Origin of the sequence: Streptomyces sp. NPDC047049, assembly GCF_040643995.1 — a bacterium.
GTDB lineage: Bacteria > Actinomycetota > Actinomycetes > Streptomycetales > Streptomycetaceae > Streptomyces > Streptomyces mooreae.
The window spans coordinates 64,773-180,115 of record NZ_JBEYVM010000014.1; the positions used below are offsets into that span (position 1 = coordinate 64,773).

At 70.8% G+C, this 115,343-nt stretch carries 84 protein-coding genes and 6 pseudogenes (1 of these 90 only partly in view); 48 read left to right on the forward strand and 42 right to left on the reverse strand.

The window, feature by feature from the left end:
- Positions 1–98: 98 nt before the first annotated feature.
- Positions 99–374: pseudogene (locus tag ABZ851_RS26355) on the forward strand (serine hydrolase); the annotation flags it as partial.
- Between the two features lie 586 nt (positions 375–960).
- Here the strand turns inward: ABZ851_RS26355 and ABZ851_RS26360 are convergent.
- Positions 961–2,088 carry a hypothetical protein gene (locus ABZ851_RS26360; RefSeq protein ID WP_361132167.1) on the reverse strand — a complete coding sequence of 376 codons (1,128 nt, stop codon included), beginning with the start codon at positions 2,086–2,088 and terminating at the stop codon, positions 961–963.
- 305 nt (positions 2,089–2,393) lie between these two features.
- Positions 2,394–3,818, reverse strand: coding sequence for a hypothetical protein (locus ABZ851_RS26365; RefSeq protein ID WP_361132170.1), 1,425 nt, complete (start codon positions 3,816–3,818; stop codon positions 2,394–2,396).
- A 268-nt stretch (positions 3,819–4,086) separates the two neighbouring features.
- Here ABZ851_RS26365 and ABZ851_RS26370 point away from each other — a divergent pair.
- The 9 genes and pseudogenes from ABZ851_RS26370 to ABZ851_RS26410 all read left to right on the forward strand — a co-directional run.
- A pseudogene (locus ABZ851_RS26370) lies at positions 4,087–4,360 on the forward strand (hypothetical protein); the annotation flags it as partial.
- Between the two features lie 1,329 nt (positions 4,361–5,689).
- Positions 5,690–6,802 carry an EcsC family protein gene (locus tag ABZ851_RS26375; protein WP_361132173.1) on the forward strand — a complete coding sequence of 371 codons (1,113 nt, stop codon included), beginning with the start codon at positions 5,690–5,692 and terminating at the stop codon, positions 6,800–6,802.
- A gap of 1,174 nt (positions 6,803–7,976) precedes the next feature.
- Positions 7,977–10,472, forward strand: coding sequence for a tetratricopeptide repeat protein (locus ABZ851_RS26380; protein WP_361132176.1), 2,496 nt, complete (start codon positions 7,977–7,979; stop codon positions 10,470–10,472).
- A gap of 414 nt (positions 10,473–10,886) precedes the next feature.
- Positions 10,887–12,953: a GNAT family N-acetyltransferase gene (locus ABZ851_RS26385; protein ID WP_361132179.1), complete on the forward strand. Its 2,067-nt coding sequence runs from the start codon at positions 10,887–10,889 to the stop codon at positions 12,951–12,953.
- Positions 12,950–13,429: an ASCH domain-containing protein gene (locus ABZ851_RS26390; protein ID WP_361132182.1), complete on the forward strand. Its 480-nt coding sequence runs from the start codon at positions 12,950–12,952 to the stop codon at positions 13,427–13,429. The genes ABZ851_RS26385 and ABZ851_RS26390 overlap by 4 nt, the downstream gene beginning before the upstream one ends.
- Positions 13,430–13,499: 70 nt before the next feature.
- A pseudogene (locus ABZ851_RS26395) lies at positions 13,500–13,984 on the forward strand (transposase); the annotation flags it as partial.
- A gap of 213 nt (positions 13,985–14,197) precedes the next feature.
- Positions 14,198–15,193: a hypothetical protein gene (locus ABZ851_RS26400; protein ID WP_361132185.1), complete on the forward strand. Its 996-nt coding sequence runs from the start codon at positions 14,198–14,200 to the stop codon at positions 15,191–15,193.
- A 56-nt stretch (positions 15,194–15,249) separates the two neighbouring features.
- Positions 15,250–15,588, forward strand: coding sequence for a hypothetical protein (locus ABZ851_RS26405; RefSeq protein WP_361132188.1), 339 nt, complete (start codon positions 15,250–15,252; stop codon positions 15,586–15,588).
- Positions 15,589–15,591: 3 nt separating this feature from the next.
- Positions 15,592–15,822 carry a hypothetical protein gene (locus tag ABZ851_RS26410; RefSeq protein WP_361132191.1) on the forward strand — a complete coding sequence of 77 codons (231 nt, stop codon included), beginning with the start codon at positions 15,592–15,594 and terminating at the stop codon, positions 15,820–15,822.
- Positions 15,823–16,119: 297 nt separating this feature from the next.
- Here ABZ851_RS26410 and ABZ851_RS26415 read toward each other — a convergent pair whose 3' ends face one another.
- The gene (locus ABZ851_RS26415) at positions 16,120–17,439 is read right to left on the reverse strand and encodes a tetratricopeptide repeat protein (RefSeq protein ID WP_361132194.1); all 1,320 of its coding nucleotides are present in this window, start codon (positions 17,437–17,439) and stop codon (positions 16,120–16,122) included.
- Between the two features lie 175 nt (positions 17,440–17,614).
- Here ABZ851_RS26415 and ABZ851_RS26420 point away from each other — a divergent pair, with 175 nt between their 5' ends.
- Genes ABZ851_RS26420 through ABZ851_RS26445 form a run of 6 tightly spaced genes read left to right on the forward strand, consistent with a single transcriptional unit; the run spans position 17,615 to position 22,493 of the window.
- Positions 17,615–17,944, forward strand: a complete 330-nt coding sequence (locus ABZ851_RS26420) for a hypothetical protein (protein ID WP_361132197.1) — start codon at positions 17,615–17,617, stop codon at positions 17,942–17,944.
- Positions 17,941–18,228 carry a hypothetical protein gene (locus tag ABZ851_RS26425; protein WP_361132200.1) on the forward strand — a complete coding sequence of 96 codons (288 nt, stop codon included), beginning with the start codon at positions 17,941–17,943 and terminating at the stop codon, positions 18,226–18,228. Before ABZ851_RS26420 ends, ABZ851_RS26425 begins: the two co-directional genes overlap by 4 nt.
- Positions 18,229–18,266: 38 nt before the next feature.
- Positions 18,267–20,135: a nucleotidyltransferase domain-containing protein gene (locus tag ABZ851_RS26430; protein WP_361132203.1), complete on the forward strand. Its 1,869-nt coding sequence runs from the start codon at positions 18,267–18,269 to the stop codon at positions 20,133–20,135.
- Positions 20,136–20,137: 2 nt separating this feature from the next.
- Positions 20,138–21,250 (forward strand): hypothetical protein, encoded by a 1,113-nt coding sequence (locus tag ABZ851_RS26435; protein WP_361132206.1) that lies wholly within the window; start codon positions 20,138–20,140, stop codon positions 21,248–21,250.
- Positions 21,231–22,022, forward strand: a complete 792-nt coding sequence (gene fabG, locus ABZ851_RS26440) for a 3-oxoacyl-ACP reductase FabG (protein ID WP_361132209.1) — start codon at positions 21,231–21,233, stop codon at positions 22,020–22,022. The genes ABZ851_RS26435 and fabG overlap by 20 nt, the downstream gene beginning before the upstream one ends.
- Positions 22,023–22,052: 30 nt before the next feature.
- Entirely contained in the window at positions 22,053–22,493 is a 441-nt protein-coding gene (locus tag ABZ851_RS26445; RefSeq protein ID WP_361132212.1) for an NUDIX domain-containing protein, read from the forward strand.
- 222 nt (positions 22,494–22,715) lie between these two features.
- On the opposite strand, the gene ABZ851_RS26450 is transcribed toward ABZ851_RS26445, so the two are convergent.
- The 4 genes from ABZ851_RS26450 to ABZ851_RS26465 form a co-directional block, all read right to left on the reverse strand.
- The gene (locus ABZ851_RS26450) at positions 22,716–24,416 is read right to left on the reverse strand and encodes a mobilization protein (protein ID WP_361132215.1); all 1,701 of its coding nucleotides are present in this window, start codon (positions 24,414–24,416) and stop codon (positions 22,716–22,718) included.
- A gap of 4 nt (positions 24,417–24,420) precedes the next feature.
- Positions 24,421–24,762, reverse strand: coding sequence for a plasmid mobilization relaxosome protein MobC (mobC, locus tag ABZ851_RS26455; RefSeq protein ID WP_361132218.1), 342 nt, complete (start codon positions 24,760–24,762; stop codon positions 24,421–24,423).
- 834 nt (positions 24,763–25,596) lie between these two features.
- The gene (locus ABZ851_RS26460) at positions 25,597–26,295 is read right to left on the reverse strand and encodes an ATP-binding protein (RefSeq protein WP_361132221.1); all 699 of its coding nucleotides are present in this window, start codon (positions 26,293–26,295) and stop codon (positions 25,597–25,599) included.
- Positions 26,292–27,185, reverse strand: a complete 894-nt coding sequence (locus ABZ851_RS26465) for a hypothetical protein (RefSeq protein WP_361132408.1) — start codon at positions 27,183–27,185, stop codon at positions 26,292–26,294. The genes ABZ851_RS26460 and ABZ851_RS26465 overlap by 4 nt, the downstream gene beginning before the upstream one ends.
- 264 nt (positions 27,186–27,449) lie before the next feature.
- On the opposite strand from ABZ851_RS26465, the gene ABZ851_RS26470 reads away from it, so the two are divergent.
- From ABZ851_RS26470 to ABZ851_RS26480, 3 genes are all read left to right on the forward strand, one after another.
- Entirely contained in the window at positions 27,450–27,734 is a 285-nt protein-coding gene (locus tag ABZ851_RS26470; RefSeq protein ID WP_361132224.1) for a helix-turn-helix transcriptional regulator, read from the forward strand.
- A 420-nt stretch (positions 27,735–28,154) separates the two neighbouring features.
- Positions 28,155–28,457, forward strand: coding sequence for a helix-turn-helix domain-containing protein (locus tag ABZ851_RS26475; RefSeq protein ID WP_361132227.1), 303 nt, complete (start codon positions 28,155–28,157; stop codon positions 28,455–28,457).
- 127 nt (positions 28,458–28,584) lie between these two features.
- Positions 28,585–29,757: a tyrosine-type recombinase/integrase gene (locus ABZ851_RS26480; protein ID WP_361132230.1), complete on the forward strand. Its 1,173-nt coding sequence runs from the start codon at positions 28,585–28,587 to the stop codon at positions 29,755–29,757.
- Positions 29,758–29,881: 124 nt separating this feature from the next.
- On the opposite strand, the gene ABZ851_RS26485 is transcribed toward ABZ851_RS26480, so the two are convergent.
- On the reverse strand, positions 29,882–31,411 hold the full coding sequence (locus ABZ851_RS26485; protein ID WP_361132233.1) for a UDP-N-acetylglucosamine 1-carboxyvinyltransferase: 1,530 nt from the start codon (positions 31,409–31,411) through the stop codon (positions 29,882–29,884).
- A 97-nt stretch (positions 31,412–31,508) separates the two neighbouring features.
- On the opposite strand from ABZ851_RS26485, the gene ABZ851_RS26490 reads away from it, so the two are divergent.
- Together ABZ851_RS26490 and ABZ851_RS26495 are read left to right on the forward strand one after the other, a co-directional pair.
- Positions 31,509–32,507 (forward strand): DUF1648 domain-containing protein, encoded by a 999-nt coding sequence (locus ABZ851_RS26490; RefSeq protein ID WP_361132236.1) that lies wholly within the window; start codon positions 31,509–31,511, stop codon positions 32,505–32,507.
- Position 32,508: 1 nt separating this feature from the next.
- On the forward strand, positions 32,509–32,868 hold the full coding sequence (locus ABZ851_RS26495; protein ID WP_361132239.1) for a GntR family transcriptional regulator: 360 nt from the start codon (positions 32,509–32,511) through the stop codon (positions 32,866–32,868).
- 145 nt (positions 32,869–33,013) lie between these two features.
- On the opposite strand, the gene sigJ is transcribed toward ABZ851_RS26495, so the two are convergent.
- Positions 33,014–33,898, reverse strand: a complete 885-nt coding sequence (gene sigJ / locus ABZ851_RS26500) for an RNA polymerase sigma factor SigJ (RefSeq protein ID WP_361132242.1) — start codon at positions 33,896–33,898, stop codon at positions 33,014–33,016.
- 211 nt (positions 33,899–34,109) lie between these two features.
- Here sigJ and ABZ851_RS26505 point away from each other — a divergent pair, with 211 nt between their 5' ends.
- Together ABZ851_RS26505 and acnA are read left to right on the forward strand one after the other, a co-directional pair.
- Positions 34,110–34,718, forward strand: a complete 609-nt coding sequence (locus ABZ851_RS26505; protein WP_361132245.1) for a cadmium resistance transporter — start codon at positions 34,110–34,112, stop codon at positions 34,716–34,718.
- A 298-nt stretch (positions 34,719–35,016) separates the two neighbouring features.
- Entirely contained in the window at positions 35,017–37,731 is a 2,715-nt protein-coding gene (gene acnA / locus ABZ851_RS26510; RefSeq protein WP_361132248.1) for an aconitate hydratase AcnA, read from the forward strand.
- Between the two features lie 97 nt (positions 37,732–37,828).
- On the opposite strand, the gene ABZ851_RS26515 is transcribed toward acnA, so the two are convergent.
- Positions 37,829–41,230, reverse strand: coding sequence for a GH92 family glycosyl hydrolase (locus ABZ851_RS26515; protein WP_361132251.1), 3,402 nt, complete (start codon positions 41,228–41,230; stop codon positions 37,829–37,831).
- A 436-nt stretch (positions 41,231–41,666) separates the two neighbouring features.
- Here ABZ851_RS26515 and ngcE point away from each other — a divergent pair, with 436 nt between their 5' ends.
- The 9 genes from ngcE to ABZ851_RS26560 all read left to right on the forward strand — a co-directional run bounded on the left by ngcE (position 41,667) and on the right by ABZ851_RS26560 (position 54,331).
- Positions 41,667–43,106, forward strand: coding sequence for an N-acetylglucosamine/diacetylchitobiose ABC transporter substrate-binding protein (ngcE, locus tag ABZ851_RS26520; protein WP_361132254.1), 1,440 nt, complete (start codon positions 41,667–41,669; stop codon positions 43,104–43,106).
- Between the two features lie 152 nt (positions 43,107–43,258).
- A complete protein-coding gene (locus ABZ851_RS26525; RefSeq protein WP_361132257.1) occupies positions 43,259–44,182 on the forward strand; it encodes a sugar ABC transporter permease in 924 nt (307 codons plus the stop codon).
- Positions 44,182–45,147: a carbohydrate ABC transporter permease gene (locus ABZ851_RS26530; RefSeq protein ID WP_361132260.1), complete on the forward strand. Its 966-nt coding sequence runs from the start codon at positions 44,182–44,184 to the stop codon at positions 45,145–45,147. Before ABZ851_RS26525 ends, ABZ851_RS26530 begins: the two co-directional genes overlap by 1 nt.
- Positions 45,148–45,463: 316 nt before the next feature.
- Positions 45,464–46,663, forward strand: a complete 1,200-nt coding sequence (locus ABZ851_RS26535; RefSeq protein ID WP_361132263.1) for an ROK family transcriptional regulator — start codon at positions 45,464–45,466, stop codon at positions 46,661–46,663.
- A 139-nt stretch (positions 46,664–46,802) separates the two neighbouring features.
- On the forward strand, positions 46,803–47,894 hold the full coding sequence (locus ABZ851_RS26540) for a substrate-binding domain-containing protein (protein ID WP_361132266.1): 1,092 nt from the start codon (positions 46,803–46,805) through the stop codon (positions 47,892–47,894).
- A 349-nt stretch (positions 47,895–48,243) separates the two neighbouring features.
- Positions 48,244–49,044: an ATP-binding cassette domain-containing protein gene (locus ABZ851_RS26545; protein WP_361132269.1), complete on the forward strand. Its 801-nt coding sequence runs from the start codon at positions 48,244–48,246 to the stop codon at positions 49,042–49,044.
- Positions 49,041–50,366 carry a sugar ABC transporter permease gene (locus tag ABZ851_RS26550; RefSeq protein ID WP_361132272.1) on the forward strand — a complete coding sequence of 442 codons (1,326 nt, stop codon included), beginning with the start codon at positions 49,041–49,043 and terminating at the stop codon, positions 50,364–50,366. The genes ABZ851_RS26545 and ABZ851_RS26550 overlap by 4 nt, the downstream gene beginning before the upstream one ends.
- A 226-nt stretch (positions 50,367–50,592) precedes the next feature.
- Positions 50,593–52,608 carry a 1-deoxy-D-xylulose-5-phosphate synthase gene (gene dxs, locus ABZ851_RS26555; protein ID WP_361132275.1) on the forward strand — a complete coding sequence of 672 codons (2,016 nt, stop codon included), beginning with the start codon at positions 50,593–50,595 and terminating at the stop codon, positions 52,606–52,608.
- Positions 52,609–52,804: 196 nt separating this feature from the next.
- Positions 52,805–54,331: an amino acid permease gene (locus tag ABZ851_RS26560; protein WP_361132278.1), complete on the forward strand. Its 1,527-nt coding sequence runs from the start codon at positions 52,805–52,807 to the stop codon at positions 54,329–54,331.
- A gap of 73 nt (positions 54,332–54,404) precedes the next feature.
- Here ABZ851_RS26560 and ABZ851_RS26565 read toward each other — a convergent pair whose 3' ends face one another.
- The 3 genes from ABZ851_RS26565 to ABZ851_RS26575 form a co-directional block, all read right to left on the reverse strand.
- A complete protein-coding gene (locus ABZ851_RS26565) occupies positions 54,405–54,800 on the reverse strand; it encodes an NTP pyrophosphohydrolase (RefSeq protein ID WP_088800533.1) in 396 nt (131 codons plus the stop codon).
- 102 nt (positions 54,801–54,902) lie between these two features.
- On the reverse strand, positions 54,903–57,035 hold the full coding sequence (locus ABZ851_RS26570; protein WP_361132282.1) for a 3-hydroxyacyl-CoA dehydrogenase NAD-binding domain-containing protein: 2,133 nt from the start codon (positions 57,033–57,035) through the stop codon (positions 54,903–54,905).
- Positions 57,032–58,258: an acetyl-CoA C-acyltransferase gene (locus ABZ851_RS26575; protein WP_361132285.1), complete on the reverse strand. Its 1,227-nt coding sequence runs from the start codon at positions 58,256–58,258 to the stop codon at positions 57,032–57,034. The genes ABZ851_RS26570 and ABZ851_RS26575 overlap by 4 nt, the downstream gene beginning before the upstream one ends.
- 259 nt (positions 58,259–58,517) lie before the next feature.
- On the opposite strand from ABZ851_RS26575, the gene ABZ851_RS26580 reads away from it, so the two are divergent.
- Positions 58,518–59,192 carry a PepSY domain-containing protein gene (locus ABZ851_RS26580; protein ID WP_361132288.1) on the forward strand — a complete coding sequence of 225 codons (675 nt, stop codon included), beginning with the start codon at positions 58,518–58,520 and terminating at the stop codon, positions 59,190–59,192.
- Between the two features lie 70 nt (positions 59,193–59,262).
- Here the strand turns inward: ABZ851_RS26580 and ABZ851_RS26585 are convergent, their stop codons facing one another.
- From ABZ851_RS26585 to ABZ851_RS26595, 3 genes are all read right to left on the reverse strand, one after another.
- Positions 59,263–60,537, reverse strand: coding sequence for a ribonuclease D (locus ABZ851_RS26585; protein ID WP_361132291.1), 1,275 nt, complete (start codon positions 60,535–60,537; stop codon positions 59,263–59,265).
- 77 nt (positions 60,538–60,614) lie between these two features.
- Positions 60,615–61,277 (reverse strand): response regulator transcription factor, encoded by a 663-nt coding sequence (locus tag ABZ851_RS26590; RefSeq protein ID WP_088800537.1) that lies wholly within the window; start codon positions 61,275–61,277, stop codon positions 60,615–60,617.
- A 351-nt stretch (positions 61,278–61,628) separates the two neighbouring features.
- Complete coding sequence (locus ABZ851_RS26595) at positions 61,629–62,285, reverse strand: DUF3000 domain-containing protein (RefSeq protein ID WP_361132295.1); 657 nt, start codon at positions 62,283–62,285, stop codon at positions 61,629–61,631.
- Between the two features lie 147 nt (positions 62,286–62,432).
- On the opposite strand from ABZ851_RS26595, the gene hemE reads away from it, so the two are divergent.
- On the forward strand, positions 62,433–63,500 hold the full coding sequence (gene hemE, locus ABZ851_RS26600) for a uroporphyrinogen decarboxylase (protein ID WP_336048532.1): 1,068 nt from the start codon (positions 62,433–62,435) through the stop codon (positions 63,498–63,500).
- A 59-nt stretch (positions 63,501–63,559) separates the two neighbouring features.
- Here hemE and ABZ851_RS26605 read toward each other — a convergent pair whose 3' ends face one another.
- Together ABZ851_RS26605 and ABZ851_RS26610 are read right to left on the reverse strand one after the other, a co-directional pair.
- Positions 63,560–64,957, reverse strand: coding sequence for an FAD-dependent oxidoreductase (locus tag ABZ851_RS26605; protein ID WP_361132299.1), 1,398 nt, complete (start codon positions 64,955–64,957; stop codon positions 63,560–63,562).
- Positions 64,958–65,017: 60 nt separating this feature from the next.
- Complete coding sequence (locus ABZ851_RS26610; RefSeq protein ID WP_361132302.1) at positions 65,018–66,214, reverse strand: thiolase family protein; 1,197 nt, start codon at positions 66,212–66,214, stop codon at positions 65,018–65,020.
- A 205-nt stretch (positions 66,215–66,419) separates the two neighbouring features.
- Here ABZ851_RS26610 and hemG point away from each other — a divergent pair, with 205 nt between their 5' ends.
- A complete protein-coding gene (gene hemG, locus ABZ851_RS26615; protein WP_361132305.1) occupies positions 66,420–67,883 on the forward strand; it encodes a protoporphyrinogen oxidase in 1,464 nt (487 codons plus the stop codon).
- An 11-nt stretch (positions 67,884–67,894) separates the two neighbouring features.
- The gene (gene hemQ / locus ABZ851_RS26620; RefSeq protein ID WP_088802399.1) at positions 67,895–68,647 is read left to right on the forward strand and encodes a hydrogen peroxide-dependent heme synthase; all 753 of its coding nucleotides are present in this window, start codon (positions 67,895–67,897) and stop codon (positions 68,645–68,647) included.
- A 96-nt stretch (positions 68,648–68,743) separates the two neighbouring features.
- On the opposite strand, the gene ABZ851_RS26625 is transcribed toward hemQ, so the two are convergent.
- The 6 genes and pseudogenes from ABZ851_RS26625 to ABZ851_RS26650 form a co-directional block, all read right to left on the reverse strand.
- Complete coding sequence (locus tag ABZ851_RS26625) at positions 68,744–70,435, reverse strand: alpha/beta hydrolase (RefSeq protein WP_361132309.1); 1,692 nt, start codon at positions 70,433–70,435, stop codon at positions 68,744–68,746.
- Positions 70,436–70,519: 84 nt separating this feature from the next.
- On the reverse strand, positions 70,520–71,296 hold the full coding sequence (locus ABZ851_RS26630; RefSeq protein ID WP_361132311.1) for a TIGR04222 domain-containing membrane protein: 777 nt from the start codon (positions 71,294–71,296) through the stop codon (positions 70,520–70,522).
- Positions 71,297–71,400: 104 nt separating this feature from the next.
- The gene (locus ABZ851_RS26635; protein WP_361132314.1) at positions 71,401–72,402 is read right to left on the reverse strand and encodes a TIGR04222 domain-containing membrane protein; all 1,002 of its coding nucleotides are present in this window, start codon (positions 72,400–72,402) and stop codon (positions 71,401–71,403) included.
- A pseudogene (locus ABZ851_RS26640) lies at positions 72,399–73,776 on the reverse strand (DUF692 domain-containing protein). Before ABZ851_RS26640 ends, ABZ851_RS26635 begins: the two are co-directional and overlap by 4 nt.
- A gap of 235 nt (positions 73,777–74,011) precedes the next feature.
- Entirely contained in the window at positions 74,012–74,578 is a 567-nt protein-coding gene (locus ABZ851_RS26645) for a YrhB domain-containing protein (RefSeq protein ID WP_361132411.1), read from the reverse strand.
- Positions 74,579–74,677: 99 nt separating this feature from the next.
- A complete protein-coding gene (locus ABZ851_RS26650) occupies positions 74,678–75,382 on the reverse strand; it encodes a peptidyl-tRNA hydrolase (protein WP_361132414.1) in 705 nt (234 codons plus the stop codon).
- Positions 75,383–75,878: 496 nt separating this feature from the next.
- Between ABZ851_RS26650 and ABZ851_RS26655 the strand changes: the two genes are divergently transcribed.
- Complete coding sequence (locus ABZ851_RS26655; protein ID WP_361132317.1) at positions 75,879–76,817, forward strand: ABC transporter ATP-binding protein; 939 nt, start codon at positions 75,879–75,881, stop codon at positions 76,815–76,817.
- 119 nt (positions 76,818–76,936) lie between these two features.
- A complete protein-coding gene (locus ABZ851_RS26660) occupies positions 76,937–77,605 on the forward strand; it encodes an ABC transporter (protein WP_361132320.1) in 669 nt (222 codons plus the stop codon).
- Positions 77,606–77,973: 368 nt separating this feature from the next.
- Here ABZ851_RS26660 and ABZ851_RS26665 read toward each other — a convergent pair whose 3' ends face one another.
- The gene (locus ABZ851_RS26665) at positions 77,974–79,377 is read right to left on the reverse strand and encodes an alkaline phosphatase PhoX (protein WP_361132323.1); all 1,404 of its coding nucleotides are present in this window, start codon (positions 79,375–79,377) and stop codon (positions 77,974–77,976) included.
- Positions 79,378–79,480: 103 nt separating this feature from the next.
- A complete protein-coding gene (gene zapE / locus ABZ851_RS26670; RefSeq protein ID WP_361132326.1) occupies positions 79,481–80,602 on the reverse strand; it encodes a cell division protein ZapE in 1,122 nt (373 codons plus the stop codon).
- 67 nt (positions 80,603–80,669) lie between these two features.
- Here zapE and ABZ851_RS26675 point away from each other — a divergent pair, with 67 nt between their 5' ends.
- Positions 80,670–81,494, forward strand: coding sequence for a dihydrofolate reductase family protein (locus ABZ851_RS26675; RefSeq protein ID WP_361132329.1), 825 nt, complete (start codon positions 80,670–80,672; stop codon positions 81,492–81,494).
- Positions 81,495–81,632: 138 nt separating this feature from the next.
- On the forward strand, positions 81,633–82,130 hold the full coding sequence (locus ABZ851_RS26680; RefSeq protein ID WP_361132332.1) for an indole-3-glycerol phosphate synthase: 498 nt from the start codon (positions 81,633–81,635) through the stop codon (positions 82,128–82,130).
- An 82-nt stretch (positions 82,131–82,212) separates the two neighbouring features.
- Here the strand turns inward: ABZ851_RS26680 and ABZ851_RS26685 are convergent, their stop codons facing one another.
- Both ABZ851_RS26685 and ABZ851_RS26690 read right to left on the reverse strand, forming a co-directional pair.
- Positions 82,213–82,911, reverse strand: coding sequence for an ABC transporter ATP-binding protein (locus ABZ851_RS26685; RefSeq protein WP_361132335.1), 699 nt, complete (start codon positions 82,909–82,911; stop codon positions 82,213–82,215).
- Positions 82,908–84,023: an FtsX-like permease family protein gene (locus ABZ851_RS26690; RefSeq protein WP_361132338.1), complete on the reverse strand. Its 1,116-nt coding sequence runs from the start codon at positions 84,021–84,023 to the stop codon at positions 82,908–82,910. Before ABZ851_RS26690 ends, ABZ851_RS26685 begins: the two co-directional genes overlap by 4 nt.
- Positions 84,024–84,339: 316 nt before the next feature.
- Between ABZ851_RS26690 and ABZ851_RS26695 the strand changes: the two genes are divergently transcribed.
- From ABZ851_RS26695 to msrB, 4 genes are all read left to right on the forward strand, one after another.
- Positions 84,340–85,509 carry a sensor histidine kinase gene (locus ABZ851_RS26695; RefSeq protein ID WP_361132417.1) on the forward strand — a complete coding sequence of 390 codons (1,170 nt, stop codon included), beginning with the start codon at positions 84,340–84,342 and terminating at the stop codon, positions 85,507–85,509.
- A complete protein-coding gene (locus ABZ851_RS26700) occupies positions 85,506–86,147 on the forward strand; it encodes a response regulator transcription factor (protein WP_361132341.1) in 642 nt (213 codons plus the stop codon). Before ABZ851_RS26695 ends, ABZ851_RS26700 begins: the two co-directional genes overlap by 4 nt.
- A 147-nt stretch (positions 86,148–86,294) precedes the next feature.
- Positions 86,295–87,692 (forward strand): UDP-N-acetylmuramate--L-alanine ligase, encoded by a 1,398-nt coding sequence (murC, locus tag ABZ851_RS26705; RefSeq protein ID WP_361132344.1) that lies wholly within the window; start codon positions 86,295–86,297, stop codon positions 87,690–87,692.
- 17 nt (positions 87,693–87,709) lie between these two features.
- A complete protein-coding gene (gene msrB, locus ABZ851_RS26710; protein ID WP_361132347.1) occupies positions 87,710–88,117 on the forward strand; it encodes a peptide-methionine (R)-S-oxide reductase MsrB in 408 nt (135 codons plus the stop codon).
- Positions 88,118–88,247: 130 nt separating this feature from the next.
- Here the strand turns inward: msrB and ABZ851_RS26715 are convergent, their stop codons facing one another.
- The 9 genes and pseudogenes from ABZ851_RS26715 to ABZ851_RS26755 form a co-directional block, all read right to left on the reverse strand.
- Positions 88,248–88,808 carry an ATP-binding protein gene (locus ABZ851_RS26715; protein ID WP_361132350.1) on the reverse strand — a complete coding sequence of 187 codons (561 nt, stop codon included), beginning with the start codon at positions 88,806–88,808 and terminating at the stop codon, positions 88,248–88,250.
- Between the two features lie 514 nt (positions 88,809–89,322).
- Positions 89,323–89,898 carry a response regulator gene (locus tag ABZ851_RS26720; RefSeq protein WP_361132353.1) on the reverse strand — a complete coding sequence of 192 codons (576 nt, stop codon included), beginning with the start codon at positions 89,896–89,898 and terminating at the stop codon, positions 89,323–89,325.
- Positions 89,888–93,907 (reverse strand): response regulator, encoded by a 4,020-nt coding sequence (locus ABZ851_RS26725; protein WP_361132356.1) that lies wholly within the window; start codon positions 93,905–93,907, stop codon positions 89,888–89,890. Before ABZ851_RS26725 ends, ABZ851_RS26720 begins: the two co-directional genes overlap by 11 nt.
- Positions 93,908–93,910: 3 nt before the next feature.
- A complete protein-coding gene (locus ABZ851_RS26730; protein WP_361132420.1) occupies positions 93,911–96,196 on the reverse strand; it encodes a LuxR C-terminal-related transcriptional regulator in 2,286 nt (761 codons plus the stop codon).
- A gap of 132 nt (positions 96,197–96,328) precedes the next feature.
- Positions 96,329–96,787, reverse strand: a pseudogene (locus ABZ851_RS26735) (AAA family ATPase); the annotation flags it as partial.
- A 90-nt stretch (positions 96,788–96,877) separates the two neighbouring features.
- Complete coding sequence (locus ABZ851_RS26740) at positions 96,878–98,161, reverse strand: NPCBM/NEW2 domain-containing protein (protein ID WP_361132359.1); 1,284 nt, start codon at positions 98,159–98,161, stop codon at positions 96,878–96,880.
- A gap of 129 nt (positions 98,162–98,290) precedes the next feature.
- The gene (locus ABZ851_RS26745) at positions 98,291–98,950 is read right to left on the reverse strand and encodes a 4'-phosphopantetheinyl transferase superfamily protein (protein ID WP_361132362.1); all 660 of its coding nucleotides are present in this window, start codon (positions 98,948–98,950) and stop codon (positions 98,291–98,293) included.
- The gene (locus ABZ851_RS26750; RefSeq protein ID WP_361132423.1) at positions 98,947–99,801 is read right to left on the reverse strand and encodes a metallophosphoesterase; all 855 of its coding nucleotides are present in this window, start codon (positions 99,799–99,801) and stop codon (positions 98,947–98,949) included. The genes ABZ851_RS26745 and ABZ851_RS26750 overlap by 4 nt, the downstream gene beginning before the upstream one ends.
- Before the next feature lie 158 nt (positions 99,802–99,959).
- The gene (locus ABZ851_RS26755) at positions 99,960–101,723 is read right to left on the reverse strand and encodes a PucR family transcriptional regulator (RefSeq protein WP_361132365.1); all 1,764 of its coding nucleotides are present in this window, start codon (positions 101,721–101,723) and stop codon (positions 99,960–99,962) included.
- Between the two features lie 229 nt (positions 101,724–101,952).
- Between ABZ851_RS26755 and ABZ851_RS26760 the strand changes: the two genes are divergently transcribed.
- Entirely contained in the window at positions 101,953–102,486 is a 534-nt protein-coding gene (locus tag ABZ851_RS26760; protein WP_093491557.1) for a type 1 glutamine amidotransferase domain-containing protein, read from the forward strand.
- A 72-nt stretch (positions 102,487–102,558) separates the two neighbouring features.
- On the opposite strand, the gene treZ is transcribed toward ABZ851_RS26760, so the two are convergent.
- The gene (treZ, locus tag ABZ851_RS26765; RefSeq protein WP_361132369.1) at positions 102,559–104,367 is read right to left on the reverse strand and encodes a malto-oligosyltrehalose trehalohydrolase; all 1,809 of its coding nucleotides are present in this window, start codon (positions 104,365–104,367) and stop codon (positions 102,559–102,561) included.
- A gap of 200 nt (positions 104,368–104,567) precedes the next feature.
- Between treZ and ABZ851_RS26770 the strand changes: the two genes are divergently transcribed.
- A complete protein-coding gene (locus tag ABZ851_RS26770; RefSeq protein ID WP_088800562.1) occupies positions 104,568–105,113 on the forward strand; it encodes a DUF1707 and FHA domain-containing protein in 546 nt (181 codons plus the stop codon).
- An 81-nt stretch (positions 105,114–105,194) separates the two neighbouring features.
- Here the strand turns inward: ABZ851_RS26770 and otr(A) are convergent, their stop codons facing one another.
- Both otr(A) and ABZ851_RS26780 read right to left on the reverse strand, forming a co-directional pair.
- A complete protein-coding gene (gene otr(A) / locus ABZ851_RS26775) occupies positions 105,195–107,171 on the reverse strand; it encodes a tetracycline resistance ribosomal protection protein Otr(A) (RefSeq protein ID WP_361132373.1) in 1,977 nt (658 codons plus the stop codon).
- Between the two features lie 169 nt (positions 107,172–107,340).
- Positions 107,341–108,756: pseudogene (locus tag ABZ851_RS26780) on the reverse strand (dihydrolipoyl dehydrogenase); the annotation flags it as partial.
- Between the two features lie 145 nt (positions 108,757–108,901).
- Between ABZ851_RS26780 and ABZ851_RS26785 the strand changes: the two are divergent.
- Complete coding sequence (locus tag ABZ851_RS26785) at positions 108,902–109,789, forward strand: LysR family transcriptional regulator (protein WP_361132376.1); 888 nt, start codon at positions 108,902–108,904, stop codon at positions 109,787–109,789.
- A 15-nt stretch (positions 109,790–109,804) separates the two neighbouring features.
- Here ABZ851_RS26785 and treY read toward each other — a convergent pair whose 3' ends face one another.
- Both treY and glgX read right to left on the reverse strand, forming a co-directional pair.
- Positions 109,805–112,264, reverse strand: a complete 2,460-nt coding sequence (gene treY, locus ABZ851_RS26790) for a malto-oligosyltrehalose synthase (RefSeq protein WP_361132379.1) — start codon at positions 112,262–112,264, stop codon at positions 109,805–109,807.
- 359 nt (positions 112,265–112,623) lie between these two features.
- Positions 112,624–114,885, reverse strand: a complete 2,262-nt coding sequence (glgX, locus tag ABZ851_RS26795) for a glycogen debranching protein GlgX (protein ID WP_361132382.1) — start codon at positions 114,883–114,885, stop codon at positions 112,624–112,626.
- A 242-nt stretch (positions 114,886–115,127) separates the two neighbouring features.
- On the opposite strand from glgX, the gene ABZ851_RS26800 reads away from it, so the two are divergent.
- Positions 115,128–115,343, forward strand: the start of a protein-coding gene (locus tag ABZ851_RS26800) for a Tat pathway signal sequence domain protein (protein WP_361132385.1). It continues 600 nt past the right edge of the window; only the first 216 of its 816 coding nucleotides appear in the window; it begins with the start codon at positions 115,128–115,130; its stop codon lies off the right edge, out of view.

A 115,343-nucleotide genomic window follows, 5' to 3' on the forward strand; every position in this document is an offset into this window, starting at 1 on the left:
CCGCCAACATCGCGGTAACCCTGCAGCCGGCCGACAAGGCAGCCATGAAGCACGTTGAGCACGTCGTGGACACCGCCTTGTGCCGGTGAACTGCGCCCCGCCTCCTCCCGGCGGCCCAGCTCGCCCAGATGCGCACCACCGTCCCCGCTGCCTACCTCGGCCCCGGCGCCCGCTACGGCCTGGGGCTCGTCAGCAGACCCCTGTCATGCGGCGGTGTCTACTGGGGCCACGGCGGCAGCCTCCCGGGATACGAGACCCGCGGCGGCGCCACCGACGACGGCCGCGCCGCCAACATCGCGGTAACCCTGCAGCCGGCCGACAAGGCAGCCATGAAGCACGTTGAGCACGTCGTGGACACCGCCTTGTGCCGGTGAACTGCGCCACTTCCGGCGAGAAGAAGCGCTGAACCTGCTCGCCTCGACGGCGAAGAGACGTACGCGCTCACGTACCGCCGCGGCCGGCGGGTCCCGCCGCACCCCACTGCTGACCCGCGTCACGGACGTCGACGGGGTGTGGCGGCCTTTCTCCGAAGGGGCCGTCAGATGTCCCGGAAGAGACCAGGCGGCCCTGTGACCTGCCGCGATGGGTGGCTGCGGGGCGCTGACCTGCGCTGATGGCCTTTCGGCTATTTCACGATCATGCCCGTTGATGGGGCCGGAAGTCCCAGAGAAGTCCCAGGGGTCTCCCACTGCCGACGGCCACTCATTCGGCTCTATGCAGGGTGAGGTACTGCGGTGTGGGCTGGGGTTCGTGCATTGGTGGCCCGCCCTGAATGAACGGCAGCGCGCGCTTCTGGAGCGGCTCGCCGGACACCGACGACAACTGCTGCGCAAAGGTCTGCACGGCGGTGGGTAGCTGGGGTGTTGCTGCGTTCGTGGAAATATGGTGACGGGTGCGAGGCGCCGGATGCCGGCAGCTCACCACGTATGCGGAGTCGCCGTACGGAAGCGCATCACAGCGTCAGACTCGGTGGCGGCAACGGTCTCCAAGCTCGGAGATGACGGCCTTCTCGCGTGCGTTGGCGGCACCGTCCACTGTGGCCACCCGGTCGGCCACGTCGAGAATGTCGCTCAGATCCCCTTGCTCGGCGTCGATGCGCCGCCACACCTCTGCGGGGTCGATATCGACAAGGCGAGCGAGTTCTTCGTCGACGACCTGATGTTGTTCCCGGACCAGCCGCACCAGGTGACGCATCAACAGCGTCTCATCGTCGGTAATCTTATGATTCGCCCTAATGACGAGCCACGCGACCCACAGCATCAACTGAGGGTGCTGACTCTGCTTGCTCAGATTCTCGGCGAGTTCGATCACCCGTGCCTCGTTCCGAAAGACGGCTTGCGCGTGCCGCCCCGCGAGCAGCGTCGTGTAGCGGTTCAACACCACCGCAAGGGGAACGCCGACGACGGGGATGCCGATCTTGATGACGTTGCGCTGCAGGAGAAACTTGCCGACGAAAGGGAGCCCCTTCGCGGCGGTCAGTACTGCTTTGGAGTAGAAGCGCTTGATCACCGGCCGCACTATGGCCGGGACCGCCTTGACCACGCCTCCCCGGATCACTTCCCCGCTCTTGATGGTGAAGGCCACTCGAATGAGCTTCCACATGTCATCGGGGTCGGACAGGTCGAGCGGGACCCGATAGAGGACTGCGATGTCGTACGCCAGGCGGAGCTGGAGCCGGGTGATGAATGCGACATCGACCATCAGGGTCGCGACGGCGGCCGGTACAGTCGCCGGCGAGGCACCTCCAAGGCTTCCGAGGGTGGCGGCGACGGCCGCCGTGTAGGCCCCGGCAGAGAGACCGCCTTCGAGCGCCGCGTACCGAGCCGCCATCTTGATCCGCTGATCGACGATGGCGTCCGCGGGTACGCCCGCATACCGTTCCTGGAAGTACTGCCAGTCGACCTTGTTGGTGTAGGAGTTCAGGGCATGAGCGCTGAGCTTGGTGAACCAGTTGCCCGACTTGATGTCGTCTGCGCTCAGCCCCTTGATGAACTCTCGTATCTCAGCCTGCTCCTGCTCGACAACCTTGCGGTCGGCGTGGTCGTCGCCGGTGCCGGTGCCGGCAGCGTCAATCGGAGCTTCGGTCATGGCGAGTTCCCCCAAATACTTCAGCGTCCAGCCGGATTCCCGCGTTCGGACAAGCCTGCTGACGTTCCTCACGGTGACTTCAGAACCAGCACATCTGTGGATGGATTTCCCGTGAGTTGCGCAACCCTAGCGCGTCATCATGCAGCTGGGGCCGTTCCGTTGACCTCCGTCATGATTTCCGCTATTGCGGTCAACTGTGAAGGACGGACGACCAAGACCGAGGAATTCCGCCGCAACCTGCATGAGCACGCTCATGGAGCGTCGCCCCAGCCGCTCAGACCGGCACGTTCGAAGATCACGCACGCTCACTGCTGCTGCGAGGTGGGCGGGGAGTAGGAGCTCACCTTCGGCCTCTTCTTCGCGCTGCGACTGCGGGTGCGCAGGGCCCGTTCGCGGGGCGTCTCATCGCTCGTTTCGAATCCCAGCATGACGCTGTACCCCTCGCGGGCACGCTGCAGCCCGAAGTCCCTCAACTGCTCGACGCTGGTCCCCACGGTTCCGACTCGGCCGAGCTTCACCAGCTCCGCGAACTCCGAGCCGACGAGGTAGCTGGCCGCCCTCTCATAGCTGAAAATGCGTCCACCCCTGGGTCCGAGCGTGCAGTTGTCCTCCAGGAGTACGCGGGCGTAGGAGAGGGGGATGTACATGCCGTGGGCCAGCTCGGTGCTGGAAACCGCCCCTTTCCGCCAGTGTGCGAACTTCAGGAAGCACGCGTCCGGGGAGAGGCGCCACTCGTGGGAGCGGGCGGGTTTTGAACTGAGCCGTGAAACCTGTTCCAAGCGGTCCATCTGGTCCAGGAGCTGCTTGTTCACCCGGTATTCCTTGTGCCGGGATTCCAAGCGCTTGTACTGGACGAGGACGAAGCTGTGCGTGGGGTGGTGGTAGTAGATCATGTCCGTGCCCAGTCGGCTCTCGACCGGGGTGGCATTGACGTTGACGACCTCGAGACGGCGTCCTGTGGAGTCTTCCAGCACGTGGATGTCGCATCGCACGTCGCCGCGTTGTCGCCAGTCGTCGAAATGGGGCGCTTCGCCGCCCAGCCCGGCCCGCACGTCATGGTCGATCAGGCTGTTCTCCACCGGGTCCGGAATGAGTCCCGCGAGGTACGGCTCGTCCCGGGACGCGGGGCGTCCCCAGACCGACAGCGCGGAGTGCGGGAAGTCGGTCACCCGCGTGAGGCACTGAGCCGCGTCCTTCTGCTCCTGCCACGCACAGTCCGCCGCGTCCTCGACGTTGAAGACGAGCGGGTTGAGATGGGCGAGCAGCCAGTCGACGTACCGGGCCAACTCGGGGTGACGTCTCAGGAGGGCTTCCCGCAGAGCGTGCCAGGTCGTCATGCCGCAGTGGCCCGCGCTTCCGGAGAGGGCTCGCTCCACGTGAGCCCGGTATGTCGAGGGCAGGGAAGCGAGGATTCCGTCGGGTCCGTCCAGGTGCACCGGCTTCGGACATCTGCGCATGGGCTCGATGGTGATGCTCCTGTCGACCGGTCCCACGGTGTTGAAGCGCTGGACCGCCCCCATCCAGGTGATGAAGCGGCCGTGTTCGGCGAACCCATCGCGGCCGTTGTTCGCGGAACGAGCCCGGTTGTCGCAGACCAGGAGCGCTAACCGGGTACCGGTGTCGGACGTGTCGAGCCCGGTGGGCAGTCCTTTGGTGAAGCGTTCCGCGACGAGCCAGTCGTCTTCGTTGTCGGCCATCTGGTCTGGGGTGAGGGTCACTATGTACGTCACGAGCGGACCCTACCGATGCGGCCGGCACCGTGCGCGTACAGAACACCCACTCCGTACGCTGCGTCATCGTGCGGTCACATGTGGTGGACAATGCGATTCGAGGAACTGCCAAGAAGCGGGGTTGAAGAAGAGCTGTGCTTTCGCTGTGCTCTGTCCTTCCTCCGCGACTCCCGGCACGTCACCCTCAACAAGCCATCCGAAGTCGACTTCATCATCGCTCTCGGGATCGGCCGACGGTGCCGAACGTCCGCAGCCTGTCCGGCGGGTCGCCTGCGTCACCGCCGTCACCGGCCTGCTCGCCGACCGGGCCCCGGGCCTACTCAAGAACCTGCGCGAGAACGACCCCGCTCTCGTTCCTGCTCGACGGGACCCTCGCCGTGTGCGACCGCCTCGGCGACTACTCGGCCAAGCACCGCCGACACGGCGTGAACGTCCAGTCCGTCACCTACCCGCCACCGGGCGGGGAACTCACCCCGACCCAGCGCACCGTCAACCGGGCGCCCGCCCAGGCAAGCGACCCGGTCGAGCACGCCATGGCACGGCAGAACTTCCGCAGTGATCCGCGCCTGAGGCGGCGGGCGACATGGGTACCGTCACGATGCCGCCGTCTCCACCGTCATCTTCCCGGGCGGAGCCCTTTCGCCGCCTGATGACGGCATAACGGGACCACGGTCGAACCGACGAGCCGAACGGAAACCCATCGGGGGGATTTTGATGGCTCAAAGATTCACTCTGCTCAGGACGTTGGTAACCAGGCGCCATTGGCAGGTGTTCGAAACCTTAAAGCTCCACTTCGAGCGGCACTGCCAACGAACTTTCCGATCAGGAGAAGGATCCGGCACTGGCCGGCCTGACGGTTTCGAAGCGGCAGTTCGAGCGGTGGTATGGCGGCGAGGTGAAAACCCGCCCCTAGCCGGCCCGGTGCCGGGTGCTGGAGGCGATGTTCCGCTACCCCGTCGATGTGCTGCTCGGCCCCGCTGACGGGAGCAGTGCGGGTCGTGATCACATGCGCCGCAGCCGCGGCACCTGACGGCGGTAGTCGGCTGCCGTGGGGGCAGGGCCGGGACTGATGGGGTCTGCAGGAGCCCCGGCCCAGTCGCAAAGCCCCGGAGAAGCCCCAGACATGCCGCCGCACCCCCTCCTGGCCCGTATTCACGCAGGTCAGAAAGGGTGCGGCGGCATCCGTAGTTCAGATATCCCGGAAGAGACCAGCCGGCCCTGTGACCTGCCGCGATGGGTGGCTGCGGGGCGCTGGCCTGCGCTGATGGCCTTTCGGCTGTTTCACGGTCATGCCCGTTGATGCGGCCGGAAGTCCCAGAGAAGTCCCAGGGGACTCCCACTGCGGACGGCCACTCCTTCGGCTCTATGCAGGGTGAGGGGCTGCGCTGTGGGCTGGGGTTCGTGCATCGGTGGTCCTTCTTGAACGAACGGCAGCGTGCTTGAACGGTCGCATCGCGCACGGCGTTTGGGCGTTCCCCCCTGCACCAGGACGAGAGCGCCGTATGTGGCCGTCGGGGTCCAGGAACCGTCACTGGCGCCTGGACACTGCAGGGTGAGGGCGACATGACCGGAGGTGATGTCGTGTTGGGGGCTCCAGCTGAAGAGGTGGAATGGGCGGGTGGGGTCTGGGCATGACGCGGCGTAACCCCGACGCCAAGCTCGGACAGGTGCTCGCCGGCGGCGCGTGCGGATGCGGCCTGCGCACCCCCGAAAGCGTTCCCCGCAACCTGGTGGGAGCAATTGCTAAGTAGTTGTAGATCAGTTCGCCCCTGTGCCCTGCCGGAGCAGGCGCAGGTGGTGCCGCGTGGTGCGCGTGATCCGGGTGCAGCATTACGGCACTGCGCGAAGGTCTTGGCAACTACCATCGCGGCATGGCAGACCCCTCGGACTACGAGCTCGCGGCATGGCGTGACATCCAACGGTTCAAGGGCCGCCCGCTGTCACGAGTAATGAGAAACACTGGCGAGCAAGTGGCCACCGGCGCTGCGGAACTCGGCAAGCGTGCTGCGAAGTACCTGGAGAACCACCCATGGGCCCAATCGGCGGTTTCGCGTGGACAGGAAATCGCTGTCAAAGGCGCTCACAAGGTTAGCGCCGGGGCTCGCGGAGCCGCCGACGCCCTCCCGGACTGGAGCGGCGCCGCTTTTCAGTCCATGCGGCAGACGGCGGGACGGGTCTCGCGAGCGGGACTCTCCTCCAAACGCGTGGTGGCGCTCCACAAGAAGCGCGGGCACGATGTTGCATCACTGTCCGACCTGCGCCGCCTCGGCCTCGAGCAGGTCGATGCTGTCCGTGGACGGGCAGCGAGCTGGTACTACCCCGCCGGTGCAGCGCTTGCTGGAGCGGGTGCTGGGCTTGTGATCTCCGGAGGACAGCTCGTCACCGCTGCCTCCGCCGGCGCTGCGGCAGCGCCTTCGGGAGGTGCAATCGTCGGCGCTTTTGCTGCCGATGCCGCAGTCGTCCTCGGACTCGCATCTCGCTCCGTCGGCCAGATCTCGCTGCTCTACGGCTACGACCCCGAAGAGCCTGCCGAGAAGCTCTTCGTGATGTCTGTTGTCAATGCCGGGACGGCAACGTCAGCCACCGCCAAGACCGCCGCGATGGCCGACATCTCTCGGCTCACTCAAGCACTCGTCCGCGGCAAGACGTGGGCAGTCCTCAACGAGGCAGTTGTCACCAAGGTCTCCGCGCAGTTCGCGAAGGCGTTCGGCTTTCGCCTTACCAAGAAGGGACTCGGCAAAGCCGTACCCGCATTTGGGATCCTCGTTGGAGGCAGCCTCAACTGGACCACATTGGAGGGGATCGTTGACGCCGCCGACGTGGCGTACCGACGGCGGTTCCTCCTTGAAAAGTACCCACATCTCGGTGACGAGGAGGCATCCGGATCGTTCCCTGATTCCGACACGGACGTCCCGGACGACGCCGACGAGGCGATCAGTGTGCTTGGCGAGCTCGCCGAGGCGGGCGGACCCGACCTCCGCTGAACCGACGCGGTTCACATGCCCGGAGCGGGGCCAAGAAGGCGGGCTGGCATTGCTCTGATGCCCCGGTGGAGCGCCGGTCCTGGCAACAGGCCACCCTCGCCGAGGCTTTGACATACCCACTGCCCAGCGAGGAACAGCGACCATCACCCGACCGGTGCTGCCGATGTTGCGGCAGCACGAGATGCAGCAGGCGCTTAGAAGACACCTGGTGGTTACCGGCATGAGGTGGCTCTGACCTGCAGCGATGGCTGGGATTGAAGGGCCGTGAGGCGGATTTCTGGCGTTCTCGGGAAGTGGCGGACGTTGACTGCCAGTTCATCGCGCACAAGGGGACATTCGCCTGGTGACTCAGGTCGGAGCGCGCGGCGACCTATATCGGCGAGGAGTAGGGCTTTGTGTGCGAATTGAGGTCACGACCGTGTGAGCGGCGCTACGGTCTAAGCACCGACTGCCGACGGACGAGGCGTGGGTTTCGGCGAGTACATAGAGTGCCGCACGGGTGGGAGGTCTTAATGGTGGGGAGCTCGGAATCGGGTCGCGGCGCGCTGTGGCTGGCTGTGGTGCTGGCGGGCACGGCGTCGGTCGGGTTAGTTGCAGTGGCAGTGATGGCCGATTTGGACACAGCAGCGCTCGTATCAAGTCTCATAGGCGCAGTGGTCGGCCTGGTGGGTGCGGTGGGCTCCTTCGTCGCCCTGATCCGCACCCCCAGAGGTAGCGGTCGTGTGGGACGCCAGGTCAGGGCAAGGCGAGGTGGGTTCGCTGCCGGCGGCAATTTCGCCGGCAACGCCGTCGGTGACCGGTCACAGGTGTCGGGACCGCGAACTCCTGATCGTCGGCCTACAACCCAGCGAGGCCACGATCACGTTCAGGCCGGCCCAGGTGCCGTGGTAGCTGGCGGGGACATGACCGACAATGCCTTTGGCAACGAGAGCCGCCGATGACTGAGCTGCCGTGGCGTCGCGGAAGATCATCTGCCCGCCCCAGCCCGGAAGGCGGCACCCCTGCGGCGAGTGACCGGGACGTGGACTCTCATGCGCCAGAGACGGGCACCACCGTTCCCCCGGACAGCGCGCGACACGTGAGGGTGAGCCGCGGCGGCGTAGGAGCCGGCGGTGACGTCGTGGGCAACGCGCTTGGGCCCAACAGTCGGGTTACCAACATCGGGGAACAGCACGTGCATCTGCCACCCGACCGACGGCTGGAGGTGACATGGCCGCTGGAGATTGGGGCGGTTCCGGCGTTGGCCACGGCGTTCCAGTCTCGGAGCGACCTGCGCAAGAAGGTTGAAGCGGCCCGTTCGGGCGGCGAATCCGTCGTGCTGACTCAGGTGCTTTCCGGTGGTGGCGGCGTCGGCAAGTCCCAGCTGGCTGCCGCCTACGCCACCGAAGCTGTGGCGGATGGCACGGAGCTGGTGGTCTGGGCATCGGCTGCCCACACGCATCAGGTGATCACGCAGTATGCGCAGGCAGCCGTTCGCATCGGAGTTCCGGGCGCCGACGCGGGGGACCCCGAAGTGGTTGCCCGTGCCTTTCTCTCGTGGCTGGCCACCACTCCCCGCCGATGGTTGGTGGTTCTGGACAACATCACCGACCCCACTGGCCTGGCCCCATGGTGGCCGGCCAGCCGCACCGGCACCGGTTGGGTGCTGGCCACTAGCCGCCTGCATGACGCTCGGCTGTCCGGCGGTGGCCGTACCCGCATCGCAATCGATGTCTACACACCTGAGGAGGCACACGCCTATCTGCGCGCCCGGCTGGAGGGCGACGGCATGGGTCATCTCCTGGACAACCACAGCGGAGCCCTAGCCGAAGCCTTGGGCTACCTCCCGCTCGCTTTGGGGCACGCTGCCGCCTACATGATCAACGAGGACCTCTCCAGCGCTGAGTACCTCGACCGCTTCCACCGCACCCGGTTGGAGCAGGCACTGCCAGAATCGGCTGACGCCGATGGCTATGGACGACAGATCACCGCCACCCTGCTGTTGTCCCTGGAGGCCGCGCAGCGTGCCGACCCCACCGGACTGGTCACCCCGGCCCTGACATTGGCCGCCCTCTTGGACCCGGCTGGCCACCCCCGTGGTGTGTGGGGCACCCCCACAGCCCTCCGCTACCTCACCATCTGCCGCATGCCGCCGCATGCTCCTCAGCACGAGAAGGAGCCAGCGGCCACCGCCGAGCAGGCCCATGCCGCCTTGCGCATCTTGCACCGCTACGCACTACTCACGTGTGACACGCGTGCGGAACCCCGTGCAGTGAGAATCCATGCCCTCACGGCCCGTGCTGTGCGGGAATCCACCCCGCCTGAAGTCCTTCCGGGACTTGCAGCCGCAGCTGCCGGTTCCCTGCTTGAAGCCTGGCCCGATCCCGATCAGCCTCATCCCGACCTCGCGGCTGCTATGCGCGCCAACACTGAGGCGCTCGCTGGCCATAGCGGCGACCACCTCTGGTACCCCGAAGGCCACGCAGTCCTTTACACCGCTGGCTACAGCCTCGCAAATGCAGGTCTGACGGCCTCTGCCACCGCCTACTGGCAGCAACTCGCCACTGACAGCGATCGCGTACACGGACCCCATGACCGAGGCACCCTCGTTGCCCGCATCCAGCTCGGCGCCTCACACCGTGAAGCGGGGCAGACCGATGTCGCCGTTGCCCTCCTGGAGCAGGTACTCGCCGACTGCGAACAGACGTTGGGGCCTGACAACCCCGACGCTCTCGTTGCCCGCGGCAATCTCGCTGGCGCCTACCAAAAAAGCGGGCGCGCGGACGACGCCGTTACTCTCATGGAACAGGTACTTGCTGACTGCAGGAGGAGGTTGGATCCTGACCACCCCAACAGCCTCGCGGCCCGGCACAACCTCGCTGCCGCCTACGGGTATGCCGGACGTACCGATGAGGCCCGTTCGATCGCAGAGCAACTGCTCGGTGACTGCGAACGAACGATGGGCTCCGATCACCCCAAAACCCTTGCCGCACGCGGCAACCTAGCTGTCCTCTACCGCCAGGCGGGGCACATCGACCAGGCCATAGGCGTTGAGGTGGAAGTACTTGCCGCCCGGGTGCGGACTGCGGGACCCGACCATCCCGACACCATCGTTGCCCGTAGCAATCTCGCCGCCTCCTATGAGAAAGCTGGGCGCACCACCGACGCCATTGCCTGCCTGGAACAGGCGCTCCGTGACAGCGAAAGGATCCTAAGCGCAGACCACCCCGATACCCTCAAAATTCGCCGCCGCCTTGCAGATTGCTACTACCACCATGCGGGGCGCATCGAAGCGGCCCTCACCATTGAGGAGGAGACGTTGGCTGCCCTGGAACGGAGACTGGGGCCTGACGATCACAGCGTCCTCCTTGGCCGCGCCAGCCTCGGCAGTGCCTACTGGCAGGCGGGACACGTCGATAGGGCCATCACCATCCTCAATCGGGTGCTCGCCGACAGCGAACGAGTTCGCCCTGATCACCCCGACACGCTCGCGGTGCGGGGCAACCTTGCTGCAGCCCACTGGCAGGCGGGCCACATCGACCAGGTCATTGCTCATATGGAGCGGCTACTTGCCGACAGTAGGCGAATCCATGGCGCCGACCACTCCACCACCGTCGCTGCTCTTGCTGGCCTTGCCGCTGCATACGTACAGGCAGGGCGAGCCGATGAGCTCAGCACCCTCTTGCAGTAAGAGCGCGGTTCTTCTGAAGGGATGAGTGAGTGGGGGCCATGCTAATCGGGGTGTGCCCCTTCCGTGTCTACCACGGTGGTGAATGAAGGGAGCCGTTCGGGCACCCTGAATCCGAGTCGGCTTTCAAGCAGTCTCCGGGAGCGCGTCAGAGCTTGGACCGATCCCTCGGATCAGGCCCTGGCCAGATCCGTCACGCACCTTAGCGCGCATTCCAAGTGGCGGAGACGGGCTGAGCGGCGACTGATGGTTCGTTGGCCGGATTCCGACACGTCGGCAGCGCCTGTGACAGTCACCGCAGCACCGTGCGCCCCTCGTGCCCCCTTGAGGGGCTGCCGAGAGTGAGATCAGAATTCCCTGTATGTACTGACAGGGGAGTTGTGGTCGGTCGTGACCGGCCCAACTGGAGGGGGAGCAGTGACGATCAAGTTGGTGTCCGTTTCGCCTGCGCAGGACGAGCTGATCGACAAGGCCGTAGCTCTAGGAGATCGTTACACGAAGACCCTGGGGCTTTTGACGCCTCCTGCTTACCGGAAAGCGGCAGAGGATGGCGGCCTTCTAGCCGTCGTCGAATCTGATGAGGTGATTGGCTACGCGCTGTTCGGACTCCCAAAGAGGAGTGCGCGCATCCGGCTCGCGCACTTGTGCGTGGCGGAGGAACAGCGCGGCCGGGGAATCGCCCGCCGTTTGGTGCAGGGCATCAAAGAGCAGTACCCGCAACGACTTGGGATCAAGGCCAAGTGCCGCCGGGACTACAACCTCAGCGGGATGTGGAGAAGCCTAGGTTTCGTCCCGGATGGCGAGGTTCGAGGGCGCGGCCGGGATGGCGAGATCCTGGACGGCTGGTGGTTGGACCTCGGCCATCCGGATCTGTTCACGGAGATGGAGAGCGACGCGCTCCTGCTGGTGACGGTCGACCATTGCGTTTTCGCTGATTTGCGCGGCCTTGCCGACACGGACGACGCGGAGGAGTCCCGTGCGTTGGAAGCCGGCTGGATGGCGGATCTCGTCGAGCTCGCCTACACGCCCCAGCTGGTCCATCAGATCCGGGACCTCACTGACACGGCAGAACGTCAGCACCAACGGGCGGCGCTGACTGGTATGCGCAAGCTTGCCCCCGACTCGGCGGCCGTAGACGAACGAAGCCGTGAACTGCTTCAAGCCGCTAAGCAGGCCATCCCCGCCCTGACTGTCGACGCTGAGCTTCGGCTTCACCTGCGGTATGTGGCCGAGACCTCGTGCGCCGGGCTACAAGTCCTGGCGACTCGTGAGCCGCTGCTGTCCCGCCTGGCCGACATCGCCTGGGATGTCGCCCGTGTTCGTGTTGTCTCGCCCTCCACCGTGACGCTGCACGCGGACGAGTTGCGGCAGGCCCAGGTATACCGCCCTGCCGATCTGATGGGGACGGAGTTCCGGTCCGGCGAGGTGGCACCAGGGGCGGAGGACGAGCTGGTCGCCTTCTTTCACCAGTCGGGTGGTGACGACGGATCGCCCTTCGCTGAGCGGCTTCGGTCGTTGAACGAAGGAGCGGTCGCCTGGCGTCGCGAGCTGCTCCGGGATGGTCAGGGCCGTCCAGTCGCCCTCTATGCGTGGGCGCTGGACGGACGAACTCTGGTTGTTCCCGTTCTTCGCACGGCCAGCCACGCGCTCGAAGAGACACTGGCCCGGCAACTCCTCTTCCTGATCAAACGGCTCGGCCGGGACTGCGGCGCAGAGATCATCCGCATCAGCGATCCGCATCCTTCAGAGACTGCCAAGTCCGCAGCAGGCGACGATGGGTTCTTTGAGCATGACGGCAGGCTCGTCGCCCTCCTCGTGAATGCGTGTGGGACGGCTGCGGAGGTGGAGGCTGTGGCCAGTGGCCTGGCTCGCGAGCTGACCGTGGAGACGACCGCGCTGCGGGTCGGTATGCCCGCAGAGGTGGCCGCCGTGGTGGAACGGGCGTGGTGGCCGGCTAAGGTCATCGACTCCGAACTGCCCTCCTTCTTGGTGCCCATCAAGCCGCGCTGGTCGACCGAGCTGTTCGACGTTCCCACCATGCTCATTCCGCGGAGCGACGTCTTGGGAATCAGTAGAGAGCATGTCTATTACCGCTCCTCGGGCCGCCGGGGTGAGAGCGTCCCGGCTCGCCTGCTCTGGTACGTCAGCGAGGGTCACTTCCCGGGCGAAGGCCAAATGGTGGTGGGCAGTTCGCGACTCGACGAAGTGCTCATCGACACACCCCTCACCCTCTACTCGAAATTCGAACACCTGGGTGTATATGGTCGGGCTGAGGTTCAAGATGCTGCCGATGCCTCGGGACGCGCCATGGCGCTCAGGTTCTCGGACACCGAGATCTTCCCGAAGCCGGTGACGCTGCGGCGATTGACCTCACTGGCCAGGGAGCAGGGACTACCGTGGTCGCCGAGCTCGCTGATCTCGTTGTCCAGGATCAGCAGAGAGCTGTTCCAGGCGGTCTACCAAGAGGGGCACCGAACGACGTGAACGAACCGGAACGCGCGATGCTGCTGTCCGTCCATCCGCGCTTCGCCACCGCGATCCTGGCCGGCAGCAAGACGGTGGAGGTCCGTCGCCAGCGCGTCGCCGCGCCCCCCGGAACCCTGGTTCTGCTGTACGCGACCGCGCCCACCATGGCCCTGGTGGGCACGGCGCGCATCGCAGCAGTCCACGTCGCCTCTCCCAAGGAGGTGTGGTCCGCCCATCGCACCCAGACGGGAATCTCTCGGCGTGAGTACGACACCTACATGCGCGGCGCGACCCAGGCGAGTGGCCTCACATTGGAGGCTCCTCATTCTTTCGACGAGCCAGTGACGCTCAGCGCACTGCGGGCTGCGGGGGCCTTCCACCCTCCGCAGAGCTACCGCTACATGAAGGGCGATGAGCTTCTGCAGGTAGCCGTGGCAGGGCCTGTCGTGGGAACCACCCTTCGCGAAGAGTTGGGAGACCTGGTGTCCGCCTAGGGGATTCCTTGGGATCATCTGATCGTTGGTTATGTTGTGTCGTTGACTGACGCCCAAGGGGCTCGGCAGCGAGCCGCCCGATCATGCCCTCGGATGCTCCCGCGGCGGGCTGACCACGAAGATCCACCTGGCCGTTGGCGGCCGATGGCGTTCGTCATCACGCCGGGCCAGGCCGGTGATGCACCCGCGTTCGCCCGGGTCATGCACCAGTTCGGGTTGCCAGGCGGACCGGCCGCCCCAGGATCACGCCGGAGGTGGTCCTGGCCGACGAGGCGTACTCGTCCTGGGCGACCCGGTCCTATCTGTGTTGGCGGGGGATCCGTGCCGTGATCCCGCAGCCTGCGGACCAGGCTGGCAATCGCAAGCGCCTCGGCAGTCGCGGCGGCAGGCATCCGGCCTTCGATCGTGAGGCTTACAAGCAGTGGAACACGGTCGAACGGTGCACCAACAAGCTTAAGCAGCGGCGTGGTCCGGCCACTCGCCTATCACTAGACCGCCACCACCTACCTCGCTGGACTCTACCTCGCCGCCATCTTCATCTGGTCCGCCAGATGATCAAATGAAACGGCCTATCCCTCGACCACCACATGCCCCCTCTTCTCAGAGTCCGCCCCTAACCCGCCCTCACCCAAGGCCGGAGGTGGAACACAGTCAACCGAGCCAGCAGCAAGGCAATGCCCTCGCGGGCTGCAAGTAATATCGCGTGCAATCTCCGTTGCAAGGCAGAGATGATACGAAGCAGGAGATCCGAGCCGACGGAGGACCAACATGGAGCGGCTGGAACTGATTGTTGTGCAGCTCGAAGAGGCCAAGGGTCTGATCGAGAAGGGGCGTGTGCCCTACCTGCGGCTGGCATTCATACTTCTCGACAGCGTGACCGAGTTGATCCTTCACCGGACGGTTCAAACAGCGCTCTCGGATCAGGAGATACTCACGGGCCTGCTGTCGACATACAAAGAACTGGCCGCCAAAGGGCACGCAAAAGCAGCGGAAGAGATCCCTTCGATCGAGGCCCGGATCATTCCCAAGTCGCAACTGAAGAACATCGACCGCAACTTCGACGCCAAGGTGGCGCTCTTGGTCGACCGCGGGACGCTCGATCCGGCATTCGGCCCCGTCCTGCAGAAGCTGCACAAATACCGCAACGAGATGTACCACCGCGACAAGCTGAGGCGCGAAGTCCTCAGGCCAGCCACCCTGATCTACTTCGACTCCGCATGTACTGCGCTGGACTCGTACAACCAGCAGTGCATGGCCTACGGCAGTACCCCTCTGGGGCCGGAGCTCACGCGATTCACCGGAGGCCGCATGGCGGGCTTCATGGAGCAGGGCCTGCCGCAGCGGATCGCCGCGCAGCTGCGTCGCGAAGTAGGACTCGACCTGCCCCAGGTCCGCAGCGCACTGGCCCAGTACCTCGATGCCCGGCTGGACGAAATCGGCGACGGTCTCACGTTCATCGAGGGCAACCTTGGTGTCCCGTACCTCGTGCCTGGCGACGCCCTGCGTCTCGTGCAGGCGAACCTCGCCGCGAACCCGACCCTTGAACAGGTTCGCGGGAAAAAATACCCGTACTCCAAGGCAGACATGGAGCGGTGGCGAAACGAGATCTCCGCGCTGAAGTCCATCAGTGACAAGCACGATCTTGTACGCGAGTACGCCGCCATTGAAGACGCTTTCGAACCCCTCGAGCAGCTCGTCGACAAGGCGGTGATGGATGTCGATCGAGAAGTGCAACTCCAGATCGACATCGCGCGCGGCAAGTAGCAGCCCCCCCGGAAAAGCGCGGCGAAGCCGGGATGCCGAGCGCTAACGTGACTGGCATGAGCTGGTCACTTAGCCTCTTGGCGCCCCAGGAACCGGAACTGCTCGACGCGCTTTTCCTCTCGGTAGGCCGGGCTTTGCACCTGGCGAACGCCTACGAGGGCAAATGCCAGTACGTTCTCCGCGTCGGTAACCTGATCACCGCCCACGAGGCAGATCCGGCGATGACCTTGGAAGAGGTCATCGCCTCAGCCCCCGATGACAAGCTGCTGGGGGGCACCCTGCACAGCCTGGCCGCCCATGCGATGGGCCAGACCATGGACATGAACACCCTGCACAAGGCTAGGCAGGCCCGGAATTGGATCGCCCACGAAGGCGCCTCGATCGGCGACATTTGATCCGTGCACAGCGACCGCATCCTTGAGCATGCCGTCAAGCTGCGCGCTGCGGTGACGGATCTCGCGCTCGGCGACAACATCATCTCGCAGTGGTGCCACGGTCTGACGGAGCCGCACGAGCTCCCGCCGACGGACTGGATCAACGGCTACCCCGATACCGTCGACACTTGGGTCTTCGGCCAACTTCGCCCCCTGCTGCCTGAGCAGGACCCGGGTCTTGCAAGCTCCGATTAGACCCTGCCGATTGTCAGATCCGGCGAAATCCCGCCTTGCTGGACTCCACCTCGCTGTAATCTTCATCTGGCCAGCCAGGTGATCTGGAAGAGACGGCCGAGGGCAAGGGCCGAAGCGCGGGGCCTGGCCGCAGGCGCGTTGGTAGTTGCGGAAGGGCTTGAACCCCAAGGAATGCCAGCGATCGCTGTCTCCTGTGCCTCCTGCGCCTCGTCATTCAGTTCCTTCCTCGAACTAGTTCCCAGAGGGATTTGGCTGCTCTCGTTGGGCGAGTAGATGGGGCGTCCAGGAGGCTGAGCGTCAGGCGACGAGCCGGGCCGCCCGCTCGCGCAGCTCCTGGGCTTCCGGGAAGCCGTTGTAGCGGCGCAGACGGACGCGCATGTCCTGGAGGGCGGCTTGGACCTTCACGGAGCGGATGCCGTCCGCGCAGTCGAGGAAGTCCCGCCAGGTCACCAGGGCGCCGTCGACATCGCCTTGGCGGAGCCGTACGCCGCCAAGGTCGGCCAGGACGATGGCGCGGGTGCGGCGGCGGTCGAGGCCGTGGATGTCGAGGGCGAGGTGAAGGTGCTCCTCGGCGGCGTCGAGGTCGCCGAGGCGGGAGAGGATCATGCCGGATTCGTGGGCCCATCGGCCGGGGGAATAGTGGGCTGCCCAGGAGTCGCCGCCTGCGGTGGACGGCTTGCCGATGGCGGTCTCGGCCATGGCGAGATGCCTGGTGGCCGTGCGGCGGTCGTCGTCCTGGGCTGCGGCGTTGGCGAGGGTGGCCTCGTAGTAGGCGATGGCGCGCGGGTTGTCGAGGTGGCGGCCGTAGTCCACGCAGGCTTCGCCGAGCTGGACGGCCTCGGCTCGGTAGCCCAGGTCGACGCACTGCACGGCGAGCCCTCGGAGGGCGGTGGCGGACAGTTCCGGATCGCCTGCTTCGGCGGCCAGGCGGAAGGAGTGCGCGTAGTAGCTCTGGGCGAGTCCGCGCAGTTCGGGGGTATCGCCTTCGTCCTGGGCCATCCAGCCGGCGAGGTGCACGAGCTGGGAGGTGGCGGCGAACAGCTCGCGGCCGGTTGCCTCGGTGAACCGGCCCTCCAGCCAGGGAGCGACGTCCTGGGTGAGGTAGCGGACGGCGAGGTGGCGGGCGTGGCCGCCGCCGAGTTCGGAGGCCGAGTCGCCGAGCGTCTTCACCATGTGGCGCACCGCTGCCACCTCGCCCCGGCCGACGCGCAGGCCCCCGGGGGAGGCGTTCCTGGTCCTGCGGGTGATGCTGTCCATGTCGGGCAGGTCGAGGGCGGACAGGGCGTATCCGCTGGATGCGACGATGAAGTTCCGGCGGTCCACGTCGCTCCTTCCCAGGTGTAGGACTGAGGCCACGGTATCGGTGCGGAGTGCCATCGGCATGGCCTCCGGAAGGTTGATCGCCTCCGGATCCAGCCCCAGCACCTGGGCGATATAGGGCCACCAGTGGTCCGGGGTGCGTTCGCCCTCGATCCAGCGCCGGGCGTGCTGCCGCTGCAGACGACGCGGATCGCCGCTCTCAGCCAGCCCCAGAGCGCGTGCCAACTCTGAGGGCCCCCAGCCGCGTTCCTGGCATGCCTGCTTGATCAGATCCGCGACGGCCGGGTTCCTCGGCACCCCGTCACCCTCCCCACCTGGATTACGCGGGATTACGCAGGACTACATCCTGGGCCCTGTCCCGGGACCGCGGATCGCCGTTCACTGAACATCACCCCTTGGATCTCCGAATGGCTCGAACAGGCCCTGCGCAGGGCCTGTTGGTGCCTGCCCGGACGAGTGAAAGGAACCACCGGTGACGACGACCGATCAGGACTCCCGCACCCGCAGGACCACACCCTCGACGGCGGATGATTTGGCGCAGAGCGCCACGGCCCCCGAGGCGTCCGAGCGCCCCTCCCGGCCGACGACCCCGATCGTCCAGGGTCTGGCCCTCCTAGACAAGGACCCCCGCTACGACCGGCGGACCGGGCACGCGGCCCTCTTGGTAGACGTCTGCTTCCTCGATGGAACGAAGACCACCACGAAGCTCGAACTGGACCCGGGTCGAGTCCAGTTGCTGAACATCCAACTGGAGCGGTCCATCGCTCTGCGCGAGGCGGCACGCAAGGAGGAGTCCGAGTGAGTCGGACCGTGTCGTCCGACCCGCTCGGAACTGCCCTGACCTGGGTGTGGGCGCTCGGTACGGCAGCCGGGCTCGCCATGGTCGGGGTGCTCGCCCAGGGCGAGTCTCCGGCTGTGCAGGGCTCCGTGGCGTACCCCTCGCTCAGCGCCGAGGACACCGGTCCGGACGACGCCGCTGAACAGACCGCTCTGGCCCTGACTTACGGGGCCAGCCCGTTCCCCGAGGCAGACACGACAGCACCTCGCCGGCACGCGTGCTCTGCACAACCTGTGAAGGGAAGCTGATGGTCAGCCAGCTCAATAGCGATACACAGCCACATCCCGTGTCGATCGCGTTCAGCGGCCCCGACAACACGGGGAAGACCAAGCAGATCGGAATCCTCGCCCGCCGCATGGGCGCCAGCGCCACCTCGGCGGGGCCCCTCGACCACTACGACCGGCGCTGGGCCGCCATCAAGGCCGACGGCATGAGCCGCTGGTGGTTCGAGACCGGACTGGTCCAGGAGGTCTCCGATGTCCTCGCCACCTCCTACCTGGAGCGCTCCCGCCGTCCGTTCTCGGCACCGGTGCGGCTCCTCGACCGGGGCATCCCGATGCTGGAGGCATCCGTCGCGGCCACCGTCGCCGTCCGGGAGAACCTGGCCGCTCCGCAGGCCGCTGACCGTGCCCGCTGCCTCCTGGCCCCATACGAGGCCGATCTCCAGACCGCGGAAGCCGGCGAATGCGCCCTCCTTCTCCTGCACTGCGACGACGCCGAGGAAGGCACCCGCCGGAGCCTGTCCCACGAGGCCAGCGTCACCGGCATCTACGCGGCCTATCAGCGTGCCCTCCACGAGCAGATCAACTGGCTCGCTGCGGAGGGCCGATTCGCCACGACGATGCACATCGGCGACCGGCCGACCGTCACCGTCCAGGACGAGATCCGCCGGCTCCTGGCCTCTCTGCACCCCGCCATCCCCGGCCGGGCGATGGCAGGCGTGCACGTCACCGCGCTCGGCGGCATGTCGGAGAGCGGCAAGAGTACGGCCGGCGAGTACTTACGGACGCACCACGGGTACGCCCGTCTCAAGATCGGCTACCTGATCCAGGACGCGGCCACCCGGGCGGGCATCGCTGACCCGTACCGGCTGGACCCGGTCGTGCAGGCCGAGCTGATCGTGGACGCCCTGGACCGGTACTGCGAGGCACACCACTTCCTAGACTCCGTCAGCGTCGAGTCTCTGCATGACTTCGACTCGACGGCTGAGCTCGCCAGGATGCTCGGATCCCAGCTCACCATCGCCTACCTGGAAGCCTCCGCAGCCGTCCGCGCACAGCGTGGAACCGCAGGCGCACAGGACGTCGCCGACCGCGACGTGGTCAAGAGCGCTCGGGGCGCAGACAAGATTGCCTCCATCGCCCAGGAGGTCATCGGCAACGACGGGCCGCGCCTGGAGCTGGAGCGAAGGCTGGACCGCATGGCGCTGGCCCACAAGTGGCCCGAGCAGCAGCCGAGCACCATGCCGGTCAACGCGCTGGGCCTGCCGGTACACCTGGAGTCGTATCTCAGCGAACTCCTCGACCGCCTGACCGGCCCGCGCCCGTTGATCGACCTGCTGGCCGTCACCGGCAGCGGCGCCCGCGGCAAGTACCAGCACGACTGGAGTGACCTCGACGTGTTCGTTGTCGCCGGCGTCGACTCCCTGGACGGGATGCGGCGCGTGCTGGCCGACCTGGAAGCCGAACTCGGAGGCGTCAAGCTCGGGCTGACCGTGCTCACCCGCGCGGAGTGCCGGGCAGGAGCCATCACCTCCAGGCTCCTGCACGTCCTGGCGCTCATCGGGAGCGGGGGCCTCGTCCCCCTGTGGTGCGCTGCCGGACTTGCCCTGCCTGCTCCGGACACGGATACCGACATCGACGTGAGCCTGCGCGACGGAATCCAGGCCGCCATAGAGATCCGTCGTCAGCTCCTGAGGGGTTCGCCCGACCTCCGCGACCTGTACAAGGTCACCGCACTCCTGGCGAAGATCCAACTGCGGTTCCGCGGGATCGAGTGCCCCTCTGACAACGACGCCCTGCGGGTACTCGTCGAAGCCGGGCACCAGGACACGGGCATGGTCGCAGCGGCCCGCACCGAACGGGCTGCCGCCGACGAGTTGGCCATGGTCGTCCTGCGGAGCTGGCTGGCCACTCTTCCCGGGGACATGACGTGAGCATGAGCGACCGGCCAAGGGCGTCGAGTACGGCCACCTTCTACAAGGAGGCCACCACCCGTGAGGCAGCGGAAGCCGAAGCCAGGGGCTGGACGAGGCTCGGCTCCCGTCTCCAGGTTCCGACCCTGCGGGCGCGTCCCTCGCTGCCGTACCGGCATCTGCTGGCGTACGAGGACGTCTTCGCCAGCGGGCGATGCGAGCTGCTGCTCGGCGACGTGATCGCCCTGGCCGATCGCGACCCGGCCGTACTGCCGCGCCTGGGCAGCCTCGTTGACAGCGTCTGCCATGACCTGCGGGCCGCGGCTGCTGAAACCGGGAAGGTGGCCCCACTCGCCGAGTGCGTGCCCGCCCTCTACCTCGACCGAATCCGCCCCGGCGGACGACTCGACCGCTGGTACCTGCTGCGAGACCTGCCTTTCACTCTGCCCCACACCGATGTGACCCTCACCGTCCAGGAGTTGGCCGACTACACTGTCACCGCCAATGGCCGACCGCTCACGCTGAACGTCGCCGCCGTCGTCGACAGCGCCCGCCACGCCCTCGTCCCCGATCGGCGCTGGCTGGCCGGGCTGACGCAGGGCGACCCCACCGAGCCCAACATCGCCGATCCGCTGTGCTGGCTCGACTTCGAATGCGCCGGCCGCAATACCGCCGTGGGAGAGGCCGCCAACCTCCTCTGGTACCTCATGGCCATGGGCGGCTGGCTAGTCCCTCGCTACCAGCCCGATGTCTACGCCCGCACCCTGCGCCTGGTGCTGCCGGCCCGGACCAGCCCTCGCATCGACCATCTGGAACTGCACGCCGCCGCCCGGCACATCGACATCCAGTACTCCTGGAACACCGGCCCCGGCCGCCACGCCGCCATCAAGAGAGCGCTGCACGGGCTCTGCGTCCAAGGCGGCATCGGCATGGACGAACTCCGTGCCTTCCTCGCCCTTCGCATCCTCGGAGTCATCCCGGCCGGTCGGCTGACCGGACACGACCTGCTGCTCGTCCTGATCAAGCTCGCCGAGAGCCAGGATGGCGCAACCAGCCTCGACGCCTTCTTCACCACTGCACCGGTCCCTCATCCCGACCCCAGCGAACGGAGCCGCAATGCCCCTGCCCCTGCTTGAAGTACCGCTCCAGGCCCGGCCGCTGCAAGGCCGGACCGCGCTCGTCACCGGCGGAGCGACCGGAATCGGCGCCGAGATCGGCCGCGCACTCGCCGCTGCCGGAGCCGTGGTGGCCATCAACCACCTCGGCCAGGAGCGGGAAGCGCAAGCCCTCCTCGCCGCGTTCGACCGCGGCGGAAGCCTTGGGGTCGCGATCAACGCCGACCTGACCGACCCCGACGCCGTCCATGCGATGACCGACCGGGTCCGTGCGGAGGCGGGGCCGATCGACATCCTCGTGAACAACGCCGGCGCCTACCCTCGGGTCCCCTGGAGGGACACCGACGAGGACGCCTGGAACTACTCCCTCGACGTAAACCTCACCGCCCACTACCGCGCCTGCCACGCGGTGACCCCCGGCATGGTCGAACGCCGCTGGGGCCGGATTGTGAACATCGGCAGCGTCAACGCCCGGGCGGGACGGACCAACCTCGTCGCCTACAGCACTGCAAAGGCCGGCCTCCTGGGCCTCACCCGTTCCCTCGCCCGCGAACTGGGCCGGTACGGGGTCTGCGTCAACACGGTCCTGCCCGGCGCCATCCAAGTCGAGGCCGAGACCGTGATCCCCGCCCGCCACCGGGCCAACCCGAAGGACCAGATCAACCGCCAGTGCGTTCCCCGCCGTGGACGGCCCGAAGACGTGGCGGCCCTGGTGGCGTTCCTCGTGGGACCCACCGCGTCGTTCATCACGGGACAATCCGTCCACGTTGACGGCGGCTGGCTGTTGCACTGAGACCGTCAACAAGCAAGGAGTCAAGGTCAAATGAACGAACGAGTCCGAGCCGTTCTCGTCACCGCGGACGAGACCATGCTGGTCATCCGCCGCACCAAGCCCGGCGTCCCCGTGTACTGGGTGCTGCCCGGCGGCGGCGTCGAAGCCCATGACGAGTCCCGGGAGTCCGCCCTCCACCGGGAGATCCACGAGGAGATCGCGGGCAAGGCCGACATCGTCCGCCTCCTGCACACGCTGGAGGCCGAGGACGAGCGCCAGCTCTTCTATCTCGCCCGCATCGCGACGTGGTCCTTCGAAGACCGCACCGGCCCTGAGTTCAGCGCCGAGGGCCGCGGTGAATACGCGCTGGAGGAGGTCCCGCTGACGGTGGAGGGGATCGACAGCATCGACCTCAAGCCGGAGGAGATCGCCCACGTCCTGCGGGGTGCTCTTGCTGACGGAACCCTCGCCACCGACGGGACTACGGCTTGACCTGTGATTACGTGTGCATGCCCTCGGGGTCAACGCTGCTAGGCGTTGGCCCCGAGGGCGCCTATGGCATCACAACTGGCTGGTCAGGTGCCGTTTTCGCACTGTGTGTACGACTGCGGGCAGCGCGGTGATCTTTCAAGCTGCCTCCCGCGTGCCGTTCTACGCCAGTCTGACCGACGGCATGCGGCAGCACCTCAGTTTGCCAAGGGCCCACGGTCTGGATCAGCGCCGCCGGGCCGGTGGGTGCTGCGAGGATGGAGCCGCCACTGCTGTGGCTGCTGGCCTAGTGGGCTGTGGTGCGGCCCTGTTGGTCTTGGTGACCTGTGCCCGAGGGCTGGGGGCGTGGCGCTGGCCGAGGCGTTGGATGCGCCAGGTCAGTGCGCGGGCGGGGTGACGGGCGTCGTCCAGGGGGCGCTGGCTGAGCGCCTGGTCGAGGACTTTGACCGCATCGTGGCCCCGCGCCTCTGCCTCGGCGATGACGGTGGCGAGTGCATCCCAGGTACCGTCCTGCACAATGCGCTCGGCGTGATCGGGGATGGCTTGCCGGAGGTGGTGGACGTAACGCTGCATGGTCTGCTGGCCGGGAGCGCGACGGGCGAGGTCGCCGAGTACGGGTTCGGCGACCGGTCCGTATGCGGCCTGGAGGTGGACGAGGGCCTGCTGGGCTGCCGCCTCCTGCTGGGCGTGCTGGTGCTTGCGGTGCCAGTGGACTGCGAAGGCCACTGCGGTGAGCGCGGCGTCCAGCAGCATCGCCGGCCCCGACCCGTCGCCCGCCGTGTCGGGTCGGCGCCAGATGGCTTGGACGCTGCGGCGCAGGACGCGTGCGCTGTCGCGGTCGGCGGTGATACGGGAGCGGGTGGCGCGCTCGAAGGCAGCTGCGGCCTGCTGCAGTTGGGCCCTCGCCGCGGACGGTGTGGTGACCGGCAGAAGGGCCAGGGCCGCGCCGAGCGCGACCAGTTGTCCCTGGGCCGCGTGGTCGTCGCCGCGGGTGAGGTGGCTGGGGATGCGTTCGGTGGCGGTGGTGGCCTGGTGCCACGGATCGCCTGGGCGGACTGCGATCGGCTCAGGGCGGGTGTCGGTGAGGCGTTGGCGGATCTTGGGCAGGGAGAGGTCGCCGGCGAGGGTGGAGCCGGAGAACCACACCGGCTCGCCGTCCTTGTTGACGTCGCCGGGCAGGGCGACGCTGTAGCCGAGGACGTCGCCGGAGGGCCCGGCCTTCGGCCGCGCGGTCACGCCCGTCGCCTCCAGCAACGCGAAGAACTCGGCCTCGCTAGACGCGGCCGCCACCGCGCGGCGTACCCGCAGGCGCAGGACCTCGCGCGCTGTCGCGTCCTGGCCCTGGCGCTTGGCCTTGAAGTGCTCCTTGCTGGTCGGGCGCTTGGCAGCGGTGCCGTCACCTGGCTTGAGCCGCCTCAGCCCGTAGTCCACTTCAATCCTGCGGGCTTCCTTCTGGACAGCGCGCTGGTCGTAGCCGCGGCTCGGACGCCGGCCGTCCTGGCGCACCAATGTGGCGGCGATGTGGATGTGGTCGTCCGCGTGGCGCACCGCCACCCACCGGCAGGCTTCCTCATCCCCGTCGGGCGCGATGCCGGCGGCGGCTACGATCCGGCGCGCCACGTCCGCCCACTGCTCGTCGGTCAGGATCGGGTCCTCGGGGGCGGCACGGACGGGGCAGTGCCACACGGTGTGCTTGGGTGCCTTGTCGCCCAGCATCTTCACGGGCTGGTCGAGCTGCGCGGCGAGCTGGTCCGCCACGTCCTTGGGGTTGCGGTGCGGGCTGCGGCCGGGGTCGGGGGCGAAGTCGTTCCAGGAGGCCACCAGGTGGGGGTCGGTGTGCTCGTTGGCCCGGCCCTTGCCGAAGAGATAGCCGATCGTGCGGCGCGTGGCATGCGGGCCCTTGCCAAGGATGATCTTGGGTATCAACGGCTCACCGCCCCGTGGTCACGTGAGCGACGGCGTCGTCCACATCCGCGATCGATGTCTCGACCCGGTCCAGGAGCCGTTGGACGGTCTCGTGGTGGGGCCAGGCGCCGTCCTCGTTGAGGTGCCGGGTGAGCTGGTTGAGGTTGTTGCCGACCATGGCGAGCTGACGGTTGGCATCCATCAGCGTCTTGACCGCGGCGCGATAGTCGGCGACCGCAGCGGTGGGGTCATCGGAGCGGGCAGCGGCGAGCGAGCTTTCAGCCACGTAGCCGCCGAGCGCCATGTGACTCAGATCAGCGGCCTTCTGGACGAGGCCGAACTCGTTGTCGCTGTAGCGGGGGTGCACACGCTTCTCACGCAGCTCCGGCTCTCGCAGACGACGATGAGGAGCAGGTGTCTGCGGTGCGCTCGGCGAGGACTGACTGGCCCCTCCTTCGGTCGGCTCCCCTGGGCCGACCGACTCCGGCGCCCCCTCGGCACCGGACGCCTCCGCCCCCTCTGGGGCGGAGGCCGGGTAAGGACTCCTTACCCGACAACTTGCTCCGTCTGAGGCGGGGGTGGTGGTTTCCGCGCTGGGGTCGGTGGGGCCTTCGGGGTGCGACTGGTGCATGGGGTCTCTCTGGGCGGTGGGGCGAGTGGGGGTTCGGGCCATGGGTGCACGGTGGTTGAGTGCAGGCGGGCTCGTTCGGATTGGGGGAGGGCGCGGTCGTCTTCTGGTTTGGGATGGGGATGGGGACCGGTCCCCGCAGCTCATGGCGTTTGGGGACCGCGCTTTTGGCGGTTGGTCTCCTCGTCCGGCGAGGACGGGAAGCGGCGGTGCCGCGATGGTCCCGTCCCCGGTGCGTGTCTCCGGCTCCTGGTTTCGGGGACCGGGCTCGGGGGGCCGCGCGAGCGGTGACCTGCGTCTTTGCTGGGACCGGTCCCAGCATCTGCTGTGCCCGGTGGGGACCGGTCCCCACCGCGTTTGGGGGCCGGTCCCAGCTTTAGAGCGGGACCGGTCCCCGGTTCTTGGCGGAACCGGTCCCCGACGGCGTGTCAGGGGGACCGTCCCTGTGGGGGGCCGCAAGCGGGACCGGTTCCGTGGCGCACGCCCACTCGGTCCCCTGAGTCGGTGGTGCACGGTCCCGAACCGTCTGAAGCTTCTGGTCCCTTGTGCGTTGGGGACTGGTCCCCGGGACCGTCAAATGTGGGACCGGCGCCGACGGTCGGAGCCGGTGAGGATGACGCGTTCGGTCATCTCGGCGAGGCGGGAGGCGATGCGGTCTCCGAGGGCGGTGCGGAGGGCGTCGGTAGGGAGGTTGGTGGTGATGAGGGTGGGGCGCATGTGCTCGTACCGGTGGTTGATGAGCCGGTAGGTGAGCTCCTCGGTCCACTCGCTGTTCTTGGCCGCGCCGAGGTCGTCCAGGAGCAGCAGCGGGCAGCGGGCGAGGGTCTGCAGGTCGCGTTCGGCGTCGTGGCCGGAGCGGGGGCGCAGGCGGGCGTACAGGTCGGCGGCGGTGACAGCCTCCCAGCGCAGCCGGACTCCTGCGGAGAGCAGGGTGCGGACTGCGCCGTATGCCTGGTGGGTCTTGCCGGTACCGGTGGGGCCGACGATCAGCAGGGACGGGCCTTCGGCGATGCCCGGTGCGCCGCTGGGGCCGGGGCGTCCGGCGGCGGCGATTGCCTTGGTCCAGGCGGTGACCTGCGCGTGGTCGCCCAGGGCGTGGCGGTATCGGGCGGGGATGCGGGCATCGGCCAGCTCCAGGGCGGTGACCGGTTCGCTCGGTGGCTCCTGCGTGGTGGCTGCCTCGGGGTCGATGCCGCGTGCGGTGAGGATGGCGCCGAGCCGCTCGGCGAGCGGGCCGAGGCGGTCCGGGGTGTGGGTGAGGGTGGCGCTCACAGGTCACCCCCGTAGGCGGCGGCGACATCGGACGGATTCGTCCACGACCGGTGGGCTGTGCCGGATGAGGTTGGGGCGGCGTTCATGGCCTCGTGGACGAAGCTGGGAAGGGTGCTGGGGTGGAGGCCCTTGGCCCGGTGACGGTCAAGACCCGCACGTATGTGTGCCGGGTCGATGCCCTCGGCGAGGAGTTTTTTGACTTCGCTGCCGAGGTGTCCGAGCACGCCCGCAGGCGGTCGGTGGCTGCAGGCGGCGGCGTACTCGCCTATGAGGTCCTTCGCCGAGACGGTCTGGGGTGCGGGGGCGCTTGCGCCCCCCAACGGAGTAGATCCTAGATCCCTGTTCCTAGGTCCTAGATCCGGACCGTGAGCACTCGTCGCGGGCTCCGTGAGGCCTCCCTGCGTCGGCGATGAGGACTCACTGAATCGCCCCTGGCCTGCGGATTCGTCACTCACCGCGTCCTGCGTGACTCCTCCGGGAGCCGGTGCGGAGGGCTCAGTGAGGGGTGCGTGCGTCGGCGGTGAGGGCTCACGCGGAACACCCTGATCGTGGTGGGGGCAGTCGGGATGCCGTACCCCGCTGGGGCGGTTGATCCTCTGGTGCTGAGCGAAGGTGACGATGTGCAGGTACTGCTTGCCGTTGGCGCCTTGGTATCGGCAGATCAGCTCGGCGGCGTCGAGCTGGGTGAGGTCGTCCTCGACGCCGATGGGGCCGTGTCCGGGGCGCAGGGACCACAGCAGGCCGGCAATGACGGCGGGCTGGTCGCGGAACCGGCCGTGGTCGTCTGCCTGGGTGAGCAAGCCGAAGAACGTCCGCTCGGCGGACAGGGAGACCGCCGCGAGGGACTCCGAGTGGAACGCCTCGGGCTTGATGGTGCGGATACGGGCGATTTCGATCGACCACCTTCGTCGCAGATCGGGGGCAGAGAATTTCGGCGGGGCCGCGGGGGGCATGGACAAGACAGCCACACCAGGGGCGCAAAAGTCCAGAGTGGGTTATAAAACTCTGTACTACTTCCGGGCCGGTCGGAAAACAGTAGCTCCGGATCCCCGATTGTCGAAATCAGCCCTTCGAAATCTTCGACGGTCGGCGCATCGCTCACAGCAGACGGGAAAGTGTTCCCGTCGCCGGAGAACGCAAGCTACAACACATCCATGCCACCGCGTTCCCTTGAAATCGGCCCAGCAGGAAAAGGCGCCGCCCGCGCCATCGTGCGCGCCCGTACCGCCCGCGGCTACTCCCAGCGTCAGCTCGCCGCCCGCGTCACCGCCCTCGGTCGACCCATGACCGCCACCGCGCTCTCCCGCATCGAACGCACCGTCCGGCGCTGCGACATAGACGACTTCGTCGCCATCGCTACCGCGCTCGGAGTCGCCCCGCACACCCTCCTCGCCAGCTCTTCGAGAGACCGGGGCCATGCGGAGCGGGCGGAAACATAGCCGACGATCGCCGGTTGGCCAAACCGGCGATGCTCCGCATCATTGAATCTCCCGGCACCCCGTCGTGCCTTCTTTTGGTAATCCGCTCTTTCCATGCGAGGAAACCCTTTGCCCCGACCCCTCATGAGCCCTGCCCGAAACCCCCTCGACTACGAGGAGGCGGGGTGATGATGAATGGCTCCAGCCGCTCGCGCGAAAAGATGACCGTGGACGAACTCTGCGCCCAGCTTCAGGTATCCCTGTCAGCTCTCCATGACTGCCGCTAAAAGAGCCAGGCGTCCCGCTGGGTGAATCTTTCGAACGCCATTCTGCGTATCCTCCGCAATCATCTGGAGAACTGGCCCACCGATTGCCAGTGCCGCGCATGACGAACCGGCCCTTCAAGGTCCGCTCCCTCCCGTACCTCACAGAGAACCTCCTATGCCTGCCCGATCTTTGCGTGCCCCCACAGCTTCCCTGGGCGCCCTACACGCGGCCTTCCTGACCGTGAAGGACGCCGCCGAGTACCTCGGCCTCTCACCCCACACCCTCTACGTCTGGCGCCACCGCCGACAGGGACCTCCGAGCTTCCGCATGGGTCCACGAGGCCGCGTCATGTACCGACTCGAAGCCCTCGATGCCTGGGTCCGCGAGCAGGAGCAGGCCGACTCGCGCTCAAACGCGGCTCTCAACCCGCTGAACGCTCCTCGTCAGGAACGGTCCACCCGCCTCACCAGCGCTTGACGCTCCAAGCGCCGTAGAACGCCGTCTCCATCCTCTACATCAAGGAGTTCCCCTGACCGGCTACATAGAAGACCGATGGCTCAAGAAGCGCCCCAGCCCGACGACCGGCAAGCGCGAACGCACGACCATGTACGGCAAGTGCACCCGCTACCGCGTCAAGGGCATCCCCGGCGTCAAGGACCGTTCCTTCGACGCACTCCAGGACGCCAAGTCCTGGCTCGCCCAGACCCAGACTGACGCACGTCGAGGAGAGTTCGTCGATCCACGCGATGGAGCCATCTCCCTCAAGGACTACATCGCGACCCACTGGTGGCCCACCCAGAGTGGGGACCCGTCCACCCTCGAACGCATCGAGCAACGGGTCCGCCGGCACATCGTCCCGCACCTCGGTGCCCTGCCGCTCAACAGCGTCGGTACCGAAGTGCTGCGGAGTTGGAAGAAGCGACTCGAGAAGGACCTGGGGCTCACCTCCATCCGTCTCGTCTGGGCCACGCTGTCTGGCGTTCTCCAGGCTGCCGTCGAAGACCGACGCCTCGCACGTAACCCGTGCCGTGCGAGCACAGTTCGCCCTCCGGCGGCTGCACCGGGCCGGGTCGAGGCATGGCTGCCCGAGCGCGTGCTGGCCGTACGCGCAGCTATCCCGGACCGCTATCGCGTGCTTGTCGAGATCGGTGCTGGACTCGGCCTGCGACAGGGAGAGGCGTTCGGCCTGTCGATGGCGGACATCGACTTCGACGCGGAGATCGTCCATGTCCGGCGCCAGGTCAAGATGGTGCGGACGAAGCTCTGCTTCGCGCTTCCCAAGGGGCGCAAGGTTCGCGACGTGCCCCTGCCCTCAAGCGTGGCCAAGGCGCTGCGGCAGCATGTGGAGTTCCTCGCGCCCGTGCCGGTCACCATGCCGTGGGACGATCCGCGCCCGCCGCAGACGCCGGTAGAAGCCAAGCACCGTCGGCCCAGGACGTACAACCTCCTGGTGACGGGCCGCGAGCATAAGGCGATCAATCGGAACTACTTCAACTCCTACGTCTGGAAGCCCGCCCTGGCCGAGGCCGGCGTGATCGCCGCGCTGGAGGAGAGCGCACCGGACGGATCCCGAGCCTGGGAGCCCTCCCGGGAGCACGGTTATCACGCCCTGCGTCACTTCTACGCCTCCGAGCAGTTGGAGGCCGGCGAGTCGGTCGTCTCCCTGGCCAGGTGGCTCGGCCACTCTGACCCCGGCTTCACGCTCCGGAAGTACGCGCATTTCCTGCCCCGCGCCGGTGCGCGCGGCGGCGCCGCCATCGACGCGGTCTTCGCGTAGCCGCAAACCGACCGGCAGAAGCTCGGTCCTGGCGCAAAGTCCCAGAGAAGTCCCAGACATGCCGCCGCACCCCCTCCTGGCCCGTATTCACGCAGGTCAGAAAGGGTGCGGCGGCATCCGTTGTTCAGATATCCCGGAAGATCTCGATCTGCGCCCCGATCGAGTTGAGGCGTTCGGCCAGGTCTTCGTAACCCCGGTTGATGACATAGACGTTGCGCAGGACGGAGGTGCCCTCGGCGGCCATCATGGCCAGGAGGACGACGACGGCGGGGCGCAGGGCCGGGGGGCACATCATTTCCGCGGAGCGCCAGCGGGTGGGGCCGTCGACCAGGACGCGGTGCGGGTCGAGGAGTTTGACCTGGGCGCCGAGGCGGTTGAGGTCCGTGAGGTAGATGGCGCGGTTGTCGTAGACCCAGTCGTGGATGAGGGTCTGCCCCTGGGCGCTGGCCGCGATGGCCGCGAAGAAGGGGACGTTGTCGATGTTGAGGCCCGGGAAGGGCATCGGGTGGATCTTGTCCAGCGGGGCCTGGAGCTTGGAGGGGCGGACCGTCAGATCGATCAGCCGGGTACGGCCGTTGTCGGCCGCGTACTCCGCGCTGCGCTCATGGTCCAGGCCCATCTCCTCCAGGACCGCCAGTTCGATCTCCAGGAACTCGACCGGTACCCGGCGGATGGTGAGCTCCGACTCGGTGACGACTGCCGCCGCCAGCAGGCTCATCGCCTCGACCGGGTCCTCGGACGGCGCGAAGTCCACATCGCGTTCGATGTGTGCGGCGCCGTGGACGGTGAGGGTGGTGGTGCCGATGCCGTCGACCCGGACGCCCAACTCCTCCAGGAAGAAGCACAGGTCCTGGACCATGTAGTTGGAGGAGGCGTTGCGGATGACCGTGACGCCGTCGTGGCGGGCGGCGGCCAGCAGGGCGTTCTCGGTGACGGTGTCGCCGCGTTCGGTCAGGACGATCGCGCGCTTGGGGGCGACGCTGCGGTCCACCTCGCCGATGTAGGTGCCGTCGGTCGCGGTGATCTCCAGGCCGAAGTGGCGCAGCGCCGTCATGTGCGGGGTCACGGTGCGGGTGCCGAGGTCGCAACCGCCCGCGTACGGCAGCTTGAAGCGGTCCATCCGGTGCAGCAGCGGGCCGAGGAACATGATGACGCTGCGGGTGCGGCGGGCCGCCTCGGTGTCCATCGAGTCGAGGTCGAGCTCCGCGGGCGGCACGATCTCCAGGTCGTTGCCGTCGTTGATCCACCGGGTCCGCACGCCGATGCTGCCCAGCACTTCGAGGATGCGGTAGACCTCCTCGATACGGGCCACCCGGCGCAGAGTGGTGCGGCCCGCGTTCAGCAGCGTGGCGCACAGCAGCGCCACACAGGCGTTCTTGCTCGTCTTCACATCGATGCTCCCGGACAGCCGGCGGCCGCCGACCACCCGCAGATGCATCGGCCCGGCATAGCCGAGCGAGACGATTTCGCTGTCGAGTGCTTCGCCGATACGAGCGATCATCTCAAGGCTGATGTTCTGATTCCCGCGCTCGATGCGGTTGACCGCGCTCTGGCTGGTGCCGAGAGCTTCGGCGAGCTGCGCCTGTGTCCAGCCACGGTGCTGCCGGGCGTCACGGATGAGCCTGCCGATACGTACGAGGTAGTCGTCTGCCATGGAGTGACCGTATCTCAGATATGAGATGGGTGTGCAATTGTCGATGACCGAGTTGTTCTACTACTATGCGAACAACTGAGAGGTGGTCGCCACGCTCATGAAGAGTGCCCCGCGTTCTTCCGCGCCCTCAAAGGCCCGCCCGTGGGCCCTGATTACCGTCCTGCCGTTCGTCGCAGCCGCCGTGGCCGTCGCCGTCGCCTACTCCTCGGTCTCCGCCCGATTGCCCGAACCGCTTGCCACCCATTTCGGTGGTGTCGGCGCCCCGGCCGACGGATTCACCTCCACCCGCGGCTTCCTGACGCTCACGCTCACGCTGCTGCTCGTCTTCGGCACTGTCTTCGGCCTCCTCGCGCGGCTGCCGGAGCCCTCGGAGCAGACGCCCTGGCTGATCGCCGGCGGCTACGCCCTCGCGGCCGCCATCGGGTTCCTCACCTGCGGGACCCTGTTCGCCAACGCCGGTGCCACCGACACCTCGGCGGTCCGGCTGCCGCTGTGGGAGCCGGCCGTGGCACTCGTCGTCGCGCTGCTCGCCGGGGCCCTGGGCCGCCTGCTGGCCGGCCCCGCGCCCCGGCCGTCCGGCCGGCCGGCGGGCGAAGGCCCCCGGCTCGACCTCCCGACGGGCACGTCGGCGGGCTGGTCACGCACCATCAGCTCGCCACCGATCGTCGCGCTCGGTGCCCTGCTGCTCGGCGCGGGGCTCTTCGTCCTCGCTCTCGCCGACTGGCCGGCGAGCATCGGCCTGCTCGTCGGCGCGCTCGCGGTCCTGCCCTGTGCCGCCGCGCGGGTCACCGTCGACCGCCGCGGTCTGACGGTGACGTCGACCCTGCTGCCGCCGCCCCTCCGTATCCGGCACCTTCCCCTCGACCGCATCACGGAGGCCACCAGCCGCCCGATAAGCGCGTTCCGGGAGTTCGGCGGCTGGGGCTATCGCATCCGGGCCGGCGGCAGCGGCCTCGTCCTGCGCTCGGGCGAGGGCATGGTGGTACGGCTGACCAATGGCAAGGAGTTCGTGGTGACGGTCGATGATGCCGTGACCGCCGTCGCCCTGCTCAATACGTACCTGGACCGCGCGCGCTCGCGGAAGGAAGGAGCCTGACGTGCTCTTCCGGGTGGACCCCGGCTCGCCCGTCCCGCTCGGCGACCAGATCGCGGCCTCGGTCCGCGGCGCGATCGCCGACGGCACGGTGGACGCCGGGGAGCGGCTGCCGGCCGCCCGTGCCCTCGCCGCGTCGCTCGGCGTGAACGTCCACACCGTGCTGCGCGGCTACAAGCGCCTCAAGGAGGAGGGCCTGATCGAACTCCGCCGCGGCCGCGGCGCCGTGGTCACCGGCGCCGCCTCGCCGGCCCGCGCCCGCCTCGGCGAGACCGCCCAGCGACTGATCGCCGAGGCCCGCAACCTGGGACTCTCCGATGAGGAGATCGTGACGGTGGTCCGTACGGGGCTGTCGGGGTCCTGAGGCGGGCGGGGGAGGGCCGGGAAGCCTGGGGCGGGGAGGCCGGGACGTCGGGCGGAGGCGGGCGGGGGACGCGGAAGGGCGCGGTTCAAGGCCGGCGCTCCCCCTCCACGACGTGGCCGTGCCGTCAGCCGCCGCTCCTCGGCCGTCAGTCATCGAGGATCGTCAGATCCAGCCGGCTCAGCCGCGCGAGGTCGGCCAGGATGTTGATCTCGACGATCTTCCCGTGCGCGAGCGTGAAGCCCATGACGGAGAACGGTCGGCCGTCCCGTGCCGTGACGAGCCCCGGCGCGCCGTTGACCAGCGCCGGCCGGGCGAACGCGGCGAACCGGGAGAAGGTGAGCGCCCGCTCGACCACCGCGCGTGCTCCGCGGACCAGCGTCGATACGCCCTCGGGCGCGTCACCGGCATCGGCGCGCAGCACGACGTCCGGATCGAGCACCGCGAGCAGCGCCTCGAAGTCGCCGCCGCGCGAGGCGGCGAGGAAGGCGTCGACCACTTCCCGCTGACGGGCGAGATCGGTGTCGGGGGCCGGGGCGGTGCCCTGGACGCGGCGCCGGGCGCGGCTGGCGAGCTGCCGGGCCGCCGCGGGGGTGCGGTCGACGAGTGGCGCGATCTCGTCGAAGGGCACCGCGAACATGTCGTGCAGGACGAAGGCCAGTCGCTCGACGGGGGTGAGGGTTTCCAGCACGACGAGCAGCGCCAGCCCGACCGAATCGGCCAGCAGCGCCTCGTGTTCCGGGTCGACGGTGTCCAGGCGTTCCACGATCGGCTCGGGGACATGGACCTCCAGCGGGTCCTCGCGCCGCGCCTTGCGCGTCCGCAGCTGGTCCAGGCACACCCGCCCGACGACCGTCGTGAGCCAGCCGCCCAGGTTCTCCACCCCGTCCGCACCGGACCGGCTCAGCCGCAGCCAGGCCTCCTGGACGGCGTCGTCGGCCTCGCTCACCGAGCCGAGCATGCGGTAGGCCACGGCCCCCAGACGGCTCCGGTTCTCCTCGAACCGCTCCGCCAGCCACTCGTGGTCGTTCATGGGTCTCATTCCTCCCCCGTCGAGTTCCGTCACCGTAATGACGGATGTCACGGGCCGGATGTGACACGCGGCGGTGGGCACGCGGCGGAGGGGCGGAGGGGCCGCCCCGGGCCGGGGCCCGGAGGCGGCTGTATACGGCAGTCGACGCTGCCGCCCGCCCGTCCCCTAGGGTCGCCCGGGCGGGGCGGTACGGCAGGGAGGGGCATCAGCAGTGAGCCTGGGCACAGTCGGGCAGGCTGCCGGTCTGTTCGCGGTCACCAACATCGACGACATCCTGGTGCTGTCGCTGTTCTTCGCGCAGGGAGCCGGTCATCGCGGCTCCGGAACCAGGATCGTGCTCGGGCAGTACCTCGGATTCGCCGCCATTCTCGCGGTGGCCGTGGCCGCCGCGTTCGGTGCGACCTTCCTGCCGCAGTCCGCCCTGCCCTGGCTCGGTCTGCTGCCCCTGGCCCTGGGGCTCAAAGCCGCCTGGCAGGCGTGGCGCCACCGCGCCGACGGTGAAGGCGGGGAGGGCGACGGCGGCGACAGTGGCAAGGGCGGCCCGAGCCCGTGGGAGGTCGCCGCCGTCACCTTCGCCAACGGCGGCGACAACATCGGCGTCTACGTTCCCGTCCTCGCCGCGGCGGGCGTGGGAGGGATGAGCGTCTATGCCGTCGTCTTCCTCGCCCTGGTGGCCGTGTGGTGCCTCGCGGGCGCGTTCTTCGCCACCCGCCCCGTCATCGCCAAGGCCCTCAGCCGCTGGGGGCACGTCCTGCTGCCCCTGGTTCTGATCACTTTGGGCCTGCTGATCCTCATCGACAGCGGAGCCTTCGGCGGCTGACCGTGCCCGGCCGATTCCTCACCCGGCGACCGCCCCGTTGCGGCGGCGCTCCGGCCCCTCCATGCAGGACAAGCCCTGATGGGTGTCCCCGGTTCCGTGACCGGGGACACCCAGCAGGGCATGACCACGCCGCGGCGATGTACTAGAGTTATCTCGACATCGAGATATTTGCCGAGGGGTGTACCGCTGCCGCGCCAGTAAGGCGTGCCTAACTTAGGCATACCTTAGCGGATGGTCAAGGAGCTGTGACGGCAGCATTGCGGTGGTACGCGCGAATTCATGCATGAAGGAGACTGTCGTGTCGGCGAACAGCTTCGACGCCCGCAGCACGCTGCAGGTGGGCGACGAGTCGTACGAGATCTTCCGGCTGGACAAGGTCGAAGGCGCCGCGCGCCTTCCCTACAGCCTGAAGGTGCTGCTGGAGAACCTGCTCCGTACCGAGGACGGCGCGAACATCACCGCCGACCACATCCGGGCGCTCGGCGGCTGGGACTCGCAGGCCCAGCCCAGCCAGGAGATCCAGTTCACGCCGGCCCGCGTGATCATGCAGGACTTCACCGGCGTGCCCTGTGTCGTGGACCTCGCCACCATGCGTGAGGCCGTGAAGGAGCTGGGCGGCGACCCGGCGAAGATCAACCCGCTGGCGCCCGCCGAGCTGGTCATCGACCACTCCGTCATCGCCGACAAGTTCGGCACCAAGGACGCCTTCGGCCAGAACGTCGAGCTGGAGTACGGCCGCAACAAGGAGCGCTACCAGTTCCTGCGCTGGGGCCAGACCGCCTTCGACGAGTTCAAGGTCGTCCCGCCCGGCACCGGCATCGTCCACCAGGTGAACATCGAGCACCTGGCGCGCACGGTCATGGTCCGCAACGGCCAGGCGTACCCCGACACCCTCGTCGGCACCGACTCGCACACCACCATGGTCAACGGCCTCGGTGTGCTGGGCTGGGGCGTCGGCGGCATCGAGGCCGAGGCCGCGATGCTCGGCCAGCCGGTCTCCATGCTCATCCCGCGCGTCGTCGGCTTCAAGCTGACCGGTGAGCTCAAGCCCGGCACCACCGCCACCGACCTGGTGCTGACCATCACCGAGATGCTGCGCAAGCACGGCGTCGTCGGCAAGTTCGTCGAGTTCTACGGCGAGGGCGTCGCCGCCACCTCGCTGGCCAACCGCGCCACCATCGGCAACATGTCGCCGGAGTTCGGCTCCACCGCCGCGATCTTCCCGATCGACGACGAGACCCTGAACTACCTGCGTCTGACCGGCCGCGACGCCCAGCAGGTCGCGCTCGTCGAGGCGTACGCCAAGGAGCAGGGCCTCTGGCTCGACCCGGCCGCCGAGCCCGACTTCTCCGAGAAGCTGGAGCTGGACCTCTCCACGGTCGTCCCGTCGATCGCCGGTCCGAAGCGCCCGCAGGACCGCATCGTCCTCGCGAACGCCGCGGAGCAGTTCGCCGTCGACGTGCGCAACTACGTCGCCGACGACGAGGAGGCGGGCAAGGAGTCCTTCCCCGCGTCCGACGCGCCGGCCTCCGCCAACGGCGTTCCGACGAACCCGGTCACCGTGACCGCCCCCGACGGCTCGACCTACGAGATCGACCACGGTGCGGTGACGGTCGCGGCCATCACCTCCTGCACCAACACCTCGAACCCGTACGTCATGGTCGCCGCCGCGCTGGTCGCGAAGAAGGCCGTGGAGAAGGGCCTGACCCGCAAGCCGTGGGTCAAGACCACCCTCGCCCCGGGCTCGAAGGTCGTCACCGACTACTTCGACAAGGCCGGGCTCACCCCGTACCTCGACAAGGTCGGCTTCAACCTCGTCGGCTACGGCTGCACCACCTGCATCGGCAACTCCGGCCCGCTGCCGGAGGAGGTCTCCAAGGCCGTCAACGACCACGACCTGGCCGTCACCTCGGTGCTCTCCGGCAACCGCAACTTCGAGGGCCGGATCAACCCCGACGTCAAGATGAACTACCTGGCGTCCCCGCCGCTGGTCGTCGCGTACGCCCTCGCGGGTTCCATGAAGGTGAACATCACCGAGGACGCGCTGGGCATCGACGCCGACGGCAACCCGGTCTACCTCAAGGACATCTGGCCGACCGAGGCCGAGGTCAACGACGTCGTGGCGAACGCCATCGGCGAGGACATGTTCAACAAGTCCTACCAGGACGTCTTCGCGGGTGACGCCCAGTGGCAGGCGCTGCCGATCCCGACCGGCAACACCTTTGAGTGGGACGCCGAGTCGACCTACGTGCGCAAGCCCCCGTACTTCGAGGGCATGACGATGGAGACCACCCCGGTCTCGGACATCTCCGGCGCCCGCGTGCTCGCCAAGCTGGGCGACTCGGTCACCACCGACCACATCTCCCCGGCCGGTGCGATCAAGGCCGACACCCCGGCCGGCCAGTACCTCACCGAGCACGGCGTCGAGCGTCGTGACTTCAACTCCTACGGCTCGCGCCGTGGTAACCACGAGGTCATGATCCGCGGCACCTTCGCCAACATCCGCCTGCGCAACCAGATCGCGCCGGGCACCGAGGGCGGCTTCACCCGCGACTTCACCCAGGACGGCGCTCCGGTGTCGTTCATCTACGACGCCTCGCAGAACTACCAGGCCGCCGGCACCCCGCTGGTCATCCTGGCCGGCAAGGAGTACGGCTCCGGCTCGTCCCGCGACTGGGCCGCCAAGGGCACCGCGCTGCTCGGCGTCAAGGCCGTCATCGCCGAGTCCTACGAGCGCATCCACCGCTCGAACCTCATCGGCATGGGCGTCCTGCCGCTGCAGTTCCCGGAGGGCGCGTCCGCCGAGGCGCTCGGCCTGACCGGCGAGGAGACCTTCTCCTTCTCCGGCGTGACCGAGCTGAACAACGGCACCACGCCGCGCACGGTCAAGGTGACCACCGACAGCGGCGTCGAGTTCGACGCGGTCGTGCGCATCGACACCCCCGGCGAGGCGGACTACTACCGCAACGGCGGCATCATGCAGTACGTGCTGCGCTCGCTGATCCGCAAGTGAGCCGGGCCGCCGGCAGCTGACCGGCGGCACGGGACGGGCCGCACTCCCCAGGCGGGGGAGTGCGGCCCGTCCGCGTATCCGGGCCGGCGCCGGCCGCTCAGCTCAGCAGTTCCACCTCCGCCAGGGTGGCCTCGGCGCCGGTGCGGAGCCGGTAGTGCCGGAAGTCGCCGGGGCGTTCGACGGCGAACACCCGCGTCTGGCGGTCCCAGGTGAAGTGCTCGCCGGCGCGGTGGTCGACCACCTGCCAGTGCCGGCCGTCGGCGGAGCCCTCCAGCTGCCAGCCCGACGGCGCCGCGGCGCGCTCCGCTGAGGTCAGGGTGTACGACGTGATCCGGGCGGGCGCGGTCAGCGTGGCCGGGGCGGTGCTGAAGGTGGCGGAGGTTTTCGAGGTGTTGTCGAAGAGCGGGCCGGCCGCGGGGTCCGAGCGGTCGGCGGGCGGGGAGGGCACCTTGGCGTCCCGGGTGATCGACGTGGGGGCGGCGTCCGCCGCCGTGCCCCAGGCGGAGGGGGCCTCGCCCATGGTGAAGTCCAGAGTGCCGCCGCGGGCCAGGAGCCGGTGCGGCAGAGCGGTGGAATTCCAGGGCTTGCCGTTCACCCGGAGGCTTTGGACATAGACGTTGCGGGCGTTGTTGCGCGGGGCCTTGATGGTGAGGTCGCGGCCGTTTTCCAGGTGGACCGTGGCCCGGGTGAACAGCGGGGAGCCCACCGCGTATTCGCCCTGGCCCATCACCAGCGGATAGAAGCCGAGCGAGCTGAAGACGTACCACGCGGACATCTCGCCGTTGTCCTCGTCGCCCGGGTATCCCTGGCCGATCTCACTGCCGAGATAGAGCCGGGACATCGCCTCGCGGACCTTTTCCTGGGTTTTCCAGGGCTGCCCGGCCGCGTCGTACAGATAGCCGATGTGGTGCGCGGGCTGATTGCTGTGGCCGTACATGCCCATCCGGGTGTCGCGGGCCTCGGTCATTTCATGGATCACCTCGCCGTAGGAACCGGCGAATTCCTTGGACGCGGTCTCCGGTGTGGAGAAGTAGGCGTCCAGCTTCTTGGCCAGGCCGGCGCGGCCGCCGTAGAGGTTGGCCAGGCCCCTGGTGTCCTGCGGCGCGGTGAAGGCGAAGGTCCAGGCGTTGGTCTCGGTGTAGTCGTTGCCCCAGACCCGGGGATCGAACCTGTCCGGGGGCAGCCGCCAGTGGCCCTGGGCGTCCTTGCCCTGGAAGAAGCCGACCTTGTCGTCGAAGAGCTTGACGTAGTTCTGGGCGCGGCCCAGGAAATATGCGGACTCTTCCTTGTAGCGGGGCTTCTTGGTCTTCTCGTACAGGGCCTTGCCCATACGGGCGATGCCGAAGTCGTTGAGATAACCCTCCAGCGCCCAGGACATGCCCTCACGGGTATCGGTGCTCGTATAGCCGAGGAAGGGCGCGGTGTTCATGCCCTTGCGGCCGACGCCGGAGTCCGGCGGGGCGACGGTGGCGTTCTTGACGGCCGCGGCATAGGCCGCCTCGGCGTCGAATTTCACCCCCTTGGCGTAGGCGTCGGCGAAGGCCACGTCGGAACTCGTCCCGGTCATCAGGTCCGCATAGCCGGGTGAGGACCAGCGGGAGATCCAGCCGCCGTCCTTGAACTGCTGGACGAAGCCGTCGACCATCTTCCCGGCCCGTTCCGGGGTGAACAGGGAGTAGGCGGGCCAGGTGGTCCGGTAGGTGTCCCAGAAGCCGTTGTTGACGTACACCTCACCGTCGACGATCTTCGAGCCGGTGTGGGTCGGGGTGTCCTGGCCGGTCTGCGGCGAGAAGGGCGAGGCGTAACGGCTGCGCGAACCCACCTTCTCGAAGCCGGAGTTGGGGTAGAGATAGAGGCGGTAGAGGCTGGAGTAGAGGGTGGTGAGCTGGTCGCGGCTCGCGCCCTGGACCTCGATCCGGCCCAGCAGGTCGTCCCACTGCGCCTGAGCCCGGTCCCGGACGCCGGCGAAGGTCACGTCGGCCGGAATCTCCCGGTCCAGATTCGCCCTGGCCTGGTCCACGCTGATCAGGGAGGTGGCGATCCGCATGGTCACGGTGCGGTCCGCCCCCGGCTTGAAGCGGAGATAGCCGGTGACGTCCTTGCCGGCCCCGCCCTCCAGCCTGCCGCCCCCGGTGACCGGGGCGTCGAAGACGCCGTAGACGAAGAGCCGGGTGGCGCCGACGGACAGGCCGCTCCGGACGTCCGAGAAGCCGGTGACGGTCCCGTGCTCGGTGTCCAGGCTCAGCCCGCCCCTGTCGTTGACGTTGTCGAAGATCAGGCTCGCCTGGTCGCCGGGAAAGGTGAAGCGCATCAGCGCGGCGTGGTCGGTCGGGGTGATCTCCGTCTTGAGGCCGTTGTCGAAGGTCACGCCGTAGTAGTGCGGCTTCGCGGTCTCGTTGGCGTGGTGGAAGGGCAGCGCACGGCCGGTGCGGGAGGCATCCGGGGTGCCGGCCGCGACGGACGGCATGACCTGGAAGGTCTGCCGGTCTCCCATCCACGGGCTCGGCTCATGGCTGGCGCTGAAGGCCTGGAGGGTGGGCAGGTTGGCGGCGTTGTTCTTGCGCGCGTACTCATAGAGCCAGTCGGCGGAGCCCGCGTTGGTGACCGGGGTCCAGAAGTTGAACCCGTTGGGGACCGCGGTGGCGGGGAAGGTGTTGCCGCGCGAGAAGCTGCCGCTGGAGAGCGTGCCGCGGGTGGTGACGGCGTAGTCGGAGAGGTGGGCGAGGGGCTTCTGAGGCGCCTCGGTGCCGAGGACGAGGTCGTCGACCCAGCCGCGGAAGGCCGGTGCGGTCCGCGGCGCCCGGGGCGCGTCGTAGGCGACCAGGATCCGGTCGACGGTCTTGCCGGCGGCGACCGCGCCGATCCGCGACTCCCGGTGGTTCCACTGGTTGGCGTAGAGCGTCTTGGAGGCGGCCTGGCCCTGCGGCGTCAGCGGCGCGCCGTGCTGGTCGACGGCGGACAGCTCGCTGAGGTAGGTGCCGTCGGTGAAGGCCAGATCCACGGCGGCGTGGGTCGCCGGATAGTCCGGATCGCTCTTCGCCATCTCGGGGAAGACCTTGTACGCGAGCGAAGTGGCCGCGGTGACGCGGAGATTGACGTCGAAGATCTTGTTGTACGAGTAACCGCGGCCGTCGGCGGTGTGGGTGCCGGAGTAGCGCAGCGCATGGGCGCCGCTGAAGCCGGCGTGCGCCTTGGCGGTGGGGGAGGCGTCGGGGCCGGTGTCGGTCCGGGTGTTCATGCCGGGCGCGGCGGGGGCGGTCTGCGGGCTGACACCCGAGGCCCGGGGTGCGCCGTCGGGGCCGGTGTCGACGCTGTCGGTCCAGTCCGGCTGCGGTTCGCCGGATTCGAAGGAGGAGCGGAATTCCGTGGCCCCCTGGGGCTTTTGTGGCGGCGCGGCCCGTGCCGGGCCGGGCATGGTGATGACGAGTAGCGCGGCCGCCGCGAGGGCGGCGAGGCGGGGGATCCCCCGCTGTGGACGGTGCCGGTATCCGATCCGCACGCGAGCCCTCTCAACAAGAGTGACATCGTTGTCAGTTACATGACGCCAAGATAAACAGAGATAAGTAAGGTGCGTGGGGTCTTTGGTGTCAAGGGTGTCGCTGAGATCGGTGGGCCGCGGTGTCGCCGGGCGGTCCGACAGGGTGACGTCCGGGCAATCCCCTGCATACCGGGGAGGTCTCAACTAGGGAAAGACTGCCGCCCAAACCTGCATTCGATCTTGCCCCTGAGGCCGGAAGTGGACTATACCTGTCGGCGTCCGACCGGCCGTACGACCACGGCCGCGGAGCCGGGGGAGAAGGCGGGGAACCGAGGAGTGCCCCGCATTTCGCTGGTGAGCCCGGTGCACATCCCGTACAACTCAGCTTCATCTGACCCGCGGTGCCGGGGTGGCTCCGGTACACCGCCTGAGTCCTGAAGAAGGCGAGGACTTGCGCATGGGATCCACCTCTGAATTCAACCGTCGCGATCTGGTCAAGCGAGCCGCGGCCCTGGGGATCATCGCCGTACCGTCCATGGGGGTGTTGTCGGCGTGCGCCGGCGGCGGTGGCGGTGAAGACAACAAGGTGGAGAAAGGCAAGAAATCAGCCAAGAATCCGCTGGCGGTCAATGAGTCGGCCGGCCTCGATGTGGTCATCTTCGACGGCGGATTCGGCGACAATTATGCCAAGGACGCGCAGGGCGAGTACCTCAAGTCCTTCCCGAAGGCCGACGGCAAGGTCAAGCTCTCGTCGACCCAGAAGATCCAGTCGACGCTGCAGCCGCGTTTCAACGGCGGAAATCCGCCCGACCTCGTCGACAACTCCGGTGCGGAACAGATGGATTTCGGCACGCTGGTGGCCAAGGACCAGCTGACCGACCTCACCGCGCTCCTCGATGCCCCCTCCGTCGACGATCCGCACAAGAAGGTGCGCGACACACTGCGCCCCGGTGTGGTCGAGATGGGCCAGTTCGGCGGCAAGGAAACCTGGATCCTCTACTACGCCTACACGGTCTACGGCGTCTGGTATTCCAAGAGCAATCTGCAGAAGCTGGATGCGGAATACCCTCAGACCTGGGACGACATGCTGTCCCTGTGCGCGAAGGCCAAGAAGAAGGGCGTGGCCGGCTGGACGTACCCGGGAAAGTACCCGTACTACCTTCCCTTCAGTCTGTACCCGTTCATTGCCAAGATCGGCGGTGAAGAGGTCCTGCGGAAGATCGACAATCTGGAGCCGAACGCCTGGAAGGACCCGGCGGTCAAGGCGGCCTTCGAGGCCTATTACGAGCTCTACAAGAAGGGCTACGTCCTCAAGGGCTCGCCCGGCCTGGACCACCTGCAGTCCCAGAAGGCGTGGGCCGAGGGCAAGGCGCTGTTCATCCCCAACGGTTCCTGGGTGGAGAACGAGTCGGCCAAGCAGATCGCGAAGAACCCGCACTTCGATCTCGCGGTCGGCGCCCCGTCCAGCCTGTCCCCCTCCGACAAGATGCCGTTCGGCACCCTCTGGGCCTCGGGCGGCGAGCCGTACATCGTGCCGAAGAAGGCCCGGAACGCCGAGGGCGGTATGGAACTGCTGCGCATCATGCTCGGCAAGAAGTCCTCGCAGAACTTCATCAGGCAGGTCTCCTCGCTCACCTCGCTCAACGGCGGAACCGAGGGACTGAAGCTTCCGCCCGGTCTGGCATCGGCGCAGGTGGCGCTGCAGAAGGCCGGCCAGAACATCGTCAATCCGCGGCTGCAGGACTGGTATGTGGCGCTCCAGAAGGAGCGGATCGGTGTCGGTGCGCTGGGCGAGATGATGGCCGGCCGGATGACGCCGGACGAGGCCATCAAGAAGATCCAGAAGTACGCGGACGACACCCGCGACGACTCCAGCGTCAAGAAGTACAAGCGCTGACCGACGAGTTCGGCGGGCACCGCCCCCCTAGGGCCTATCTTCAAAGTCCCGTCGTTCGCCCGCAAGGCAGGCGGGACTTTGAAGACAGACCCTAGGGCCGGGGCGCGTCACCGGCTGTGGCACACGCAGGGAGAGAACGGGATTCGGTAGTCATGAAACACGGTAAGTACCGTTTCATCGCGGGGTTCTTGGTCCTCCCGCTGGCGATTTACGCGATCTTCGTGATCTCGCCGTTCGTGCAGGCCATTTACTACTCCTTCACGGACTGGACCGGACTGAGTCCGGACATGAAGATGGTCGGCCTCGACAACTATGTGCGCCTCTTCAAGGACGAGGTCTTCTGGTCCGCCGTGGGCAACAGCGTGACGCTGCTGCTGCTCCTGCCGGTGGTGACGCTCTCGCTCGGGCTCTTCTTCGCCTTTATGCTCAACGTCGGTGGCCGCCGCCGGAAGAAGGCGGTCATCGGCGGGGTGCGTGGCTCGGGCACCTACAAAATCCTCTACTTCTTCCCGCAGGTGCTGTCGGTCCCGATCGTCGCGCTGCTGTTCCAGTTCGCCTACAACCCGGAGAGCGGTGCGCTCAACGCCTTCCTCAAGGCGATCGGGCTCGGCAATGTGCAGCCGGACTGGCTGGGTGATCCGCAGATCGCGCTGTGGTGCGTCATGGCCGCGATGGTGTGGGCCAATGTCGGCTTCTACGTCGTGCTCTTCTCCGCCGGAATGAGCTCCATTCCCAAGGACTTCTACGAAGCCGCACTGCTGGACGGCGCGAACCGCCTCAACACGTTCTTCCGGATCACCCTGCCGCTGTTGTGGGACACCGTCCAGACCGGCTGGATCTATATGGGCATCCTCGCCCTGGACGTGTCGGCCTTCGCGTTCGTGCAGATCATGAGCGTCGGGCCGGGCGGTCCCGACTACTCGACCGAGGTCCTTCCGCTGTACGTGTACCAGAAGACCTTCCGCGACGGTCAGGCCGGATACGCGACGGCCATCGGCGTTTCCCTGCTGATCGTGACCCTCGTCTTCTCGGCCGTCGTGATGCGGCTGGGACGACGCGAGCGACTGGAGTTCTGATGAGTGCGCAGAAGGATCCCGCCAAGCTCCCGGGTGTGACGAAGGAGCAGGCGCCCGCCGCGGCGCCCCCGGGAGTGCCCGGGCCGCGCCGTGGACAGGGCGGTGAGGGCGGCACCCGTGCCGACGGCACCGCCAGCGAGGGCACGGTCCTCAACGTCTTCTCGCACGGAGTCCTGGTCATCTGGGGCCTCTTGGTCACCATGCCGCTGCTGTGGGCGGTGGTGAGCTCCTTCAAGGACGACTCCGAGATCTTCGGCTCGCCCTGGGGACTGCCCTCGGTCCTGCACTTCGACAACTGGTCACGCGCCTGGGACAAGGCGAACATGGGCCAGTACTTCCTCAACTCGCTGATCATCGTGGGCGGTTCACTGGTCGGCACGATGCTGCTGGGCGCGATGGCGGCCTATGTGCTGGCCCGCTTCGACTTCCCGGGAAACCGCTTCCTGTACTTCCTGTTCGTGGGCGGGATGGGCTTCCCGGTCATCCTGGCGCTGGTCCCGCTGTTCTTCGTCATGAAGAACATGGCGCTGCTGGACACCTACCACGGTCTGATCCTGGTCTACATCGCCTACTCGCTGCCGTTCACGGTCTTCTTCCTCAGCGGGTTCTTCAAAACGCTGCCCACCTCGGTGGCCGAGGCGGCACTCATCGACGGCGCCTCGCACACCCGCACCTTCTTCCAGGTGATGCTGCCGATGGCCAAGCCCGGCCTGATCAGCGTCGGGATCTTCAACTTCCTCGGGCAGTGGAACCAGTACCTGCTGCCGACGGTGCTCAACGTCGGGGACCCGGACAAGAAGATGCTGACCCAGGGACTGGTGGCGCTGGCGGTGAGTCAGGGCTACAAGGGGGACTGGTCCGGTCTGTTCGCGGGGCTGACGATCGCGATGCTGCCGGTGCTCGCCGCGTACATCATCTTCCAGCGGCAGGTGGTGGCCGGGCTGACCGCCGGCGCCCTCAAATAGGGGAGTGGGCCGGGCGCCGTATACCGGCCGTCGGCGGCGATGGGTTTGCGCCGACTTCGGGCGGCGCCCGGTGTGTGCCAGGGGGCGGCTCCGCTGCGGCGCGGCCGCCCCCGCGGGCGTCCCGGCGCGGCCTCTCCTGATCATGCATGGGCTCAACGCCTTGACGAGACTTCCCGGCTGGAGTTCTGCTTAGAGTTCACATGTTGAATCGAGGGCCGTCCTCCAAAGGTGTGGGTGCGGCCGGCGGGCGGTCGTCGTACCTCCCCCAGTCACCACTGGGAGGTACCCCCGGCCCCAGACGGGAGTGGATGAGTCGATGGAGACTCCGGGGTCGCAGTCCTCGCTGCACCGGGCCAATCTGGAGCGGGTCGTACGTGCGGTGCGTATGGCGGGCTCTCTCACGCAGGCGGAGATCGCCCGGAGCACGGGGCTGTCCGCGGCCACCGTTTCCAACATCGTTCGTGAGCTGAAGGACGGCGGAACCGTTGAGGTGACCCCGACCTCGGCGGGCGGGCGGCGGGCGCGCAGTGTCTCCCTCTCCGGCGACGCGGGCATCGTCGTCGGGGTCGATTTCGGGCACTCCCATCTGCGGGTGGCGGTCGGCAACCTCGCCCACCAGGTGCTCGCCGAACAGGCCGAGCCGATCGATGTGGACGCCTCCGCCGCCGAAGGCTTCGACCGGGCGGAAGAGCTGGTCAACCGGCTGATCACGGCCACCGGACTCGACGCGGGCAAGGTCATCGGCGTCGGGCTGGGCGTACCGGGACCCATCGACGTCGAGTCCGGGACGCTGGGCTCGACGGCGATCCTGCCGGGCTGGTCGGGGACGAACCCCCGCCAGGAGCTGTCCGGGCGCCTCGGCGTGCCCGTCTACGTCGACAACGACGCCAACCTCGGCGCACTGGGCGAGCTGGTGTGGGGCGGGGGCCGCGGTGCCGCCGACCTGGCGTACATCAAGGTCGCCAGCGGTGTCGGGGCCGGCCTGGTGATCAGCGGGCAGATCTACCGGGGGCCGGGCGGCACGGCCGGGGAGATCGGGCACATCACGCTGGACGAGTCCGGCCCGGTGTGCCGCTGCGGCAACCGCGGCTGCCTGGAGACCTTCACCGCGGCCCGCTATGTGCTCCCGCTGCTCCAGCCGAGCCACGGGCCGGATCTGACCATGGCGCGGGTGGTGCAGCTGGCCCGTGAGGGCGACCCGGGCTGCCGGCGGGTGATTGCGGACGTAGGCCGTCATGTCGGCAGTGGTGTGGCGAACCTGTGCAATCTGCTCAATCCCAGCCGGGTGGTGCTCGGCGGTGATCTCGCCGAGGCCGGTGAGCTGGTCCTGGCCCCGATCCGGGAATCGGTGTCGCGCTACGCGATCCCCAGCGCGGCACGGCAGTTGGGGGTCGTCCCGGGCACGCTCGGAGGCCGGGCGGAGGTGCTGGGCGCGCTGGCGCTGGTACTGAGCGAGATGGGCGATTCGACCCTGCTCGACGGGGCGCAGTCCGCGGACGCTCCGGCCCTGGCATGAAAGAGCTGAGTTCACACAGCTAACGCATGGCACCGTTGTCATCTCGTTAAGGATTTACTCCTTGACGGTCGGCTGGGGGCCGAGTTGACTTCCAGCCACCTCGGCCGCAACGACGCGGCCTCGTCAGGGAGGCAACCCCATGAACGTTTGGACGCGTCGCGTCGTCATAGGCACCGCCGCCGTCTCGATGGCGCTCTCCGTGGCCGCGTGCGGCAAGGCCGGCGACAACGCCAAGGGCGGCGGCGACAACAAGACCATCGGCCTGCTCCTGCCGGAGAACAAGACCACGCGCTACGAGACCTTCGACCGCCCGCTGATGGAGGCGAAGATCAAGGCGCTGTGCAGCGACTGCACGGTCAAGTACAACAACGCGGCGCAGGAGACCGAGACCCAGAAGAAGCAGTTCGACGCGCTGATCACCCAGGGCGTGAAGGTGATCATTCTGGATGCCGTCGACTACAAGGCGACGAAGTCCTGGGTGAACCAGGCCGCCAAGAAGGGCGTCAAGGTCGTCGCCTACGACCGGCTGGCCGAGGGCAAGCTCTCCGCCTACGTGTCCTACGACAACGAGAAGATCGGCCGCCTGCAGGGCCAGGCGCTGGTCAAGGCGCTCGGCGACAAGGCCAAGGACAGCGATGTCGTCATGATCAACGGTTCGCCGACCGACCCGAACATGCCGTTCTTCAAGAAGGGCGCCCACAGCGTCCTCGACAAGCAGGTCAAGAAGATCGCGTACGAGCAGGACATTCCGGACTGGTCGACGGACGAGGCCAACAAGAAGATGAACGCGGCCCTCGACTCGCTCGGCAAGGACGGCATCCAGGGCGTCTACTCCGGCAACGACGGCATGGCCGGCGGCATCATCACCGCGCTCAAGCAGAAGGGCGTCAAGGTCCCGGTCGGCGGCCAGGACGCCGAGCTCGCGGGGCTGCAGCGGATCCTCAAGGGCGACCAGGCCTTCACGATCTACAAGCAGATCAAGCCGCAGGCCGACTCCACCGCCGAGATCGCCGTCAAGCTGCTCAAGGGCGAGAAGACCGGCTCCCTGACGGACACCAAGGTCGACAGCCTCAGCGGCGAGGTCAAGGGCATCCCGGCCAAGCTGTACGACGCGCAGATCGTGACCAAGGACAACATCGCCTCCACGATCATCAAGGACAAGGTCTACAAGGCGAGCCAGATCTGCACCGGCGACGTCAAGAAGGCCTGCGCGGCGGCCGGCATCAAGTAGGGCCCCGGCCTCCGGTCCCCGGCCTCCGGCCCCGGGCCGTAGGCCACGCCTCCCGGCCACGGCCCCACCGGCACACCTCTCACCCCGGGCCCCGCCAGGAGGGGCCGCGCGGCACCGCCCGCGGCCCCCGCCCCGGCCTGATCCCGGCCTCGTCTCCGCCCTGGGCCGTACCCCGGCTCCCGACCTGCCCCGGCCCGCGGCCCCGGCCCCACCCCGCCCGGCCTCGTCCCGGCCCCGCCCCGCATCCGTCCCGGCTTCGCCCCGTACCTCCTCCCGGAGCCGGACCGTTCCTCGCAACCCCCCCGCTCCACGCACCACCATCCCCGCCGTAGTGACGGCGGCGAAGGAGATGATTCACGTGTCCGCTACGCCTGTGCTGGCGTTGCGCGGAGTCTCCAAGCGGTTCGGCGCCGTCCAAGCACTCACGGACGTCACCCTGGAGATCCACCCCGGTGAGGTGGTCGCCCTCGTCGGCGACAACGGCGCCGGCAAGTCCACCCTCGTCAAGACCATCTCGGGCGTCCACCCGGTCGACGACGGCGCCATCGAATGGGAGGGCGCGGCGGTCCGCATCACCAAGCCGCACGACGCCCAGGAACTCGGCGTCGCCACCGTCTACCAGGACCTCGCGCTCTGCGACAACCTCGATGTCGTCGCCAACCTCTACCTCGGCAACGAGATCCGCACCGCGGGCGTACTCGACGAGATCGCCATGGAGAAGCGCGCCAAGGAGCTGCTGGACACCCTGTCCATCCGCATCCCGAGCGTCCGTATCCCCGTCGCCGCGCTCTCCGGCGGTCAGCGGCAGGTCGTCGCGATCGCCCGCGCACTGATCGGCGACCCCAAGGTCGTCATCCTCGACGAGCCCACCGCCGCCCTCGGCGTCGAGCAGACCGCCCAGGTCCTCGACCTCGTCGAGCGGCTGCGTGAGCGCGAGCTCGGCGTCATCCTCATCAGCCACAACATGGCCGATGTGCAGGCCGTCGCGGACCGGGTCGCGGTGCTGCGGCTGGGCCGCAACAACGGTGTCTTCGAGGTCGAGGGCACCTCCCACGAAGAGATCATCGCCGCCATCACCGGCGCCTCGGACAACGCCGTGACCCGCCGCAAGGCGCGTACGGACCAGGTGAAGAAGGAGGCCGGCGCATGAGTGATCTCACCAAGCGGCCCGCCGCGGACGAGGACGAGGCCGCCGCGACAGCAGGCCAGGAGACCCCCGTCCCGGCTGCCGACACCCCCCAGCCGGCCGCCGTCGACCCCCGCCTGCTCGTCCGCGAACAGGGCTTCGCCGGCTACCTCAACGACTTCCGGCGCCGGGTGCGCGGCGGGGAGCTGGGCTCGCTGCCGGTCGTCATCGGCCTGATCGTCATCGCGGTCGTCTTCCAGCTCAAGAACAGCAGCTTCCTGTCCGCCGACAGCCTCGCGAACATCGGTGTCTACACCTCCGGCCTCGGCATCATGGCCGTCGGCATCGTCTTCGTGCTGCTGCTCGGCGAGATCGACCTGTCCGTCGGCTCGGTGGCGGGCGTCGGCGCGGCCGTATGGGCCGTGCTCAGCGTCACCCACGGCGTCAACGACTGGCTCGCCGTCCTGATCGCCCTCGTGGCCGGAGTGGCCATCGGCGCTCTGCACGGCTTCTTTTTCGCCAAGATCGGTGTGCCGGCCTTCGTCGTCACCCTGGCCGGATTCCTCGGCTGGAGCGGCCTGCAGATCTGGATGATGGGCCAGGAAGGCTCCATCAACACGCCGAGCGGCAGCGTGGTGGAAGACCTCACCGGCTACTACTTCGAGGACAAGGCCGCGGCCTACGGTCTCGCGCTGATCGCGGTCCTCGCCTACGCCGGATCGCTGCTGCTCGACAGCAAGCGCCGCAAGGCCGCCGCGCTGCCCTCCCGGCCGCTCAGCGAGATCCTGCTGCGCACCGGCGTGGTCGCCGTGATCGCCTTCGTCGTCGCCTATGTCCTGAACGAGCCGGCCGGCGCCCGCGGTCTGCCGCTGGCCCTGGTGCTGTTCCTCGCGGTCCTGGTCCTCGCCGACTTCGTGGTGCGCCGCACCCCCTACGGACGGCAGATCTTCGCGGTCGGCGGCAACGCCGAGGCGGCGCGGCGGGCCGGCATCAATGTGAACAAGATCCGGATCAGCGTGTTCGCCATCTCCGGCATGCTCGCGGCGTTCGGCGGACTGTTCATCGCCAGCCTCTCCGGCGGCGCCACCAAGAACCTGGGCTCCGGCAACACCCTGATGAACGTGATCGCGGCGGCCGTCATCGGCGGTACCAGCCTCTTCGGCGGCCGCGGCAAGATCTGGTCCGCGCTGCTGGGCATGCTCGTCATCCAGTCGATCCAGCAGGGCCTGAACCTGCTCGGCATGGCGAGCGAGATCCAGTACATGATCACCGGTGCGGTGCTGCTCGCCGCCGTGGTGATCGACTCGGTCTCCCGCCGGACGCAGAAGACGGCCGGACGCACCTGATCGCGCCCCTGCTCCGACGCCGCCGGCCCCCACCGGGCATCATCCGGTGGGGGCCGGTGCGTGTGCGGCGGCGCCCCGCGGGCGGCGCGCCGGAGCCCGCTTCACCCGAGTGACATACATCGCAAGGCCCGGGCGTCGGCGCGGCGGGCGCGACATTAGACTCATCTGATCGGCAAGCTCGATCCACGGCAGCAACCAGCAAGCAGCAGGCAGCAAGGAGGCAGGGGTGCAGGAGGTGCCGCGCAACGCGCGTCCGGCCGGGGTGGTGGCGGGCGACGGGAGGGCGTTGCTTTCCCGTATCAGGGGACCGCGCGATCTGGACCGACTGAGCCCGGAGCAGCTCGAGCAGCTGGCGGGGGAGATCCGTACCTTCCTTGTCGACGCGGTGTCCAAGACCGGCGGACACCTCGGGCCGAACCTCGGCGTGGTCGAGCTGACCATCGCCCTGCACCGTGTCTTCGACTCCCCGAAGGACAAGGTGCTCTTCGACACCGGTCACCAGTCCTACGTCCACAAGCTGCTCACCGGCCGTCAGGACTTCTCCAAGCTCAAGGCGAAGGGCGGCCTGTCCGGCTACCCCTCCCGCGCCGAGTCCGAGCACGACGTCATCGAGAACAGCCACGCCTCCACGGTCCTGGGCTGGGCCGAGGGCATCGCCAAGGCCAACGAGGTGCTGGGGTCGGACGACCGGGTCGCCGCGGTCATCGGTGACGGCGCGCTGACCGGCGGCATGGCCTGGGAAGCCCTCAACAACATCGCCGCCGCCAAGGACCGCCCGCTCGTCATCGTCGTCAACGACAACGAGCGCTCCTACGCGCCGACCATCGGCGGCCTCGCCAACCATCTGGCGACGCTGCGCACCACGGACGGCTACGAGCGTTTCCTGGCCCGCGGCAAGGACCTGCTGGAGCGCACGCCGGTCGTCGGCAAGCCGCTCTACGAGACCCTGCACGGCGCCAAGAAGGGCCTGAAGGACTTCATCGCCCCGCAGGGCATGTTCGAGGACCTGGGCCTGAAGTACGTCGGCCCGATCGACGGCCACGACCTCGAGGCGCTGGAATCCGCCCTGACGCGCGCCAAGCGCTTCGGCGGCCCGGTCATCGTCCACTGCCTCACCGAGAAGGGCCGCGGCTACCAGCCCGCCCTCCAGGACGAGGCGGACCGCTTCCACGCCGTCGGCAAGATCCACCCCGACACCGGCCTGCCCATCTCCTCGGGCGGCAAGGACTGGACGTCCGTCTTCGGCGACGAGATGGTCGAGCTCGGCAAGGAGCGCGAGGACATCGTCGCCATCACGGCGGCCATGCTCCAGCCCGTCGGACTGGACAAGTTCGCCAAGGCCTTCCCCGACCGCGTCTACGACGTCGGCATCGCCGAGCAGCACGGCGCGGTCTCCGCGGCAGGCATGGCCACCGGCGGCCTGCACCCGGTCTTCGCCGTCTACGCCACCTTCCTCAACCGCGCCTTCGACCAGGTGCTGATGGATGTGGCGCTGCACAAGTGCGGCGTCACCTTCGTGCTGGACCGGGCCGGTGTCACCGGCACCGACGGCGCCTCCCACAACGGCATGTGGGACATGTCGATCCTCCAGGTCGTCCCCGGCCTGCGGATCGCCGCGCCGCGCGACGCCGACCAGGTCCGCGCGCAGCTGCGGGAGGCCGTCGAGGTCGATGACGCGCCCACCGTGGTGCGGTACTCCAAGGGCGCGGTCGGCCCGGCCGTCGAGGCGATCGGCCGGGTGGGCGGCATGGACGTGCTGCGCGAGCCCGACGAGACCGTCAAGAGGCCGGACGTCCTGCTGGTCTCCGTGGGCGCGCTCGCCCCGATGTGCCTGGAGATCGCCGACCTGCTCGACAAGCAGGGCATCTCCACCACGGTCGTCGACCCGCGCTGGGTCAAGCCGGTCGACGAGGCGCTGCCGGGTCTCGCCGCCAAGCACCGGGTCGTGGTCACCGTCGAGGACAACGTCCGTTCCGGCGGCGTCGGTTCGGCTGTCGCACAGGCCCTGCGGGACGCCGGGGTGGACCTGCCGCTGCGCGACTTCGGCATCCCCGAGCGGTTCCTCGACCACGCCTCCCGCAAGGAGGTCATGGCGGAGATCGGGCTCACCGCACCGGACATCGCCCGCCAGGTGACCGGGCTGGTCTCCAAGATCGACGGTCGCTACGACACCGAGTCCGCCGGCACCGGGTCCGCCCCCGCCAAGGGCGCGGCCGAGCCGGCCGAGGTCGCCCGCGACTGATTCCCCGGACGCCGCCGATGGGCCGGCCGGTCATCCGTACGGATGTTCCGCCCGGCCCATCGGCATGGCCGCGGCCACACCCCATCGGGTGAATCCCCGCCGTCCGGAGGCCCGCCGCAGCTGACTGTTTCCGCTCATTGCGGAGACTCGGTCAGTTCACGAGAGTTGCGAGGGCCGTCCAGGCGGAGGTTCGCCCATGAGCACACAGCACGACGCACCACATGATTCACGCCGCAATCACGGCATGTTCCGGACGAAGACTGTGGAGCAGTCGATCCTGGACACCGAGGAGCCGGAACACGCGCTCAAAAAGTCCCTGTCGGTGCTCGACCTGACCGTCTTCGGCGTCGGTGTCGTCATCGGCACCGGCATCTTCGTCCTCACCGGGAAGATCGCCAAGGAACAGGCCGGTCCGGCCGTGGCCGTGTCCTTCGTCGTCGCGGGCGTGGTCTGTGCGCTGGCGGCGCTGTGTTACGCGGAGTTCGCCTCCACCGTGCCGGTCGCCGGCTCGGCCTACACCTTCTCGTACGCCTCGCTCGGCGAGCTGCCGGCCTGGATCATCGGCTGGGACCTGATCCTGGAACTCGCCCTGGGCTGTGCGGTGGTCGCCGTCGGCTGGTCGGGCTATGTCCGCGAGCTGCTGGACGGCGCCGGGTGGCATCTGCCGTCGGGCCTGGCCGGCACGCACGAGGGGCACTTCGGCTTCGACCTGCTCGCCTGCATCCTCGTGCTGGTCCTGACCGGCATCCTGGTGCTCGGGATGAAGCTGTCCTCGCGGGTGACGGCGGTGGTCGTGGGGATCAAGGTCACCGTCGTCCTGCTGGTCATCATCGCCGGTGCCTTCCTGATCAGCGGCGCCAACTACGAGCCGTTCGTCCCGCCCAGCCGGACCAGCGAGGCCGGCGGCGGACTGGCCGCGCCGCTGGCGGAGCTGATGTTCGGCTTCGCCCCCTCCAACTTCGGGGTCATGGGCATCTTCGCCGCGGCGGCCGTGGTCTTCTTCGCCTTCATCGGCTTCGACATCGTGGCCACCGCCGCCGAGGAGACCCGCAACCCGCAGCGCGACGTCCCCCGCGGCATCCTCGGCTCACTGGCCATCTGCACGGTCCTCTACGTGGCCGTCTCGGTCGTCGTCACCGGTATGGAGAAGTACAGCAAGCTCTCCACCGACGCCCCGCTCGCCGACGCCTTCAAGGACCTCGGACACCCCTTCTTCGCCGACCTGATCAGCTTCGGCGCCGCCGTCGGCCTGACCTCGGTCTGCCTGATTCTGCTGCTCGGCCAGAGCCGGGTGTTCTTCGCGATGAGCCGGGACGGGCTGCTGCCCCGGGTCTTCTCCCGGTCCCACCCGCGGTACGGGACCCCGTACCGGTCCACCATCGCGCTGGGCGTCGTCGTCGCCGTCGTCTCCGGCTTCACCTCGATCGACGTCCTCGCCGAACTGGTCAACATCGGCACCCTGTTCGCCTTCGTCGTGGTCGCCGTCGGCGTCATCATCCTGCGCCGCGCCCGGCCCGACCTGCCCCGCTCCTTCCGCACCCCGTGGGTGCCGGTGGTGCCGGTGCTGTCCGTCCTGGCCTCGCTGTGGCTGATGCTCAATCTGCCCGCGGAGACCTGGGTCCGGTTCGGGATCTGGATGGCGGCCGGCTTCGTCATCTACTTCCTGTACGGGCGCTCGCACAGCCGCCTGGGTATCCGCAACCGCCAGGCCGCCCGGGACTGACCCCCGGTCAGCCGCTCCTGCGCCCGGCCCCGTACGCCGCCCCGACGGAGTACGGGGCCGCGCTGTCCCCGGACTACGCCCCGCCGCCGCGCCCCGGCCCCCACACCGTCCGCGGCCCCGTCACCCGTGCCCCCAGCGCCTGGACCCGCTCCCGCAGGCCGCGGTCCGCGGTCACCACCAGACAGTCCCGTCCGCCGCCCTCGTCGGCCACCAGCTGCACGATCCGGTCGTCGCCGCTGCCGTCCGCGGGCACCACCCGTACGCCCTCCACGGAATCGACGCCGCGGGCCGCGCCCTCCACCACCAGGACCAGCTCCAGGGGCGGGGCGACCAGGCCCGGCAGGCCGTCCGCGGCAGGGGCGACCAGCGCGTCGCGCAGCCGCTCGGCCGCACGGTGCCGGTCCCGCCACCAGCCGTCGGGCACCGAGCCCACGACGTTCGCGGCATCGACAATGACCAAGGCATCCATGCCGTCACCCTCCCACGGCGCGGCCCCCGCACGCCGCACACACGAATGCGCGGGCCGGCTCCGCCGAGCCGGCCCGCGCATCCCGCTGTCAGTCGTCCACCGTTACGCGGGAACGCTCGCGATGCCCGGGGCCAGGAACTTCTTGCCCCGCACCCGCTCGGAGACGCCCGCGCGGTCCAGGTACGGCGTGATGCCGCCCAGGTGGAAGGGCCAGCCCGCGCCGGTGATCAGGCACAGGTCGATGTCCTGCGCCTCGGCGACGACGCCCTCGTCCAGCATCAGGCCGATCTCCTGTGCCACCGCGTCCAGGACGCGGTCGCGGACCTGCTCCTCGGTCAGCACCGAGTCACCCTGCTTCAGGAGGGCCGCGACCTCGGGGTCCAGCTCCGGCTTGCCGGAGTCATAGACGTAGAAGCCGCGCTTGCCGGCCTCGACGACGGCCTTGAGGTTCGGCGAGACCTTGAAGCGGTCCGGGAAGGCGCGGTGGAGCGTCTCGGAGACGTGCAGACCGATCGCCGGGCCGACCAGCTCCAGCAGCACCAGCGGCGACATCGGCAGACCCAGCGGCTCGATGGCCTTCTCCGCGGTCTCGACCGGGGTGCCCTCGTCGATGACGTTCTGGATCTCGCCCATGAAGCGGGTCAGGATGCGGTTGACCACGAACGCCGGGGCGTCCTTGGTGAGCACCGCGGTCTTCTTCAGCTTCTTGGCGACCGCGAAGGCGGTGGCCAGCGAGGCGTCGTCGGTCTTCTCGCCGCGGACGATCTCCAGCAGCGGCAGGATCGCGACCGGGTTGAAGAAGTGGAAGCCGACGACCCGCTCGGGGTGCTTCAGCTTCGAGGCCATCTCGGAGACGGACAGCGAGGAGGTGTTGGTGGCGAGGATGGCGTGCGCCGGGGCGACGGCCTCCACCTCCGCGAACACCGTCTGCTTGACGCCGATCTCCTCGAAGACCGCCTCGATGATGAAGTCGGCGTCGGAGAAGCCCTCGGCCTTGTCGAGCACACCGGAGACCAGGGCCTTGAGGCGATTGGCCTTGTCCTGGTTGATCCGGCCCTTGCCGAGCAGCTTGTCGATCTCGGCGTGGACGTAGCCCACACCCTTGTCGACGCGCTCCTGGTCGATGTCGGTCAGCACGACCGGCACCTCCAGGCGGCGCAGGAACAGCAGGGCCAGCTGCGAGGCCATCAGACCGGCGCCGACGACACCGACCTTGCTGACTGGACGTGCCAGGTTCTTGTCCGGCGCACCGGCGGGCCGCTTGGCACGCTTCTGCACCAGGTTGAACGAGTAGATGCCGGCGCGGAGTTCGCCGCCCATGATCAGGTCCGCCAGGGCCTGGTCCTCGGCGTCGAAACCGGCCTGCAGGTCGCCGTCCTTGGCCGCGGCGATGATGTCCAGCGCCCGGTAGGCGGCCGGGGCGGCGCCGTGCACCTTGCCGTCGGCGATGAACTTGCCCTTGGCGACGGCCTGGTCCCAGGCCTCACCGCGGTCGACCTCGGCGCGCTCGACGGCCACGTCGCCCTTGAGGACGCCCGCGGTCCAGATCAGCGACTGCTCCAGGAAGTCCGCGCCCTCGAAGATCGCGTCCGCGATGCCGAGGTCGAAGACCTGCTGGCCCTTGAGCTGCTTGTTCTGGTTGAGCGAGTTCTCGATGATGACCGAGACGGCCTTGTCCGCGCCGATGAGGTTCGGCAGCAGTGCACAGCCGCCCCAGCCCGGGACGAGGCCGAGGAAGACCTCGGGCAGCGAGAAGGCCGGGAGGGCCTTGGAGACGGTGCGGTAGGAGCAGTGCAGACCGACCTCGACGCCACCGCCCATCGCGGCACCGTTGTAGTAGGCGAAGGTCGGTACGGCGAGGTTCGCGAGCCGCTTGAAGACCTCGTGGCCGCCCTTGCCGATGGCCAGCGCGTCCTCGTGCCGCCCCAGCAGCTCGACGCCCTTGAGGTCGGCGCCGACGGCGAAGATGAACGGCTTGCCGGTGACGCCGACGCCGACGATGTCGCCGTCCGCGGCCTCCTTCTCGACCTGGTCGATCGCGGCGTTGAGGTTCGCCAGCGAGCCGGGGCCGAAGGTGGTCGGCTTGGTGTGGTCGAAGCCGTTGTCCAGCGTGATCAGCGCGAACCTGCCCGCGCCGTACGGCAGATCGAGGTGGCGGACGTGCGCCGAGGTGACGACCTCGTCCGGGAACAGCTCGGCCGCGCCCTTCAGGAGTTCGGCGGTGGTGGTGCTCACTTGTTGCCTCCGGCGTCCTTGTGGTTCGGGTTCTCCCAGATGACCGTCGCGCCCATGCCGAAGCCGACGCACATGGTCGTCAGGCCGTAGCGGACCTCCGGCTGCTCCTCGAACTGCCGGGCCAGCTGCGTCATCAGCCGGACGCCGGAGGAGGCGAGCGGGTGGCCGAAGGCGATGGCGCCGCCGTACTGGTTGACGCGCGCGTCGTCGTCGGCGATGCCGTAGTGGTCGAGGAAGGCGAGCACCTGCACGGCGAACGCCTCGTTGACCTCGAACAGGCCGATGTCACCGATGCCCAGGCCCGCCTTGGCGAGGGCCTTCTCGGTGGCCGGGATCGGGCCGTAGCCCATGACCTCGGGCTCGACGCCCGCGAAGGCGTAGGAGACCAGGCGCATCTTGACCGGGAGGTCGTGCTCCTGGGCGAAGTCCTCGGAGGCGAGGATCGAGGCGGTGGCACCGTCGTTGAGACCCGCGGCGTTACCGGCCGTGACGCGGCCGTGCGTACGGAACGGCGTCTTGAGGCCCGCCAGGTTCTCCAGGGTCGTCCCCGGACGCATCGGCTCGTCGGCGGTCACCAGGCCCCAGCCGGTCTCGCCGACCTCCGCGTTGGTGTTGCGCACCGAGATCGGCACCAGGTCCTGCTGGATCTTGCCGTTCGCGTACGCCTTCGCCGCCTTCTCCTGCGAGCGCACGGCGTACTCGTCGGCGCGCTGCTTGGTGATCTGCGGGTAGCGGTCGTGCAGGTTCTCCGCGGTCATGCCCATGAACAGCGCGGACTGGTCGACGAGCTTCTCGCTCACGAACCGCGGGTTGGGGTCGACGGCCTCGCCCATGGGGTGGCGCCCCATGTGCTCGACACCGCCGGCGATGACGGCGTCGTACGCACCGAAGGCGATGGAGCCCGCGGTGGCGGTCACGGCGGTCAGCGCACCGGCACACATGCGGTCGATGGAGTAACCGGGCACGGACTGCGGGAGGCCGGCCAGGATGCCGGCGGTCCGGCCGAGGGTCAGACCCTGGTCACCGATCTGGGTGGTGGCGGCGATGGCGACCTCGTCGATCTTCGCGGGGTCCAGGGCCGGGTTGCGGCGCAGCAGCTCCCGGATGGCCTTCACGACGAGATCGTCGGCGCGGGTCTCGTGGTAGATGCCCTTCGGGCCCGCCTTGCCGAACGGGGTGCGGACGCCGTCGACGAAGACGACGTCCCTAGCGGTACGAGGCACGTTGGCTCTCCTCCAGGTGCGGGATGGCACTGCTGCGGGGCGCCCCGGGGGACGCTTCACACCGACATGCTACTTACGGGTAACCAGACTGCACACCCCCACCGCCCGGAGCGTTGAACGTCACACCGGACGAAGGGGGTGCCCGCCGGGTGACGGCATGGCAACTGGCGGAACGAGGCGACCGCAAACGACCGAACGCGGTCGAGTCTTGGCGTAATTCATCCCATCACACACCTAAAGTGCCCATATGGAGATGAATATGAGTGGTGTCGTGACCCGGTGCGGGCGCCCGGCGGGGCCGCGCGCGATCGGTCTGGTCTGCGCCGTCGCCGCCGCGGGCGCGCTGCTGTCGGGCTGCGGGAACAGTGACAAGGCCCCCCAGAAGGCCGCCGGCCCCCCGCGGGCCGTGCCCGCCTCCGCCCCCGCCTCCCCGAGCAGTTCGCTCAGCTCGGACCAGGCCCAGCGGAAAGCCCTGATCCCCAAGGCCAAGGTGGGGTACCAGCAGGCCCTGAAGGCAGCCATGGCGGCCGTCCCCTCCTCGAAGCCGATCGCCGCGGAGCTCAAGGGCTCACCCACCAATCCCTACTGGAGCACCGCGGTCGCGACGTCCGACGGGACGGTGCACGACGGCCGCGTCGATGCGGTCTCCGGAAAGCTGACGCAGTCGCGCACCGAGTCGGACGACGCCGAGGACAAGAAGCATCTCGCCGGCCAGCTGTCCAAGGCCAAGGTCACGGCCCAGCAGGCCGCGGAGACGGCGACCGAGAAGACGAAGGGCACCGTCACCACCATCGAACTCGGCAACGCCGAGAACGGGAGCGACGCGGTGGCCTGGACCGTGGGCGTCGTGACCCCCGCCGACTGGAACCAGACGACCTACGGGATCGACGCGACCAACCGCAAGGTCCTGTGGACGCACACCAATAACGACTAGCGGGACATGAAGAGTGCGGCGGCACCCCTGGGGATGCCGCCGCACGTGCGTCGGTGCCGCGCCGCCCGTGTCAGCCGGCGTCGGTCAGCAGCGCCTCGGTGAGGATCGGTGCGACCTGTTCGATCTGCCAGGGGCGGGCGCCATGGCCCTTCAGCACCTCGGCGACCGACTCCTGGCTCGGCTCGGCCGGCGGCTCCCAGCACAGCCGGCGCACCGTGTCCGGGGTGATCAGGTTCTCCTGCGGCAGGTTCAGGGCCTCGGCGAGCGCGGTGACCGCCGCGCGGGCGGCCGACAGCCGGGCCGCGGCGACCGGGTCCTTGTCAGCCCAGGAGCGGGGCGGCGGCGGCCCGTTGAGCGGCTGGCCGGGCTGCGGCAGCTCGTTCTCGGCCAGGGCGCGGGCGCGGTCGACGGCGGCCTGCCACTGCTCCAGCTGCCGGCGGCCCATACGGTGGCCGAAGCCCGGCAGCGCGGCCAGGGCGTGGCTGTTCGGCGGCAGATTCAGCGCCGCCTCCACGATCGCGGCGTCCCCGAGCACCTTGCCGGGGGAGATGTCGCGCCGCTGGGCCACCTGGTCACGGGCCGTCCACAGCTCCCGTACGACCGCCATCTGACGGCGCCGTCTGACCTTGTGCATGCCGGAGGTGCGGCGCCAGGGGTCCTTGCGGGGCGGCGGCGGGGGAGCGGCGGCGATGGCCGCGAACTCCTGCCGGGCCCACTCCAGCTTCCCCTGCCGCTCCAGCTCCTCCTCCAGCGCGTCGCGCAGATCCACCAGCAGCTCGACATCGAGCGCGGCATAGCGCAGCCAGGGCTCGGGCAGCGGGCGGGTGGACCAGTCGACGGCGGAGTGGCCCTTCTCCAGAGCGAAGCCGAGGACGTTCTCGACCATGGCGCCCAGGCCGACCCGGGCGAAGCCGGCCAGCCGGCCGGCCAGCTCGGTGTCGAACAGCCGGGTGGGGACCATCCCTATGTCGCGCAGGCACGGCAGGTCCTGGGTGGCTGCGTGCAGCACCCACTCGGCGTCGCCGATCGCCTCGCCCAGCGCCGACAGGTCGGGGCAGCCGACCGGGTCGATCAGCGCGCTGCCCGCGCCTTCGCGGCGCAGCTGTACGAGGTAGGCGCGCTGGCCGTAGCGGTAGCCCGAGGCCCGCTCGGCGTCGACGGCCACCGGGCCCGTGCCGGCCGCGAAGGCGGCCACGATCCCGTCGAGCGCCCCGTCGGTGGCGGTCACCGGGGGGATGCCCTCGCGGGGCTCCAGGAGAGGGACCGGCGCCGGTCGGGAATCCGGAGGCGAGTCTCCGGGTGCTCGCAGTGTCATGTCTGCTGCGGTCTTTTGGGCGTCGGTCACCAGTCAAGGGTATCTGTGTATGCACGTCGCCCGTCGAGGGAACGTTCCCTCGACGGGCGAGCAGGTCGGATGAACGGTCAGTGGATGATGCCGGTGCGCAGGGCGACCGCCACCATTCCGGCCCGGTCACCGGTACCGAGCTTGCGGGCGATCCGGGCCAGGTGGCTCTTCACGGTCAGCGCCGACAGCCCCATCGAGACGCCGATGGCCTTGTTGGACTGGCCCTCCGCCACCAGCCGCAACACCTCGACCTCACGCCCCGACAGCTCGCGGTAGCCGCCCGGGTGGCCGGGGGCGCCCGGCGGACGGCGCTGCATACGGGCCGCGGTGGCGCCGATGGGCGAGGTGCCGGGGCGGCCCGGAAGGCCCAGGTTGGTGCGGGTGCCGGTGACGACGTAGCCCTTGACGCCGCCGGCCAGGGCGTTGCGCACGGCGCCGATGTCGTCGGCCGCGGACAGCGCGAGGCCGTTGGGCCAGCCCGCCGCCCGGGTCTCGGACAGGAGGGTGAGGCCGGAGCCGTCGGGAAGGTGGACGTCGGCAACGCAGATGTCGCGCGGGTTGCCGACGCGGGGACGGGCCTCCGCGATGGACGACGCCTCGATCACGTCACGCACTCCGAGGGCCCACAGGTGGCGGGTGACGGTGGAGCGGACGCGAGGGTCGGCCACGACGACCATGGCCGTCGGCTTGTTCGGGCGGTAGGCGACCAGGCTCGAAGGTTGCTCGAGGAGAACAGACACCGGGCCTCCTGGGGGGAGTGGCGAGGGACGGAAGCCGGCTGGGGGAAGCCGGAATGATCCGTGTTTGAAGGGTCACTGACCTCTTCGGCAGCAATCCGGCGGGACTTTAGACTTTGATCACGATTTAGTTAGGGGCAATTCGGGCAAATCGGATGGGTGATCGATCAGAGGTGCGCACCGGGTGCGCGCCGAGATGATCAAAGCCGTACGCAATCCCGTCCGGATTCCCGCAAAAGACGACGACGCGGTGATCACGGCACCGGCCGCACGCGGGCGCACCACCGGACCGGCTCTGCGCACACGTGCTCACTCACGTGCTCACCGATGCCGGGTAACGGGGGAAGGGGCAGCTCAGCGGGGCTGGGCACCGCGGCGCTGGGGCAGCGGGACGATCCCGCCGCGCGGCGCCGTATCGGGCGTGGCCGGCGGCAGGCCCGCCACCTGGCAGAGCAGATCGCACCACGCCGACAGATGTACCGCCAGCTCCGGCACCCCGCCGGGGCCCTCGGCCGGTGTCCACGACGCCCGGATCTCGATCTGCGTGGCGGGCTCGCGCGCCGCGAGCCCGCCGAAGTAGTGCGAGCCGGCGCGGGTCACCGTGCCGCTCGGTGCGCCGTAGCGCACCCCGCGCGCCTCCAGCGCACCGGTGAGCCAGGACCAGGACACCTCCGGCAGCAGCGGATCGGCGCCCATCTCCGGCTCCAGCTCCGCACGCGCCAGGGTCACCACCCGGAAGGTGCCCTGCCAGGTGTCGTCCCCGGCCGGGTTGTGCAGCACCACCAGCCGGCCGTCCGCCAGATCCCTGTCCTCGCCGCCCGGACCCGAGCCGCGTTCGACGACCGCCGCCTCCAGCGCGTACGCATACGGGGCGAGCCGTTTGGGAGCGGGCGTCGGATCGATCTCGATCTCCGGCCGCAGTCGTGCCGCGCGGAGCGCTTCGACCGCCTGACGGAAGGGGATCGGGGCCTCGTCCGCGCCGTCCGCGAGGTGTTCGTGAGCCGCAGCCATGCCCGGAAGATTAGGCGGAACCGGGCCCGCATACGGGGAGGACACCCGGTGCGCGCGTCGCCCATTCGGAGGCGCCCCCGGGCGCATGCGGAGATATCGGCCACCTGGCCCGTTCGGCGTGCGGCCCGGCGTGCGAAGATTTGGGGCGTGAGCGCCAACGAATGCCCCACGGGCCAGCAGCAGACCGGTACACACGACTCGGCTTTCCTCAAGGCGTGCCGGCGTGAACCCGTGCCGCACACCCCGGTGTGGTTCATGCGCCAGGCCGGGCGCTCACTGCCCGAGTACCGCAAGGTCCGCGAGGGCATCGCGATGCTCGACTCCTGCATGCGGCCCGATCTCGTCACCGAGATCACCCTGCAGCCCGTGCGCCGCCACAACGTCGACGCCGCCATCTACTTCAGCGACATCGTGGTCCCCCTCAAGGCCATCGGCATCGACCTCGACATCAAGCCCGGCGTCGGCCCGGTCGTCGAGAACCCGATCCGCACCCGCGCCGACCTGGCGCAGCTGCGCGCCCTGGAGCCCGGCGACGTCCCGTACGTCACCGAGGCCATCGGCATGCTCGTCCGCGAGCTGGGCGCCACGCCCCTGATCGGCTTCGCCGGTGCGCCCTTCACGCTCGCCAGCTACCTCGTCGAGGGCGGCCCGTCCCGTAACCACGAGCGCACCAAGGCCCTCATGTACGGCGACCCGCAGCTGTGGGCCGACCTGCTGGACCGGCTCGCCGACATCACCGCCGCGTTCCTCAAGGTCCAGATCGAGGCCGGGGCGAGCGCCGTCCAGCTCTTCGACTCCTGGGTCGGTGCGCTCTCGCCGGCCGACTACCGCCGCTCGGTGATGCCCGCCTCCGCCAAGGTCTTCCGGGCGGTCGAGGGCCTGGGCGTACCGCGTATCCACTTCGGCGTCGGCACCGGCGAACTCCTCGGGCTGATGGGCGAGGCGGGCGCGGATGTCGTCGGCGTCGACTGGCGGGTCCCGATGGACGAGGCGGCCCGCCGGGTCGGTCCCGGCAAGGCGCTGCAGGGCAACATCGACCCGGCCGTGCTCTTCGCGCCCCGCGAGGCCGTCGAGACCAAGGCCCGCGAGGTCCTGGACGCGGCCGCCGGCCTGGACGGCCACATCTTCAACCTCGGCCACGGCGTCCTGCCCTCCACCGACCCGGACGCGCTGACCCGCCTCGTCGAGTACGTCCACACGCAGACGGCGCGCTGAGCGGAGCGCGGCGGACGGCGACGGATCCGGGGCCGGCGGGCCGGCCGCGGCCCGCGGTGTCAGGCCCCGGCCTCCCGTACGGCACCGACGGCCTTGCGGGCCGCCACCAGGACGGGGTCCCAGACCGGGGAGAACGGCGGGGCATAGCCGAGGTCGAGGGTGGTCATCCGCTCCACCGTCATGCCGGCCGTCAGCGCCACCGCCGCGATGTCCACCCGCTTGCCGGCGCCCTCGCGGCCGACGATCTGCACGCCCAGCAGCCGGCCCGTACGGCGCTCGGCGAGCATCTTGACGTGCATCGGGCGGGCGCCGGGGTAGTAGCCGGCGCGGCCTGTGGCCTCGACGGTCACCGTCACGAAGCGCAGTCCGGCGGCGTGCGCCTCGCGCTCCAGCAGCCCCGTCCGGGCGATCTCCAGATCGCACACCTTGCTGACGGCCGTGCCGACGACACCGGGGAAGGTCGCATAGCCGCCGCCCGCATTGGTGCCGATGACCTGCCCGTGCTTGTTGGCGTGGGTGCCCAGCGCGATATGGCGCAGCTGCCCGGAGACCAGGTCAAGGACCTCGACGCAGTCGCCGCCCGCCCAGATGTGCTCGTGTCCCCGCACCCGCATGGCGAGGTCGGTGAGCAGTCCGCCGGACGTGCCCAGCGGCAGACCGGCCGCGGCGGCGAGCGTGGTCTCGGGCCGTACCCCCAGGCCCAGCACGACCACATCCGCCGGGTACTCGGCGTCCTCGGTGGTGACCGCGCGCACCCGGCCGCCCCCGGGGGTGCTCTCCTCGTCGGTCAGCACTCCGGTGACGGTCGCCCCGAGCACCGTCTCGATGCCCATCGCGCACATCGCCTCATGGACGAGCGCGCCCATGTCCGGGTCGAGGGTGGACATCGGCTGGGCGCTCTGCTCCAGGACGGTGACCTGGTAGCCGCGGCGGATCAGGGCTTCGGCCATCTCCACACCGATGTAGCCGGCGCCGACGACGACCGCCCGCCGGCCCGGGGAGGCGTCGAGGGTGTCCAGCAGGGCCCTGCCGTCGTCCAGGGTCTGCACACCGTGCACGCCGGGTGCGTCGATGCCCGGCAGGCCGGGCCGGCGCGGGCGCGCGCCGGTCGCCAGCACCAGCTTGTCGAAGCCGGTCCATGCCTCGCGGCCGCCGTCCTCCAGCTCCCGGAAGCACACCCGGCCCCGGTCCAGGTCGAGTTCGGTGACCTCGCAGCGCATCCGCAGATCGATGTCCCGGGCGCGGTGTTCCTCGGCCGTACGGGCGACCAGCGCGTCCGGGCCGTCGACCTCGCCGCCCACCCAGTACGGGATACCGCAGGCGGAGTACGAGGTGAAATGGCTGCGCTCGAACGCGGTGATCGCCAGGTCGGCCGGCTTCCGCAGCCGGCGTGCCTGCGATGCGGCGGCCATCCCCGCCGCATCGCCCCCGACGATGACCAGGTGTTCCGTCGCCATGCCGTCTGCCCCTTCGCCGTGTGACCGCTTCGTCGAGTGTGCTCCGCCGCGCCGCGGTCCTCAGCGCTCCAGGACCAGCGCGAGCCCCTGCCCCACGCCGATGCACAGCGCGGCGAGGCCGGTCCCCGACCCCAGCGCGGCGAGCTGGTGGGCCACCGCCCCCGCCAGCCGGGCACCGGAGGCCCCCAGCGGGTGGCCGATGGCGATGGCGCCGCCGCGCGGATTGACCACGGAGGGGTCCAGCTCCGGCCACTGCCCGATGCAGCCCAACGTCTGGGCCGCGAAAGCCTCGTTGAGCTCGAACGTCGCCACCTCGGCGAAGCCGCGTCCGGACCGCTCCAGGGCCCGCCGTACCGCCTCCACCGGCCCCAGGCCGAACAGCTGCGGCTCGATCCCGGTCACCGCGCTCGCCCGGATACGGGCCAGCGGTTCGCGGCCGGTGGCCCGCAGGCCCTCCTCGTCCACCAGCAGCAGGGCCGCCGCACCGTCGTTGAGCGGCGAGGAGTTCCCGGCGGTGACCGTGCCCCCGGCCGAACGGAACACCGGCTTCAGCTTGGACAGCGACTCCAGGGACGACGCCTCCCGGATCGTCTCGTCCCGCGGCAGGTCCACCTCCGGCAGCGGCACCACCTCGTCGTCGTAGGCGCCCTCCCGCCAGGCGCGGACCGCCTTTTGATGGCTGGCCAGCGCGAAGACGTCCTGCTGCTCGCGGGTGATGCCGTGCCGGTCGGCGATCAGCTCGGCGCCCTCGCCCAGCGCCACCGTCCACTGAGGAGCCATCCGCGGATTGACCATCCGCCAGCCCAGCGTCGAGGAGAACATCTCCTGATGGCCGGCGGGAAAGGCGCGTTCGGGCTTGCGCAGCACATACGGCGCACGGCTCATCGACTCCACCCCGCCCGCCACCGCGATATGCGCATCGCCGTGCGCAATGGCCCGCGCCGCCTGGATGACCGCCTCCAGACCGGACCCGCACAGCCGGTTCACGGTCACGCCGGGGACGGTCACCGGCAGCCCGGCCAGCAGCACCGCCATCCGCGCCACATTGCGGTTGTCCTCGCCCGCGCCGTTCGCGTCGCCGAAGCAGACATCGTCGATCCGCGCCGGGTCAAGGTCCGGTGTACGGTCCACCAGGGCCCGCACCACATGGGCGGCGAGGTCGTCCGGCCGGACCGCGGCCAGCGCGCCGCCGTACTTGCCGACGGGGGTCCGTACGGCATCGACGATGTACACATCCCGTACGCGTGGGTCGGTCATCAGGCGGTGTCCTCGCTGTCCCGGCTCGACGGTCGGCGGACGGTACGAAGATCGCCACCCGCCGACCACGAGTCTTTGCCCGCCGCTGCCCGCTGTCAACGGGGCTCCCGGACACCGTGCCCGCCCGCCTGCCGGCCCGCCGCGGGCGGTGTGCGGCTCCTCCTCCGGCCCCGGTCCCTTCGGTGCGCTCTGAGAGAGTGGGGGCATGAGCGCAGCGCACACCCCCACGGGCCCAGGGCCCGGCAGCACCGGTCATGTGGTCGTCATCGGCGGAGGCATCTCCGGGCTGGCGGCGGCGCACCGACTGCTCGAAGGCGGCGCCCGGGTGACCGTCCTGGAAGCGGCGGACCGGCTCGGCGGCAAGCTGCGGGTGGGCGAGATCGCGGGCGTCCCGGTCGACCTGGGCGCCGAATCGATGCTGGCCAGGCGGCCGGAGGCGGTGGATCTCGCGCGCGCGGTCGGCATCGGGGACCGGCTGCAGCCGCCCGCCACGGCCGGTGCCTCGCTCTGGACGCGCGGCGCGCTGCGGCCGATGCCCACCGGCCATGTCATGGGCGTCCCCGGGGACCTCGGCCCGCTCACCGCCTCCGGTGTGCTCTCCCCCGAGGGGATCGCCCGTATCGACGAGGACGCCCGGCTGCCGCGCACCGAGGTCGGCGAGGACGTCGCCGTCGGCACCTACGTCGCCCGGCGCCTGGGCCGCGAGGTCGTCGACCGGCTCGTGGAGCCCCTGCTCGGCGGGGTGTACGCGGGCGACGCCTACCGGATCTCGATGCGCGCCGCCGTCCCCCCGCTCTTCGAGGCCGCGCGGACCCACCGCTCCCTGCTCGACGGCGTACGGGGCATCCAGGCGCGGACCGCCGCCACCGTCCACCAGGCCGGGGCCGCCGCGACCGGACCGGTCTTCATGGGCATCGAGGGCGGCATCGGGACGCTGCCGGGCGCGGTGGCCGACGCCGTACGGGCCAAGGGCGGCGAGATCCGCACCGGTACGCCGGTCACCGCGGTGCGGCGCGCCCCCGACGGCTGGCAGCTCGACCTCGACGGCACCGCGCTCACCGCCGACGCCGTCGTCCTCGCCACCCCCGCACCGGCCACGGCCCGCCTCCTCGCCCCCGTCTGCCGGCCCGCCGCCGCCGAGCTGGACTCCGTCGAGTACGCCTCCATGGCCCTGGTGACCATGGCCTTCCGCCGCGCCGACGTCGAGGGGCGGCTGACCGGCAGCGGCTTCCTCGTCCCGCCCGTGGACGGCCGCAAGATCAAGGCGTCCACCTTCTCCGGCAACAAGTGGGGCTGGTCCGGCCGCTTCGACCCGGACCTCTTCGTGCTGCGCACCTCCCTCGGCCGCCACGGCGACGAGGAGGATCTGGCGCGCGAGGACTCCGAGCTGGTCGGCTTCTCGCGCGCCGACCTGCGTGCGGCGGTCGGGCTGACCGCCGCGCCGGTCGCCTCGACGGTCACCCGCTGGGACGGCGGACTGCCCCAGTACCCGGTCGGCCACCTGGAGCGGGTGGCCCGCATCCACGACGCCGTGGCCGGGCTGCCGGGCCTGCGGGTGTGCGGCGCGCTCTACGGGGGCGTCGGCATCCCGGCCTGTATCGCCTCGGGCCGCACGGCCGCCGACGACATCCTTGCCACCCTGCGCCCGGACTCCGTCCCCGCCGAGTGAGAATGGACGGTATGACAGACGCTTCCACCCCCGCTTCCGCGCCGCAGGCACCCGCGGCGCCCGAGAAGGTTCCGCACGCCGGCAAGAAGGCCAAGGACCTCAACGAGATCATCCGCTACACCCTCTGGTCGGTGTTCAAGCTGCGCGACGTCCTCCCGGAGGACCGCGGCGGCTACGCCGAGGAGGTCGAGGAGCTGTTCGCGCAGCTCGCGGCCAAGGACGTGGTGGTGCGCGGCACCTACGACGTGTCCGGTCTGCGTGCCGACGCCGACGTCATGATCTGGTGGCACTCGGAGAGCTCGGACGCCCTCCAGGAGGCGTACAACCTCTTCCGCCGTACCCGGCTGGGCCGGGTGCTGGAGCCGGTGTGGTCGAACATGGCGCTGCACCGCCCCGCCGAGTTCAACAAGTCGCACATCCCGGCCTTCCTGGCCGACGAGGAGCCGCGCGCCTATGTGAGCGTCTACCCCTTCGTGCGCTCCTACGAGTGGTACCTCCTGCCCGACGAGGACCGCCGCCGGATGCTCGCCGACCACGGCAAGATGGCCCGCGGCTTCCCGGACGTGCGCGCCAACACCGTGCCGTCGTTCTCGCTGGGCGACTACGAGTGGGTGCTCGCGTTCGAGGCCGATGAGCTCTACCGCATCGTCGACCTGATGCGTCATCTGCGCGGCTCCGAGGCGCGGATGCACGTCCGCGAGGAGATCCCCTTCTACACCGGGCGCCGCAAGCCGGTCTCCGAGCTGGTCGCGGGCCTGGCGTAACCGGGCGCGCGGTGCGTCGGGCCCAAAGGCCCGGGCCGCGCACACAGCACGACGGGCCGCCCCTGGGGGACGGCCCGTCGTGCTGTGTGCGGTCCGCTACTTGCCCGGCACGGCGTGCTGCTGGGCCCGGGTCACCTGCTGGCCCGGCGCCGGTTCCGCGCGCGGCGCGCAGTACACCTTGCGCGCCGGGATCTTCCCGTGCAGCAGATAGGCCTCCACGTACCGGTTCACACAGGCGTTCTCGCCGAACGCGATGCCATGGGTGCCCGCCCCGTTCTCGGTGACCAGCGAGGAGCCGGGCAGCCGCCGCTGCAGCTCCAGCGCCCCCTTGTACGGCGTCGCCGCGTCCCGCTCGGCCGCCAGCAGCAGCACCGGCGGCAGCGCGCCGGGCGCCGTGTGGACGTCGACCGGACCGCGCTGCCCGTGCAGCACATCGTCGAGCACGGTCGAGGTCGCATGCCGGGCGGCTTCGGCCAGGTCCCGCCCGGTGGCGTGGTGTCCGGCCTGCTCCGCGGCGGCGTCGAGCGCGGTGGTGGCGGTCCGCCACCGGTCGGGCCAGAAGGCGCAGGGCAGGTTCATCCAGGCGTTGTCCCAGGTCTCGAACGGCGCGGTCCGGGCGACCTCGGTGTTGTCCCGGTCCCAGGTGTGCCAGTCGTGCGGCCAGCGCGCGTCATTGCACTCGACGGCGGTGTAGACGGCGTTGGCGTTCTCCTCGGCCCTGGCGCCGCCGGACCGCGGCATGGCCTGGGCCATCAGCGGCTTGGGGTCCCCGTGCAGATACCCCGACAGCGCCTCGGCGCTCCGTGGCCAGAAGGCGTCGTTGTAGCCGGTCTTGAGGAATGCCGACTGCAGCTGGCCGGCGCCGATCTTCCCGCCCAGCGGGTGGCGGCGCAGCCTGTGCGCGGCCGTGTCGTAGGAGTGCTGCACCGCCCGCTTGGTCGTGCCGAGGTGGTAGCGGCCATGGTGCTTGGCGGTCCAGCGCAGCCAGTCGCTCCAGCGGTGCTGGAAGGCGATGTCCTGGTCGAGGTTGTTGCGGTACCAGATCTGCCGGGGTGCGGGATTGACGACACTGTCGAAGAGCATCCGCCGGACGTGGCCGGGGAAGAGCGTCGCGTAGAGGGCCGCGAAGTACGTCCCGTACGAGGCGCCCATGAAGTTCAGCTTCTTCTCGCCGAGCGCGGCCCGCAGCATGTCCAGGTCGCGGGCGTTGTTGACGGAGTTGTAGTAGGGCAGGTCGGCGCCGGCCCGGCGGACGCAGCCACGGGCGTACGCCCTGGCCTGGGCCAGTTTCCGGCGCTTGAAGGCCGCGTCGGGGCGCGGACGGCTGTCGGTGGGCGCCTTGGCGAACGTCTTGGGGTCCTGGCACGACAGCGGCGCCGAGCGGCCCACACCGCGCGGCGCATAGCCCACGAAGTCGTAGACCCGGGCCAGCTTGTCCCACTTGGGGAGCCCGCCGTAGAGCGGGAACTCCATGCTGGACGCGCCCGGGCCGCCGGGGTTGAAGATCAGGGAGCCCTGCCGTTCGCGGTGTGCGGTGGCCCGGACCCGGCTGACGGTCAGATGGATCTTCTTGCCGTCGGGGCGCGCATAGTCGAGGGGAACGGTGAGGGTGCCGCACTCGACGGTCGACGGCAGCTGCTCCACCGGGGCGCAGCGGCCGAAGCCGATGCGGTGGGCAACGGGCGCGGGTGGCGTGGCGGCGGCCCCCGTGGCGCCGCCTGCCGGGGCAGTGGCGAGGGCGGTCACCAGCAGCGACCCGATGGTGCCGTACAACGCAAGTGCTCTCACTGGCCGTCCCTTCGTGTGTGCATACAAAAGGGATAGTTGAGGCGGCGATTGTCGATGTAAAGCACCTGGCACCGGTGTCGGAGGCTATGCCCCGGATGAGTGGAGCGCGGCGCGCAAGGTGGGGTCGGTGAGGGCGGTGGGGCCTCGGAGAGCGAACGAGGTGAGAGGGGGAAGGAGGGCGGGGGAGCCGGAAGTGCGGGGCAGTTTCCGTCCCCCCGCGTCGGTGGCCCAGTCGCTGTACGGGTGGAGCTCGAAGCGGGCCACCGCCCAGGTGCCGAGGGTGAGGATCAGCGGAAGCACGAACCAGCCCAGGAGCAGCCCGTAGTCCGCGCCGGCCGGCGCCATCCAGGCGGCAGCGGCGGCGAACAGCGGCACCAGGAGAGCGGTGCCCTGGACCAGGCGGACGGCGGTGGCGACGCCCGGACGGACCGCGGCGGGCAGCGCCAGCCCGTCGGTCACCAGCCGCTCGGCCACCTCCCGCACCGCGGCATCCCCGACGAGGGTGTCCCGTATCTGCGGTATGCGGCACTGTCCTTCCGGGCCTATGGCGGTCAGGGTCGCGCGCTCGACGGCGTCCTTGCCGACCGGGTCGACGACGGTCGCCCACCCGGTGTCGGTGAGCAGCAGCCGCCGCTGCTGGGCCATCAGCACCAGGACGAGGTCGGCGAGCCGGTGCGGGCCGCCGGAGAGGTAGGCCACCTCATAGAGGGTCAGCCCGGCGCGGTCGCCCGCCGTGGAGGGACCCGGGGCGGTCCCGGGCGACGGCCGGGTGGTGCGCGCGGCGGCGACCGCGGCACGGCACAGCAGCGCACAGGACAGCGCTGCCACGGCCGAGGCGAGAAGGAAGAAGAAGAGCCACATGGCCGAAGGTTCTACGTGATGAGTACAAATACCGCCACAAAATTTCTCACCATGCGGGCGGCGGCAGCGGGCCCCGGGACGCGCCGTTGAGAGCCCCGGGCCCCTCAGCCGCCGCAGCCGCCGCCCCCGCAGCTCGAACCGCCCCCGCCGCCACAGCTCGAACCGCCCCCGCACGACGATCCGCCGCCACAGGACGACCCGGTGCTGCCGCACCCCGGCCCGGACCCGCCGTCGCCGGAGCCGCACCAGGACCCGCCGTCACTCCCCGGGCCGCCCCCGCCGTCACCGCACGAGGAACCTCCGGACGACCCGGATCCGCTGCCCGCCGCGGCGGCCGTGGCACGGTGCGCCTCCTCGAACTGCCGCCGCAGCAGCTCGTCCGTGATCAGCGCCGTACCGCCGAGCGCCACCGCCGGCGCGGCGGGCAGCCAGGCCCCGGCCGCGCCGCTCCCGCGGGGCCGGGCCGCCCGCGCGGAGCGCAGCGCGCAGGTCCCCGCCCTGGTGATCCGGCGGCCGAACGCCTTCTTGCACACCGACGCCACCGCCAGGCCCACGACCACCGCGGGCACCGTCCGGAGCGCCGGCGGCGGGCCGGACGCGTCCCCGCCGCTCCCCGCGAAGGACAGCAGCAACGCGACGAAGAAGAGCACCACACAGACCGTCATCTGGGCGCTCGCCAACCGGCGCCACGGCCGTCCGGGCTCCGGACGGCGCAGCAGGCCACGGGCCGCCAGCCGGTCGCCGACCCCTTGGACCGCGGGGCTGCGCCGCGCCGTGGCGCGCAGCACCGACAGCGCACCGCCGGGCGTCCGGGCGATCGTGTCCAGTACGGCCGCCTCGACCGCGTCATGGGCGAAGGCCTGGCGTACGGTCACCACTCCCGGGCCGCCCACGGCGAGCCGGCCGTCCTGGTGCATCCCGGCGATCGCGGCGTCCACCACCCGCCCGGGGCCGCCGGCGAGGAACGCCGCCTCCCACACGTCGTGGACCGCGGCGTCCCTCCGCCGGACGGACGGCGTCCGCAGCCGTACCCAGGCCGCGCCGAAGAGCAGGACCAGCGACGCGGCACCGGTCTCCAGGAAGGCCCAGGAGGCGAACCCCGTCACGTCCCGCTCCGCTCCAGTGCGCCCCGCACGGCCCGTACCAGCCGGGCCAGGGGCCGGGCGGACGGCGGCTGCGGGCCCGCACGGTCCCGCCACCACCGCGTCAACTGCTGCCGTGCGGCCGGGTCTTCGGGGCGGCCCTGGGCCAGCAGATGCGCCGCGAAGTCCAGGGCATCCTGGCGGTAGCCGCCGCTCATGGGGCGGCGCCGCGCATAGCACCGGAACGCGGCCCGGTAGTCCGCGCCGAGAATGTCCGGCAGCTCGGGCGCGACCTTGGCGACCACCGCGGCCCGCTTGGCCGTCAGCGCCCGGCTCTGCACCTGCAGCCGCACCCGGTCGAAGCCCTCAGGGGCCGGCGTCCCGGCGACCAGCGCGGACAGCAGCGCGGTCTGCGCCAGCGCCAGCCGCTGCCGGGCCGCTTCGGTCCCGGTGCCGCTGTTGCTGCCGCCGTCCCTGCTGTCGCCTGCGCTGCCTTCTGTGCCGTTTCCGTTGCCGCCCCCCGCGCCGTCGCCCGGGGCGCTCTCCGGTACCGGTTCAAGCCGCCCGGGCATGACGGGCCTCCTTCAGCACGGCGCGTATCGCATCGAGTTCACCGGCCAGCTCCGCGCCCTCGGGGAAGTCCTCGTCCCGCTCCAGCAGCACACCGGGCGGGGTGGTCCGGGCGCACAGCTCCGCAAGGACGTCCAGCACGGGCCGGGTCACCGGGTGGGCATGGCTGTCGTGCCACACCCCGTCCCGCTCCACACCGCCCGCGACATGGACGTAGGCGAGGGCATCGAGCGGCAGCTCGTCCAGGGCGAGGGCCGGATCCTCCCCCCGGTTGATGTGGTTCGTGTGGAGGTTGGCGACATCGATCAGCAGCCGTACCCCGGTCCGCCCGACGAGCTCGGTCAGGAACTGCCCCTCGGTCAGCTCCTCGCCCGGCCAGTTGACCAGGGCGGCGATGTTCTCCAGCGCCAGCGGCACCGGCAGGGCGTCCTGGGCGATGCGCACGTTCTCGCAGAGCACGTCCAGCGCGTCACGGGTGCGCGGCACGGGCAGCAGATGCCCGGCCTCCATCCGCGGGGAGGCGGTGAGCGGACCGCCGGCCCGCACAGAGGCGATGTGCTCGGTGACCATCGGCGCGCCCAGCGCCTCGGCGCGTTCGGCGAGTGCGGTCAGCCGCCCGGCGTCCGGGCGGTCGGCACCGCCGAGGCCGAGCGAGACACCGTGCGGAATGACGGTGGTGCCGCGCTCGCGCAACTCCTGCAGGGCGTAGGGCAGATGGCCCGGGCAGAGGTTTTCCGCCACCACCTCGACCCAGTCCACCCCGGGCAGCTCCGCGATCTCCGCGGCGATTTCCGGCCGCCAGCCGATCCCCGTACCCAGGCGCTCCATGGCTCCCCCTCTCGCTCCGTGGTCTCGGTACTCATGGCCGCGGCGGGACGGAGCGAACCCTGCAGCGGACGAGTTCAGAGGTTGATTTGAGTTTCCCAGGAGAGGGTGCCGGACCGGCTGTGGCCCGGTCACAGCGGGGTCCCGGACCGGGTATCGCGGGGGACGCGGCGCGCTGTGGACGGGGTGTGGAGTGCCTGTCGGTGGCTTTCCGGCCGGGAGCCGGGCAGCCAGGGAGTCAGGCAGTGCGGTGACGTCCTCCCCTGCGGACGGTCTGCACGGCGAGGGCCGGGGCGATGGGCTCGACGAGTTGCCCGGCCGCAAGGGCCACGAGCCGGGGCGGGGGTTCGCCGCCGAGCAGCCCGTGCACGTAGTCGAGCGCTTGAGCCGGAGAGAGCATCGCCAGCCTCTGCCGCAGGGCGCGCACGGCCTGCATGCGTCCTCGTGTGGCGGCGATGTCGCACAGCTCGTCGTGCAGGTCGTCCACCGCGGTGCGGACGCGCATCCCCCGGATGCGGGCGCGGTAATCCGCCTCCCACTCGCCGCCCCGCTCGGAGAGGACCCCGATACAGTGCAGTCCTCCGTCGATGCGGTCCACCAGGTACGGCCCGTGGCCGATCAGCATGGCCGCGGGGTTCCGCGTACGCGCGTACTCCTCGGACTGCCAGTAGACCTTCCAGACCAGCTCGTGTTCCGCCACGCGCAGCACCGTCGTGCGCACCGGCTCCACACCCAGGGCCGACCCCTTCTGATACTCGCGATCCAGCTCTTCCTCGACGAGCCGCACCGCGGCCTCTCGCTCCATCACGCGTCCAGCATCCCCCAGGGGCCGGAAGGCGGCCGGCGCGTTACGTGAGCGTGAGCGCAGGCGCTTGTGGGCAGTCCGGTCCGGCGGTGCGACCGTCTACGGCTGCCGCAGGCGCGGGAGCGGGCAGTAGCGCTCACCCCCTTCGGCCACCACGGTTTTCCCGGGGGCGATCTCCGTGAACCCGGCATCGGTCACCACGGGCAGACCGCTGCGGGTCAGCTCCTGCCAGTGCTCGCCCCGGGCGGACCGTACGGACAGCGGGAACCCCGCCGCGCGCCAGGCAGCCCGCTCGTTCGCGGACAGCTCCCACCACGCCAGCTGGGCACCGTGCCCGGCCTGCGCCATCTCCTTGCCCGTCGACATCCCCAGCTCGGAGTTGAGCCACAGCACCGGGGCGCCGGCGACGGGGGCCCCGGGCGGCTGGGGGTCGTCCAGTTCCGTGCCCGAGACCTGCAGCCGCGCCAGATCCTTCGGCCAGCCGTCCAGCGGCACCGGGGGGAAGACCCGCACCTCGGCGCGGTGGCCGGTGACCGTGATGCCCGGCAGTGCCTCGGCCCGCCGCCACTCCGCGCCGCGCGCCCGCCGCACCACCTTCCGGATCCGGGCGTCCTGCCAGTCCCGCACCGCCGCGGCCCACTTGCCGTCCCCGGCCGACCGCTCGTCCGACAGCAGCACCAGCACCGCCCTCGCCGCGGTCTCCAGCGCGTCCGTACGCGACGGTGGTTCGGCCCGCTCGATCCGCGCGACGAGCGGCAGCACGAACTGCGGGGCCGCGTCGCGGTCGGGCGCTTCGCGGCGCACGGCGCCGGCCGCGTCGTTGCCGGGCCGGCCGGTGCTTTCCGCGCCGGTGCTTTCCGCGCCGGTGCTCTCCGTGCCGGTGCGTGCTGTGCCGGCGCTCTCTGTGCTCGCGCTTTCCGTGCTGGTGCTTTCCGTGCTGGTCACCCGTCCGCCTTCTGTGCTGGTCACCGGTCCAGTCTGCCAGCCGCCACTGACAGGGGGCCCGTGACCGACTGCCGGCGGCGTCCCGTTGCCTCCCGCTCGCCGCTGCTCCGTGCCCAGGGGGCCGGCCGGTGGGCAACACCGCAGCGGCGAGCCAACGCCGTCAGGACCGCCTGCCCGGCGCCGTGTTGTGCGCCGGACGCGGCGCGCCACGTTCTGGGGCGGGCACCGGCAAGCTCATCCGGCTACCGTCGGGGACGGCGGAGCGGACCGAGGCCGCCGGGTGGCAGTGCCGAGAGCAGCATCGGGTGGCAGTGCCGGACAGCAGCACCGAGTGGCGGTGGAGGTGCCAACACGTATGAGGCTGGACGGGGTGGGGCGGCGCTACGGGGTGCGGGGCCCGTGGGTGCTGCGGGACGTACGACTCGAGGTGCCCGCGGGTGCGCTGCTGCGCATCGAAGGGACCAACGGCAGCGGGAAATCCACCCTGCTGCGGCTGCTGGCCGGGATCGACCGGCCCAGCGCCGGACGCATCACCGGGCGCCCGCGCAGCGCCTATGTGCCCGAACGGTTCCCGGCCGCGCTGCCCTTCACCGCCGTCGACTACCTCACCCACCTCGGCCGCATCCACGGACTGCGCGGCCCCGAAGCCGGTCGCCGTGGCGCCGAATGGCTGGCCCGGTTCGGGGCGGCCGCGCACGCCCGCACCCCGCTGGCCGAGCTGTCCAAGGGGACGAGCCAGAAGGTCGCGGTCGCCCAGGCGTTGCTCGCCGAACCCGAACTCCTGGTCCTGGACGAGGCCTGGACCGGCCTGGACCAGGGCGCCCGGGAGGTGCTCAACCGTGCGGTCGCCGAACGGGTCGCGGACGGCGGCACCGTCGTCTTCGTCGACCATGACCCGCAGCGGCTGGCGGGCGCGGCCGACGTCCGCTACCGCGTCGCGGACGGACGGCTGCTGCCCCATGAGGAGAGCGGCCCGGCGGGGGACGAGGCGCCCGCGCCCTGCCCCGGAGTGGTCATCGAGGCGGAGGGCGCTCCGGGAGCGCCGCTGCCCGGTGAGCCGGAGCGCATGCCCGCCGGAGCACCACGGCTGCCCCGTGGGACACAGGTCGTATCGCGGCCGGACGGTACGACGCGGCTGACGGTCCCCGCCGTCCACTCCGACGCCTTGCTGCGCGCCCTGCTCACCGCACGGCCGCCGTGGCACATCCGGTCGGTCACCAGCGCCGGGGCGGGGCCGGGGGAGGGGCCTGGCGACGACGCCCCGGCGTCGGCCCCCGCGTCCGCCCCCGCGTAGACGGAGGCATCAGCGCCCCCGTCCGCCCCCGTGTCCACCCAGGCGTCCGCGACTGCATCCGCATCCGCATCCGCATCCGGATCCGGATCCACTTCCGCACCTGACGAGGCCCCGCTCACGTGATCGCTCTTCTCCGCTATCAGACGGCGCTGCTCTTCCGCTCGTACCGCTGGCTGCCGCCGGTGATCCTCTACGCCGCCTGGCTGGCCGCCGGCGTCCAGAGCGGCGACCCGATCCTCGGCGGGCTCGGCTGGGCCGCGGGCGGCCTGCTGCCGGTCGCCGTATGGCTGACCCGGGTCTGTGTCACCAACGAGCCTCCGGCGGCCCGCAATTGCACCGCGGCCGCCGCCGGGCCCGGCCGGGCCCACCTCGCCGCAGTGCTGGCCGCGGTCTGTACCGCGGTGCTGCTCGCCCTCCTCGGTACGGCACTGGTCGTGCTGCTGTCCGACCCGCACTCCACCGGCCACCGGGTCGCCGTCCCGGTCCTGCCCGCGGCGGCCGCCGGGCTGCTCGGCGCGCTGGTGTGCCTGTTGACGGGTACCGCGATCGGCGTGCTGAGCAACCGGCCGGTACTGCGCAGCAGCGGCTGGAGCATCCCGGTGGGCATGCTCGCCGCCCTGCTGCTGCTCGTGCTGGGCGCCTCGCCCGCCAACGCCGCCGTCTCGGGCCTGGTCACCGGCTCCCTCCACGGCACGATCACCACCCCGTGGCTGCCGCTCGCCGCCACCGCCCTGCTCGCGGCCGCCGCCACCGCCGTCGCCTGCGCCCTCAGCTCCCGCCGGAGTTGAAGCGCCGGGACGTATGGCCGGAGCTGAAGCGCCGCCGGGGCGAACGGTTGGGGCGGGCTGAGGCGCCGGGGTGAACGGCGGGGGCTGGCTGAGCGGCCGGGACGGGACGGGGCTGAGGCGTCGGGGTGTTCGGCCGGGGCGGGCTGAGGCGTCGGGTGCCGCGCCGCGGCGGCGCTGGAACCGGGCCCGGATGTCTCCCCCGCCCCTCCCCCTCTCCCCCTTCGGGGGAGGGGGCGGGGGGTGGGTTCGGGGGTGGGGGGAAGCAGCCGCACGCTCGACGCCCTGCCCGGCACCGCCGCCCCACGAGGCCGTGGCGCCCTCCCCACGGGCCGGCGGCCCCCTGGCGGCCCGGCGTGGCCCCCGCAGCCTCAGTGATGCCAGGGCCCCGTCACCGCGAACGTCGTCCCCGGCGTATAGCAATTGACGTACATCGTCCGGTGGTCCGGCGAGAAGGTCACTCCCGCGAACTCCCCCCACTCCGGCTTCTGCGGGGTGCCGATGTTCTGCCGGCCGCGCGCCATCGCATAGACCTCGCCGCGCCGGGTGAGGCCGAAGACGTGCTGGGCGCCCTCGCCGTCCTCGCAGACCATCAGGCCGCCGCTGGGCGCCAGGCAGATGTTGTCGGGGGACTCGCCGGGCAGTTGGAGGTCGCTGTCCGGGCCGAAGACGATGACCTGGGTCAGCCGCCGCTTCTCCGGGTCGTACTTCCACACCTGGCCGTAGTGGTCGGCCGCCGAGCCGGCGTCGCGGTGCGCGAAGCTGGAGACGAAGTAGACGCACGAGCCGCCCCAGTAGCAGCCCTCCAGCTTCTGGGCGTGGGTGATGCCGCCGGGGCCGAAGTCCTGGAAGCGGACCGGGGTCTGACGGGCGAGCGGGTCGGGCACATCCACCCAGGTGACGTGGTCGAAGGTGGTGCCCGGTTGCTGGACGGTGGAGAGGTCGGGCACACCCGGGACCCGCAGTGCCTGGAGCCGGCCGCCGGCCCGGAGCGAACCGCGGCCGCCCCTCGGCCTCTTGGGAAGGAAGCGGTAGAACAGGCCGAACGGCTTGTCGAAGGCGTCCTCGGTCTCGTAGACGGTGCCGGTGCCGGGGTCGACGGCGATCGCCTCGTGCTGGAAGCGGCCCATCGCGGTCAGCGGGACCGCGCCGGTGCGCCGCGGGTCGTACGGATCGACCTCGAAGATGAAGCCGTGGTCCTTGGTGTAGTTCTCCTCACCGGCCCGGTGCTCGGTCTCCTCGCAGGTCAGCCAGGTGCGCCAAGGGGTGGGGCCGCCCGCGCAGTTGGTGGACGTACCGGCGATGGCGACCCGTTCCGAGCGGACGGAGTTGTCCGGGCCGAGTTCCAGGGCCGTACAGCCGCCCTCACCGCCGGGGTCGTACGTCAGGTCCCGGACCCGGGGGACGGCCTGGCGCGAGCCCGTACGGTTCTCGTGGTTGCGGACGAGGAAGGTGCCGCCGCGGCGTCCGGAGGAACTGTGCGAGCCGCGAGAGCCCGGAGAACCCGGGAAGGCGGCCATACCGTCGCAGTTGCTGGGGACCTTGCCCTCCCCGGAGCGCAGCGGGTCGCCTTCCCGGGACAGGACCCGGTAGCGGAAGCCCCGGGGGAGGTCGAGCAGGCCGTGCGGGTCGGGGACCAGCGGGCCGTAGCCGCGCCGCCCCATGCTCTGTGCGGTCGCGGTCCCCGTGAAGAGCTCCGTGAGGTTTCCGGAGAAGGCGATTCCCGCCCCCAGCGCTCCGGTTCTCGCCAGGATCTGACGTCGTGTCGCGGACATGGGCAACTCCCTGTTGGCGGACAGGTGACGTGACCCGCTCGTGTGTACCACGGGGCCGGGCCGCCGGGAACCAGGCGGCGGCCCGGGTGTTGCCGCGGCGCGTCTACCGGGAGCCGTCGGCCACCAGGGTGCCCGCGTCGCGCGCCAGCGCCGTCAGCCGGGAGATGGCCCGGAAGTACTTCTTGCGGTAGCCGCCGCGCAGCATCTCCTCGCTGAACAGCTCGTCGAAGGCCTTGCCCGAGGTCAGCACCGGCACCTCACGGTCGTAGAGCCGGTCGGCCAGGACCACCAGGCGCAGCGCGGTGGACTGGTCGGGCACCGCCTGGACATCGGTGAGGCAGACCGCCTCGATGCCGTCGCACATCGCGCCGTAGCGGCTGGGGTGCACCCGGGACAGGTGCTCCAGCAGGGAGGGGAAGTCGTCGAGGGAGGCACCGGGCGTGCGGTACGCCGTGCGGGTGACCGTCTCGTCGTCGTACGGGGCGGGCGCCTCGGGCAGGCCGCGGTGGCGGTAGTCCTCGCCGTCGATCCGCAGCGGACGGAAGTGGGCGCTCAGGCCCTGGATCTCCCGCAGGAAGTCGGCCGCGGCGAACCGGCCCTCGCCCAGCTTGCCGGGCAGCGTGTTGGAGGTGGCGGCCAGCGCCACCCCGGCGTCGACCAGCTTGCCGAGCAGGGTGGAGACCAGGACCGTGTCACCGGGATCGTCCAGCTCGAACTCGTCGATGCACAGCAGCTTGTGCTCGCCGAGGGTGCGGACGGTCTGCTGGAAGCCGAGCGCGCCGACGAGGTTGGTCAGCTCGACGAAGGTGCCGAAGGCCTTGCGCTCGGCCGGGGCGGGGGTGGCGTGCCACAGGGAGGCGAGCAGGTGGGTCTTGCCGACGCCGTAGCCGCCGTCCAGGTAGACGCCGCGCGGGCCCACGGGGGCCGCGGGCTTCCTGGCGAACCAGCGCCGCTTGCCCGGGCCGGCCCGCCCGGCGTCGATGCTCTCCGCGAAGTCGCTCAGGACCTGGACGGCCTCGGCCTGGCTGGGCTGCTGCGGGTCCGGGATGTAGGTGTCGAACCGGGCGCCCTGGAAGCGCGGCGGCGGCACCATCTCGGCCACCAGGCGGTCGGCCGGGACGTGCGGGGCGCGGGCGGTGAGCGCGGCGGGCGCCGCGTCGTCCCCGTCGGCCGGCGGTCCGGCTATCGGGTCGGGCTGCGGTGCGGAGTGCTGGGAAGGCGACACAGCCGTCCAGCCTATCTCCTGCGCGGGGGCCGCCGGTCCGCTGAGAGGGGCATGTCACACTGCCGCCATGCGACGCCTGTTCCCTCTCCCCGCCCCGTCCGCACCGGCCCCTGCCGCCGGGAACACCGAGGTGGGGGCCCTCGACCCCACGGACCGTGCCTGGACCCTGCACGAGCTGGCCGACGCCTACGCGTACCCGGCGGCGGACGCCCCGGTGCGCTCGGGGCGCACCGGCTGGCTGCGGGCGAACATGGTGTCCTCCGTGGACGGCGCGGCCCACCACGAGGGCCGCTCGCAGCCGCTCTCCAGCGATGCCGACATGCGGATCTTCGGGGTGCTGAGGGGCCTCGCGGATGCGGTGGTGGTGGGTGCGGAGACGGTGCGGCAGGAAGGCTACCGGCCGGCCCGCGCCCGGGAGGCGTTCGCCGCCCGCCGGGCCGCCGCCGGCCAGGGCCCGGCCCCCGCCATCGCCGTGGTGACCGCCGGCCTCGCGCTGGACTTCACCCTGCCGCTGTTCACCGAGCCGCTGGTCCCCACCCTGGTGCTGACCGGCGCGGGCGCGCCCGCGGACCGGGTGGCGAAGGCCCGTGCCGCGGGCGTCGAGGTGCTGTTCGCCGGTGAGGGGCAGGGCGTCGATCCGGCCCGGGTGACCGGGGTGCTGGCCGAACGGGGCCACACCCGGCTGCTCACGGAGGGCGGGCCGATGCTGCTGGGGCAGTTCGCGGCGGCCGGCGCCCTGGACGAGCTGTGTCTGTCGCTGGCTCCGGTGGTTGCCGTGGGCGACGCGCCGAGGATCATGAACGGTCCCGCCGTCCCGGTACCGGAGCGGTTCGCCCTGGCATCCGTACTGGAGGAGGGCGGATTCCTCTTCACGCGCTACCGCCGGCCGTGACAATCGGCGGAACTATCTGTTCCGCTTAGCTTCTGTTGGGCACACTGAAAGCCAACAGTCCCGCACGCCTACGGGGCAGGATGGTGTCTGTCGGGCTCCGTGCCATGCGGCGCCCCGAAGAGAAGAAGGGCGTCCGTCGTGTTCACGAGCGTATTGATGATCGAGAAGCCACTGACGCCTGCCGATGTGGAGTTTGTGACCACCCTGCACGGCGATGACCGGATCTCGTTCGTCGTGCTCATGCAGCCTCGCGGCAAGCAGGATGTTCTGCTACGGGCCATCGACGACGTGGCCCTCGGTGAGTTCGACGACGCCGTGCGGGAGGGCGAGGAACCGGGCGGCGCCCGCGCGGAGGCCCCCGCCGAGCTCTCCCTGGCCCACACGCTGCAGGCGCTGCGCGACACCGGAGCCCAGGCCGTCGGGCAGGTGGTCGAGGACCATCCGCTGGACCTGCTGCGGTCCGTCGTCGACGAGACCGGCGCGGACGAGGTGATCGTGCTGACCACCCCGCACTTCGTGGAGGAGTTCTTCCACCGCGACTGGGCCTCCCGCGCCCGCCACAAGGTCGGCGTCCCGGTCCTCAAGCTGTTCTCCCATGCGGCGGACGACCAGACCCAGGGGACCGCCGGAAGCTGAGCGGCCCACCGTCACCGGGACCCGCCTGCCCGTCTGTCTGCCGGTCCCTCCGCCGGGTCCCTCCGCCGGGTTCCGTCGGCGGTCAGGGGCGGGCGACGGACCGGGGACGCAGCCGGCCGTCCCGCACCTCGGCGACCGTGTCCGCCACGTCCAGGTGGGCGGGGTCGTGGGTGACCAGTACCGTCGCGGTGGCGCGCTGCCGGGTGAGCGTGCGCAGCAGCGCGAGCACCGCGGCGCCCCGCTCGTGGTCCAGGGCGCTGGTCGGCTCGTCCACCAGCAGCACCGCGGGCTCGTTCATCAGCGCCCGCGCGATATTGACCCGCTGCCGCTGACCGCCCGACAGCTGATGCGGCCGCCGGTGGGCCTGGCCCTCCAGGCCGACCGCCGACAGCAGCTCCCGGGCCCGTTCCCGCGTGCGTGCCCGCGTCGCACGCGACGTGCGCCCGGCCAGGTGGGCCGTCACCTGCAGCTGTTCGGCGGCGGTCAGCGACGGCAGCAGATTGGGCTGCTGGAAGACCGTGCCGATGGCGGTGCGGCGCAGCGTCGTCAGCGCGGCCCGGCCGAGCCCCGCGGTGTCCGTGCCACCGATCACCACCCGTCCGCGGTCCGGGCGGATCAGTGTGGCGGCGACCGCGAGCAGGCTGGACTTGCCGGAGCCGGACGGGCCGATCACCGCGGTCAGGCGTCCGGCGGGGACGGTCAGCGAGACCTCGTCCAGCGCCGTCAGCCGGGCGTCGCCGTCGGGGTAGGTGAGGGTGACATCGGTCAGTTCGAGGCTCATCGGGCACTTCCCAGGGCGGTCAGCGGGTCCACGGACGTGATGCGGCGGATGGCGAGCGCGGCGCCCGCGGCACCCAGCGCGATCATGATCAGGGCGGGCGCCAGCACGGTGGCCGGGGCGAGCACGAAGGGCACCGTGCCGCCGATTCCGGCGCCCACCGCGGCCACCACGGCGCTGCCCAGGGCCGTCCCGCCCACCAGCAGCACCACGGCCTGTCCGAGCGCGTCCCGCAGCAGCGAGCAGGTCGAGGCACCCAGCGCCTTCAGCACGGCGACCTCGCCGCGGCGCTGGATCGTCCACACCGTGAAGAACGCCCCGATGACCAGCGCGGAGATCGCGAACAGAAAGCCGCGCATCAGCTGCAGGGACCCGTTCTCGGCGGCGTACGAGCCGATGGCCTGCAGGGCGTCGTCGGCGGCGACGGTCCTTGTGCCGAGCGCCCGGTCGGCGGCCGCCAGACCGGCGGTGCCGGAGGTCGAGAGGGCGAGGACGGTCGCTCCGACGGCGTCGCCGGACGTGCCGGTCCGCCCGGGCCGGTCACCGGCGGCCGCTCCGGCCCCGCCCGCCAGCCGCCGCCAGTCCTCCAGCGACGTCCAGACCACCGGCGTATGGGCGTACATCGCCGCGCCCGCCACCGCCGCCACCCGGACCGTGCGGCCGCCGAGCGTCAGTGTGTCCCCGGCCCGCGCCCCCAGTGCGGCGGCGGCCTTCGCGGACAGCACCACCGCACCGTCCCCCACCCGTGCGGGCGCCGTCGGCGACCCCGGCCGCACGCCGAACAGCGACACCGCGGCGGTCCGGCCGCCGGACTCGGCCTTCGCCGTCGCGATCCCCAGCGGGTCGGCGTGCCGTACGCCCGGCACCCGCGCCCAGGCCCGTACGGTCCGCTCCGTCAGCCGCGAATCGGTGAAGGCGACGTCCCTGCCGTCGGCGGGCGCCGAGAACACCAGGTGATCGGCGGGCAGCGCGGTGACCGCCGAGGTGTTCTCCCGGCCCAGGCCCGCCGTCAGGCCCGACAGCAGCCCCACCAGCACCGTGATCAGCACAATGACGGTGCCCATCAGGGCGAACCGTCCCTTGGCGAATCTCAGGTCCCTCCAGGCGACGAACACCGGCGATGCCCTCCTCGGATCCGGGTGCCGGACTCCACTGCCCGGCATCGGCCTCCACCGTCGCGCGCCGGGCGGGCCGCGGACATCGCGCCGGGGAGTGGTCCGCCCGGATCGAAAGAGGTGCCCCGCGCTCAACCCTTTGGTTGATGCCGCAGGTGGGGAGGGCGCTTAGCCTGGGGGAGCCGTGACCGAAGAGACCGCGACCCAAAACACCGAGACCGGAAACACCGCGCCCGGGGAACCCGCGACCGGGGAATCCCCGAGCACCCCCTCCCTCACCCCCGTCCTGCGGGTCCTGCGCAGCTGTCTGCACCTGATGGTGGCCGCGCTGCTGGCACTGGCCTGCGTGCGCGCGATCGCCGGGCACACCCCCGCCGCCCCGGCCGTGACCGCCGCCGCGGCCGCGCTGTTCGCGGTGTACGTGACCGGCCCCCGGCTGCCCCGCCTCCGCAGCTCCACCGGCGCCGCCGCCCTCTGGCTGAGCGGCGTGGCCCTGCTCTGGCTGGTGCTGCTCGCCCTCACCCCCGACGGCGTGTGGCTCGCCTTCCCGCTGTTCTTCGTCCAGCTGCATCTGCTGCCGCTGAGAGGGGGCCTGGCCGCCGTCGCGGCCACCACCGCCGCCGCCATCGCCGGATTCGGCCTGCACACCCACGCCCTGAGCCTCGGCACGGTGCTCGGCCCCGCCCTGGGCGCCGCCGTCGCCGTCGCCGTCGTCCTCGGCTACGAGGCCCTTTACCGGGAGAGCGAGCAGCGCCGCCGCCTCATCGAGGAGCTCACCGCGGCCCGCAGCGAACTGGCCGCCGCGGAACACGCCGCCGGGGTGCTCGCCGAACGCGAGCGGCTGGCCCGCGAGATCCACGACACCCTCGCCCAGGGCCTGTCCAGCATCCAGCTGCTGCTGCGGGCCGCCGAGCGCGCCCTGCCGCGGCAGCCCGGCACCGCCCTCGGCCATGTCCGGCAGGCCCGCACCACCGCCGCCGGCAACCTCGCCGAGGCGCGCCGCTTCGTCCGTGCGCTGAGCCCGCCCGACCTGGAGGCCGGCTCGCTGCCCGCCGCGCTGGAACGGCTGTGCGCCACCACCGCCCGTACCTCCCCGCTCGCCGTGCACTGCCAGGTCTCCGGCACGCCCACCGCGCTCCCCACCACGCACGAGGTCGCGCTGCTGCGCATCGCCCAGTCCGCGCTCGCCAACACCGTGCGGCACGCCGGTGCCGGACGGGCCGAGCTGACCCTCAGCTACATGGACACCGAGGTCGCGCTGGACGTCGTCGACGACGGCGCGGGGTTCGTCCCCGCCGAGGTGCCCGCCCCGGGCTCCGCGGCGGCGGACGGCACCGGCTTCGGCCTCGCCGCGATGCGCGCCCGGGCCCGCGCCCTCCAGGGCACCCTCGTCGTCGAGTCCGCCCCCGGCGAGGGCACCGCCGTCGCCGTCACCCTGCCCACTCCCGCCGCCCCGCCCGACGCCGCCCAGGAGGCCGCCCCGTGACCGCGACGGACACCCCCGTCCGGCTGCTGCTCGCCGACGATCACCCCGTCGTACGCGCCGGACTGCGCGCCGTCCTGGAGACCGAGGACGACTTCGAGATCGTCGCCGACGTCCCGACCGCCGAGCAGGCCGTCGACCTCGCCGCGCGGCTCGCCGTCGACGTCGTCCTCATGGACCTCCAGTTCGGCGGCCGGATGCTCGGCTCCCAGGCCACGGCGGAGATCACCGCCCGCCCCGGTGCCCCGCGCGTCCTCGTGCTGACCACCTACGACACCGACGTCGACATCCTCGCCGCCATCGAGGCCGGCGCCACCGGCTACCTCCTCAAGGACGCCCCGCCGGAGGAACTGGCGGCCGCGGTCCGCACCGCCGCCGCCGGGAAGTCCGCCCTCGCCCCCACCGTCGCGCTGCGCCTCATGGACCGCATGCGCACCCCCGCCACCGCGCTCTCCCGCCGGGAGACCGAGGTCCTTCAGCTCGTCGCCGACGGTCTGCCGAACGCGGCGATCAGCAAACAGCTCTTCCTCAGCCAGGCGACCGTCAAATCCCACCTCGTCCACATCTACGCCAAGCTGGGCGTGGACTCCCGCACCTCCGCGGTCGCCGCCGCCACCGCCCGGGGCCTGATCCGCCGCTGAACGCCGCGCGCCGGGCGCATCCCGGACCCGGCCGGGGCCGGCCACCACACCCGTCAGGGGTCCACGGACCGGCACTGTCGGTGCCGGGTGCGAGAATCATGGACAGCACCACCGCTCGCGATGATCGACGATCAGGGAGACCCGCCCATGGCACCCGCCATCCCAGCCTCGATGGACCGGCCGCACTTCATCGGCATCGGCGGAGCCGGCATGTCGGGCATCGCCAAGATCCTGGCGCAGCGCGGCGCCCGGGTGGCGGGCAGCGACGCCAAGGACTCCGCGACCGCCCAGGCCCTGCGCTCCCTCGGCGCCACGGTCCACATCGGCCACGCCGCCGGGCATCTGGCAACGGACGCCACCAGCGTCGTCGTCTCCTCCGCGATCCGCCCGGACAACCCCGAGCTGGCCGCCGCCCACGAGCGCGGCATCCCGGTGGTCCACCGCTCCGACGCGCTCGCCTCCCTCATGGAGGGCCTGCGCCCCATCGCCGTCGCCGGCACCCACGGCAAGACGACCACGACCTCCATGCTCGCCGTCTCCCTCGGCGCCCTCGGTCTCAAGCCGTCCTACGCCATCGGCGGCGACCTCGACGCCCCGGGCTCCAACGCCGAGCACGGCGCCGGCGAGATCTTCGTCGCCGAGGCCGACGAGAGCGACCGCAGTTTCCACAAGTACGCCCCCGAGGTCGCGATCATCCTCAACGTGGAGCTCGACCACCACGCCAACTACGCCTCGATGGAAGAGATCTACGAGTCCTTCGAGACCTTCGTCGGCCGCATCCGCCCCGGCGGCACCCTGGTCATCACCGCCGACCACCCCGGCGCCCGCGAGCTGACCGAGCGGATCTCCGGCCGCTACGACATCGAGGTCGTCACCTACGGTGAGTCCCCGGACGCCGACGTCCGCATCCTCAAGGTCAACCCCCGCGGCCTGACCAGCGATGTCACGGTCACCCTCACCAGCGGCAAGATCCTCACCTTCACCGTCTCCGTCCCGGGCCGGCACTACGCCCACAACGCCGTCGCCGCCCTGGCCGCCGGCGTCGCCCTGGGCCTCGCGCCGCACAACCTCGCCTCCGCGCTCGGCAAGTACACCGGCGTCAAGCGCCGCCTCCAGCTCAAGGGCGAGGCGGCCGGCGTCCAGGTCATCGACTCCTACGCCCACCACCCCACGGAGATGACCGCCGACCTCGAAGCCATCCGCGGCGCCGCCGACGGCTCCCGGGTGCTGGTCGTCTTCCAGCCCCACCTCTTCTCCCGCACCCAGGAGCTGGGCACCGAGATGGGCCAGGCGCTCGCCCTGGCCGACGCCTCCGTCATCCTGGACATCTACCCGGCCCGCGAGGACCCGATCCCGGGCATCACCAGCGCCCTGATCATCGACGCCGCGCGCACCGCCGGCGCCGACGTCACCCCCGAGAGCGACCAGGCCGCCGTCCCGGAGGTCATCGCAGGAATGGCGAAGCCCGGGGACCTTGTTCTCACCATGGGCGCGGGCGATGTGACCGACCTCGGCCCCGCCATCCTGTCCCGCCTGGGCAGCTGAGCTGAGGAGGACCCCAGATGCCGTACGAGATCGACAAGCCCGACGAGCAGTGGCGGGCCGAGCTGACCCCCGCCGAGTACCAGGTGCTCCGTCAGGCCGGCACCGAGCCCGCCTTCGTCGGTGAGTACACCGACACCAAGACCGAGGGCGTCTACTCCTGCCGCGCCTGCGGCGCCGAGCTCTTCCGCTCCGACACCAAATTCGAGAGCCACTGTGGCTGGCCGTCCTTCTACGACCCCAAGGACACGGACGCCGTCGAACTCATCGAGGACCGCTCCCACGGCATGGTCCGCACCGAAGTCCGCTGCGCCCGCTGCGGCTCCCACCTGGGCCACGTCTTCGAGGGAGAGGGCTACCCGACCCCCACCGACCAGCGGTACTGCATCAACTCGATCTCGCTGCGGCTGGCTCCTGACGAGGAGTGAGTGGCGGCTCGATGTGCGGCCGAGCGGGGCCGGCCCCACTCCGGGCCGGCCTGAGCCGCACACGGGGGCCGGCCGTGCCGGACGTGTGGGGGAAGCCGTGCCGGCCCACCTTCGACGTGTACCCCACCGGTCAGAGTCGCCGCCGAGCTCCCCGCCGACGGGCACTGCTGCCGGGCGTGCGCAGTTCGAACCAGACGGTCTTCCCCGCGGCGGTGTGCCGCGCGCCCCAGCGGGTCGAGAGCTGGTCGACCAGGTGCAGCCCCCGGCCGTGGTCCTCGTCGGCTCGGGCCGGAGGACGGTGAGCGGGCGGAGCGGCGGGGGAGCCGTCGGCGATGTCGCAGCGCAGCGTCCGGTCGAGGGGCGAGTGGGACATCTGCAGGTGGAGGGGGCCCCAGGCGTGCTGGAGTGCATTGGTGACCAGTTCGCTCACCAGGAGTTCGGCGATCTCGACATGCTCGGGCAGCCCCCATCGGGCCAGCTCGGTCCGGATGATCCGCCGGGCCTGGGGCACGGCGTGGACATGCGATTCAAGCGGCTCCGAGACCACTTTGCCGCGCATCCTCCCCAGGCACCGGGCCAGCTGAGCGACCCGCGCGGCGGCGGTCGCCGCCTGCCGCCACAACAGACGGCACAGCGGGAGCAGGACGCCCTCACGGACGGCGACGCAGCGGGTGCGGAGGACGGTAGTCATGACGAGGCGGTCCGGCCGGGCGGAATCCGCCGCGGCGGGAGGCCGGACGGGCAGGGGCGGGGGCAGCCAGACGGGAGCCCTCGCGTGCGGTCCGGACCAGGAGAAGACGGGCGGTGCCCAGTCCGTGCCCGCCGTGGGCTGTCGGGCCGTGCCCGGGGACGATTCCGGTGCCGGGAACATCTGTCTGCCCTCGCTTCTCTCCGGGACCGTGGGCGGCCGAGGGGGGCAGGAGACCACGCGGGCTCCGGTGGGGCACCCGGGGGGCCGTGGTGTGCGAACAACGACCCTGGGCATCACACCCACCCCCTCTCTTTCCGTGCCGTCGGCTGTGTCGGGGAGCTGATGTATGCCTTCACCGTGCCCCCGGCCCCCTGGGGAGTCGTTAGGGGAACCCCCTAGTACGCCCCCTAAACGGGCCGCCGGGACGAAGCGGGGGCGGCCGGGGCGGGACGGGCGGGTCGGGTCAGGCGAGCAGGGGTTGCTCAGCGAGGCGGCCGCTCCGGGCCTCGTGCGCCTACTGCTCCGACGTCACGGCCGCCAGTTGCCGGAGCTGTCGTGCCAATCGGCCGACCGAGCCGGTCTGCCCGGCGACCCGGTCCAGGGCCCCGGCCGGGAGCGCACCGCCGGCCATGGCCTCCACGGCCCCGGTGAGCTCGGCGAGCGCCTTTTCCACCTGCTCGAGCTGGATCTTCAGCAGGATGTTGTCGACCCTGGAGGTCAGCAGGAGGTGGTCCAGGGGCTTCGGCAGATAGTCCTCGGCGCCCATTTCGAGGCAGCGGATGACGCTGTCCAGCTCACCGACGGCGGACATCATGATCACGGGTGTGCGGCTGAGCTGTTGATCGTGCTTCATCAGATCGAGCGTCGCGTAACCGTCCATCCCCGGCATGAGGATGTCGAGCAGCACCACATCGAAGTCGCTCTCCCGCAGCATCCGCAGGGCCTCGATCCCGTTCTCGGACGTGGCGGTCTCCAACCCGGCCATTTCCAGGCGATAGGTGAGCATCATGCGGTTCGTGCGATCGTCGTCCACGACCAGGATGCGCCCTGTTCTTCCGGTCCTGTTCGTCGCGGCGTTGCTATCGGTCATGGCCAAGCTCCGCTCTCCGGGCGATCAGCCCGTCTCTCGCAGTGCGGTACTCCCCTTCGATGCGGGTCACCAGCGGTGCCGCCGCGCTGGGATCCCCGCCGGCGCCGATGTCCTCCGCTTCCTGGCACGGCCGGACGAGACGCGGGAATCCAAAGGTGTTCGCGTGGGACTTGAGGGTGTGGGCCGCTCTCCGGAATTCGCTTCCGTCGCCCTGGCCGAGGCTGCGGCGAAGGCTTTCGATCAGTTGGGGGGAGTCCTCCAGGAAGGCATCGATGATCCGGCTGACGAATTCCTTGCCGAACGAGCCGACCAGACGGCCGAAGGCGGGTTCGTCGAGGACCGGCAGCACGGGCGCCCCGGCGTCGGCCCCCGGCTCGGCCTCCGGCTCGGGCCGTGCCGCCTCCGGGCCGGCTGCGGACGGCAGGGCTCCCGGCTCCCCGGCGGGCGTGGTCGTCTCCGGTCCCCGTGCGGGCCGCGCCGTCTCCGGCCTCCGCGCGGGGGGACCGAGGGGCACACGGTCGAGTGCCTCGGCGAGCTCGATGCCGCGCAGGGGCTTTCTGAGGTAGTCGTCCATCCCGGCGGCGAGGCAGGCGTCACGGTCCTCGCTCATCGCATTGGCGGTGAGGGCGATGATGTACGGGCGCTCCGCGGCGGACAGGGACCGGTGGATCCGCCGGGAGGTGTCCAAACCGTCCAGCACCGGCATCTGTACGTCCATGAGGACCACGTCGTAGCGCGTGTGCCGCAGCGACTCCAGCGCTTCGGCTCCGTTGCCGACGGTATCCACCGAGTGACCGATCTTCCGGACCATCCGCACGATCAGCTGCTGGTTCACCAGGTTGTCCTCGGCCAGAAGGATGCGCAGGGGGACGAGGCGGCGCTCCTTCACCTCCGGCCGCTGTGCCGTGCGGGACGAGGCGGCGGGCGCCGTGACGCCGAGCAGCGTGCGGCAGAGGTCCGTATAGAGTTCGGCCGCCCGGATGGGTTTGGTGTGGTACCCGGAGAACTCCGCCAGGCTCTCCCGGGTCGCCATGGGGCGGCCAACAGAAGTCAGCAGGTACAACGGCAGCTCTGCCATGCTCCGGTAGCGGCGGATTTCTTCCGCGAGCATGATGCCGTCCATGTCCGGCATCTGCATATCCAGAATTCCGATGTCGAACGGATCGCCTTGCCGTACCCATTCGAGGGCTTCCCGTGGAGATCCGGTGGCGCGTACCACCATTCCCCAGGCGCTCGCCTGGCGGGTGAGAATCATCCGGTTCGTGAATTTGTCGTCAACGACCAGCAGGTGCTTTCCCCGGAGTTCGACACGGGAGACCACCTGGCTGGAACGCATCGATTCCGGAATTTCTCGCGTTTCCACCGTGAAGTGGAAGGTCGACCCCACGCCCGGTTCGCTCTCGACCCACATCGTGCCTCCCATCAGCTCGGCCAGCCGCTTGCTGATGGCGAGTCCGAGTCCCGTCCCGCCGAAGCGCCGGGTGGTGGACGCGTCGAGCTGCTCGAACGGCCGGAACAGCTGGTCCAGGCGGTCCGCGACGATGCCGATTCCGGTGTCGCACACGGAGAAGTGGAGGCGGACGAGGCCGTCCGCGTCCCCGGCAGCGGGCGGGTGGGGCGACTCCGGCGGCTCCAAAGAAGGGTCCGGTTCCGCGTCGGCCCAGGCGACCCTGAGGACGACTTCGCCGCTTTCCGTAAATTTGACGGCGTTGTTGAGCAGGTTGATGAGGATCTGGCGCAGTCGATCGATATCTCCGATGATTTCTTCCGGCAACTCCGGATCGATGATGTACGCCAAGTCTAGGTCCGACTTCTCCGCGGCCATCGGAGTGACGAAGTCGAAGGCCGATTCCACGCACTGTCGAAGCTGTAGCGGCTCCAGTCGGAGATCGAACTTCCCGGCCTCGAACTTGGAGAAGTCGAGGATGTCGTTGATGATCGTGAGCAGGCTGTTACCGCTGTTCTGGATGACATGGGCAAATTCGGTTTGCTCGGCATCGAGCGGGGTGTCCAGCAGGATTTCCGTCATGCCGATCACCGCGTTCATCGGCGTGCGGATCTCATGGCTCATGGTCGCGAGGAACGCGCTCTTCGCCTGGGTGGCGACCTCTGCCGCCTCCTTGGACGCCTGGAGCTCCGCGGCAGCGCGGGACCGTTCCAGTACCCGGCCGAGCTGGGTGCTGACGTTGAGCATCAGCCGCAGCAAGGCGTCGTCCGGCTCCATGGCCCGGGGAGTCAGGAAGTCGAGGACCGCCGCGACGTCCTTCCCGATGACGACCGGGACGGCGATCCTGCCGGTCACCCCGGCACTCCCGGCCACGCCCGGCGCCGGGCGGACCCCGGCGGACCCCGCGGTGATGTCACGTATCCAGGCGGGGCGGCCGGTGGCGCGCACCGTGGCGGGCAGGCCCTCCGGCTCGTCCAGTCCGGCTGCTGCGGCGATGTCGTGCAGCGGCAACCCCAGGTTCCGCTCGTCGACGTGCCGGATGGGCGATGTGGTGAACTCCGGATCCGGAGTGGGCCGGCCGGTGCGGGAGGCCGGACCCGGCGTGGACGCGACGAGGTGGACGCGGCCGACCGGCCACCCCATGTGCCGGCACACCAGGTCCAGGACCTTCTGCACCGCGTCCTCCCAGCTGTCCGCCTCGTTGGCGGCGGCAGCCACGTGCTGGAGCAGGCTGAGCGACTCGGTCTTCTGGTTCAGCTCCGCGGTGCGCTGGCGGACCTCCTCCTCCACGGCGGAGTAGCTCTCCTGGAGCCTGGCGGCCATGACGTTGAAGGCGGTGGCCATGGTGCCGACCTCATCGCGGCTGCGTACCGTCGCGCGGCGCGTGAGGTCGCCCGCGGCCAGCGCCCGCGCGGCGTGCGCCACGGCCGCCACATTGCCGGTGATGCGCCGGGAGAGCAGCGCGGCCACCACGGTGATCACGGCGAGGACCGCGGCGATGCCGGCCAGGGCCCGCAGGTTGCGGTCGTGGAGGTTGTCCAGGCGGGCGTTCAGCATGTGGTCTTCCTGGTCGAACAGGGCTTTCCACAGGTGCGAGTTCGCCCGGATGGCACCGGAGGCCCGGGCCCACCAGACGGCCCGCGGGAGCGTACCCCGGGCGCCGGCCGTGAACTGCCGGCTGACGGTGCCGGTCACCTCGCGGACCGATGAGGTGGCCCTGGCCAGCAGGGGCTGGATCGCGGGGCGGAGCCCGGTGTGGGAGGTGGCCCCGAACGCCCGGTTCAGATCGCTGTTGAGCTGCAGGAGGTTCTGGTTGAGCACCGTGGTGTCGTAGGCGATGCGTACTCGGTCGCCGGTGGACCGGTCGCCCCGGGCCAGTATCGAGTCTCCCCTCTCCGCTATCCCGTAGAGCTGGTTCATCATCTGCGGCTCGCGCAGCAGCAGCCCGGCCATCGTGTAGTACGTGTCGAGGTCGGGGTCGAGAATCAGCTTCGAGGTGTCGCCGACGTAGGAACCCAGCGCCAACAGGTTCCCGATGAGCCGGGTGTACCGCGGCACGGCGGCGCGGTCGCCGGACGGAGCGGACGCCAGCCGCGCCCAGTCGTGGCGCAGAGCCGCGGGCGCCAGCGGGCTCTTCCCCTCGGCGGAGAGGCCGGCGGCGGTCGTGCGCAGCGGCTCCCGCAGCCGCCGGTCGGCCTGCATGAGCGCCGTGAAGCCCGCGCTGACGGCACGGTCGGCTGCCGCGATGCGGGCCGGGGGCACGGACTCTCCGGTGAGCTCGCGGTGCAGCAGCGCACGGCGGTCGAAGACGTCCTGCACCAATACGCTCAAGGGACGCAGGTACTGGACGCCGCCCAGCTCGGTCCGAGCAAATTCGATCTTGCTGTTCTGCTGGTCGGCCAGGGAGTACGTGGCCACCCCGAGGGGGATCATGAGGGCGATGCAGAGGGCCAGCAACTTGTGCCAGATGCGGGGCGCGAAGCGCACTCTGCGGCTGCCGCGGACTCCGCCCTGCGGTCCGTCCGGGACCGGGGGCGGCTGCGCATCGGGCACGGCGGACATGCCTCACTCCGGTTCGTCCGCTGCGTGGGTGCGCTCCGCCAGCGCGCCGAGCTGGCGTCGGCTGGTGACGCCGAGCTTCCGGTAGACGCTGGACAGGTGGACCTCCACGGTCTTGGCCGTGACGAACAGCTGCTGGGCGATCTCACGGTTGGTGTGCCCGGCGACGGCGAGGTCGAAGACCCGTTGCTCGCTCGGTGTCAGCGACTGCGGACCGGTGACCGCGTGGCGCCGCGGGCGGATTCCGGCGACATGCAGCTCGTCCAGGATCTGCTGGACGAGGGGGGCCGCGCTACGGGCCTCGGCGATGTCCAGGGCGTCGCTGAGCATGGTGCGCGCCTGGCTCCGTACGCCGTGCCGGCGCAGCGCCGCCCCGTAGTCCGCCAGCGCCTTGGCGTACTCCAGGCGGGCCGGGGAACCCTCCAGCCGGGTGACGGCCTGGCGCAGCAGACCGACGTCCGCGCCGCCCTCGCTCAGCGTGCCGGCGATGCGCAGCGCGCGGCCGAGGGACCGGGGCGCGCTCCAGTAACGGGCCAGTCTGAGCTCGGCGTCGGCCATGGTCCTGGCCTCCTCGTCCCGGCCGAGCAGATGCAGGCACAGGGCGGCCTCCGACCGCCAGGGGACGATGGCGGGGTTGTCCCCGCCGGCCGCGCTGAACGACGCGCCCGCGGCCAGCGCGGCGCGGAGGGCCTCCGTCGTGCGGCCCTGGAGGCGCAGGAGGTGGGAGCGGCCGTACAGCACGTAGTACATCAGCCCGGTGAGCGGCGCGGGATCGGGAACTCCGGTCCACTCCAGTGTGGTCTGCGCCCGCGACAGCGCCCCCTGCTCGATCTGCACCTCGGCCAGGACGGGGCCGAGGACCAGCCGGCGCAGATCCAGCGACGACGCGTCACCTGTGTGCATCGCGTCCGAGGCGTCCGCGGCGGCCTCGTCGAGATTGCCCTGGTACAGCCATGCCATCGCGCGGTAGGTGAGCGCCCCGGTCAGGTCGTTGACGGATCCCTGGCGGTGCGCCTGCTCGACCGCGGTGTCCAGGCTGCCCAGGACCTCCCTGCGGTCGGCGCTGATCAGGGCCAGCCAGCCGAAGGACAGCGACATCTGTCCGTCGGACGGCCCGGCGGGTGCGTCGTGGAGCGCGCGCTGCGCCCGGACGACCGCCCGCGGGTCGCCGATGACCGCGTCGTGCCCGGCGATGACGCAGTCCAGGTACCGGCCGCCGGTGCTCTCGCTCGGTTTGGGGGAGCGCAGTGCCGCAACGCGGCCGAGGATGTCCTGCCGCAGATCCGGCCGGCCGGGTTCGCAGAGCGGGATCGAAAGGATGCAGGCGTTCAGCTGGTACAGCAGTTCGGTGTCCTGCGGCGTGGTATCGGCCAGGGCCTGTTGCCAGATCGCCAGGGCTTCTTCGGCGCGCCGCAGCGCGAGCAGCGTGTCGCCGAGCGACAGGGCGATTTCGACGCGCTGCCGGGACGGCCCGGCCAGCTCGTGTGCCTCCGTGAGATACGGGACGGCTGCCGCGCTGTCCACCCGCCGCATGGCGCTGCCGAGGGCGAAGAGAAGGTCGAGCCGGTCACCGGCCGGCGGGGGCTCGGCCAGGGCACGGCGCAGATACGTCGCCGCCGCCTCCGGGGAGCCGCGGGCCAGGGCACTCCGCGCCGCCGACCACAGCAGGGTCACGGTCTCGGCGTCCCCGGAGGGCACGGTGCGCAGCAGGTGCAGGGCGACCTTCTCGATCTCGGCCTGGGAGTCCCGGAGCAGGTGCGCGGCGGTCCGGTGTGCGCGCTGGCAGGCGGCCGGTGTGATCTCCTCGTACACGGCGGCACGCACGAGCGGATGGACGAACCCCCACCGCGGGTCCATGGCGTCCGACGGTACGGCGGTGTGAAGGATCTGGGCGTGTTCGAGGCTCTTCGCCGCCTGCAGTGCCTCGTCTCGGCCGAGCCCCGCCAGCTCCGCCGCGTGCCCGAGTTCCGCACCGTCCCCGAGCACCGCGATCGCGCAGGTCAGCGGCCCACAGGTGGGAGGGAGGCGCCGCATCCACATCGCCACCCGCCGGGCGATCGCGCGCGGGCCCAGGGCGTAGACCTGTGGGATGCCCGCGGCGGTGGGATCGACGTGCTCGGCGGCGAGTGCCTCGGTGAGCTCCTTGAGCAGGAGGGGATTCCCGCCGGTCGCGGACCAGCAGGCGGAGAGGAAGTCGTCGTCCTCCGGTTCGGGTGACCCGGATTTCGCGAATTCACTGATGACGAGTGAGGCCGAGGCCTCGGCGCTCAGCCTGGACGGAGAAACCAGCACCGTGGGCGCCGCGGTGACAATCTGGTCGAGCGTATGCGTCTGTGAATGCGTTTCAAATGGTCTGAGGGTTCCCACCACGCAGACCGGGATATCCTCAAGGCGCGGCACAAGGTAATTAAGGAACTTCAGTGAATCGCTGTCCGCCCAGTGCAGATCGTCGACCGCGATCATGAGGGGCTGCGCATCGCAGATATCCGCGGTCAGCCAGTACAACCCGTGAAGCATGGAGAAATCCCCGCCGGGGGAGCGTTCGGGAACCACTCGCTTCAGTACGACCGCGGCCTGCCCCGCGGTGCCGGACAGGATGCGCTGCCGGGCTTCCGCCGTCATCCGCGCAAGCAGCGGCTCGAAGAGCTGCCGCACCACTCCGAAGGGGAAGTCGCTCTCGAATTCGGATCCTCGCGCGCCGGCCACCTGAAAACCGGTGGAAACAGCGATCCGTTTGGCTTCGGACAGCAGACTGGTTTTTCCGATCCCGGGCGCACCCTCGATCATCACGGCTTCTCCATGGCCGCCACGGGTCGCCTCCATCGCAGCCCGCAAAGCCTTGAGCTCGCCGCTTCGCTCGTACAGCCCAGCCATATGCGGCATACATTCCAGTATGCGTGACCGGGGCACGGGGATGCCCGTTCCCCGGTGCCCTGGGACCCGTCCCGGTCCGGCCGCTGCCGGGTGGTCCGATCAGCGGCAGGTGATCTGGGGGCCGCCCCAGTCGGCGTGGTCGGAGTCGTTGCCGTTGCCGCCGTCGGTGACCACCAGCCGTAGTTGGCTGCCGCCGGTGAGGTCTGCGGTGAGGTGCTTCGCGGGCTGGTCGACCGTCATCAGGCCGCTGTCGGCGACCTTGGTGGCGTCCCGGTAGATCTGGAAGACCACGGAGCCGTTCGCGCCCACCTCGTCGTCGAGTCCGACATCCACGGTCAGGGCGGAGCAACTGCCACCGAGGTCGTAGGTGACCTCGTCGTAGGCGTGCGCGCCCAGTCCCTGGGAGTAGGTGGCTCCCTGGATGGTGAGGGGATGTCCGTCGATGCTGCTGTCCTGCCGGAACGGCGCGAAGCTGTACTTCTGGGAGCTCCACGGCCGGCTGCCCAGGGGCGTGGTGTGGCCGGCCGGCGGTTTGTCCGCGTGGCCGGGACCGGGGCGGGGCGAGTGCGACGGCTTCGGCGGCGACGAGGGCCGGGAGCTCGGGCGCTTCGGCTTCTTGCGGTGCGTGGGGGACGGGGAGGCCGAGGGCGAACGGGAAGCGGTCGCCGAGGTCCTGGCGGACTGCGGCTGTTCCGTGGCGGGGGCCGAAGAGTGGTCCGGCCGGTCGCGGTGCCCGGCCGCGGCCTCGTCGCGCCCCGGGCCGAGCAGTGGGCCGACGGATATGACGACGCCCGCCAGGACGGCCACGGCGACCGCGAGCACGGTGATCCGCGCCGGTGAGAGGCGCGCCCGCCGGGGCTTGTCCGGCGCGTCGGGCAGGACCGTCCCCGTGAAGCCCAGGCCGGCCGGGGGCGCGCCGGACGTGCCGGACGGCCGGTCTTCGTCAGCGGGGCCGGCGCCTGCCGCCTCCTGGGCGGCCAGCCAGGTGGTGAAGTCGTCGCGCAGCTCGGTGTTCCGGGCAGTGCGGTGCCAGCCGGCGGCGGTATGGCGTACCGCCGCGAGCAGGGCGGTCCGCCAGGCCGGATCGGCACCCTCTTCCGGGCCGGGGGAGTGCAGGACGTGGTTGATGGCTTCCTTCGCCAGATCGGCCGCGGCCTGGGACGAGCGGCAGCAGTCACGCGCATAGGCCAGCACGGCCGCGTAGTGCCGTTGGTGGAACTCGTTGAGGGCGCTCTGACCCGTCCGGGCCGGGCCGTCCGGAGCCGGTGTGCCGAACGGAGCGTCCGCCGCCCGGCCGCCGGACGGGGCTGCCGCACGGATGCGCCGGACCAGCTCGCTGTCGGAGGGTGCGCTCCCACCGGTGGTGTCGCAGTGCTCTTGCATGAGTGGGCTAATGACCCTTCCACGTCCTGACGGGCCATGAAAAATACCGCAGGCAGGGCGGGTAACCGGCGGCCGGTGCTGCGTTCGGCACCGGCGGCCGCGGGCGACTCGCGCCCCGCGGCCGTCCCGTCACACCATGTGCACGATCGCCGTCACCACCAGCCCGGACTCGATGAGCCACCGGCCGCTGAATTCGGTGAGTTCCCTGCCGTCGACCACCGGGCCCGGGACGAGGAGGCGGGCGGTGAAGGTGGCGTCCGACGGGTCGAGGGTGAGGAGGGCGTCCTCGAAGCCGAGCCAGCGGTGGGCGAGGGGGTACCACGCCTTGTAGACGGACTCCTTCGCGCTGAACACCAGGCGGTCCCAGCAGACTTCGGGCTGTGCGCCGGCCAGCCGGCGCAGCTGGGCGCGTTCCTCGGGCAGGGTGACGAGGTCGATCACGCCGGGATCGTTCACGGGCAGATGGGGTTCGGCGTCCAGGCCGACGGTCCGTACGTCCGCCGAGCGGGCCACCGCGGCGGCGCGGTAGCCGGCGCAGTGCGTCATGGCGCCGACGATGCCCGCCGGCCACAGCGGCTCCCGCTGGGGGCCGGGCAACACGGGGGCGGGGGCGATGCCCAGTTCGGACAGTGCGCTGCGGGCGCAGCGGCGTACGGTGCCGAACTCCTTCTGCCGCTTGGGCACGGCACCGGACACCAGCGCCCACTCCTCGGGAAACATCTCGGAGACCGGGGCGTCGTCGAAGGCCTCGGCGGTCACGACCGGGGCCGGCAGGAGTTTGTCGATCACGCGGGTGTCCCGGTGGTTCCGGCGGCGACGGGGGCCGGTGCGGGCAGGATCCGGACCGGCCGCCCCGGTGCGCGGGAGCGGCGCTGCCACTCCCGTGGATAGCCGAGCGACACCTCCTGATGGGGGACGCCGTCGCAGACCAGCAGCCGCGGGATGTGGAGGTGGCCGTAGACCACCGTGGCGGCACGGAACCGGCGCGGCCAGTCGGCGGTCGCCTCGGTGCCGCACCACAGCGCGAAGTCCGGGTACCACAGCGGGTCGGTGGGCTCGCGCACCACCGGCCAGTGATTGACGAGCACCGTGGGCAGCTCCGGTGGCAGGGCGGCGAGCCTGGCCTCGGTGGCGGCCACCCGCGCCTCGCACCACGCCTCCCGCGTCGGATACGGGTCGGGGTGCAGGAAGTGCTCGTCGGTGCAGACCACTCCGGCCTGCTCCGCCCGGGCGAGCGCCGCTTCCTTGGACGCGATGCCGGGCTGCCGGAAGGTGTAGTCGTAGAGGAGGAAGAGCGGTGCGATGACAGCCGGGCCGCCGGCGCCCTCCCATACCGGATACGGGTCCTCGGGGGTGAGGACGCCCAACTCGCGGCAGATCTCCACCAGATGCTCATAGCGCGCCACGCCGCGCAGCCGCACCGGGTCGTGCTCCGGCGTCCACAGCTCGTGATTGCCGGGCACCCAGATCACCTTGGCGAACCGGCTGCTGAGCAGGGTGAGCGCCCAGCGGATGTCGGAGACGTATTCGCCGACGTCGCCGGCGACCAGCAGCCAGTCGTCGTCGGACTCCGGTCTTAAGCCCTCGACGATGTCGCGGTTCTCCTGGTAACGGACGTGCAGATCGCTGACGGCCACCAGGGAGCCGCGGTGGGCGCCCCCTTGAGGGGAGCCGGGAGCGGGTGTGGGGGCGGGGCCGGCGGCGCCGGGCGGGAGGGTGCGGATCTCATAGGTCACCCCCGAAGTAAAGACGGTGCGGGGGAGAGAGTGAAGGGCGGCCCGGGTGGCGGGGCCCCGCGTCACCGGCCTGGCGGTGGGGGAGCGGGCCGGCCGCCGGCCCCGCCGGACCCGTTGAAGCCCGTGGACCCGCCAGACCCGCCGGACGGGGCGCCGCCGCAGCGGATGCGGGTGGCCAGCCAGAGGTCGAAGCGGTCGTCGGGGTCGTCGAGGCGGCGGCCGGTGAGGTCCATGGCCTTGTCGAGGCGGTTGCGTACGGTGTGCCGGTGGACGCCGAGCCGCCGGCTGGTGGCGTCCCACGCGCCGCCCGTCTCCAGCCAGGCCGCCAGGGTGGCGATCAGCTCCTCGCCGTGGTCCGCGAGGTCGAGCGGGCCGAGCACGCTGTCGGCGTAGCCGTGCAGCGTGGTGCCGTCGCCCAGGTCGAGCAGCAGCCGGCTGGCCTGGCTCTGCCGGGCCTCGGCCGGCGCGTTGCCCGCCCTGCTGACGGCGAGCAGCCCGGCCGCCTGGCGCAGCGACACCCGGACCGCTTCCGGGGCGGTGGCCGGCCCGATCCCGGCCGGGCAGCGCGGGGCGAAGCGGGCGAGCACTTCGCGGATGTCCAGCTCCTCGCCCACCACCGCCTCGATGACCGCGCCCGGCGCCCCGTCCACGACCCGCACCAGACCGCCGGGCACCGCCAGCGCCAGATCGGCGGCCATCTCCTGCGCGGCGCCGTCCGCGGGGCCGGGGCCGTCCATGGGGCCGGGTCCGTCCGTGTGCGCGGTGCTGTCCGCGGACCCCGTCCCGGCCGTGGTCCCGGTCCCGGTTGCCGGCCCGGCCCCGGCCGTCGCACCGCTTCCCGTTCCGGCTGCCGCGGCGCCCGCTGCCGTACGGCCCGCGGGGGCGCCCTCCGCCGCCACCACGACCCCTCGCACCCGCCCGGCCGTCAGCCCCACCGAGCGCAGCATGTCCCGGGCCCGGTCGGCGGACGGATCCTCGTCGGCCAGCAGCTCCGACAGCAGCGCCGAACGGCGGCGGCGCTCCGGCTCATCGCGGAGATGGCGGCGCTCCAGCTCCAGGGAGAGCAGCGAGACCAGGCCCGGGACGACCGAACGGGCGGCGTCGTCCGGCCGGCCGGTGAGCAGCAGCAGCCCGCGCAGCCGCCGCGCCCCCAGCGGCTGCACCTCCAGCTGCTGCCCGGCGGCCGTGCTGGACGCGCTGCCGCGCAGCCCGCGCGCGGCCACCCGGTCCAGCAGCTCGTGCGCCTGCGCCGGCAGCGGCCGCGCCGCGCGCTCGCTGGTGGCGAGCAGCCGCCCGAGCGGATCGAGCACCGCCGCGCCCACGCCGGTGGCGGCCGCCCACTCCGCCAGCATCGGCCGCAGCCCGTCGCCGGTCGCCGCGGCGGTCAGCCGGCGCTGGGTCGCGAACGCCCGCTGCAGCAGCGCGCGCTGTTCGTCGGCCCGTGCGTCGAAGACCGCCTTGGTGACGGCGATGAACGGCACCTCGTCGGGCACCGTCAGCAGCGGCAGGCCGGCCTCCTCGGCCGCGCGCACCAGGGGTTCGGGCGCCTCCTGGTACGGCAGTCCCTGCCCCAGCCCGAGCGCCAGACACGCCGCCCCGCCCTCGGCCGCGTCCCGGACGTACGCCCGGCAGGCGGCCGGTTCCATCGGCAGCAACAGGCCGATGGTCATGAGGAGTTCACCGCCCTGCAGCCACTTCCCCGGCGCCGGCAGATCCGAGACCGTCGCCGCCTCGATGGTGCGGGCCAGCTGCTGCGGCGGCACGTCGTAGGTGACCGACAGACGGAGATCGGGCCGGGCCAGCAGATCGGAGAGGTGCAGGGGCATGGACACAGTGTCCATCACCTGCCCGGGGAATGGACTATCGGGCGAGCGAAGGAGCGGCCGAGCAGGGGTGCCGGGCGGCGGGTGGTGGCTGCCGTGGCGGAAGGCTCCGGGCACCGCCGGCGGCCTCTGCGGATGAGTGCATGCGCCGTCGCCCGTTATGGTCGAGAGGTGGGGGAGTGGGGCTCCTTCCCGCCTCCCGGCCCGTTCGACGGAGGGACGTGAGCGCAGTATGCAGGCGGCTTTTCTGGTGGCCACCGAGGGCACCGAACAGGTCGAGCTGACCCGGCCGTGGCAAGCGGTGACCGACGCCGGCGGCGGCCCGACGCTGGTCTCCACCCGCGCGGGAAAGGTGCAGGCGTTCCACCATCTCGACAAGGCGGACACCTTCCCCGTCGACCTGACGGTGGACGAGGCGACCGCGGCGGACTTCGACGGACTGGTGCTGCCCGGCGGCGTGGCCAACCCGGACGCACTGCGCCTCGACGAGCGGGCCGTGGCGTTCGTCAAGTCCTTCTTCGACGCCGGGAAGCCGGTGGCCGCCATCTGCCACGCACCGTGGACGCTCATCGAGGCCGATGTGGTGCGCGGCCGCACGCTGACCTCCTGGCCGAGCCTGCGCACCGACCTCCGCAATGCGGGCGCCACGTGGGTCGACGAACAGGTCCAGATCTGCACCGGCGGACCGAACACCCTGATCACCAGCCGGAAGCCGGCCGATCTGGAGGCCTTCTGCGCGGCATTCGTCTCGGAGTTCTCGCACTGAGACCCGGCGGCTGAGACCCGGCGGCTGAGACCCGGCGGTTGAGGCCTGGCGACCGAAGTCCGGCGACAGCGCCTACGGCCCGAGCACCACCACCGACTCCGGGGGGAGCCGCAGCACACCGTCAGCCCCGGGAAGCCGGGCACCGGGCCAGCCCGCCAGTGCCTGCAGGGCGGCCGGGGGCCGCCCGACCGGGCCGGGGCCGTCCGCCCCCTCGCCCCCGGTGACCGGAATGGCCGCCGTGGCCTCCCGCGCGAGATGGACCGCCACCCGTAGCGGTCCGCGCCGCAGCAGGAGCCAGCGGGCCCGCTCGTCGTAGCGGACGGTGGTGTGGCGTGGATCGGGATCGGTCAACGGCGGCAGCTCATGGCGCAGCGCCAGCAGCGTACGGTGCCAGGCCAGCAGCGAGGCGTGCGGCTCCACGGAGGGTTCGCTCCAGTCCAGGACACTGCGGTCGCGGGTCGCGGGGTCCTGCGGATCCGGCCAGTCCTCGGCGTGACCGGCCCAGTCGTACGCGGCGAACTCGCGACGGCGCCCGGCGCGTACCGCCTCCGCCAGCTCCGGATCCGTGTGAGCGGTGAAGTACTGCCACGGGGTTCTCGCGCCCCACTCCTCGCCCATGAACAGCATCGGGGTGAACGGCGCGCACAGCACCAGGGCGGCGGCACAGGCCAGCAGCCCCGGGGAGAGCCCGGCCGCGAGCCGGTCGCCGAGCGCACGGTTGCCGATCTGATCGTGCGTCTGGGCGTAGGCGAGCAGCCGGTATGCGGGCGTCACCCGCAGGTCGAGGGGCGCGCCGTGCGCCCTGCCGCGGAAGCTGGAGTACGTCCCGTCGTGGAAGAAGCCGCCGGTCAGCGTCTTGGCGAGGGCGGCGAGCGGGGCACGCGCGAAGTCGGCGTAATAGCCCTGGGATTCGCCGGTGAGCGCGGTGTGCAGGGCGTGGTGGAAGTCGTCGTTCCACTGGGCGTGCAGACCGTGCCCGCCGTCCGCCCGGGGTGCGGTGGTGCGCGGATCGTTCTGATCGGATTCGGCGACGAGGAACAGCGGGCGCCGCAGCTCCCCGGCCAGCGCGTCGACGGCGGCGGACAGGGCGGCAAGGAAGTGCGGGGTGCCGTCGTCGTGCAGCGCATGGACGGCGTCCAGCCGCAGGCCGTCGAGCCGGTAGTCGCGCAGCCAGGACAGCGCACAGCCGAGGAGGTAGTCGCGCACCTCGCCGCTGCCGGGGGCGTCGAGATTGACCGCCGCGCCCCACGGCGTGTGATGGGTGTCGGTGAAGTACGGCCCGAACTCCGGGAGCGGGTTGCCGGACGGGCCGAGGTGGTTGTGCACCACGTCGAGCACCACCCCCAGCCCGTGGCCGTGCGCGGCGTCCACGAACCGCTTGAACCCGTCCGGCCCGCCGTACGGTTCGTGCACCGCCCAGGGCGCGACCCCGTCGTAGCCCCATCCGTGGCTGCCGGGGAACGGGCAGACCGGCATCAGGGAGACATGGGTGATGCCCAGGTCGGCGAGGTGGCGCAGCCGCGCGGCGGCGGCGTCGAAGGTGCCCTCGGGGGTGTACGTCCCGATGTGCAGCTCGTAGAGGACCGCGCCCGGCAGCGGGCGGCCGGACCACGGATGCCGCCACCCGAACCGGTCGTGTTCGACGACCGCGGCCGGGCCGCCGGGGCCGTCCGGCAGCCGCGCGGCCCGCGGATCGGGCAGCGGCGGCCCGTCGTCGAGCCGGAAGCCGTACCGGTCCCCCTCGCGGGCCGGTGCCTCGGCACGCCACCAGCCCGCGCGCCCGGCGTCGCGCTCCAGCGGGACGTCCGGCTCACCTGCCCGGTCACCCGCCCACCGGAGGGCGACCTGCCCGGCCTTCGGAGCCCACACCTCGAACAGCACGGCCGTCCTCCTTCGTTCGCTCCGGTCCCGACGGGGAAAGCATGCCCGCACGCCGCCCGGCAGCCCCTCGCGGCGACACGGGCTCCCGCGCCCACCTGCACCCGCACCCCGCCCACCAGCACCTCCGCCCCGCCCACCGGCAACGACCCCGCGCCCAACACCGCCTGGACAGCGGGTCGTGGTGGCCCGAGAATCACGCTATGACTTCGCTCGAGTTCCCCGCGCGCCCCGCGCGCCCGTCGGACGCGGACCGGGAACGCGCTCTTGATCTGCTGCGCGACGGCGCGGCACAGGGACGGCTGTCCCAGGACACCTTCCTGCGACGACTGGAACTCGTCCTCACCGCCCAGCAGCAGTCCGAAATCGAACTGGTCACTGCCGACTTGGCCGACCGGGGCAAGGTCCAGGGCACCCTCCTGCGGATGGTGGGCCGGGCTTCCGCGTTCCACATCCGGGTACGCCGCGCCTGGCGCAGAGAGCGGCTGCCGAAGCTGCTGCTGCCCGAACCGGGCCCGCTGCCGCTGCTCATAGGGCGGGCGCCGGGTGTAGGCCTGCGCCTCAACCACGACACGGTCTCCCGCGCCCACGCCGAACTCCGCAGCGCGGGCAACGGCTGGCTGCTGCGCGACCTCGGCTCCACCAACGGGACCTGCGTCAACGGCCGCCGGGTGGTGGGCGAGGTGCCGGTCGGCCCCGGTGACCACATCACCTTCGGCCAGGTCGATTACGTCCTGACGCAGCGGTGAACGGGCGGCGCGGCCGGACCACCGCGCCGGTCCCCGACAGCCGCGCTGCCGCCCCCCGCCAGGGGCGCGGCAGCCGCCGCCTCAGCCGGACGCGCCGCGCGGCGCCGCATCCCGCCGCACCGGCCGGTCGCCCGACGGGTAGGACGTCCACACCCCTTCACCGTGCGTCAGGCCGGGCAACTGCCCCTGGAACTCCTGGACCCGGCGGGCCGGGAGCGCACCGCTGACCAGCCAGGAATGCCGCCCGCCGGTGGTCTCGGTGAACTCGGCGCCCAGGGCCGCGAGACGGGCGGTCACCGCGGCGAGCGCGGCGAGCGGGACCTCGGCCTCGAAGGCGTGGTACGGCTCGTGGACCCGGGTGCCGGCCGTCCGCAGCGCCCGCGCCAGTACCGAGGCCGTGGCCGTACGGAAGTCCCCCGCGGTGCTGAGCGGGCCGACGAAGCCGGAACGCGTCAGCACCACCCGGCAGTCCGTCACCGCCCACCCGTGCGGTCCGCACCGCAGGGTGGCCAGTGCGGTCTCCTCGACGGCCTGGTGGAAGCCGTGCGGCAGGGCGCCCAGTTCGGTCTCGTAGGTGAACACCGGGCCGGAGCCATGGGCGCCCGGCTCGACCCGGAGGCCGACCGTGGCCCAGGGACCGGTGTGACCGCGCCGGGCGATCTCGTGGCAGGCCTCGCCCACCCCGGACGGCCGCTCGACGCACACCACCCGGCTGGGCGCGAACTCCGCCTCGATGCCGTGCTCCTGGCACAAGGTGGCGGCGATGATCTCCTTCTGCACCTCGCCGTGCAGCAGCACCGAGGTCGTGCCGTCCGGCCCGGGGCGGGCGCGCAGCAGCGGGTCCTGGTCGGCGAGCGCCAGCAGCGCGGCACGCAGCGCCGCGGCCTGTGCCGGGCGGCGGGCGCTGACCAGGGTTTCGAGCGTGGGGGCGGCGAACAGGGCGCCCCCGGCGGGGGCCTCGGCGGCCGGCCCGAGACGGTCACCGGTCCGGATGCCGGGCAGCCCCCGGACGACCCCGATATTGCCCGGCGTCAGCGGCCCGCCGTCACCGGGCGCCCGGCCGACGACCTGGAGCGCGGTGATCCGTCCGGTCAGGGGCCCGCCGGGGCCCTCCGCCCCGGGCCGGTGCAGCTCGACCTGCTGACGGGGCCGCAACTCGCCTCCGTAGAGCCGGATATGGGCGGTCCGTTCGCCGTTCGGCGGCTGCTGGACGGCGAAGACCGTGCCGCGCGCAGTGGCGCCCGGGACGGCGGGGGCCGGGGGAATCAGCCGGACCATGCCCTCGATGAGCGCGCCGACGCCCTGACCGCCGAGCGCGGAACCGAAGTACACCGGGTGCAGCGATCCGTCGGCGGTGCGGGCGGCGAGCGCCGCCCGCAGCCGGTCCGCGGTCAGCCCCGGTCCGTCCGGCTCCGCACCGTCCTGGCCGCGCTCCCGCCCTTCGGGGGCCGGCTCCACCAGCTGGGCCAGGACCGACTCGTCCACCTCGGCGACCACTTCGGCGATCCGCTCGCGGATCCGGGGGTCCTCCAGGGAGTACGGCACCACCTCGGCGCCCGCGGTGCCGAGGCCGGTCACGGACGTCATCGGGACGGCGGCCGGTGTCAGCAGCCGGCGGATGTCCGCGAGCAGCGCCTCGTCCCGGGCGCCGGCCCGGTCGATCTTGTTGAGGAACAGCAGGGTGGGCAGCCGCAGCCGCCGCAGCGTCCTCATCAGCACCCGGGTCCTGGCCTGGACGCCCTCCACCGCGGACAGCAGCAGTACGGCTCCGTCGAGCACCCCCACGGCGCGCTCGACCTCGGCGATGAAGTCGGCATGGCCGGGCGTGTCGATGAGGTTGATCTGCGCCTCGCCGACGGTGAAGGAGGCGACGGTCGAGCGGATGGTGATTTTGCGCCGGCGCTCCAGCTCGCCGGAGTCCGTGATGGTGTCGCCCGTGTCGACGCTGCCGAGCCGGTCGATGGCGCCGGTGTCGAACAGCAGCCGCTCGGTGAGGCTGGTCTTACCCGCGTCGACGTGGGCGAGGATCCCGATGTTCAGGGTGTGCGAAACAAGCATGGAAAGGCGTTTCCTCAAGAACTGTCGTCCGGCTGGGGCGATGAGTAGTTCCGAGGAATCCGCGCATTCCGTGCTCCTGGTGTGGGGAAAAACGGGCGTACGGGGTCATGGTGCCAGCCGTGCGCGGGGCCGCAACCGAATTAACGGGCACCCCGGCCCCCGCTTTGTGCTGGTGCAGGCCCCGGCCCGCCAGGGTCATGAACGCCTCGCCGACCGCCTCCGACAGCGTCGGGTGCGCATGGACGTGCGCGGCGACATCGGCCGGTTCGGCGTCCCAGGCCACGATCAGCTGGCTCTCGGCGATCATCTCCGAGACGTGCGGGCCGACGAGATGGACGCCGAGCACCGCGCCCGCGGCCGCGCCGTCCGCCCCGCCCGCCGCGGCGATCACCTTCACCATGCCGCCCTGACCGTGCACCATGCCCTTGGCGGTGGCGGCCAGCGGCAGGGTGTTGACCGTGACCTTCAGACCGCGGTCGCGCGCCTCGGCCTCCGTCAGACCGACCGAGGCGGTCTGCGGCGAGGAGTACGTCACCCGCGGCACGGTCGCGTAGTCCACCGCCCGGCCGGGCAGGCCCGCCAGCGTCTCGGCCACCAACAGGCCCTCCGCGAACGAGGCATGGGCCAGCCCCAGGGACGGCGGCGGCAGCAGATCACCGACCACATGGATGCCCGGCACGGCGGTCTCCAGCCGCGACCGGTCCGCCGGTGCCACGAACCCCCGCTCGTCCGCCGACAGCCCGGCGGCCGCGAGGTCCAGCCCGTCCGTCACCGGGACCCGCCCCACCGCCACCAGCAGCCGCTCCGCCTCGGTCACCAGCTCCTCGCCCCGGGGCGTGCGCACCGTGACCCGCACCCCCTCCGGCAGCAGCTCGGTGCCGGTCAGCGTCGAGCCCGTGCGCACCGTGATGCCGCGCTTCTTCAGCCCGCGTGCGAGATGACGGCCGACGTCCTCGTCCTCCAGCGGAAGCAGCCGCTCCGCCGCCTCGACGAGGGTGACCTCGGCCCCCATGGAGCGGTGGAAGGACGCGTACTCGACCCCGATCGCGCCGCCGCCCAGGACCACCACGGACGCCGGGAGTCCCGGGGCGAACAGCGCGTTGTCGCTGGTCACGACGCGGCGGCCATCGGTCGCCAGGCCCGGCAGCAGGCGTGGCCGGGAGCCGGTGGCAAGGACGATGCCGCGCCGCGCGGTGAACTCCCCGGCGCCCTCGATGCGGACGGTGCGGGGGCCGGTCAGCCGTGCCGTCCCCCGGACGGTCCGTACGCCTGCCGCCCGCAGGTTCCCCACCACCCCTTGGTGGTTGCGGCTGACGAGGGTGTCGCGGGTGGCCACCAGCGCCGGCCAGTCCAGGGAGTCGACGGTGGCCTTGACGCCCCACCGCTCGCGGGCCTCCGCGATGCCGTCCACCAGCTCGGCGGCGTGCAGCATCGCCTTGCTGGGGACGCAGCCACGGTGCAGGCAGGTGCCGCCGACCAGGTCGCGTTCGGCCAGCACCACGTGCAGGCCCAGGGCCGCGGCGCGCAGCGCGGTGCTGTAGCCGCCGGTGCCACCGCCGATGACAAGGACGTCCGTCGTGTGCATGTCTCTCCGACTCATGGCAGTCAGACTCCGCCCACCTGCGGTGATGAGTCCAAGGCAATGTTTCTATGGAGTTGATGCAGAGGCTTCATGGGCGGCTTCATGGCCCGCCTCAGGAGGCGGGCCGGGCACAGGGGGAGGGGCGGGCATGAGCCTGCGGCAGATGGAATACCTCGTCGAGGTCGTCGAGCGGGAGTCCTTCACCCGCGCCGCCGAGGCGCTGCACGTCACCCAGTCCGCGCTCTCGCATCAGATCAAGGCGCTGGAACGGGAGGTCGGCGGCCCGCTGCTGGAGCGGATGACGCGCGGGGTGCGGCTGACCGTGATGGGGCGGGCCTACTTCCCGCACGCCGAACTCGCCGTCCGCAGTGCCCGGCAGGCCCGCCGCGCCGCGCTCGCGGCGGGCGGTGCCCACAGCGGCGAACTGCATATCGCGACCGTCCACGCACAGGCGATCGGGGTCCTCCCCGAGGTCTGCGCACGCTGGGCCCGCGAGCATCCGGGCGTGCGTCTGGTGCTCCACGAGTACGCCACCACCGAGGAACTCGCCGAGCAGATGGCCCGCGGCGTGGCCGATATGGCGCTCGGCCCGCCTCCCCGGGACTGGCCGGGCCCGGTCACGGCCGTGGGAGAGGAACGGATGGTGCTGGTCGTCCCGCACGGTGACCCGCTCGCCGCCCGGGAGTCGGTACGCCTCGCGGAGCTGGCGGACCGCCCGTGGGTGCGCTGCAGCCTGGAGCCGGTGGTCGGCGGACGGCGCTGGCTGGACCTGGAGTGCGAACGGGCCGGCTTCACCCCGCGTACCGCCGTCCGCACCCAGCACAGCTCGACCGCCGTCCGGATGGCCGCGGCGGGCGTCGGCGTGCTGCTGACCGCGGCCCATGAACTGCGCGGCCTGGACTGTGCGTCGGTGCCCACCGACCCGCCCTGGCGCCGCGACATCACCGTCTTCTCGCGGGTCCGGCTGACCGGCGCGGCAGCGGAGTTCACCACGTACCTGCGCGCGGCGGGGGACTCCGGCGGCGCCGGGAACTGACGCCGCGCCGCCCTCTCACTCCGCCACGAACAACGCCACCGGCGACACCGCCAGCAGCTCGCTCAGCCCCACCGCAGCGCCCCCCGGCAGCTCGCGGCCGGTCAGCTGGTCGCGCCAGGGGCCGCCCGGCGGCAGCCGCAGCAGGGTGTCCCACCAGCCGCCGGTCTCCACCAGGCACAGCGACAGACGGGTCACCACCGTCAGCACCCGGCCGCTGCGGCAGAACGCCACACAATGCTCGGCCGCCGGGCCCTCCGCATACACCGGCTCGTACGACGCGGTGGCGCCGAACCACTGGGGCCGAGCGCGCCGCAGCCGCAGTGCCGTGGCGGTCAGCCGGAGCTTTTCGGCGGACAGACCGCGTGGCGCGCCCCCGGCGTCCAGCTCGGCCAGCAGTTGTGGACCGAAGCGGGCCGGCCGCCTGTTGTCCGGGTCGACCAGTGCGGCATAGGCGCGTTCGGTGCCCTGATAGAGGTCGGGGACGCCCGGCATGGTGAGGTGCAGCAGCGCCGCGCCCAGCACATTGGCGCGGACGAACGGGGCGACTTCCGTATCCAGCGCGGCGAGCGGGGCGGCCGTGGGACCGCACGGCCCGTTGCGTACGAACTCCTCGACCGCCTCCTCGTAACCCGTGTCCGGCTCGGTCCACGAGGTGCGCAGCCCGGCCTCCCGTACGGCCTTGAGGACCGCGGGTGCCACCCGCTCCGCCGCGGCTTTGTCGCCGGGCGTACCCAGGCCGAACACGGTCTGCCAGGCCAGCCACGACACCATCGGGTCCGCCGGACCGGTGCCGGCCGGTCCGCCGGCGCCGACGTCGCACACCGCCCCCTCGGCCATCGCGCCCAGCACGTCCCGCCACCGGTCCGGGCACTCCGACAGCACCGCGATCCGCGCCCGGACATCGGCGCTGCGCTTGGTGTCATGGGTGGAGAGCACCGTGCCCGCCGCCGGCCGGTCCCGTTGCACCCGGGCGCAGTACGCATGGAACGCCTCCGGGGGCAGCGCCGGTTCCCCGGGAGCGCCGCCGACCTCACAGGCCGACAGCAGCACCGGATAACGGTAGAAGGCGGTGTCCTCCACGGACTTGGCATGCAGCGCGGACGCGGTCTGGGCGAACCGCGCGGCGAAGTCGGCGCAGTCCCCGCGGTCGTGGTCCGGATGGTCCGGCAGCAGGCCGAGCGCCAGATCGTGGATCAGATCCACCGCCCGTGCCTCCTCGGGCACCCGGAAGGCGGTGCGCGCCCCCGCCGCGGCCGTGCCCAGCATCGCCGCGTCCCGCTCGGCCTGCCCCGGATCCGCGGGGTACGGGCGGTAGACCGGCAGCCGCACCATCAGCTCCCGGATGGCATGGCGCAGCGCCCACGGCGCATGGTCGCCCGGCTCGGGGACGCGTGCGCTGATCCGGACCGCGGTCCGCACCAGCCGCTCGACCTCCGCGGCCAGATCGTGCGTGATGACCTCGTACGCGGCCCGGCGCACCGTCTCCTCCCAGTCGCCGCCCTCGTCGGCCAGCGGGGTGACGAAGTCCCGGTAGTGGGAGAAGAGCCGTCCGGCGCCCTGCGGGCAGACGAACAGTCCGTCGATGTGGCGCAGGGCGTCATAGCCCGTGGTGCCCGCGCAGGCCCAGCTCTCCGGCAGCAGTTCGTCGCCGGTGAGGATCTTCTCGACCACCGTCCAGCGGCCGCCGGTGCCCTCGTGCAGGCGGGCCAGATAGCCGCCGGGGTCCACCAGGCCGTCCGGGTGGTCGATGCGCAGCCCGTCGATGACGCCCTCGCGGACCAGCCGCAGCACCGTGCCATGGGTCGCCTCGAAGACCTCGGGGTCCTCGGCGCGGACCGCGATCAGTTCTGCAATGGTGAAGAAGCGGCGGTAGTTGAGCTCACTGCGGGCCAGCCGCCACCAGGCGAGGCGGTACCACTGGGCCTCCAGGAGGCGGGGCAGCTCCAGCTCCTCCGTACCGGGGCGCAACGGAAAGGCATGCTCCCGGTAGCGCAGCACGTCCCCCTCGACGCGGAAGTGCCGCGCCTCCTCGCCGAGCCGCCCTCCGAGCACCGGCAGCAGCAGCCGGCCGCCGTGTCCGGCGTCCCAGTCGATGTCGAACCAGCGCGCGTACGGGGACGCCGGACCGTCGCGCAGTACCTGCCACAGCGGCCCGTTGAGCGACACCGGGCCTGGCACGGCCATATGGTTCGGTACGAGGTCCACCACCAGCCCGAGGCCGTGCGACCGGGCCGTCGCCGCCAGCGCCCGCAGCCCGCGTTCGCCGCCCAGCTCGGCCCGTACCGCCGCGTGATCGACCACGTCATAGCCGTGCGTGGACCCCGGCACCGCCTCCAGGACCGGCGAGAGATGCAGATGGGAGACGCCCAGCGCGGCCAGATGCGGGACCGCCCGCTCGGCGGCGGCGAACGGGAAGTCCGGCTGGAGCTGCAGCCGGTAGGTGGCGGTCGGCGACGGACTCGGTGGCTGCGTCATGGGGACACCCGTACCCCGCTGACGGCCCGTTGTCTCCTCCCCGCCCGGCACGGGTGTCGTCCCTTCCTCCAACGGGGCGGGCGGAGAGGCCGCAGATCTTCGTACATCCGGTGCGTGGGGTGCGCGGACCGTGCCCGATAGCGTCCGGCAATGACTGCTGTCATGGCCACCTGTCGCCGGGTGCCGGCCCTGAGCGGGCCGGTGCTGCCGGTCTTCTCCTTCCTCGGCAGACTCCCCACGGCCAGGGCGGTGCGCCGGCGGCGGGTCTGAGGCCCACGGCCCCTTCGCCGCCTTCGCCGTCGGAACCGCCGCGGCGATCCTTGCCGTCGCCCTCGGAACCCCGGCCCGGCGCCCCGCCGCTATGCCGGCCGCTGCAGCACCAGCAGGCTCCGGCCGATCAGCGTCAGCCGGTCACCGGCCTTGACCTTGGCGCCGCCGCCGTCCGCCACCGCCTGCGGCCGGTCGGTGTCCACCACGATCTGCCACTGCCGGCCCAGGTGCTCGGGGACGATGAACTCCTTCTCCTGGTCATGGGCGTTGAACAGCAGCAGGAACGAGTCGTCGGTGACCGGTTCGCCCCGCGGACCCGGCTCGGAGATCGAGCTGCCGTTGAGGAACACCGCCAGCGACTTGGCGTGCACCGACTGCCAGTCGCGCGGCCCCATCTCCTCGCCGCCCGCCGTGAACCACGCGATGTCGGACAGCTCGTCGTGGGTGCCCTCCATGGGATGCCCCTGGAAGAACCGCCGGCGCCGGAACACCGGGTGGTCGCGCCGCAGCCACACCATCTGCCGCACGAACTCCAGCAGCGCCCACTGCTCCGCGTCCCCCTCCGACACCACGGCCCCCGCCGACGCCTCATCCGTCTCCGACGCCTCATCGGCCTCCGATGCCTGGCCCTCCTCCGACGCCCCGTACGTCTCGTCGCTGGCCCCGGGCCCGTCCGGTGCGCCGGCGCTCCCGCCCGGCCCCCGCTCCGGCCAGCGCACCCATGACAGCTCGTTGTCCTGGCAGTACGCGTTGTTGTTGCCGTCCTGGCTGCGGCCGAACTCGTCGCCGTGGCTGAGCATCGGCACGCCCTGCGACAGCATCAGCGTGGCGACGAAGTTGCGCATCTGCCGCGCCCGCAGCCGGCGCACCCCGGGGTCGTCGGTCGGCCCCTCGGCACCGCAGTTCCAGGACCGGTTGAAGCGCTCACCGTCCCGGTTGTCCTCGCCGTTGGCCTCGTTGTGCTTCTCGTTGTACGCGACCAGATCGTGCAGCGTGAAGCCGTCATGGCAGGTCACGAAGTTCACCGAGGCCAGCGGCCGCCGCCCGTCCTCCTGGTAGAGGTCCGACGAACCCGTCAGCCGCGATCCGAACTCCGCGAGGGTGCGCGGTTCGCCCCGCCACAGGTCCCGCACGGTGTCGCGGTACTTCCCGTTCCACTCGGTCCACAGCGGCGGGAAGTTCCCCACCTGATAGCCGCCCTCGCCCACGTCCCACGGCTCGGCGATCAGCTTCACCTGGCTGACGACCGGGTCCTGGTGGACCAGGTCGAAGAACGACGACAGCCGGTCCACCTCGTGGAACTGCCGGGCCAGCGTCGCCGCCAGGTCGAAGCGGAAGCCGTCCACCCGCATCTCCTGCACCCAGTAGCGCAGTGAGTCCATCACCAGCTGGAGCACATGAGGGCTGCGCATCAGCAGCGAGTTCCCGGTGCCCGTGGTGTCCATGTAGTACTGCTTGTCGTCCGACAGCCGGTAGTACGAGGCGTTGTCCAGCCCCCGGAACGACAGCGTCGGACCCAGATGGCTGCCCTCGGCGGTGTGGTTGTAGACGACATCGAGGATCACCTCGATACCGGCCTGGTGCAGGGCCCGCACCGCCGTCTTGAACTCCAGCACCTGCTGCCCGCGGTCGCCCCACGACGCATAGGCGTTGTGCGGGGCGAAGAACCCGATGGTGTTGTAGCCCCAGTAATTCGTCAGCCCCGCGTCCACCAGCCGGTGGTCCTGGACGAACTGGTGCACCGGCATCAGCTCCAGCGCGGTCACCCCGAGCTTGGTGAGGTGGTCGATGATCGCCGGATGCGCCAGCGCGGCGTAGGTGCCGCGCAGCTCCTCGGGGAGCTCCGGATGGCGCATCGTCAGGCCCTTGACATGGGCCTCGTAGAGCACCGTCTCGTGATACGCGGTACGGGGCGGGCGGTCGTCACCCCAGTCGAAGTACGGGTTGACCACCACCGACGCCATGGTGTGCGGCGCCGAGTCCAGGTCGTTGCGGACCTCGGGACGCCCGAAGTGGTAGCCGTAGACGGCCTCGTCCCAGTCGATCCGGCCGCTCATGGCCCGTGCGTACGGATCGAGCAGCAGCTTTGCCGAGTTGCAGCGCTGCCCCCGTTCCGGTTCGTAGGGACCGTGCGCCCGGAAGCCGTAGCGCGCTCCCGGCATCACCCCAGGAAGGTACGCGTGCCGCACATTGGCGTCGCTCTCCCGCAGCTCGACGGCGGTCTCCGAGCCGTCGTCGTGCAGCAGACACAGTTCGATGCGCTTCGCGGCTTCGGAGAACACCGCGAAGTTGGTGCCCGCCCCGTCATAGGTGGCACCCAGCGGATACATCTGTCCCGGCCAGACCTGCATGGGTAGACTCTTCCACTTTCTTCTCGGGCGCAGCGGCGACTCCACGACGCACCTTCGCGAAACGAATCGAAATCCTTCCCCAACTTTTCGCAACTTCTCGCACACAGAGGGCTTTTCGCGGGATCTCCGCTCAATGGTGGAGCAACCTGTCGCGATGTCGGATCGTCCTACTGGTCGTCCTGTCGGAGGACGGACGGGGGATCCGAGATGCATGTCATGGAATGTGACAGCAGGGGGGAACCGTGCGCCACCTGATGCACCGCCACCTCGGCAAGGTCCTCGCGGGGACCGCCCTCGCACTGACCGGCACCGCCCTCATGGCCGCGATCACCCTGCCCGCCGGCGCGGACGCCGCCGACGGAGCGAGCGGCCGGAGCCGGCCCGGTGCGGTGGGCCCGTCCGTGCCGGGACCCGATCCGGGGCCCCCGCCGCCCGGCGTCGTCGAGGCATCCCGCCCG

Coding starts and splice junctions, on each gene's coding strand:
- ABZ851_RS26400 (WP_361132185.1), top strand. CDS start 14,198: ATGGAGCGGCTGGAACTGATTGTTGTGCAGCTCGAAGAGGCCAAGGGT.
- ABZ851_RS26565 (WP_088800533.1), bottom strand. CDS start 54,800: ATGGATGCCTTGGTCATTGTCGATGCCGCGAACGTCGTGGGCTCGGTG.
- treY (WP_361132379.1), bottom strand. CDS start 112,264: ATGACGCAGCCACCGAGTCCGTCGCCGACCGCCACCTACCGGCTGCAG.
- ABZ851_RS26375 (WP_361132173.1), top strand. CDS start 5,690: ATGGCAGACCCCTCGGACTACGAGCTCGCGGCATGGCGTGACATCCAA.
- ABZ851_RS26785 (WP_361132376.1), top strand. CDS start 108,902: ATGAGCCTGCGGCAGATGGAATACCTCGTCGAGGTCGTCGAGCGGGAG.
- hemG (WP_361132305.1), top strand. CDS start 66,420: ATGAGCGCAGCGCACACCCCCACGGGCCCAGGGCCCGGCAGCACCGGT.
- ABZ851_RS26530 (WP_361132260.1), top strand. CDS start 44,182: ATGAGTGCGCAGAAGGATCCCGCCAAGCTCCCGGGTGTGACGAAGGAG.
- ngcE (WP_361132254.1), top strand. CDS start 41,667: ATGGGATCCACCTCTGAATTCAACCGTCGCGATCTGGTCAAGCGAGCC.
- ABZ851_RS26540 (WP_361132266.1), top strand. CDS start 46,803: ATGAACGTTTGGACGCGTCGCGTCGTCATAGGCACCGCCGCCGTCTCG.
- sigJ (WP_361132242.1), bottom strand. CDS start 33,898: ATGAACGACCACGAGTGGCTGGCGGAGCGGTTCGAGGAGAACCGGAGC.
- ABZ851_RS26605 (WP_361132299.1), bottom strand. CDS start 64,957: ATGGCGACGGAACACCTGGTCATCGTCGGGGGCGATGCGGCGGGGATG.
- ABZ851_RS26645 (WP_361132411.1), bottom strand. CDS start 74,578: ATGGAGCGAGAGGCCGCGGTGCGGCTCGTCGAGGAAGAGCTGGATCGC.
- ABZ851_RS26675 (WP_361132329.1), top strand. CDS start 80,670: ATGCGACGCCTGTTCCCTCTCCCCGCCCCGTCCGCACCGGCCCCTGCC.
- ABZ851_RS26445 (WP_361132212.1), top strand. CDS start 22,053: ATGAACGAACGAGTCCGAGCCGTTCTCGTCACCGCGGACGAGACCATG.
- ABZ851_RS26470 (WP_361132224.1), top strand. CDS start 27,450: ATGCCACCGCGTTCCCTTGAAATCGGCCCAGCAGGAAAAGGCGCCGCC.
- ABZ851_RS26490 (WP_361132236.1), top strand. CDS start 31,509: ATGAAGAGTGCCCCGCGTTCTTCCGCGCCCTCAAAGGCCCGCCCGTGG.
- murC (WP_361132344.1), top strand. CDS start 86,295: ATGGCACCCGCCATCCCAGCCTCGATGGACCGGCCGCACTTCATCGGC.
- fabG (WP_361132209.1), top strand. CDS start 21,231: ATGCCCCTGCCCCTGCTTGAAGTACCGCTCCAGGCCCGGCCGCTGCAA.
- ABZ851_RS26725 (WP_361132356.1), bottom strand. CDS start 93,907: ATGTCCGCCGTGCCCGATGCGCAGCCGCCCCCGGTCCCGGACGGACCG.
- ABZ851_RS26545 (WP_361132269.1), top strand. CDS start 48,244: ATGATTCACGTGTCCGCTACGCCTGTGCTGGCGTTGCGCGGAGTCTCC.
- ABZ851_RS26655 (WP_361132317.1), top strand. CDS start 75,879: ATGAGGCTGGACGGGGTGGGGCGGCGCTACGGGGTGCGGGGCCCGTGG.
- ABZ851_RS26435 (WP_361132206.1), top strand. CDS start 20,138: ATGAGCGACCGGCCAAGGGCGTCGAGTACGGCCACCTTCTACAAGGAG.
- msrB (WP_361132347.1), top strand. CDS start 87,710: ATGCCGTACGAGATCGACAAGCCCGACGAGCAGTGGCGGGCCGAGCTG.
- ABZ851_RS26685 (WP_361132335.1), bottom strand. CDS start 82,911: ATGAGCCTCGAACTGACCGATGTCACCCTCACCTACCCCGACGGCGAC.
- ABZ851_RS26610 (WP_361132302.1), bottom strand. CDS start 66,214: ATGACCGACCCACGCGTACGGGATGTGTACATCGTCGATGCCGTACGG.
- ABZ851_RS26535 (WP_361132263.1), top strand. CDS start 45,464: ATGGAGACTCCGGGGTCGCAGTCCTCGCTGCACCGGGCCAATCTGGAG.
- ABZ851_RS26580 (WP_361132288.1), top strand. CDS start 58,518: ATGAGTGGTGTCGTGACCCGGTGCGGGCGCCCGGCGGGGCCGCGCGCG.
- ABZ851_RS26595 (WP_361132295.1), bottom strand. CDS start 62,285: ATGGCTGCGGCTCACGAACACCTCGCGGACGGCGCGGACGAGGCCCCG.
- ABZ851_RS26720 (WP_361132353.1), bottom strand. CDS start 89,898: ATGACCGATAGCAACGCCGCGACGAACAGGACCGGAAGAACAGGGCGC.
- hemQ (WP_088802399.1), top strand. CDS start 67,895: ATGACAGACGCTTCCACCCCCGCTTCCGCGCCGCAGGCACCCGCGGCG.
- ABZ851_RS26760 (WP_093491557.1), top strand. CDS start 101,953: ATGCAGGCGGCTTTTCTGGTGGCCACCGAGGGCACCGAACAGGTCGAG.
- ABZ851_RS26740 (WP_361132359.1), bottom strand. CDS start 98,161: ATGCAAGAGCACTGCGACACCACCGGTGGGAGCGCACCCTCCGACAGC.
- ABZ851_RS26480 (WP_361132230.1), top strand. CDS start 28,585: ATGTACGGCAAGTGCACCCGCTACCGCGTCAAGGGCATCCCCGGCGTC.
- ABZ851_RS26360 (WP_361132167.1), bottom strand. CDS start 2,088: ATGACCGAAGCTCCGATTGACGCTGCCGGCACCGGCACCGGCGACGAC.
- ABZ851_RS26475 (WP_361132227.1), top strand. CDS start 28,155: ATGCCTGCCCGATCTTTGCGTGCCCCCACAGCTTCCCTGGGCGCCCTA.
- ABZ851_RS26525 (WP_361132257.1), top strand. CDS start 43,259: ATGAAACACGGTAAGTACCGTTTCATCGCGGGGTTCTTGGTCCTCCCG.
- ABZ851_RS26405 (WP_361132188.1), top strand. CDS start 15,250: ATGAGCTGGTCACTTAGCCTCTTGGCGCCCCAGGAACCGGAACTGCTC.
- ABZ851_RS26695 (WP_361132417.1), top strand. CDS start 84,340: ATGGTGGCCGCGCTGCTGGCACTGGCCTGCGTGCGCGCGATCGCCGGG.
- glgX (WP_361132382.1), bottom strand. CDS start 114,885: ATGCAGGTCTGGCCGGGACAGATGTATCCGCTGGGTGCCACCTATGAC.
- ABZ851_RS26550 (WP_361132272.1), top strand. CDS start 49,041: ATGAGTGATCTCACCAAGCGGCCCGCCGCGGACGAGGACGAGGCCGCC.
- ABZ851_RS26715 (WP_361132350.1), bottom strand. CDS start 88,808: ATGACTACCGTCCTCCGCACCCGCTGCGTCGCCGTCCGTGAGGGCGTC.
- ABZ851_RS26770 (WP_088800562.1), top strand. CDS start 104,568: ATGACTTCGCTCGAGTTCCCCGCGCGCCCCGCGCGCCCGTCGGACGCG.
- ABZ851_RS26485 (WP_361132233.1), bottom strand. CDS start 31,411: ATGGCAGACGACTACCTCGTACGTATCGGCAGGCTCATCCGTGACGCC.
- ABZ851_RS26560 (WP_361132278.1), top strand. CDS start 52,805: ATGAGCACACAGCACGACGCACCACATGATTCACGCCGCAATCACGGC.
- ABZ851_RS26630 (WP_361132311.1), bottom strand. CDS start 71,296: ATGTGGCTCTTCTTCTTCCTTCTCGCCTCGGCCGTGGCAGCGCTGTCC.
- ABZ851_RS26665 (WP_361132323.1), bottom strand. CDS start 79,377: ATGTCCGCGACACGACGTCAGATCCTGGCGAGAACCGGAGCGCTGGGG.
- ABZ851_RS26755 (WP_361132365.1), bottom strand. CDS start 101,723: ATGCCCCTGCACCTCTCCGATCTGCTGGCCCGGCCCGATCTCCGTCTG.